The organism is Amycolatopsis sp. A1MSW2902, assembly GCF_017312175.1.
GTDB lineage: Bacteria > Actinomycetota > Actinomycetes > Mycobacteriales > Pseudonocardiaceae > Amycolatopsis > Amycolatopsis nivea.
The window spans coordinates 8,701,096-8,815,145 of sequence record NZ_QJPO01000001.1 but is presented as its reverse complement, the minus strand read 5'-3'; the positions used below and the strand labels follow the sequence as shown (position 1 = coordinate 8,815,145).

The following is a 114,050-nucleotide window of genomic DNA, read 5'->3' as shown; positions in this document are numbered from 1 at the left end:
GCCGCCCCGGGATGCGCCCCAATGCGGCATTGGGTGCGTCAGATGCACCGAACGCCACATTGGGTGCGTCACATGCACCCAATGCCACATTGGGGCGCAACCCCCACCCCGAACGAAACCGCCACCGATGCACCCAACTCGAAGTGCACCCACACCACCCCCGCACCCCGATACGAAGCTCTCCTGCGGTCTGGGGTGGCTTGTCAAGGCATCTTTCCCGCCTTGACAAGCCACCCCAGACCGTCAGCACAATCAAGCTTCGGGGTGCCCCACGCACGCCAGGGCGCAATGTCGCCGCCAGGCGACGAGCCGCCCAAAACCCTAAAACAACTCCCCAGCCAACCCCCGATAAACCCCCACCACCTCATCGTCATAAACCTGCAACCGCACCCCCGGCAACCCAGGATGCAGCTGATACTTCTCCGTAACCACCTGCACCACAACATGATCCGCCCCAGCCGCCCGATGCTCCCCCAACCGAACAGCAACCGCGGAAACATCCCCCAACGCCACCAAATCGTCAATCAACCGATCAGACCCAGACCCGGCCAAATCCTCAGCCGAATACCCCAACCGCCGCAAATTGCGAGTGTAATTACCCAACCCCAAATAAGGATTCTCCACCCGACCCCGAGCCACCCTCCGAGCCCGACCGAGATCCGAACTCACCACAACCTTCTGCTCCGGCGCCAAAAACCCACCAGCACCCAACGCCGTCCGAGCCACCCGAGTATGCCGAGGCGGAACCAAATAAGGCACCGCCCCGCCAGCCCGCTCCGCAGCCAACTCCAACATCCTCGGCCCCAACGCAGCCAGCACCCGCCCGGAAACCGGCACCCCACCCGCATCCAGCACATCAAGAAATCGCCGAACCGCGTCCATCGGCCGCTCATACCCCGCCGACTGCTCCCGATGCCCAGCCCCGATCCCGAGCACAAACCGCCCGGGAAACCGCGAAGCCACCCGCTGATACGACTCAGCCAGCACCGCCGGATCCCCCGACCACACGTTGACGATGCTCGACCCCACCACCAACGACTCGGTAGCCGCCAGCAGCTCGTCAATCCCAGCCAGATCCACCCCAGACCCGCCCAGCCACAACGCCGAATACCCCAACTGCTCGATCTCCGCAGCCATCGCCGGAGTAGTCAACGCCCCGACCTGCCACACGCCGTACCCACGCAATCCGATCTCCATGAAGACCACCGTGGCGGCGAAAAAATGGACTAGCAAGTCCAAAATCAGCTCACAAAGAAGGGCTCCCCGGCACCAGAAAGCCGGAGAGCCCTTCCCCAAGAAAAACCTCAGCCAGTCACGCCATCCTGCTCAGCCGCCTTGGCCACCGCGGCCGCCACCTCAGGCGCGACCCGCGGGTCCAGCGGGCTGGGCACGATCCGGTCCGGCCCCAGATCATCCGAAGCCACCGCCACGATCGCCTCCGCGGCCGCCAGCTTCATGTTCTCCGTGATCGACCGCGCGCCGGCGTCGAGGGCGCCGCGGAACACGCCGGGGAACGCCAGCACGTTGTTGATCTGGTTCGGGAAGTCGCTCCGCCCGGTCGCGACAATCGCCGCGTGCTGTGCGGCGACCGCCGGGTGCACCTCCGGGTCCGGATTGGACAGCGCGAACACGATCGAGTCGTCCGCCATCGTCGACAGCAGGGACGGGTCGATCGTCGCACCGGACAGGCCGAGGAACACGTCCGCTCCGCGCAGCGCCTCGGCGAGACCGCCGGTGAGCCCGGCCTTGTTCGTGGTCTCGACCAGCTGCCGCTTGATCGGGTTCAGGTCGTCGCGCCCGGCGTGCACGATGCCGCGCGAGTCGAGCACCGTCACGTCCGCGACCCCGGCCGCGAGCAGGATCTTCGCGCAGGCCACCCCAGCCGCGCCGGCACCGGAGACCACGACCCGTTCGCCGGCGATGTCGCGGTCGAGCACCAGGTTCGCGCCGCGCAGGGCGGCGAGGGTGACGATCGCGGTGCCGTGCTGGTCGTCGTGCATGACCGGGCAGTCCAGCGCCTCCTTGAGCTTGTCCTCCAGCTCGAAGCAGCGCGGCGCGGAAATGTCCTCGAGGTTGACCGCGCCGAACGACGGGCGCAGCCGCACCAGGGTCTCGACGATCTCGTCGACGTCGGTGGTGTCGAGCACCAGCGGGATCGAGTCCAGCCCGCCGAAGGTCTTGAAGAGGACCGACTTGCCCTCCATGACCGGCAGCGACGCGCTCGCGCCGATGTCCCCGAGGCCGAGCACCGCGGTGCCGTCGCTGACCACTGCCACGAGCCGGTCCGCCCAGGTGTACCGCTTCGCCTTGGCCGCGTCCTCGGCGATCGCGCGGCTCACCTTCGCCACGCCGGGCGTGTAGGCGATCGAGAGGTCGCGCGGGTCGGAGATCGGCCGGGTCGCCGCCACGGAGAGCTTGCCGCCCTCGTGCCCGGTGAAGATCTCGGCGTCGGTCACGGCCGCGACGCTGCTGGCCTGGTCGGTCATCGGAGAACCTGTCGTGGGATCGAGGGAAGCGGGCGGATGGGTCTGGGTCATCGAACGTACTCCTGGGACTGCGAGCGGGGGACCACCTGGTCGACGGGCGAGCAAGCGCCCGTCGAGAGTGGGAACTCGTCCTCCGGACGGCAGCCCAGCGCGGTAGCGCCGGCCTGTCGGCGAGGCGTCTGCGCGGCCATCCGATCCGTGGGGTGTGGCGATGGCCGCCGACGCTGCGGTCCGTCAATCATGACAGGCCCCCGGCAGGCCCCGACCCCTCGGTGCGGCTCATGTCACAGATTCGCGATTCCCAAGACGTCCGTCCGGTTTTGGAAGCAGTTCCGTTCCGGGTCCGGGAAACGCACTCGATAGGGTGGCCACCATGGACTTCCGCCCGCTCAAGGTCTCCGGCGCGTTCGAGTTCGTCCCGCGCGTGTTCCCCGACGAACGCGGACTGTTCGTCGCACCGTTCCAGGAAGAGGCGATGGTCCGCGCGACCGGGCATCCGCTTCGGGTCGCGCAGACGAACCACAGCGTTTCGCGCGCGGGTTCGATCCGCGGCGTGCATTTCGCCGACACTCCGCCGGGACAGGCAAAGTACGTCTACTGCCCGGGCGGGTCGCTGCTGGACGTGGTGGTGGACCTGCGCGTCGGCTCGCCGACGTTCGGCGAATGGGACGCGGCGCGGCTCGATGCGGCCGAGTTCCGCGCCGTCTACGTGGCGGAAGGCATCGGGCACGCCTTCATCGCGCTGGAAGACAACACCGTGATGGCGTATCTCTGCTCGGAGCCGTACAACCCGGCGGGCGAGCACGGCATCAACCCGCTCGACCCGGCGCTGGACCTGCCGTGGCCGACCGGACTGGCCCCCATTGTGTCCGAAAAGGACAAAGCAGCGCCAACCCTGGCCGAAGCGCTCGACCAGGGCCTGCTGCCGTCGTACGCCGATTGCGTGGCGTACTACGAAAAGCTGCGGTCAGCGCACCGCTAAGCGCGCACGCCGTCCTCGGCGATGACCCGTTCGATATTGCGCTCGGCCAGCGCGGTGATCGTCACGAACGGGTTCACGCCGGTGCTGCCCGGAATCAGCGAACCGTCCGTCACATACAGGTTCCGGTACCCCTTCACCCGGCCGTAGTCGTCGGTCGCTTCGCCGAGCACCAATCCGCCGAGCGGGTGGTAGGTGAAGCGGTTCTCGAACGCCCGCGTGTCGCCGAAGAGGTCGTAGCGGTAGATCGTGGAGTTCGCCTTGTTGATCCGGTCGAACAACGATTTCGCCGCGTCGATCGACGGCTGCCCCTGGTCCGGCGACCACTGCAGTTTCGCCGAATCGCTGGCGGCGTCGTAGGCGAAATGGCCGCGTTCGGGGTTCTTGGTGATCGCCAGGTACAGGCTCGCCCACGTTTCGAGCCCGGCGGGCACCGGCGCGATCTCGGCGAACACCGGATGCGTCGGGTTGTCCCAGTCGTCGATGCCGAGCGCGGGCATCCCGGCTTCGAGGCTGCCGGTCGTGTCCCACACGTGGTTGGCGCGGCCGAGCATCACGTTGCCGTTGGTGCCCCAGCCCTGGCCGACCGCCTCGGACAGCCGCGGCAGCCGTCCGGTGTCGCGGGCGCGCACCAGCAGTTCGGTCGAGCCGAGGCTGCCCGCGCCGAGGAACAGGTACTTCGTGGAGAGGTGCTTGGTGGCGAGCACATTGCCGAGCGCGTCGGACTCGCGCACCACCAGCGTGTACGTGCCGTCCTGCTGCTGGATGATCTCGCGGACCTCGTGCAGCGTCTGGATGGTCACGTGCCCGGTGCCGAGCGCGGCGGCGAGATACGTCTTGTCCAGCGAGCGTTTGCCGTGGTTGTTGCCGTAGATGACCTCGGACGCGAGCGCCGAGCGTTCGACCGTGCCCGCCTCTTCCTTCTTCATGTACTCGAAGTCGTAGACGCTCGGCACGAACGTCGTCTTCAACCCGGTTTTCTGCGCGGCTTTCCGGGAAACGCGCGCGAACTGGTACGACTTGCAGGTCTCGAACCAGTCCTCGTCGATGTGGTTCACGCCGAGGCCCGCGTTGGCGCGCGGGTAGTACTTGCCGTACATCTCGTCGGCGTTCACCCTCGGCAGGATTTCCTCGAAGTACGAACGCTTCGGCTGCACCGCCATCGCGCCGTTCACCAGCGACCCGCCGCCGACGCCGCGCCCGACGTACACCGACATCCCGCCGTAGTTCACCCGGTCCAGCACCCCGGCGTACGGATCGATGTCGTGGTTCGCGACGTCCAGCCACAGGAAGGACGCGAGCGGCGCTTCAGTGCGCTTCTTGAACCACATCGACCGCCGGTCCGGCTTCAGCATGTCGCAGAAGACCTTGCCGTCCGGGCCCGGTTCGTTCCACAGCTGGCCCATTTCGAGCATCACCGTGGGCACGCCCGCCTCGCCGAGCCGCAGCGCGGTGACCGCCGCGCCGTACCCGGTGCCGATCACCACCGCGGGCGAGTAGTCCGGCAGCGGCGGAGGCGTCGCGGCACGCGCGGTCGTCGCCGAAATGCTGGTCAGTCCAAGGGCCGCGGCGGAGTTCAGCGCGGCGAGGCCGAGAAATCGGCGACGGTTGAGGGAGGCCATGCCCGGCATGCTGACGCGGCCCGGAGCACCCTGGCAAGGCTAAAACGAACGCTATTCGCATTTGCCCAGTAAACGGTGTTAAGTTTCACTCGGCCGGGGTAACGGGAGGTCCAGCTTTCGCCGGTCAGGCGGCTTTCCGGGGCGTGACCCACACCGTGATCGTCGCGGTGACGACCTCGGTCCCGCGCGCGTCCACGATCCGCACCGGAACGGGAAGATCGAATCCCTTGTCGCCGAACTCGGGGATCTCCGGCAATTCGGCGATCGCCCGCAACCCGGTTTCGGCCTTCGCGACGTACCTCACTTCCATACCCTTGGGCAGCCACCGGTGCGTGGCCGGGACGGTGGCCTCGGCCAGCATGCCCATCGCGATCTCGGCGAGGTTGCAGGCGGCGATCGCATGGAAGGTCCGGATGTGGTTGTGGACACCCCACCACTTCGGCGCGGTCACCGAACAGTGGCCGGGACGGATCTCCCGGATGCTGGGCAGCACGGTGCCGAAGTAGGGCACCCGGAGGCACATCGCGGCGGAAAACAGCTGCTTGCCGCCCGGTTTCGCGGCCAGTTTGCGCCACAGCCCGTACGTCGACGGCGTACCCATCGGCACCTCCCAGGTGAAGTTACTCACCAGTAGCCTTACACACGACGAACCTGCCGGGCAAACCCGCCCCGGCTATATTCGGCCGCGTGGCACATCGGCTCTTTCTTCTCCGGCACGGCCAGACCGAATGGTCGTCGAACGGCAAGCACACCGGGCGCACCGACATCCCGCTGACCCCGGCGGGCGAGGACCAGGCGCGCGCGGCGGGCGGCACCCTGCGGACCCTGCTCGGCGGACCCGGGCTGGTGCTTTCCAGCCCGCGCGGCCGCGCGCTGCGCACGGCGGAACTCGCCGGCCTGCGCGTGGACGAGGTCACCGAAGACCTGGCCGAATGGGACTACGGCGACTACGAAGGCGTCACCACGCCGACGATCCGCGAGACGGTTCCGGACTGGACCGTCTGGACCCATCCCGTCCCCGGCGGCGAAAGCGCGGACGACGTGCAGGCGCGCGCGGACAAGGTGCTCGACCGCGCCCGGCGCGAAATCGAAAACGGCGACGTCGTCCTGGTCGGGCACGGGCACTTCAGCCGCGTGCTCGTCGCGCGCTGGCTCGGCCTGCCCGGCGCCTCGGGTGTCCACTTCGGACTGGACCCGGCCGGTCTCGCGGTGCTCGGCGACGAGCGCGGCGAACCGCAGATCGAACACCTGAACCTGCTGCCCGCGTTGGAGGGATGAAGTGACCGACCCCCGCGTACGGCGGATCCGGCCGGAAGACGTCGACGCCGTCGTGGAACTCGTCTACGCACTGGCCGAGTACGAACGCGCCCCGCAGGAATGCCATCTCACCGCCGAGCAGTTGCACGGCGCGCTGTTCGGCGAGGCTCCGGCGCTGTTCGGCCACGTGGCCGAAGCGGACGGCGAGATAGCCGGATTCACCTTGTGGTTCTTGAACTTCTCGACCTGGCGCGGCACGCACGGGATCTACCTGGAAGACCTGTACGTGCGCGAGGAACAACGCGGTTCGGGCCTCGGCAAGGTGCTGCTGGCGACGCTGGCCGCGGAATGCGTGGACAAGGGCTACCACCGGCTGGAGTGGTCGGTGCTGAACTGGAACCCGGCGGTCGGGTTCTACCGGGCGCTGGGTGCGCTGCCGCAGGACGAATGGTCGGTGTACCGGCTGACTGACGAACCGTTGCAGGTGCTGGCGAAAGAGGCGTGAGACTCGTGCGCGCCTAGGCCGGTTAGAACCGGCCTAGGCGCGCACGAGCTTTTACGGCGTGGGCAACGGCAGCCCCGGCAGGCTCTGATCCCTCGGCACCACCCCGTCGACCAGGTAGTCGTCGACCACCTTGTCCACGGCCTTGTTTCCGCCAATCCCGTAGATCCCGTGGTCGCCTTCCCCGGTGACAGTCAGCATTCGCGAGTTCTGGAACGCGGCGTGCGCCTTCCGGGCACCTTCGATCGGCGTCGCCGGGTCGTGTTCGGACTGCACGATCACCACCGGCGGCACGCCTTTGCCGTTCAGCACCGGCATCGGCCGCGGCTGCCCGGGCCAGAAGGCACACACCTGGAGCCCCATCCACAACGAACTGTGCACGGTCACGCCCTGGTCGAGGTACTCCTGCGACCGGCGGATCAGCGACTGCCGATTGCCCTTCCACGGCCCGTCGTTGCACAGGGTCGTGATCAACGTCGACACCATCGCGTCGTCCGCACCGGCCTGAACCGCGACGCCCATCGGACTCGTGTTCTTCGCCTCCGACAACGTCTTCCCGAGCGCCGCGCGAGCGTCGTCCTTGACCTGCGCGGAAGACCGCGCGTCGGTCAGCGTTTTGACCCGGACCAGTACGGTCGCGATCGTCGGGAACTGGCTCTTGGCCTTGAGCGCGCCGACGATGAAGGAGTCCAGCGCGACCGCGCCGAGCTTCGTGCCGTTCACCTCGACCGGCTCGCGGGTCAGCGCGTACCGGACGCTCTCGTAGGTCTGCCGGGCCGCCTCTCCGGTCGTGCCGAAGTGGAACTTCGTGTCGTAGCGGGCCAGCCACGGCAGGAAATCCTGCCGCCAGCGGCGTTCGTAGCCGGCCGGCTGGAAGTCGAACGACTGCTGCCAGGAGCCGGTGAACTGGGTCGAGGAATCGAGCACGAACCGGCCGGTGTGCTGCAGGGAACTGCTGGGCGTAGTGCGCGCCGAGCCAGGTGCCCGCCGAGTACCCGATCCAGTTGATCCGGTCACGGCCGAGCAGGGCCCGCAGCAGGTCGAGGTCCCGGACGTTCTGGAAGGTGCTGATCAGCGACCCCAGCTCGCCCGAGGCCCGGTGGCAGGCGGTCGCGACGTACCGGACCGCGTCGACGATCTGGTTCAGATTGCGCGGATCGCGGTCGCGGGGATCGAGATCGGCTCCGGTGCCGGTCGCGCCGCCGCAGGTGACGTTGGTGCTGCGGCCGGTGCCGCGGGTGTCGATGCCGATGATCTCCTGGTGCTCGCGCAATTTGCCCTGTCCGCGCAGCATCGCCGGGAACCAGCGGCCGGCGCCGCCGGGACCGCCCGGGTTGGTGAGCACCGACGCCGTCGTGGCCCCGGTGGATTTGAGCCTGCTGATCGCGATGGTCAGGTACTGCCCGTCGGCCGGACGGTCCCAGTCCCGGGGCGTGCGATAGGCGGAGCATTCGAGGCCCGAGATGTCGGTGCCCGGTGGCAGGTCGGCCAGTTCGCCCGGCGCGCAGGCGTGCCAGTCCAGCGCCTGCCCGGCGTAGCGGGCCGGGATCGCGGCGGCGTCCGCGGCCGCGGGCAATGCCCCGGCAAGCAGCCCGCCCGCCACCGCGGTGCTGGTCACGACGAGACGCAGTCTCCTCATGGGTTCCCCTCTTCGGAATTCGGATGAATTCGGTTGCGCAGTCCCGATTCCATCGGCTGAGGGGTGCCGCTGCCAGTGCCGCCGCGTCACCTGTCCGCTATGACGTGACGTCACTGTCGTTCAGTCCTGTTCGTGCCGCTCCCGCTCGGCCCGCCGCCCCGCGAGACCGCCGCGTTCGGCCGCCTCTTCCTCGGTCTCGTCGTCGTGCATGCCGAGCGCCCACGCCCGCGACGGGCGGCGGAACAGCAGCACCAGCGCCGCCAGCCCGCACAGGCCGATCGGGACGCCCCACAGCGGCTGCCCGGACGGTCCGAGCAGGTACCAGCCGACCCCGATCAGCAGCAGCGCCACGACGACGCCGGGCGAACGCGCCCACGTCTGGCCCAGCAGCAGCCCGACCGAGGCGGCGAGGAAGACCACCGCCAGCACCGCGTACGTGCCGAACTCGGCCCACACGTTGTTGCCCGGGATCGGCGGGTTCTGCAGCCCGTGCACCAGCAGCACCACGCCGAAGACCAGCAGGCCGATCCCGGGCACTCCGGTCAGGACGCCCGCGAGGCGGACCTCGAACGGGGTGGGCGGCGGGTTCTCGGGATGCGACACGGGCGCGGCCCTTTCAGCTGCTGGGGCGGGACTTTTGCGGGGAGCTTCGCCGGGGCACAGCCACCCGACCAGCGCGGGTCACCGTGCGTGAGCACTACTGATCGTATGCCACCCGGTCGGCCGTTTTCCGGGGCGGCGGCCGCGGAGAAAATCGGGGTAGTCGTCGATGAGCGGGCGGTCGGCCCGGGTGCACTTGTCACGACGCGCGGAGTTTTCGCCGTCTGCAGAGGAGGACCGCCCGCCACAGGGTCGCCACAGGTCACCGAGCCGGGACGGCGCGCGCGAGCGGCTGAGCTTCGCGTCACCATGTGGCGCTGGAGGTACGTCCGCCGGGCGGAAAGCACTTACCCTGCGGTAGTGCGCGCCATCCTCGTCGTGAACCCCCAGGCCACCTCGACCACCGCGGGTGGCCGGGACGTGCTGGCGCACGCGCTGGCCAGCCAGGTGAAGCTCGACGTCGTCGAAACCGACTACCGCGGGCACGCGCTCGCGGTGGCCCGTTCGGCGGCCCGCGACGGTTTCGACCTGGTCGTGGCCCACGGCGGCGACGGCACGGTCAACGAGGTCGTCAACGGTCTCCTCGCCGATACCGCGGGCGCTCCCGGACGCTCCGGGTCCGTCCCGATGCTCGGCGTCGTGCCGGGCGGCTCCGCCAACGTGTTCGCCCGCGCGGTCGGCCTTCCCGCCGATCCGGTCGAGGCGACCCACCAGCTGCTCAACGCGCTGGAGACCGAACGGACCCGGCGGATCGGCCTCGGGCTGGCCGACGGGCACTGGTTCACCTTCAACGCGGGCCTCGGCTGGGACGCCGACGTCGTCGGCCGCGTCGCGAAACGGCGCGGCAAGCAAACCAGTGCGAGCCTCTATCTGCGGGCCGCGGTGCGCTCCTACTTCCGTCCTCCGCTCGGGCGGCCGGCGCTGACCGTCCGGATCCCGGGCGAGGAGCCGGCCGAGGCGGTGACCGCGTTCGTGTCGAACACCGATCCGTGGACTTACCTCGGGGAACGTCCGGTCCACCTCAACTCCGGCTGCTCGTTCGAGACCGGATTGGGCCTGTTCGCGTTGAACGGTCTGCGATTGCCCACCGTGTTCACGCATGTACGGCAAGCTCTGCTCACGGAGAGCGATCAGCACGGCCGCCGTCTGCTCCGTCGCGACGATGTGCCTCTGATCCGCATCGACGCAGCTGAACCGGTCAACTTCCAGGTCGACGGGGACCTCGTCGGACAACGCACCCGGGTCGAGTTTCAGAGCGTTCCGGATGCACTCACCGTAGTCGGGTAGCCGAGCGACCACTGATCGCCCGCGGCAAAGTGCGTTCTGCCGCTCGGCGACGCAAACCCTCCGTTCACCGCACCGGCCTTCCGGCGAGCGGAGCTTTTCAGAACGAAACCGCAGGTCAGAGGCATAGCTCGGCCGGGTGAGCTGACTCACCGATCTTGTCGAAACCCTTGTCGAACGCGGTGCTTCGTGAAAGCATTCACAAGCACCCAAAAACACGACCGCCACTACTGTGGCGCGGCCCTCCCGCGTCACTGTGAAGGAGCTCACGAACATGGACTGGCGCCACGACGCGGCCTGCCGAGACGAGGACCCCGAGCTGTTCTTCCCGGTGGGAACCAGCGGTCCGGCTCTGTTGCAGGTCTCCGAGGCGAAGGCCGTGTGCCACCGCTGCCCCGCGGCTTCCGACTGCCTGGCCTGGGCTCTGGCCAGCGGCCAGGACGCAGGCGTCTGGGGCGGAATGAGCGAAGACGAGCGACGCGCGCTCAAGCGCCGCCGTACGCACATCGGCACGCGTACCACCGCCTGAGTCTTTTCGACTCAGCTGCAGCACCCAGAATCGCAAGCACCACCTCGGACCGGACTTTCGCCCGGCGGGCATTCGCGTGCCCGTGCCGCACATGGCGACATATACCCGGTTCGAGCGTAACAACCGAGGTCGGCCACCCCGCATCCGGGTGCCGCCTCGCCAAGGACTATCCAAGTCCTCCCGCGGAACGTTGAACGGGCCGGTACCGCCGAGCTTCACTGGTACCGGCCCTTCAACGCGCCTGGGGTCCGATGTGGACACTCAAGCTTCGCGTGCCCAGCGCACGTAACGCATCTTCGGCGTGAACCCGGCGCGCTCGAAAACTCCGGGAGCCCCGGCCGCGCTCGCCGTGTCCACGGCGAGGCTGGCTTGGTCGTACCCGTGCTCCGCGGCGGCCCGCAACGCGTGTGCGATGGCCGCACTAGCCAGTCCTCGGTTCCGGTAGCCGGGAATGGTGCCGATCACCATGAAGTGCGCGTCGCGAATTCCGGTCGCTTCGGTGTCGGCAGCCCAGAACAGGGTCAGCACGAGACTCACCGGAGCGCCGGTTGCCTTGTCCCGCAGCAGAAAACTGATCTCGGGTTGGAGAGTGTGGTTGGTGAACTTGTTCTGCCACGCGTCCGCGTTCACCGGGGTCGCGCCCCAGTGGTCCGCAAAGGACTCGTTGCGGACGAGCCGGAACTCCTCGTCGAGGTCCCGGGCCCACTGTTCCGCTTGGAATCCGTCCGGGAGCGGCGCTTCGCCGACCGTCCCGAGTGGATGTTCCATGCGCTGGAAGCAGCGAGCGGGCGAAAAACCTTGCGCGGCAAAGAGTTCTTTCGTCCCGGCAATGTGCTCGGCCTTGTGGATGTCGATGGCCAGCTTCAGCGTCGGATGGTGCAGCTCGTGCACCGCCTTCGCCCCGGCGATCCCGGCTTCCACCAGCCTGGTGCCGATCCCCTGGCGGCGATAGTCCGGATGGACCCCGCCGTCGAGAAAGACCCGGTGGATTTCCTCGGGATGCTGCTTGTACCGGGTCTTCACGTAGCCGACCATCCGGTCGCCGTCGAACGCGGCGAGGCTCGCGCGTTCGAGATCGGAGAACGGGTCAATCAGCTCCTGGAGAGTGTCGTCGGCGGTGTAGTGCTCGCCGATCCGGTCGGCCGTTTCGATGGCGTTGAGCAGATCGGCCGAGGACTGGGCGTCCGCTTTCGTGAGCGGGCGCCACTCGAGGGCAGGCATGCGCCGGACAGTAATCCGGCGCCTGCGGGCTGTCGCCGGGTTTTCTAGAGCCGCCGCGACAACGGAATCCGCAGCGCCGCCTCGGTGCCCGGCACCCGGTTGCCCGCCTCGTCGGTGCGGACCTGGCGCAGCGAAAGCGACCCGCGCAGCTCCGATTCCACCAGCGTCCGCACGATCTGCAGCCCGAGCCCGTCGCTGCGCTCCAGCGAGAACCCGGACGGCAGGCCGCGGCCGTTGTCGCGGATCAGGATGTCCAGCCAGCGTGCCGACCGCTCCACGATCAGCTCGACCTTGCCCGGCCTGCCCTGCGGAAACGCGTGCTCGATCGCGTTCTGCACGAGTTCGGCGAGCACCATCACCAGCGGCGTCGCGATCTCGGCCACGACCACGCCGAACGAGCCCTTGCGGGTCATCCCGACCTTCGATTCCGCGGTGGCGACCTCGCCGACCATCGGGAGCACGTTGTCGAGCAGTTTGTCCAGGTCCACGCGTTCGTCGACGGAGATCGACAGCGCCTCGTGCACCATCGCGATCGACGACACCCGCCGCACCGATTCGCCCAGCGCCAGCCGGGCCTCCTCGCTCGTGGTGCGCCGCGACTGCAGCCGCAGCAGCGCGGCGACGGTCTGCAGGTTGTTCTTCACCCGGTGGTGGATCTCGCGGATCGTGGCGTCCTTCGACATCAGCGCGCGGTCGCGGCGCTTGACCTCGGTGACGTCGCGGACCAGCACCAACGCGCCCGCGGGCTGTCCGGCCGGGCGCAGCGGCAGCGCACGGAACAGCACGACCGCGCCGCGCTTCGAGTCGGCCTCGGTGCGGGTGGACGGCTTGCCGTCGAGGGCCTCGATGATCCGGTGCGACACCTCGGTGGCGTCGAACGGGTCGCGGATCAGCGACCGGGTGAGCGGGGCCAGCCGCTGCCCGACGAGGTCGGATTCGTGGCCCATCCGGTGGTAGGCGGACAGGCCGTTGGGGCTGGCGAACACGACCGTGCCGGCCTGGTCGAGCCGGACGAGACCGTCGCCGACGCGCGGGCTGGTGTGCGTGTCGGTCTGGTTGCCGCCGGCGGGCGGGAAGGTGCCGTCCACGATCATCTGGCACAGGTCGCCCGCGCTGCCGAGGTACGCGATCTCCAGCGGGCTCGGCACGCGCGGCGCGGCGAGGTTGGTCTCGCGGCTCAGCACGGCGATCACCTCGCCGCCGAAGCTCACCGGCACCGCCTCGCGGCGCATCGGCAGGTCGCGGTACCAGTGCGGGTCTTCCTCGCGGCAGATCTTGACCTCGCGCATGGCCTTGGCCAGCTGCGGGTGCTCGTCCACGGTGAACCGGGTGCCGACGACGTCCTCGGGATGCGCGGTGGGCGCGGTGGTCGGCCGGGCGTGCGCGACGCACACGAAATCGCCGCCGTCGGGCTGGTGCTCGGCGGAAACCGGGACCCAGAGCAGGAAGTCGGCGAACGAAAGGTCGGCCAGCAGCTGCCACTCCGCGACGACGGTCTGCAGGTGGTCGGCCGCTTCGCCGGGGAGGCCGGTGTTCTCGGCGAGCAGGTCGGAAAGGGTCGACACGGCTACCGGCCGCCCTCGAATGCGGTGTGTTCGTTCATGCCTGCGCACCTCCTGAGTTCATCCAACCAGAGCGTAGGCGCGGGTGCCGCCGAGGAGCTCAGCGGCCGCATGACACACTGGAACGGTTGACCCGTTCCCGGCCGGTGTGTCGAACCCCGCCCCGGGACATGCAGCGGACACCCGAGGAGAGAACATGTCGAAGCGCGCCCGCAAGCGTCGCGACCGCAAGAAGAACGGCGCCAACCACGGCAAGAAGCCCAACGCCTGAGTCCGCGCCCGGACGTGACACGGCCCCCGCACCGGATCGGTACGGGGGCCGTTGTCGTGTGGTCAGTCGCGGCTGGTGCGCTGCTCCACGGTGATCTCGGTGCGCTCCACGGTGACGCCGCCCTGCGTGGCGACGGTCTGCCGGATGGAGGCGCGCAACCTGCTCTTCAGCTCCGCCGGGGCGAGGTCGCCGCCGCATTTGCGGGCCAGCAGGTGCTTGATCTGCTCGTCGATGCCGTACTCCTCGAGGCACGGCGGGCAGTCCTCGATGTGCCTGCGCAGTTCCGCGTCCCGCTCCGGACTGCATTCGCGGTCCAGCAGCAGGTAGATCTCCGCGAGCGCGTCCTCGCAGGGCATCTTCTCCGCGGGCACGTCTTCCGAGCTCATCGTTTCGCCACCTCCTCGCGGTTCCCCCGGATGAAGCCGCGCTCGCGCGCGACGTCGGCCAGCAGGTCGCGCAGCTGGGCGCGGCCGCGGTGCAGCCTGGACATCACGGTGCCGATCGGAGTGTCCATGATCTCGGCGATCTCCTTGTACGCGAAGCCCTCGACGTCGGCGAGGTAGACCGCGAGCCGGAACTCCTCGGGCAGCTTCTGCAAAGCGGCCTTGACGTCGGTGTCCGGCAGGTTGTCCATCGCCTCGACCTCGGCCGAGCGAAGGCCGGCGGAGGTGTGGCTTTCCGCACGGGCGATCTGCCAGTCGCTGATCTCATCCGTCGGCTGCTGCACCGGCTGCCGCTGACGCTTGCGGTAGCCGTTGATGTAGGTGTTGGTGAGGATGCGGTACATCCACGCCTTGAGGTTCGTGCCCGCCTTGAAGGACGCGAACGCCGCGTACGCCTTCAGGTAGGTTTCCTGGACCAGGTCCTCGGCGTCGGACGGGTTGCGGGTCATCCGCATCGCGGCCGCGTATAGCTGGTCGAGCAGGGGCATCGCGTCGCGCTCGAAGCGCTCGGCGAGCTCCAGTTCGTCGGCCGCCGTCTCCGGCGCGGAGTTGGGGGTGCTCGGCAAACCGTTCCCTTCCCGTTCGGCGTCGATGCGCGTCTGCGCATACGGCAGCACCGAGTTTACGCGGGGATTCGGAAAGCCGGTCCCGGGACGGCTCCTTGCGGGGCGGGGGGTGGCGAGCGTGGTGGTCACGCTGTCTTCAACAGAGTGTGCCGACCAGGCATTCCCGAGCTGTTTCGTAGACTCGCCGCCATGGCGGGCAAGGGCACTCCGGCGACGGCGCTGCTGCAGAAGCAGAAGGTGGCGCACACCGTGCACACCTACGACCACGACCCCCGGGCCGAGTCGTTCGGGCTGGAGGCGGTGGAAGCGCTGGGCCTCGAGCCCGGCCGGGTGTTCAAAACGCTGGTCGCGGACGTGGACGGGAAACTGGTCGTCGGCGTGGTGCCGGTCACCGGCCAGCTGGACCTGAAGGCGCTCGCCGCGGCGGCCGGGGGCAAAAAGGCGAAAATGGCCGACCCGGCCGCGGCCCAGCGGGCCACCGGATACGTGCTCGGCGGGATCTCGCCGCTCGGCCACCGGAGCCGCCTGCCCGTGGTCCTGGACGGCTCGGCGCTGGACCACCCGACGATGTTCTGCTCCGGCGGCCGGCGCGGTCTCGAGGTGGAACTGGACCCGGCCGAACTGGTCCGGCTGACCGGCGCGGTCGTGGCCGGGATCGCGGCGGGCTAAGCGGCTTCGGGTACTTCGAGGACGAAGAACAGGAAGCAGAGGAAAGCTTCCTTACCCTGCATTTCCTCGGGGAACTTCTCCTTCGCCCCCTCGGCCGGGTACGGCTCGCTGACCACTGAGATGCGGAACCCGGCTTTGGCGAAGTCGTCGGTCATCGCGTGCAGCGGACGGTGCCAGTACTCGAGGACGCCCTTTTGCCCGTTGAAGGTGTACTCCTCGGACCATCGTTCGACGGCGAAGTAATTGCCCTCGGGATGGACGAATTTGTAGAGAACCGGGTGGTTGACGGCCAGGATCAGCCGTCCGCCGGGCCGGATGATCCGCCGCAGCTCGGCCAGCGGGGCGGTCCAGTCCTCCAGGTAATGCAGCACCAGGACCGCGATGACGTCGTCGAACTGCTGGTCGGCGTACGGCAGCGGCTGGCTGATGTCGGCCACCCGGAGGTCCGCGTCCGCGCCGAGTCTTTTCCGGGCGAGCTCGACCATGGTGACGCTGAAATCGAAACCGCTCACGTCCGCGCCGCGTTCCCGCAGCGAAGCTGCCAGCGGTCCGGCACCGCAGCCCGCGTCGAGGATCTTCCGGCCTGCCACGTCGCCAGCGAGATCGAGAATCGCGGGGCGGGTGTAGTAGGCGTTGATGAGACTGTGCTCGGTTTCGATCGCGTAGGCCTCGCCGAACGTGTCGTAGTCGTTGGCAGTCATGGACTCCACCCTGGCACTGATGCGCTTTCCCGGACCGGCAGCTGGGCACGCACCGCAGTGCCCGAGCCCGCCCCGCTGATGATCGTCAACCTGCCGCCGACAGTGTCCGCGCGATCGTGCAATCCGGCCGGGCGGGCATCCGGAGGGAAGCCGCGGCCGTTGTCGCGGATTTCCAGGAACAGCTCCCCTGCCTGAAGCGAAAGCCGGATGGTCGCCTGAGTGGCCTGGGCGTGTTTGAGCACGTTGGCCAACGCCTCGGAGACGATGAAATAGGCGGCTTCCTCGAGATCGACGGAGAACCGGGTGGCCCGCACGTCCGGATCGGTGTCGACCTCGACGGGGACCGGCATCCGGCGCGCACGGGATTCCACCGCGGCCGCCAAGCCCTGATCGGTCAGCTCTGCCGGGTGAATGCGGTGCGCCGCCTCGCGGACTTCCTCGACGACGCGGCAGAGCGCCTCCTGCGCCTCGCCGAGTGCCGGATCGACCTGGCCGGGATCCCGCCGGAGCTGGTTGCGGGCAAGCCGAAGCGAGGTCAGCAGGACGATCAGCTCCTGCTGGATGCCGTCGTGCAGCCGCCGCTGGATCCGCCGCCGCTCGTTGTCCTGGGCGTGCACGATGCGGGCTCGCGACGCCTCCAGCTCGCTGGCCTGGCGTTCGATCTGGTCCAGCCGGGCCGAGAGTTCCGCGGAAAGCCTGGCGTTGTGCACCGCCAGTGCGCTCTGCCGGGCGAGGGTCGCGACCAGTTCTTCGTCCGAGGCGGTGAACTCTCCCTCGGTTTTGGCACCGCATTCGAGCACGCCGAGGTCGGCGCCACCGTGTCGGAGGACCACCTCCAGCCGAACAGCCGCACCCGGTTCGCCCGCGATCGCGACGACCGGCTCCGGCGACCGCAGGCGCACCCGTGCCCAGCTCAGGTCCAGGACCTCGCGCAGCCCGCCGGCCAGCTGATCGGCGAGCGCGGGCAGGTCGAATGCCTGCTCCAGCGTCCCGCCGAAGTGCACCAGGAGTTCGTAGCTGCTGGGCCGGCGTCCGAACACCCGCCGGGCAGCGGCGCGGGAAAGCCGCGCCTGGATCGGCAGCACCGCCAGAGTCGCGGCGACCGTGACCAGCATCGCGGGCCAGAGCGAGAGGAAGCGGCTCGCGGCGAGGCTCAACCCGGCCACCACGCCGATGTACCACAACGCGATGAGCAGCCAGAGCAACCGGTACCGGGTCGAACGCCGGACCTCGACGCCGAGCATCCGGTAGCGAAAAGCCGCCGCCGTCAGCGCGACCGGAACGGCCGTCGTCGCCGCCAAGACGAGGATCGGCGTGAGCGGGCCCGGCCCCAGCCTGCTCGCCATGACCAGCGGCACCAGCACCGTCGTGCCGACGAGCACCGCCATTCCCAGCAGCCAGCGCAAGAGCCGCCGTTGTGCCCGCGGCAGCTGGAAATACCGCGCGGCCAGCAGAACCGGCCCCAGTACGAGCAGCCACAGGCCCAGCGGAATCGGGCTGACCGGAAGCGGCCCGCCCACGTAGGTGAGCACCAGCGCGAAAGGCACCACCAGCCACAGCGAGCGCAGCACTGCCTTCTCCCAGGCGAACCGATAACGCCCGTCCGGCAGCAACCCCACCAGCCGGACCACGGCCACGATGAGGACGGCCGCGATCCCTCCGATCAGCACTCGCCACATCCGGGGCAGCTGAACGAAATCGAACGCGTTCCCCGCCGCGGCGGCGAGGAACGCGACGGCCGTCAGCATCGCGAACAGCACGCCCGTCGCGAGTGCCTGCCACGCGACCGGATGCCGCGGCGCGAGCCGCCACGCGAAAACCCCGACCAGCCAGCTCGGCAGCGGCCCGGCGACCGCGACCGCCACCGTGAGCGGGCTGTCCAGCACCGTCAACGCCGCGACCACCGACCAGAGCACACAGACCGCGCCGATCAGCGCGGACCCGCGGAGCAACCACCGCATATTCCCTCCCCAGCGGCCACCATGGTCGCCGGACGCGCCGGTAGAGGCAAACCTCCATCGCGACGCCAGGACTGCCGGATGTTCCGGGACAGCGCGGCCCGCGAGAGTTCTGGGACCGGACCCGAAACCGTTGCGGGAGAAGAAATGTTTCGTGGATTGCTCGTGTTCCTCACCGCGTCGCTGCTCGCGGGAAGCACCGCCTGGGCTCAGCCCGCGCAATCGCTCGTCCTCGACCTGCCGTCGCCGACCGGCCCGCATCGGGTCGGAGTCGCCGAACTGCATCTGGTCGACCGCACCAGAGCGGACCCGTGGGACGCCGAACTGGGCTTTCGAGAGCTGATGACGACCGTGTTCTATCCCGCCGCCGACACCCTTGGCTACCGTCTCGCCCCGCAGATGACCGCGGCCGCGGCCGGGCTGTTCGCGGCGATAGACGTCCCTTATCTGCATCGGGAGCTGCCGCGAACGGGAGTGGATTGGGCCGCCACGATGACGCACGCGCACACCGGCGCACCCGCCGAACCGGTCCGGCGGCCGGTGGTGCTCTACAGCCCGGGCTTCGGCGACCCACGCACGCTCGGCACCAGCGTCGCCGAAGACCTGGCCAGCCACGGCTATGTGGTGGTGACTGTCGATCACCCGGGCGAGACAAGCGAAGTCGACCTGCCGAACCGGCCGCCGCGCACCATCCAGGAACTGCCCGCCGACCCGCGTACCAGCCCAGCGGTCTTCCGCACGATGATGACCACGCGCTTCGCCGACCTGCGCTTCGCCCTCGACGCACTCGAATCCCTTGCCGCGGGCCAGAATCCGGACGCGGAGAAACGCATCCTGCCGCGCGATCTCGGCCGCGCCCTGGATCTGCGACGCGTCGGGATGTACGGCCATGGCGCGGGCGGCGCGGCGGCCGCCGAGGTGCTGTACGAGGACCGGCGAGTCGACGCGGCCGCCGATTTGGACGGGTATCTCGACTACCTGCCGGACTCTCCTGGCCAGAACGGCGAACTGCTCCCGGTGGCCGCACACGGCGTGCACCGGCCGGTGTTGCTGCTGGGCACAGCCGGATTCCGGGACGCACGGATCACCCGGACCTGGTCCGCACTGCTCGCCCACCACGGCGGTCGCGCCCGCTGGTCGCAGATCGGCGACGCCGCGCACTGGGCACTCACCGACTTCGGCTCCGAAGCTCCCCAGATGGAAGCCGCGGGGCTGATGAGTTCGCCGGACCGGAACAAACTCATCGGAACCATCGCGAACGCGGCAGCTGTGGTGCGCGATCGCGTGCTGTCGTTCTTCGATCAGCACCTGCGCGCCTGCTGACGGTCAGGCGGACGTGCCGTGGCGAAGATAAGCCAGCACTGCCGCGACACGATGGTGCAAACCGGACTCCTCGGCCAGACCGAGCTTCGCGAACGTCGAGTTCACGTGCTTCTCGATCGTTGACTCCGCCAGACCCAACGACTCAGCGATCCCCCGGTTGTTCCGTCCCCCTGCCATGAGCCGCAGCACGTCGAGTTCGCGGGGAGTCAGCCGGGCCAGCGGCGAGGCGGTGCCGCGCGCCCGGCTGTGCACGAGGACTTCCACGACGCGCGGATCGACCACCGACCCGCCCGCGGCGACTTCGCCGAGGGCGCGGACGAGTTCGCCGACGTCGCCGATCCGTTCCTTGAGCAGGTAAGCCAGCCCGGACGTGCCGTGCTGGAACAGGGCGAACGCGTACTGCTCGCTGGCGTGCTGGGACAGCACCACCACTCCGATCCCGGGGTTCCCGGCCCGGATGGCATGCGCGGCGGTGATGCCTTCGAGGTGCTGGCCTGGCGGCATCCGGATGTCGGCGACCACCGCGTCCGGACGTTCGCGCTCCACGGCGGCGAGCAGTTCCTCGCCGGTGCCGACCGTGGCGAGGACCGTGACACGGCCGGAGTCCTCGAGGAGCTTCCGGGTGCCTTCCCAGACCAGGTAGTGGTCGTCGGCGAGCACGACGCGCAGTTGATCGGTCATGTCGCGTTCTCCGAATCTGCCCGGCAGTGGAATCAGCGGCAGTGCCGGACGACCCGCCGCCGCGGCACGCACCACCGCGTGCAAGTTAACCGCTGACCGTCACGCAGCCGGCGCTCGCCAATAGCGTTTCAGCACCTCCAGTTGCAGGGTGCACTCGACCGCGGTGACATCCTCGCTGCCGACGAAACCGCCGCTGACGAAATCGGCCAGCTCGTCTTCGCCGCGGAAGACGCCGTCGCATACGAAGGTGGACGACGCCGCGGTGAGCGCGAGGAACCGGGTCGCCGGGTGCGCGGCGATCGCGGTGCCGACCCGGGTCGTTACGGCCGGCGGGCACGAGATGCCGAGGACAGCCTCGACCCGGTAGCCGAGCTTGCCTGGTTCGATCTCGACGCGAGGCCGCAGCAGCCCGGAGCCGAACATCGCGGTCGCGACGCGGCGAGCCCGGGACTCGGAGATGTCGAGCACGCGAGCGACGTCCGAATACGGCGTCCGCGCGTCGTCGCGCAAGACCGCCGCGACTTCGCGTTCCAGCGCGCCGAGCTCGGTGCCGGATTCCTCCGCCGCCGCCCCGGCGTGCGTTGCGAGCGCCTCTTCTTGCTCGCTCGTCAGCCTGCGCAACCGCCACGCCGCGGAACTGGTGAGCCTGCGCAACACCGACTCCGCGCGCACCGAGCGGATGCCGGGCACGGCGGGGATCTCGTCGACCAGCGCACGGGCCGTGGCACCGCGGGTCATCCCATGGACGACGGCGTAAACCTCACCGCGACCCGAGGCGAGCGCGACATGCGTGGTGTCGTCGCGCCGCGCCAGCGCCTCCGCCACCTCGCGAGCCCGGCCGGGCTCGGCGCCGAGCCACACGTGCGCGGGCGGCCCCTCGGCGAGCAGCGACCAGTCGACCTCGCAGATGACGCGCAGCAGGCCGTCGTCCAGCATCCGGCCGTAACGCCGCCCGACCGTGCGCGCCGAGCTGTCCAGGACACGAGCCAGCACGTCAAAGGGCGCACGGGGCGCGTGCTGCAGCGCGGCGACCAGATCGAGATCGATGTCGTCCAGTACCCCGTCGTCGGCCACCGGGTGCCTCCTTCAGGTTCGGGCACGCGCAGCCTACCCAAGCCAGACTATGACTGGATCAGGCGAATATCACTACTGATTGCTGAAATACGGCATCTCATGGAATCCTTGTGCAGGAAAACGGCCTAACGAGCTTGTTTCAGACGGAGAAAGTGACCGCATGACCGACACGATCGCCTTGGGCTCGGTGACCGCGACGCGCGTCGTCGAGTACGAAGGAACCACCCGGCCGCCCGAAGCGATGTTCCCCGGCCTCGCGCGGGACACGTGGCGAGCGCACGAATCCGGGCTTCCGCCGGACTCCTGGGACCGCGAGTCCGGGCTGCTGCGCACCTGCGTGCAGACGTGGGTGCTGCGCAGCGGGGGTGCCACGATCCTGGTCGACACCGGGGCCGGCGACGGCAAGGACCGGCCCGGTACCCCGGCGTTTCACCAGCTGCGCACCGGATTCCTCGACCGGCTGGCCGCGGCGGGCGTCGCGCCCGAAGAGGTCGACTTCGTCGTGAACACGCATCTGCACGCCGACCACGTCGGCTGGAACACCCGCCTCGACAACGGCGAATGGCGGCCGACGTTCCCCAACGCGACCTACTTGCTGCCGCGCGCCGATCACGACTTCTGGGACCCGTCCGGGCCGCACCTGCCGAAACTGGCGCGGGCGAACGAAAACGTCTTCGCCGACAGCGTCGCCCCGGTGGTCCACAGTGGACAGGCGCGGTTGTGGGAGGACGGCTACGACATCGACGGCGCCCTCCGGCTCGAACCGGCACCCGGGCACACGCCTGGATCGTGCGTGCTGACCGTGCGCTCGGGCACCGACCGGGCGCTGTTCGTCGGTGACCTGCTGCACCACCCGCTGCAATTCGCCGAACCCGGCCTCAGCAGCTGCTTCTGCGAGGACCCGGCGCGCGCCGCGGCGACCCGGCACCGGTTGCTCGGCCAGGCCGCCGACGACCGTGCCCTGGTTTTCCCCGCGCACGTCGGTGCCGGACCAGCCGTGGAAATCGTCCGGGACGGTGCGAAGTTCGCGGTTAATCGATGGGGGTCCGACGCATGACCGTGGTTTCCGTTGCCTCCGGACGAGTCCGCGGCACCGTGCGGAACGGGGTGCACACGTTTCGCGCGATTCCTTACGCCGCACCGATGTCCGGTGCCGCGCGGTTCCAGGCACCCGCCCCCGCACCACGTTGGGACGGCGTACGCGACGCCACCCGGCCCGGCCCGACCACACCGGCCGCCCGGCGTGATTTCGGCGGGGTCGACCTGACGCCAGTACTGGGTTCCGGCTGGGTGCCCGGTGCCGACTACCTATCGGTCACGGTCAGCACGCCCGACCCGGCCAGCGCGGGTCTGCCGGTGCTGGTCTTCTTCCACGGCGGCGGGTTCACCGCGGGCACCGGGCAGACCGAGCTCTACGACGGCGACACCTTCGCCCGCGACGGCGTCGTCCTGGTCACGGTGCAGTACCGCCTCGGGGTCGCCGGATGGTTGCGGCTCCCGGACGCCCCGGCCAACCGCGGCCTGCTCGACGCGCTCGCGGCACTGCGCTGGGTCGCCGAGAACATCGCGGCGTTCGGCGGCGACCCGGGCAACGTCACGGTGGCCGGACAGTCCGCCGGGGCCATGCTGGTCTCCGCCCTGCTCGTCACCCCCGGGGCTGCGGGCTTGTTCCGCCGGGCGATCAGCCAGAGCGGTAGCGGCGAATGCGCTTTCCCGGTCGAGAAAGCCGACCTGATCACGCGCGCCACAGCCGACGCGCTTGGCGTAGCGCCCACCGCGGCCGCGCTGAGCGAGCTTCCCGACGAACGACTGGTCGCCGCACCCGCCGCGATGCCCGGGGCGGCGATCGCCGGATTCCGCGATACGTCACTGGGCAACAGCCCGTACAAACCAGTTCTGGACGAGGCGACTCTGCCGACCCAACCCGCGTCCGGGAACACGGCCCCGGTCAGCCTCCTGATCGGCACCAACGCCGACGAGGCGAACCTCTACACCGCGAACATCGACGACGCCGGACTGCAATCCGCGGCGGCCCGCCGATTCCCAGACCCCGCTGCGGCCATCGCCCGCGCCCGGGCACGGCACCCCGACGCGTCCCCCGGCGACCTAGCCGCGCGCCTGATGACCGAGGCGTACCAAGCGAGCAACCGGCTCCTTGCGGACGCGCACAGCAGGGCCGGAAACCCCACGCACGTCTACGAGTTCGCCTGGCCCCCGCCCAGCCCGGACCACCCGCTGGGTGCGTGCCATTGCGCCGAACTGCCGTTCGTGTTCGACCACGCCGCGCTGCCCGGCCTCTACGGACCGTCCGGGCTGCTCGGCACAGCACGACCGGATCCCGCACTGGCTGTGCGCACCCACGCGGCGTGGGTCGCCTACGTCACGAACGGCGCCCCGGGCTGGTCGCCCCACTGCCCGGACGCGCCCGCGATCATGCGCATCGCCTAAGATTGGCACCTCACAACCTGACGTCGCTGCCCACCCTACCCGGCACAAGCGCCCCGGAACCGGTCTCCGCACCAGTTGCCCACAGGCTGGCCGGGTTGTGGACAACTCCACAGAAAGAGCACTGACCAGCGGAAACGAGCTCTCAAACTATCCACAGCCAGCGTCGTCACAGATGCGGCCGGACAACCCGCCTCAGCCGCTCCTCCGGCAACCCGCGCCACCGCGTCCAAATCGCTCGCCAGCGTATGGTCCTCCGCCACCATGACGACCTCGTGATGCGGAGCCGCCGAAGGCCTCCCGAACGGGTCCCGCTCCCCTGGATCACCAGCGCGGGCACCTCGACCGCGTCCAGTTCGGCTTGCCGGAACTTCGGCTTCCCCGGCGGATGCTCCGGAAAAGCCAGGCACAGCACGGCGACCGCCTGCCTGACGGGCGGCTCGGTTTCCGCGCGCCGCACCAGTGCCGGCCAGTCGCGAAGCGAGGTGCTCGATCGCCTCTCGCACCTGTTCACGGAACCGGGCGAGCAGCTCCGCACCAGCTTCGACGAGGTGCGGGAAAGCGCGACCGCCCGGCTGTGCCGTCGATCATGGCCGCGCGACTTGATTCTTCGACGCCGAGCACGTCCTGGCCATCAGCTCGGCCGTGTTCGGAGCCACCCGAATCCAGGCGAAGCGACCTCCGCCATCGTCACCACGCACGCACGACCGGATGGACGCCGCCCACGCGCTGACCGTCGCGCCATCGAGCTGCCGCCGGCCGCCGGAGCGGACGGCTTCGCGCTCCGGCGGCCGTGGCCGCTGTCGCGAACCTCGGTATGTTCGGCGCACCCTGCCGGACGTTCGACGCCGACGACCGCGCTGATCTGCTTATCGTCTTCCAGTGCTCCCGCGACCGACATTACCGGCGACCTCGACGGTGAAGCGGTCTGGCGACACAGAACCCGCACAGTTGCCCACCGACCCGCCCAGCTGTGGACAACCCGAAAGATCTCGCTCTGAGCTGGGACAACGTCCGAATTGCAGCCATCCACGGCCAACGGTCTTGCCGGGTGTTCACGAAGGAAATCCGGATTGCCGCGAGTATCGCCAAGGGGCTGTTTTCGCTCTGTTCCCCGGCGATACTGCAGAGCATGGAACTGACGTTTCAGGTGCTGGGACCGGTGCGGGCGGTCGAGGACGGCATCACCCTGCCCACCGAGGGCGAGCGTCCGCTGGTAGTGCTTGCCGGGCTGCTGACTCATCCCGGGCAGGAAGTCGGCGTCGCACAGCTGACGCGCTGGCTCTGGGACGGCGACGGGCCGCGCAACGCCCGCGCGTCCGTCCATACTACGTCTCCCGCCTGCGCCGCATGCTCAGCACCGCAGATGTGCTGCGGACCGGGCTGGGCGGCTACCGCCTGGACGTTCCCGAGAACGCCGTCGACCTGACCCGGTTTCGTTCGGCTGCCGCTCGCGGCTGGGCAGCTGCCGAGCGCGGTGCGCACGCCGAGGCCGTCGCCGCGTTCGAAACCGCGCTCGCCGAATGGTCCGGCGAGCCACTGTCCAATGTGGAATCCGAAGTACTGCGCCGGGACGTGGTGCCCGCATTGCGCGAAGAAGCGCAAGCAGTGCGGGAAGCCCGCGCGGACGCAATGTTGGCACTGGGCCAGCACCGGCAGCTGATCCCGGTCCTGACTGAATCAGCCGCCGAACACCCCTTGCGCGAACGCGTGCACGAGCAGCTGATGATCGCCTTGTACCGCGCCGGACGCCAGGCGGACGCGCTGGCAGCGTTCGACCGCATCCGCGCTGTCCTCGACGAGGAACTGGGGCTGCGGCCCGGCCCCGGCCTGCGCGAGGTGCGCCAGGCGATCATCACCGCCGACCCGGCGCTCGACCACCGGCCGCATGCCACGCCGTCGCCGGTGCCTCGGCAGCTGCCCGCTGACGTCGCCGGGTTCACCGCGCGTACCAGCGAATTGGCCGAGCTGCACGGGGTGCCGTCCGGCGTGGTGCTGCTCGAAGGCACCGCGGGCGTCGGCAAGTCCGCGCTCGCGGTCCGCTTCGCCCACCAGGTCGCCGCCGGTTTCCCGGACGGCCAGCTCTTCCTGGAACTGGCCGGGTTCTCGCCGGGCGGGCCGGCGAGCCCGGACGCGCTGCTGGCCCGGTTGCTCTGGGCGATCGGAGTCTCCGGCGAGGAAGTCCCGGCAGGCCCTGCGGAACGTGCCGCCCTGTGGCGGTCCCGCACCGCCGACCGCCGGTATCTGCTCGTGCTCGACGACGCGTGGGACACCGCGCAGGTACAGCCGTTGCTGCCCGGTGCCGGCTGCCTGACGCTGGTCACCAGCCGACGCCGGCTCGGCGGCCTGATCACCCGGCACGGAGCGCGCCCGATCACCGTCCAGCGCTTCGCCCCGAGCGACGGCGGCGAGCTGCTCAGAACCTCGCTCGCGGACATCCAGCCCGAATCCGCGGCGTGGGTGCGCGCGCTCGAACTGTGCGCCGGGCTGCCGCTGGCCATCCGGATCCTCGGCGAGCGGGTCAACCGGCAGGCCGGCCGCTCCCTCGAAGCAGTCGTCGCGGAATTCGACGAAGACGCCGTCCTGCGCGGTTTCGATCTCGACGACGGCGACGACAGCAACCTCGCCGCTCTCTTCGCCTATTCCTACGCTGCGCTCCCTGCACCGGTCGCCCGGCTGTTCCGGCTGCTCGGGCTGCATCCGGTCGGCGGCGTATCGGCGCGCTCGGCCGCCGCGCTCGCCGCGGTGGACGTCCACGAAGCCCGCCGCCTCCTCCACCAGCTCACCGCCGCGCACCTCGCCGAGCAACGCCACCCAGACCGCTGGGATCTGCACGACCTCCTGCGCGACTACGCGGTCAGCCTGACCGCCGAGAAAGACGAAACCGCGACCGCCCGCCTGGTGGACTGGTACGCCGCGTCCGCGGTCAACGCCTTCGACGCGTCCCGGCCCTACACCGAAGCGGAAGGCGCGGACGGCCCGGCGGTCGAACGGTTTTCGAGCGCCGACGCGTCCGCCGACTGGGTGCTGTCCCAGCAAACCAACCTGATCTGGGCCGTCCAGCAGGCGTACGAAACGGGGCTGGACCGCCAGTCCTGGCAGATCGCCCGGACGATGGCGCACGTGTTCCTGATGTGCGGAGAGTGCACCCTGTTCGTCCGAACGCATCGAACCGGCCTCGCCGCAGCCCTGCGCTCGGACGATCGCGTCGGCGAAGCGTGGATGCGCAACGGCCTGGGGCTGGCTCTGCTCGGCATGGGCGAAGCGGACCGAGCCGTCGCGGAATACGAGCAGGCGCTTTCGGCCTGGCGCGCATTGTCCTCAGTGGACGGCGAGATGATGTGCTTGTTCAACCTCGCTTCGGCGTACACCGTGCTGGACCGCAACGAGGAAGCGCTCGATGCCGGCTACCGCGCTCTGGAGTTGGCGCCTCGCTCCGGCAATCCGATCAACGTCGCGGCCGCGAACGGAGTGCTCAGCGACATCCTGCTCATCCTGGACCGGCCGGCGGAAGCGCTGACGCACGCCGAACAAGCGCTGGCGATCTGCGAGGAAGTGGGGGCGGGCTGGGAAACCGGCGAAGCCCGGCACGGACACGGCCGTGCGCTGCTCGGGATGGGCCGGTGCCCCGAGGCCGAACACAGCCTCGGGGCAGCCCTGCGGATCGCCAGGGAACTCGGCTCGACCGCGCTGGAAGGCGGCGTGCTCTGCGACCTGACCCGCGCCTGCTACCTGCTGGGTCAGCACGATCGAGCCCGTGCCTTGCAACGGGAACTCGACGGACTGGTCGCCGCCAACCCGATCATCGCAGTCGACTACCGGCGCCATTTCCGGGAGCTGGCCGACGTGCGGGCCGGGTCGGCGGCGCGGTGATCAGCGCGCTTCCGGCTCCAATTCGCGGTGATTCGCGTCGAACTCGGCTTTCGTCAGCGGCGGAGCCGGCGGCGGGAGATATCGGGATTCCATGTCTCCGTACGACTGCGCGATCTGCGTGATCCCCTTCCGGACATCCTCGATGATCGCGTCGGCGTCGTGGAAGTACTGCCGGGCGGCGGCCTCGTAATCGGCCGAGGTCACGCTGTTGGTGCCCCCGCTGCTCAGCATCTTGTCCGCGACGTTCCCGGCCAACCCCAAAACCGGCTGGGCGACCGCGTTGACGATCTCCGCCGTCGCGGCCGCCGCCGGCAGCGCGGCCAGCCCGAAGCCGCCGCTCGCCACCGCGACGACCGCGGCCGCGACGATCCCCCACGGGAAGGCCTGGTCCTCGGAAACATCCTCTGCTTCCCGCTTCTGCATCGCCGAGACGAACCCGCGCATGAGGTTGACCAGCTTCTTCCGCGCTCCGACGAGCACGCTGCAGTACGCCAGCAGCGCATCGGCCGCCTCCGCGACGATCACCTGCTCGTGCTGCAGGAAATCGTAGATCGACCCGGCGTAGTCAAGGCACTTGTCCTTTGCCGCCCCCGACCAGTTGTCGAAGAGATGGTCCAGCGCGTCGTGCAGGCCCATCTGCCCGCCGCTCGCCTGCCGGGCCGGACTCTGCGGATCGTGCACGTCGCCCGGCTGGTTGGTCAGGTTCACGGTGAGGTTCACCAGCAGATCGCCGAGCAGCCGGTGCGGATCCTCGAATTTGTCCAGCTGGGGCTGTGACAGCACCCGGGCGTGGTAGAAGAAATGGTTGATCGTCGTGTCCGGCATCGGCAGGTTGGCCGGCCGGTTGTCCTGTATGATCTTGGAACGGTCTGGCCACTGCCGCGAATCGTCCAGGACGTGGTTGTTGATTCCGGATTCCGGATGCTGAACCGGCGCTCCCCGTGGCGCGGTGCACAGGTCCGCCCAGTTGGCGACGTCTGCCAGCAGCTTCCGGTCTGCCAGGAATTCCGGTGCCAGGCCGGCGAAGACGCTCGGATCGACGTTGGCCATCGCTCCCCCTCAGCCCTTGCCGATTCCGTGCAGCCGGTCGGTGTGCGCCTGCTCGGTGCTCGAATAGACGCGGTACGCCTCCCACAATGCGTCGTCCAGTCCGCGCAGCGAATCCCGCAGCTGGTCCTGGGACTGCGAGATCAGCTTGTGCACGCCGGTCGCCCGCACCGCGAAGGCCACGTTGAGACCAGCCTGGTCGGCACCGAGCAGGCCGGCCATGTCGAGGTCGCGGAGCGGGCGCACCGCGTCGGCGCCGGCGGCGAAATGCTCGACCGCCGGGTCCAGATGATCAGTCAGCGATTGTTTGAACCCTTCGAGGTCCACCGAATACCCGTCCGGCACGACCTGCCCCCTTCGTCCGTCGGCCGCCCCCGCGTGCGGCCATACGGACAGCGAAAACCACACCGCTTTCGGAACGCTGACAGATCGCTGTCTGAAGGAGCGCCGCCGTCACGAATGCGGCCGGACGATCCTTACCAGCCACTCCGCCGCCGCGCGGGCGAGCGCGTCCAGGTCGCTCGACAGGGCGTGGTCTCCCGCCACTACGACGATCTCGTGGTGCGGCGCGGGTTCCGGACGACCGAACGGATCGCGCTCCCCCTGTATCACCAGCGCAGGCACCTCGACCGCGTCCAGTTCCGCTTGCCGCGACTTCTCCGGCTTCCCCGGCGGATGCTCCGGGAACGCCAAGCACAGCACCGCGACCGCCTGCCCGGCCGAAGCCGTCCGGCAGGCCACTCGCGCACCCGACGAGCGGCCGCCGAAGATCAGCGGCAAATCGTCGAAACGGGCGGACACCTCGTCCGCCACCGTGAGCCACGCCGTGTCCAGTTGCTTCGCCGGAGCGGGCGCACGCCGCCCTGCCACGCGGTACGGCTGTTCCACCAGCGCCACGTGCACTCCGACCTTGATGGCCGCGCGAGCTACCGCGACGAGGTCCTTCGCCCCGATGCCGCCGCCCGCGCCGTGGCCGAGCAGGAGCACCGCGTCGCCGTCGGGCGCGCAATGCAGTTCGGCTCGCGCGATCCCGTGCTCGGTGTCGATCTCGAGCGTGGTCATGACAGGTCGAACAGCGAGTCGACGGATTGTTCGGTTTCCGTGCGCCGCAAGAGTTCCGGGCCGTTGTTGCGGACGTTGTTCACCAGGCTCGACACCGGCCGCAACTCCAGCGATTCGACGACCGAGGCCGACGTCGGCACCATCAGTTCGTCCACTTCGGACCGGTCCGGGTCGAGCCAGCCCGCCCAGTTCTCGTGCGGCACGATCAGCGGCATCCGGTGGTGGACGTCGGTGAGCTGGCCCGCGGCGTCGGTCGTCAGGATCGAGAAGGTGATCAGCGGTTCGGCGTCCGCGTCGTCCTTCGGCCGCCAGCTTTCCCAGATTCCGCCGAAGGCGAGCGATTTCCCGGAGGGATCCGTCATGTAGAACGGCTCCTTCTCCTTGCCCGTGCGCCGCCACTCGAACCAGCCGTCGGCGGGAACCAGGCAGCGCCGCGACGCCAGCGCGCGCTTGAACGCGGGCTTCTCCTTCGCGGTTTCCGCACGCGTGTTGATCATCCGCGAACCCGCCGAAGGATCCTTGGCCCAGAACGGAACCAGGCCCCACCGCATGATCCGCAGCGAGCGCTCCGCCGGTTCGTCCTCGAGAACGAGCCCCTCGGCGTCGCGGGGGTGCCGCTGCACCACGGTCACGACGTTCTTGGTCGGCGCGACGTTGTGGTCCACTCGCGCCCGGCCCTCGGTCAGGTCGACCGCGGCGAACTCCTCGACCAGCTTCGCCGGGTCTTTCGTCGCGGCGTAACGGCCGCACATGCCAACCTCCTCGGGGTGCCTCGAACGCCATCGTCGCACGCAAACCGGGCCCGGCGCGACCGGCATGGGATCATTCGACCAGGCAAAGGGCGACCGGGAGGACGTGGGCGGCTTGGGGCGAGGCGACTGGAGGCGGCTGGACGAATCCGACGTGCGGGTGCGTCCCGGCAAGGGCACCAGGCCACGCAGCAAGCGCAGGCCCGAGCACGCCGACGCGGTCACCGCGATGGTGATCGGCAAGGACCGCGGCCGCTGGACGTGCGCGGTCGACGCCGATCCGGATCGCGTCGTGATGGCCATGCGAGCCCGCGAAATGGGCCGCGTCTCGGTGGTCGTCGGGGACATGGTCGCGCTGGTCGGCGACGTGTCCGGACGGCCGGACACGCTGGCCCGGATCGTCCGCGTCGACGAGCGCACCAGCGTGCTGCGCCGCACCGCCGACGACACCGATCCGTACGAACGGGTGGTCGTCGCCAACGCCGCGCAGCTGCTGATCGTCACCTCGCTGGCCGATCCCCTTCCCCGGCCCGGATTCATCGACCGCTGCCTCGTCGCGTGCTACGCGGGCGGCCTGGAACCCGTGCTGTGCCTGACGAAAGCCGACCTCGCCAGCCCGGATTCGCTGCTCGCCGGCTACGCGGGCCTCGACGTCCCGGCCATCGTCACCCGGCACGACGAGGAGCCCGAGGGCCTGCGCGAACGCCTCGCCGGCCGGATCACCGCCCTCGTCGGACACTCCGGAGTCGGCAAGTCGACATTGGTCAACCGCCTGGTGCCCGCCGCCGAACTGGCGACCGGCGACGTCAGCTCGGTCGGCAAGGGACGGCACACCTCGGTCGCCGCGGTGGCGCTGCCGCTGGCGGGCGGCGGCTGGGTGGTCGACACCCCCGGGGTCCGGTCGTTCGGGCTCGCGCACGTGACCGCGGACGACATCGTCAACGCCTTCGAGGAGTTCGCCGCGGCCGCCGAGGAATGCCCGCCGAACTGCGGCCACCTCGGCCCGCCCGAGGACCCGGACTGCGCGCTGGACGACGTGGTCGCCGACGGAAACGCCGGAGCGGAACGGCTGGCGTCGCTGCGCAGGCTCCTGGTGTCGCGTTCGGGCGGCGGGGACATCCGCACCGAATCGTGACCTGAACGGCGTAACCCCTGGCGTCGGCCGCCGATACGGAGTGCGACAGCTTCCAAGTCCAGGGGGAAATCCATGCGGCTCCGCGTTGGCGCCGCGGCCGTTTGCGCCGCGCTCGCGCTGGCTGGGTGCGGCGCGCCCGCGCCATCGACGGCGGGCCCGTTCACCGATCTCGGGTCGCTCGCCGCGGCTGTCCGCCAGAGCCTCGGGAAGACCGGCACGGTGCGGCTGACCATGTCCGAAGAGAGCGGCAAAGGAACGGCCGACGTCGAGGTCGGCCTTCTCTACAACGGCCCGCACACCGCGGTCGACCTGCGCATGACCAACGGGGCCGAACTGCGCATGGCCAGCGAGACGGTCTTCGTCAAACCGCCCACCGCACAAGCCGACTCCGGCAGCCGGTGGATCCGGGTCTTCCCGCTCGCCGCCGACCTGTACTCCAGGGCGTTCTGGAAGCTCGCGGAGCAAACCGCCGAGCAGACCGACCCGCTGCGCACCGTCGACCAGCTCGTCCGAGGCGGCGAACTGACCGGGTCCGAACCGGTCGAACTCGACGGCCGCAAGCTCACGCACTACCGCGTGCGGCTCGATTTCGAGCGTGTCGCGGACCATCTGATCGGCTTCGTCTCCGACGAATCGCAGTACCGGATCCGGACGCGTTTGTCCGGGAAGGGGGTGCGGATCCCGCTCGACCTGTGGCTCGACGACTACCAGCGACCGGTCAAGGTCGTCCTGGACGAACGGCCCATGGCCCGGTTCGACCCCGATCTGACCGGCTCGGTGCTGACCGTCCAGTACCGCCGCTGGGGCACTCCGGTCGAGGTCGCGGCCCCGGCCGCGGATCTGGTGGACAACCTGGGCGGATAAGATAAACGGGAAGAAACCTCTCCGGCGGAGGGAACCTTTTCCCGCCGGACGGCGTCTCAGAAGCAACCTCGCGGAGTCGCCCCGCGCGCCGGACCGCAAGGACGCGGCCGCGAAGGCAGCCGGCGGCAACGCAGGTGAAAGACCGATTCCTTCCTAGGGGGAGAACCATGCGCAAGACCACGACGTTCGCTGTCGCCGCCGGTGCGGCGCTGGCGCTGGTGCTGACGGGCTGCGGCTCGAGCGCCGAGAACGGCACCGCGTCCCCGGCCGGGCAGTCCAAGGACGGCGGGTCCGGCCTGGCGTCGCCGTTCAGCGACGCGCTGAAGCTGGCCGACGCGGCCAAGCAGGGCACGGAGAAGGCCAAGTCGGCGAAGATGACGATGGAAATGATGGGCCAGAAGGCCGAAGGCTCGATGCGCTTCGACGGCGAGAACTCGGCCATGGCCATGACGATGGACAGCCCGCAGGGCCCCACCGAAATGCGCTACGTCGACAAGACCCTCTACATGAAGGTCCCGGCCTCGCAGTCCAAGCAGTTCGGCAGCGACAAGCCGTGGCTGAAGATCTCGCCGGACGCCACCGACCCGATGTCGCAGTCGTTCAGCAAGATGATGTCGCAGTCGACCCAGCAGAGCGACCCGACCCAGATCCTCGACCAGGTCTCGAAGACGGGCCGGATCGTCTCGGCCGACCAGGTCGACCTCAACGGCGAGAAGGTCAACCACTACAAGGTGGAGCTGGACGTCAGCAAGTCCATGGAGACCTACGCCAAGGGCATGCCCGAAGAAGTGAAGACCCAGATGAAGAAGATGCTCGAGGGCAAGAGCATCCAGATCCCGGCCGAAATCTGGATCGACAAGGACCAGCTTCCGGTGCAGATCACCATGGACCAGACGGAAATGATGAAGCAGCTCGGCGCCTCGACCGGCTCGCCGGCCGCGGCCGCGGCCGGCGGCAAGATCGACGTCAAGTACAGCGACTGGGGCAAGCCGGTCGACGTGACCGCGCCGCCCGCCGACCAGGTCACCGACTTCGGCGAGCTCATGAAGAAGATGGGGCGCTGACCCCCGCCGCTCTTCGCGGGCCCCGAGCCACTCCGGCTCGGGGCCCGTTTTTTGTGCGCTACTGCCGGTAGCACGCGTTCCCCCGAACGGGGCGGACCCGCCCGTTGTGCTTGGCTTGAGGCACTTTACGGCCGGTCAGAGAGGGTTTTCGGATGCGCAGGACGGCCGTGGCGGGTGTCGCCGCGCTGCTGGCGATCGCCTCGGCGGGTTGTTCCAGCACCCCGGAACCGCAACGCTTCACCGACGCCCGCGCGCTCGCGGACGCCGCTTCGGCCGCGACCTTGGCCGGGCACACCGCGAAGTTCACCGCTGACGTCACCACCGGAACCCTCGTGTCCCACGGGCAGGGCCAGGCGAAATTCGACCCCGCCGGAACGTCGCTCTCGATGACGACGGACTACGTCGGCGAGCCGATCGAACTGCGCCTGGTGGACAAGACGCTGTACGCGAAGGTGCCGGAAAGCGCGCGAGACCAGGTCAGCGACCACAAAGCGTGGGTGAAGGTGTCGCCGGACGGCACCGATCCGCTCTCGCAGGTGCTGGGCGGCAGCCTGGCGCAACTGGCCGAGCAGAACGACCCGGCGCGCACCCTGGCGCAGGTCCGCACGGCGGGAACCGTGGCGTCCAGCGAGCAGACCACCCTCGACGGAGCCTCGGCCGAGCACTATCACCTGACCGTCGACCTGGGGAAACTCGGCTCGGAACTGCCCGGTGGGCTTCCCGCCGAAGCGCTGACCCGGCTCGGCGACCGCGGCAAGACGGTGCCGTTCGACCTTTGGCTGGACCCGCAGCACCGGCCGATGCAGCTGGTCCTGGACCTGACGCCGGTCATGCAAGCCACCGGGCAGACCGGCGTCGCCACGGTCAAGGCGCACTACACGGACTGGAACTCCCCGGTCACCGTGAACGCCCCCGCCCCGGCGGAGATCGGCGTCCTCACCGGCGGCTGACGTGCCGTGAAGGGCTCCTTGAGGGAATCTGATTCCCTCAAGGAGCCCTTCACGGACCCGCTAAAGCAGTTCGAGCAGGAAGGGCAGCTCCTGCAGCGCGTACCAGGCCAGCTCGTGGTCTTCGGCGTCGCCGAGGGTGAACTCGGCGTCCTCGTCGCCGAGGTCAGCGGCGTCGATCACCGCCGCCGCTGCGGCCACCGCTTCCTCGGCCTCGGCCGAGTCCACGTGGATCGCCGCGATCTGGGACTTCGGCACCGGACCGGCGAGGCGCACGACGGCCGCGTCCAGATCCGGCCGCAGCGTCGCGTCGTCGACGTCGACCGAGACCACGGCCCGCCGCGGTTCGGCCTTTTCCTCAGCGGCGATCAGGCGCAGCGAGGCGCGGGCCGCGTCCAGCAACGCCGCGTATTCCAGTTCCTCGTCGGAACCGCTCGCGTACGCCTCGCGCAGGGCGGGCGTCAGCGCGAAACCGGTGCCGCTGCGAGCGCGGAACTCGCCATTGGCCTCCAGGTCGCGCAGCATCGCGATCGTCGCAGGCAGATAAACCCTCACCAGTGCGCACCCTTCAGCTCTTCCAGTGCTTCTTCGATCATCCCGCCGAGCAGCCCGACGTCGAACGCGGCCTTGCGGTCGCCGTTGAGTCCGAAGTAGACACCGCCGTGGTAGGAGGTGACCCCGATCGCCAGCGCCTGCGTGCGCATCAGCGGCATCACCGGGAACATCTCCACCAGTCTCGCCTCTCCGGCATACATCGGCACCTGCGGCCCCGGCGAATTCGTGATCATCAGGTTGAAAATCCGCCCGGACAGCGATCCGCCCGCCCGAGCGCCGAGCGAATGCAGCGTCGCCGGCGCGAACCCGCTCACCTTCAGCAACCCGCGCGCGGCCACCGATCTTCCCGAATTCAGGTGCTCGGCCATCGCGTGGCCGATGTGCTGCAGCCGCAGCACCGCGCTCGGCTCGCCGACCGGCAGGTCGATCAGGTAGGCCGCGACCTCGTTGCCGACCAGCGCAGGAGTCGCGAACTCGGCCGTTTCGGCGTCGGTGACCGCCATCGGCACGAGCGCGCGCACGGTCTCGGTCGGCGTGAGGTGCTCCCCGCGCGACAGCAGCCATTCCCGCAGCGCACCGGTGATCGCGGCGAGGATGACGTCGTTGACCGTGCCCCCGTGGTCCGCGCGGATCTTGCGGAAATCCTCCAGCCGCGTGCGCACGACCGAGAACACGCGGCCGCCGGAGACCCGGACGTTCAACGGCCCGGGCGGCGCGGGTCGGGTGATCGTCGCCGCGACGCCACCGAGCGTCTCGACGGCCTTGCTCACCGTGGTCACCGCGTCACCGGCGATGGAGCGCACGTTTTCGATCAGCTCGCCGGGCCGTTGCACGGTCTCGCTCATCGCGTCGAGCACCAGCTGCGCACGGCTGGGCTCGCGCCGCGGCGCCCACATGTCCTCGAACGGCTCGGGCGGTTCGGGAGTCTCGTCGAGGATGAGCTGGCCGAGGTCGATCGTGCCGACACCGTCCACAACGGACTGGTGCGTTTTCGTCACCATCGCGACCCGGTCGCCGGCCAGCCCCTCGACGAAATACGCCTCCCACAGTGGGCGTTCCGGCGCGAGCCGGCGCGACATCAGCCGCGCGACCAGGTCGAACAGCTGGTCGTCGCTGCCCGGCTGGGGCAGCGCGGAGCGGCGGACGTGGTAGTTCAGGTCGAAGTCGACGTCGTCCACCCACACCGGGCGCGCGAGGTGCCCCGGCACGCCGAGCACGCGCTGGCGGTAGCGGGGCAGGAACGCCAGCCGGGCGGCGACGAGGTCGAGGACCTGCTCGTAGGTGAACCCGGACGACGGCCGTTCGAAGATCGCCACGCCCCCGACGTGCATCGGCGTCGTCTGGTCCTCGACGTACAGGAACGAGGCGTCCAGCGCGGACAGGCGGTCGGGCATGAGCCGATCCTTACACAATGCGAGACTGGCCGGTGTGGGTGATGAGCTGGCGGGTTCGCCGAAAGACCGCTTCCTGACCGTCTACGGGCGCAAACCCGTGCTGGAGGCACTGGGCGATCCGGATCTGCGCGTGGACAAGGTGATCCTCGCCGACACCGCGCGCGGCCCCGCCGCCGCGGAAATCCAGCGCGCCGCGAAAGCCGCCGGGGTGCCCGTGCAGCGCGCGAGCGCACACCGGGTGAAAGTGCTGGCCGGCAACGGAAAACAAGACCAGGGCGTACTGGCCGACGTCGTCGCGCCGCGAATGCGCGCCCTCGCCGCGGCCCTCGACGACCGCCGCCCACCGGCCCGGCTGCTGCTCCTGGACGGCATCACCACACCGGCCAACGTCGGAATGATCCTGCGCACCGCGACGGCCGCCGGGCTGTCGGGCGTAATCGTGCCGCGCCGGGGCGTCGCCGCGCTGGATCCGATGGTGGTGAAATCCTCGGCAGGCGTTGCCTTCCGGGCACCGGTACTGCGCTGCGGATCGGCGCGCGAGGCGGCGGAAATGCTGGTGGAAGCCGGATACAGCCTGTTCGCACTCGGTGCCTCTGCGTCGACCTCGGTGTTCGACGCGGAGCTGCCGCAGCGTTCGGCCTTCGTACTGGGCGGCGAAACCGAAGGCGTCGGCGAGGCAGTTGCCGAGTTGGTGACGGAATGGCTGTCCATCCCGATGCCCGGCGACGTCGAATCACTGAACGTCTCCGCCGCGGCCGCTGTGCTGTCGTTCGAGTTGGTGCGACGCGGGGTCAACTGAACAACGCCGCCAGCTCGTCGAGAGTTTCGGCGATGCTGCGGTGATGCACGCCGACCATGCCCGCGGCGACCGCCCCGCGCACGTTCCGCTCGGCGTCGTCCACGAACACACACCGCGGCGCGGCCAGCCCGATCCGCTCAGCCGCGACAAGATAAATCTCGCGGTTCGGCTTGGCGACGCCGACCTCGCCGGAGAAGACGAGCGCGTCAAAGTATTGCGCCAGCTCGGTTTTCACCCCAGGGGCGGCTCCGGGTGCGTTCGAGACGAGCGCGGCGTCCGGGTCGGTTAGGACTCCGGCGTAGTCGACGAGCAAGCCTTTCAGCACTTCGCCAGCCTAACTGCTTGTTCTGCCGGTCGGGTTTCCTCGGCAGGTCAGCACGATGCGCGTTGCGGTTATTCGGGCAGGGCCGCCCAGGGCCGCGCGGGATTCACGTCATCGCCTCCGGTGCGCTCAACGTGGCGCGCGCACTGGCCACACTCGTCGCGGGCGTCCTGCGCCCACTGCTGCCGGGAAGCCCCTTAGCGCATCAAGCTCATCCCGTCTGCGCCAATCTGCCCTTTTCGCCGGATCAGGCACTCAACGTCCCATCCCCCGGCCCCTGGACGCACTAACCCGCGGGTGGACGTCCATGTTTCGGGGAGGGAACTCAATGACGAACCACAGCCTCCGGCCGCTGGCTGCGGTCCCGGAGGTCAAGGGGCGGCGCAGGCATCGGCGCGGTCGGTGGCCGTCGCCGCACGAACTGCCGCCTGCCGGGCATCGGCTGGTGCGGCTTGCCGATCCGCCTACTGGGCAGCGGCTGAGCCAGCGGCTCAACGCCATACTCGAAGTCCTCGCCGGGCGGCGGGCGGCCGGGCAGATCCGTCCGCTCGTGGACGAGGCGTTGTTTTCCCGGCTCAGCAGCCAAGGGCTGATGCCGGGCATCCGCCATCACGTCGCCGGGGAGTTGCGCGTCTGCCGTCCGGCCGAGACCGCATTGGAAACCAGCACGATCATCCACTCCGGACCCCGGGTGCTGGCCCTGGCGGCCCGGTTCGAGCGCACGCGGACGGGGTGGGTGTGCACGCGGTTTCACGTGCTCGCGCCGCGCGCCGAGATCGCGCAGGCTGGTCGGTCCTCAGTGGCCTGATTCCCAATGGGACACGTGTCCTGAAGATTAGGACAGGGATCCTGCAGCAAGTCCACTGTGGAGACAAAAAGAACGGCAGCACGAGGGTTCTCGTGCTGCCGTTCTCAGTCGATACCGTCCACAGTGGACGGAGTTAGGCACGCGTCAGCGACGCGGGCCCTTCTTGCCCTTCTTCGCCTGTGCCCGCTCGGCGGCCCGGCGTTCGCGGCGGGTGCCGCCCGCGGCTCCGGCGTCCGCGTCGTTCGCGCTGTCCGAATGGGACTCGACGCCGCCGCCCTCGGAGGGGCCGGACATGGTCAGTCCGGATTGGACACCGCCGCCGCCGAGTCCCTTGCCGCGCAAGGCGGACGGGACCGAATCGGAGTCGGTGGCCGGGGGCTGCGGCGGGGCGGGGCGGGCGTGCTTGCCCTCGTCCTCGCCCTGGTTGCCGAAGGCGCCCGCCGCCGCGGCGGTCGCGGACGTGACTCCGCCCGGGAGCGCCGACGGTTCCGGCTGCTGCACGGTTTCCGGCTCGGCGCGCTCGACCTGAAGGTTGAACAGGAAGCCGACGGCCTCCTCCTTCAGCGAGTCGAGCATCGCGCGGAACATGTCGAAGCCCTCGCGCTGGTACTCGATCAGCGGGTCGCGCTGCGCGAGCGCCCGCATGCCGATGCCCTCCTTGAGATAGTCCATCTCGTAGAGGTGCTCGCGCCACTTGCGGTCCAGCACGGTGAGCATGACCTGGCGCTCGAGGCGGCGCATCGAGCCTTCCTCGCCGACCAGTTCGTCGATCTCGGCCTCGCGCTTGGCGTACGCGTCGAGCGCGTCGTCGACCAGCGCCTGGCTGAGCGATTCCGCGTCGAGGTCGCCGTCCTCGATCAGGTCGTCCCAGTCGAGGCTCACCGGGTACAGCGTCTTCAGCGCGGTCCACAACTGCTCGTGGTCCCAGTCCTCGGCGTAGCCCTGGGAGGTCGCGCCCGAGACGTACGCCTTCACCACGTCGACGATCATGTGCTCGATCTGCTCGCGCAGGTCCTCGCCCTCGAGCACGCGGTGGCGCTCGGCGTAGATCACCTTGCGCTGCTCGTTCATGACCTCGTCGTACTTGAGGACGTTCTTGCGGGTCTCCATGTTGAGCTGCTCGACCTGGGTCTGCGCGCTCTTGATCGCCTTGGAGACCATCTTGTGCTCGATCGGCACGTCGTCCGGCAGCCGCATCGTCGTCATGATGCGCTCGACCAGCACCGCGTTGAACCGGCGCATCAGGTCGTCGCCCAGCGACAGGTAGAACCGCGATTCGCCGGGGTCGCCCTGCCGTCCGGAACGACCGCGCAGCTGGTTGTCGATGCGCCGGGACTCGTGCCGCTCGGTGCCGAGCACGTAGAGCCCGCCCGCCTCGCGGACGACGTCGGCTTCGGCGCGCGCCTCTTCCTTGATCTCCTCGAGCACCTTCGGCCACGCGGCCTCGTACTCCTCGGAGTGCTCGACCGGGTCGAGGCCGCGCTCGCGCAGCACCTCGTCGGCCATGATGTCCGGGTTGCCGCCGAGCACGATGTCGGTACCGCGGCCCGCCATGTTCGTGGCGACGGTGACCGCGCCCTTCCGGCCGGCGCGCGCGACGATCAGCGCTTCCTTGTTGTGGTACTTCGCGTTCAGCACTTCGTGCGGCACGCCCAGCTTGAGCAGCAGCTTCGACAGGTGCTCGGACTTCTCCACGCTCGTGGTGCCGACCAGCACCGGCTGGCCCTTTTCGTGCCGTTCGGCGATGTCCTCGGCGACGGCCTCGAACTTGGCCTGCTCGTTCTTGTAGATCAGGTCGGCGCGGTCCGCGCGGACCATCGGCCGGTTCGTCGGGATCGGCACCACGCCGAGCTTGTAGGTCTGGTGGAACTCGGCCGCCTCGGTCTCGGCGGTACCGGTCATGCCGGACAGCTTCTTGTAGAGCCGGAAGTAGTTCTGCAGCGTGATCGTGGCGAGCGTCTGGTTCTCCGCCTTGATCTCGACGCCTTCCTTGGCCTCGATCGCCTGGTGCATGCCCTCGTTGTAGCGGCGGCCGACCAGGATGCGCCCGGTGAACTCGTCGACGATCATGACCTCGCCGTCGCGGACGATGTAGTCCTTGTCCTTGTGGTAGAGCTCCTTGACCTTCAACGCGTTGTTCAAGTAGCCGACCAGCGGGGTGTTCGCCGCCTCGTACAGGTTCTCGATGCCGAGCTGGTCCTCGACGAACCGGACGCCCTTCTCGGTGACCGCGACGGTGCGCTTCCGGACGTCGGTCTCGTAGTGGTACTTCGAGTTGATCAGGTTGGCCTTTTCGACCCGTTCGCGCGTACCCATCGTGGTGGTGTCGATGCCCTGCATCAGCGGCGCGAGCCGGGCGAACTCGACGTACCACCGCGACGACTGGTCCGCCGGGCCGGAGATGATCAGCGGGGTGCGCGCCTCGTCGATGAGGATCGAGTCGACCTCGTCGACGATCGCGAAGTTGTGCCCGCGCTGCACGCATTCGTCGAGCGACCAGGTCATGTTGTCGCGCAGGTAGTCGAAGCCGAACTCGTTGTTCGTGCCGTAGGTGACGTCGGCGTTGTAGTGCTTGCGCCGTTCCTGCGGGTCCTGCTCGGCGACGATGACGCCGACCTCGAGACCGAGGAAGCGGTGGATGCGGCCCATCCACTCGGCGTCGCGCTTGGCGAGGTAGTCGTTGGTGGTGACGACGTGCACGCCGTCCCCGGGGATGGCGTTCAGGTAGGCCGCGAGGACACAGGTCAGCGTCTTGCCCTCGCCGGTCTTCATCTCGGCGACCTGGCCGAGGTGCAGCGCGGCCCCGCCCATGAGCTGGACGTCGTACGGCCGCTGGCCGAGCACCCGGTGCGCGGCTTCCCGCGCGACGGCGAAGGCCTCCGGCAGCAGTTCGTCCAGGGATTCGCCCTTGCCGTACCGCTCGCGGAACTCGTCGGTCTTGGCCCGCAGTTCGGCGTCCGACAGGTCCTTCACGTCGTCTTCGAGGGTGTTGATGTGATCGGCGATGTTGCGCAGCCGCTTCACCATCTTGCCCTCGCCCGCGCGGAGCAGGCGGTTCAGCACCATCCGGTCGACCTCACTAGCTGATCATGATCGCGCCCAGGCCGTTCCCGGGCAGTAAATCGCCACGGCTGGCGCCCGTGTGCGCCGCCGCCGTCTCCCCCATCGTAGGGAACGCGGCCTGGTCCGCGCACGCACGTCGTCGCAGAAGGTCACGGAAGGTTTGCACAGGTCCCGACGAAGGTCGTGCCGCGGGTCGCGCTCCGGGCACGCGGACGGCCCGCACGCGTTCGCGTGCGGGCCGCCGGTGCGGTTTTGTCCCTGGCTGGATCAGCCCAGCCGGATCACGCCGTAGTCGAAGCCCTTTCGCCGGTAGACGACACTCGGCCGGCCGGCCTCGGAGTCGTTGAACAGGTAGAAGTCGTGGCCGACCAGCTCCATCTCGTAGAGAGCCTGGTCCACCGTCATGGGATCCGCGTCGTGTTGCTTCTCGCGGACGACGCGGCCGGGCTGATGGCCCAGGTCCTCGTCTTCCCAGCGCCCCTGCCGGGGAATGTCGCCCGCACTCGTCGCCGCGAAACCGTTCACCATGGGTTCGGTCGCGTCGGGTGCGTCCAGGACGGCCGTGCCCATGGCGGGCCCGGCGACGGCATCGGATCCGCCGACCATCGAGGTCGCCTCGGCGACCGACTCCGGACGGCTGCGTCCGTAATGCACGCGCCTGCGGTCGTGTGTCCGCCGGAGCCGGTTTTCCAGCTTGGTGACGGCGGAGTCGAGCGCTGCGTAGAAGTCGGCTGCGCTCGCTTCCGCGCGAACAGCCGGACCGCGGCCCTTCCCGGTGATCTCGACGCGCTGGCAGCTCTTGGCCTGCCTGCGGTTGGGCTCGTGGAAGAGCTCCACGTCGTAGCGGATGACCTTCTTGTCGTAGCGCTCAAGGCGGGCCAGCTTTTCGCTGACAAGCGCCCGGTAATGCTCGGGCACCTCCACGTTGCGGCCCTTAACGACGATGTCCATACACGACCTCCCTCGCTGAGGAAACTGCGAGCTGTTGTGTTCTCACGGCACCGGTACTGAACGGCTACTGCACGGGTTCGGCGGGCTGATAAAGAATTCGCGACCGGATCACGACGTCTCGTGGCGGTAGCGCGAACGCGGACTCAGCGGGCCGCCGGCGCCAGGGACATGGGCTGCACACCTCCCTGCCTGCGGGTATTGCTGATAGCGGAGCACGTTAGCTTCATCACGCCGTCCGCAACAGCCCCCGAGCCGGGGGATGTCACGATCCGGGAACTCGTCACGGGGCGCAGTGAATCATGCGTGCGCAGCCCGGAACCGCCGCTCGGAAGGCCGAGCGCGCGTGCCCAAGTTTCACGCGGACGGCTCAACAGAGCGGCACCTCGGACGCCGAGGGTGACCGGCCCCTGCAGCACAGCCGCCACCTCGGTGGACTGCCCCGTCGCGGGGGTGATTCCGGCCTCGACCCTCATGCCCCGACAACGGGCGACGAGGAGAGGAGGTTCCCTCTTGACATCACTCGTGTAGGTGACACCTGGCGGTAGTGGGCATGCGAACGCGAGTTGCCTCCCCGGCGAGAAAGCGGACGGACGTTTTCGGGCGGACGGTTTTTGGAATCGTTCCGTTTTGGCCGGACACGGAGTGGAGGATCGGTTTCCGCGTAACCGGATTTCGGTTTCCGCGCTCGCCGAACTGGGGCGCGCGGCGGATTCGCGGGCGGCCAGGGGCGCGCTCGGGCTCCCGATTCGCGCACGGCCAGAGCACGCTCAGGTTCCCGATACGCGCACGGCCAAGGCACATCCGGGTCCGGATCCGCGCACGCCAGGGCACGCCCGGGTCCCCGAAACGCGCACGGCCAAGGCACATCCGGGTTCCGGAAGTGGGGCAGACCGCCTTTCAACGTGGGACAGGCTCCCTTCAGACTGTCGCCAGCAGGGCCAGCACCGCCACCACCGGCACGCCCGCGTTTTTCAACGCCGTGACGCATGCGGCGGACGTGGCGCCTGTGGTGATCACGTCGTCCACCACCACGACCCGCGTGCCCGGCGGCGGACGCCCTGCCTCGGCGAATCGCAGCCGTCCCTCCAGATTGGCCGTCCGTTCCGCCCTGCTCAGCCCGACCGCGTCCCGCCCGCCCTTCAGCACCAGGGCAGGCGCGACATACGCTCCCGTCAGCCGAGCGGCTTCCGAGGCGATTCGCTGGACGTGCGGACCGCCGCGCACCCGTGAAGCGATCCGGCGGCTCGGCGCTGGAACCAGGCACCAAGGACTGGCGCGAGGACCGCCGGAAGGCAACGCCGTCAGCCCGGCCGCCAGTACCCGGCCCAAAAACGGGGCAACGTCCCGACGGCGGCGTTCCTTGCAGGCGATCAAGATTCGCTTGGCGGCACCCGTGTAGCGAGCCAAGGCGTAGGCCGGGACCAGCGCTGCCAAAGGCGCGCGGAATACCGCAGTGGGGGACCCCCACGTCGTGGAGCATCCGGCGCACACGGGCGCGCCGCGGGTTTCACAGCCTGCGCAGTAGGTCGGCAGGAGCAGGTTCAAGAGCAGTCTCAGCAACATGACTCCGAGTGTGCACCCGACCACCGACAGTTTTCGGCCGCGCGAGCACCGGAGCCCGGAAATCACCCCGGATAGAACGGATCCGCGTTCTGCATCGAGTGCGCCTGCGGCCGCCACACCTCGCCCAGTTCGGTCGCCGTCCACAGGCCCCCGGCGTCCGCGACCACGATCGGCTGGCTCGGGGCGGACGCGACCGCCCGCACCGGCGCGGTGAGGTTCGAGCTGTTGTAAGCGTCCATCCGCCGTCCGTCGATCGACAGCCGCTGGACCGGCTGCGAGGGCGAGGACGTCGCGGCAACCAGGGTGTCCGGCGTCGAGCCCCAGTCCACGTCCAGCACGTCAGTGAGCACGCCGGGCTGCAGCACCCGCGGCTCGCGCAAGGTGACCGTGTCGCCACTGCGCACCACCGACGCCACGACCAGCTGGCCGTTCACCGTCGCGGCCACGCGGGCGCCGTCCCGGGAAAGCCGCAGGACGCCGATCGACCCCAGCGCCAGCAGGTCGTTCGCGTTGACGCTCTGGCGCAGCCAGTGGCCGTTCGGGTCGAGGACCATCCGCGCGATGATCGAATGGTCGACGACCGTCCACACCTCGTTCGACGGCCCGGCCCCGGCCTGTGCCGGACGCCAGGTCGGGCGGCTCAGCGAACCGCCGCCGAGGTCGACCGTCGGCAGGTCGCGGCCGAGGTCGCCGATGCGCAGCCGCACGCGGTCGCCGTCCTGCTCGACCACCGCGAGGCGTTTGCCGTCGATCGACTCGGCCGCGCTCACCACCGGGTACGCGCCGTTGCCCACCGCGCCCGGGATCGGCGCGCCGTCGCTCAGCGACCGGACCCGGCCGCCGACCGTCATCAGCCCGTTCGGCGACGAGGAAGCGTTGTACGAGGGCAAATCGGTGCTGCGCCAGTACTCGTGACCCGCCACGAGCGGCGCGCCGTCGGCGAGCAGCCGGATCCGCGTGGACGTGACCGTCTGCATGGACAGCACGATCTGCGCGGCGATCAGGGACCGCGTGTCCGCGCCGACGCCGGTGAGTCCGCTCAACTGCACGGTCAGCGAGCCGTCGTCGTTGTTCTTCACGTTGTTCTCGAGCGACACCCCGTCGCCGAACAGGTTTTTCACCGCGCCGGTGAGCCCGGCGGACGGGCCCTGGAGGATCAGGTCCATCACCCGTCCCGGCATGCCCGACTGCGGTTTCGCCGGGACGTAGCGCAGATCCGGCGCGAAGGATCCGGAGTCGGGCGAGTAGAAGCTCACCACGACCGGGTTGTAGTTGCCGTCGAACTCGTCGTCGGTCACCAGCAGCACCGGCGGGGGCGGGCTGGAGATCCGCCATTGCCCGTCGGCCTGCTTGCGCACCTGGAAGGTCTGTTCGGCCGGACCGCTGCCGGGGATGAACGCGGAATCCGCGCTCAGCGTGCCGAGCACCGAACCGCGCACGGTGACCGTGCGGACGTTCGGGTCCGGCGCGGTCGACGACGGAGTGGGCGTGGTGGTGGCGCCGGTGCTGGCCGTCGGGTCGTAGACCGTGCTGAAGGTCTTGTCGATGATCGTGAACGAGCGGTTCGGCCGCCACGCGCCGCGCTGTTTGTCGTCGAGGAACGCCCGCGAGGCCGCGTTGCCCGACCGCGGATCGGCGTTGGCCTTGATGAACAGCCGCACGATGTCGAGCGGTTCGGCGTTGGCCGGCGGTTCCGGCGCGTTGTTGGCCTGCTGGGGCGCCTTTTCGACCGACACCACGACCGGCAGCGATTCCTGCGGAACGTTCGCGCAGCTCACGAGCACCAGTGCGCAGGCGAGAAGGACGAGCACTCGCCTCACTGACCGACCTCCTCCCGGTCCGGCGCCGGATCGGCGAGGATCGCCTCCGGCGCGGGATGCAGTTCGGCGACCGACGACGGCGACAGCGTGATCTCCGAAACGGCGTCCGGCGGCGGCAGCACCAGCGGGCTGTCCGCGATCGGCACGCCTTGCCTGCGCGGCACCACGAGCCGGAAGCACGCGCCGTGTCCCGGCTCGCCCCACGCGTCGAGGACGCCGCCGTGCAGCCGCGCGTCCTCCTGGCTGATCGCGAGGCCGAGCCCGGTGCCGCCGGTGCGCCGGTTGCGCGACGGGTCGGCGCGCCAGAACCGGTTGAACACCAGGTCGGCCTCCCCCGCCCGCAGGCCGACGCCGTAGTCCCGGACGGTGATCGCGACCGCGGACTCGTTCACCGCGACCGTCAGCACCACGGGTTTGCCCTCGCTGTGGTCGACGGCGTTGGCGAGCAGATTGCGCAGGATCCGTTCGATGCGCCGCGCGTCCACCTCGGCGGAGGTGTCCTCATCCGGCAGCACCAGTTCGACCGCGCTGCCCGCGGTCCCGGCGAGCACCCGCACCTGCTCGACCGCGCGCGTCGCGATCGGCCGCACGTCGATGTACTCCGCCGACAGCTCCTCGACGCCCGCGTCGAGCCTGCTGATCTCCAGCAGGTCGCCGAGCAGTGCCTCGAACCGGTCGAGCTCGTCGACCAGCAGTTCGGTCGAGCGGGCGAGGCCGGGCGGGAACTGCTCGCGGGAGGCGTGCAGCACGTCGGCGGCCATCCGCACGGTGGTCAGCGGGGTGCGCAGCTCGTGCGACACGTCGGAGGTGAACCGGCGCTGCAGCCCGCCGAATTCCTCGAGCTGGCGGATCTGGTTCTGGATGCTGGCCGCCATGCTGTTGTAGGACACCGCGAGTTTGGCGAGGTCGTCCTCGCCCACGACGGCGAGCCGCTGGTCGAGGTCGCCGCCGGCGAACTGCTCGGCCGCCGCGACGGCTTGCCGGACCGGCCGGACCACCTGCCGGACCACCAGGTTCGTGATGCCGGCAAGCAACAGCAGCAGCACGATCCCGGCGACGAACAGCGTGTTCTGCACTGTCGACACGGTGGTCTGCTCGCTGGTGAGCGGGAACAGCAAGTACAGCTGCAGCGGACTGGCCGCGGTCGACAGCGGAGTGCCGACGATCAAGTAAGTGGTCCGGACGCCGTTCTCGTCGACAGTGTGCTCAAGCCGGGCGAGATGGTCGGCCTCGACGAACTGGCGCAGCCGCTCCGGCACCGCGGGGAACGGCCCGACGTACACCGGGTCGGCGTCCGACTGGCCGCGGCCGACGCTGGCCAGCACCGGCTCGAAGGTGCCCGCGGTGGAACCCGCGCGCGACGAGGACGTGGTCGAGATCTTCTTGAGCGCGTTCTGCAGGCGCGTGTGCAGCGCCTCCGGGGACTCGCCGCCGATCCCGACCAGTTCGCGCGTTGCGGTGTCGGCCAGCGCCTGGGTCTGCTCGATCGCGGCGCGGCGTTTGGTGTCCAGCAGCCGTTCGGTGATCTGGTTCTGCAGGACCATGCCCAGCACGAACACCACGGCCGAGGACAGCGCGAGCGTCGAGATCGTGACGCGGAACTGCAGCGAGTGCTTCCACAGCTCGTTGAACGCCACCGCGCGGCGGCGTGCGAAAACCACGACCCGGGCCGAAAGCCGAGCCGTGGCGCGGGCGGCGGCGCGGAGCCGCCCCGCGAAACCGGTCATCGCACAATCACGGCGGGCCGGCCTTGTACCCGACCCCGCGCACCGTCAGCACCACCTCAGGGTGCTCCGGATCCTTCTCCACCTTCGAGCGAAGGCGCTGGACGTGCACGTTCACCAGCCGGGTGTCGGCCGCGTGCCGGTAGCCCCACACCTGTTCGAGCAGCACCTCGCGGGTGAACACCTGGCGCGGCTTGCGGGCCAGCGCCACGAGCAGGTCGAACTCGAGCGGCGTCAGCGGGATCGCCTTGCCGTCGCGGGTGACCTCGTGTCCGGGAACGTCGATCGCGAGATCGCCGATGGTGAGCGATTCGGCGGGCTCGGCCTCGGTGCGGCGCATCCGGGCGCGCACGCGGGCGACGAGTTCCTTCGGCTTGAACGGCTTGACCACGTAGTCGTCGGCGCCGGACTCGAGCCCGAGCACGATGTCCACGGTGTCGCTCTTCGCGGTGAGCATGACGATCGGCACGCCGGACTCGGCGCGGATCGCTTTGCACACGTCGATGCCGTTCATGCCGGGCAGCATGAGGTCGAGCAGGACCAGGTCCGGTTTCAGCTCCCGCAGCGCGGGAAGCGCGCGCGAACCGTCCGCGACCACCGCGGTGTCGAACCCTTCGCCGCGCAGGACGATGGTGAGCATCTCCGCCAGCGCCGGGTCGTCGTCGACCACCAAGACACGTGCCTTCATGACCACATGTTCGCACTACCTCCCGCACCCGTGCGCACGACCCGCGCGTTTGACCACCGGAAAGATCAAGATCACCGACCCGGTTGGGCCATCCGGACGCCTCGGGCGCCCGGCCGCGGCCGGATTCGCCCGCTCAGCCGAACAGATCGCAGCCGAGCGGTTACTGTTGCGCTATGCGGAACCAGGACTCGGGAAACGCAACGGGAAGCGCGGTGCAGTCCGTCGACCGGGCGATCACCGTCCTGGAGCTGCTGGCCCGCAACGGCGAAACGGGCATCACCGAGATCGCGGGCGAGCTGGGCGTGCACAAGTCCACCGCGTCCCGGCTGCTGAGCGTGCTGGAGGCGCACGGGCTGGTCGAGCAGCTGGGCGAACGCGGCAAGTACGCGATCGGGTTCGGCGTCGTCCGGCTGGCGGGCGCCGCGACCGGCCGGATGGACCTGGCGAAGCTCGGCAGGCAGACCTGCCAGTCGCTCGCCGAGGAACTGGGCGAGACGGTCAACATCGCGATCGCCGACGACGGCGTCGCGATCAACATCAGCCAGGCGCGCGGGTCGGCGGCGATCACCACGCAGAACTGGACCGGGCAGCGCACGCCGCTGCACGCCACGTCCAGCGGCAAGGTCCTGCTCGCCGCGATGGACGACGCCGAGCGCAAGCGGATGCTCGCGCACGAATTAGAGCAGTACACGCCGCGCACCACGGTCGACCGGGACGAGCTGGCGGCCGAACTGGACCGCGTCGCCGAGGACGGCTACGCGGCCTCGTTCGAGGAGCTGGAACTGGGCATGCACGCGGTCGCGGTGCCGGTGCGCGGCCCCGGCGGCGAGGTCGTCGCGGCGATGAGCGCGTCCGGTCCGTCCTACCGGCTGTCCAAACAGCGGATCCGGCAGATCGTCGCGCCGATGGCGGAAGCGGCGCGGGAGCTTTCCGCTCAGCTCGGCTACTTTTCCGCGTGACCCCGGCGGCCGCGGCGGCTCTCTTGACAGCACGCCCGCGATCCCGCAATTTGTGAGTTGCAGCAGACGGAACATCGATCTCCATCCGCAACGCGTCCGTTCCCCGGCGGGGGCGTTCCGGCATGCCTGTCTCGTCCCGAGCCGGGCCGTCCGCGACGGCCGGCAGGCAGGAGGTACCTCGCGATGGCAGTGCGACCGCGGGTGGTTGTGCTCGGCGCCGGGCTCCTCGGCTGCGCGGTCGCCGACGAGCTGACCGGACGCGGCTGGACGGACGTCACCGTCCTCGAACCGGAACCGGCGCTCGCCTCGGCCGGACCGGGGCTGCTCTTCCGCACGCACGCCGACCGCACGGCGTCCGAGTTCGCCAAGTACACCGCGGAGAAGTACAGCGGGCTGACCGTCGACGGCGGCTGGTGTTTCCAGCCGGTCGGGAGCCTGGAGCTCGCGACCACGCCCGAGCAGCTTTCCCGGCTGCGGCAACGGCTTGGCTGGGCGACGTCGTCCGGCGTGCGCGGCTACCTGCGCGAACCGGGCGAATGCGCGCAACTGCATCCGCTGCTCGACTCCGCGAAGGTGTTCGGCGGCCTGCACATTCCCGGCGACGGGCTGGTCAAACCGATCCGCGCGGCGCTCGCTCAGGCCCGCCGCGCGAAGGAGCGGGGCGCGAAATTCCTTACTGGGCAAGAGATTGTCGAGATCGTGCGCACGGCGGGCCGGGTGACCGCCGTGGCGACCGCGACCGATCGGTTCCGCGCCGACGTGGTCATCTCCTGCGCCGGAGTACGCGCACCGCAGTTCGGCCGACTGGTCGACCTCGCCGTGCCGGTAGTGCCGATCGCCGTCGAGCACGCGCGGACCACGCCGTTGGCGCAGCTCGCCGGGGACAACGACCACTTCACCGAGGCGGACAAACCGATCCTGCGCGGAGCTGGGCTGTCGCTGCGCGAGCACGTCGACCGGCTGGGCATCAGCGTGCTGGGTCCGGTCGAGGCCGACGCAGAGTTCGCTCCGGCGGGCTTCGAGGAATCGTGGACGGCCGCGCTCGGACTAGTGCCCGCGCTCGCCGACGCGAAGGTCGAGGAAGGCGTCCGGCAGCTGGTCCCGGGCACGCCGGACGGGTTGCCGCTGCTGGGCGAACATCCGGAGCTCGACGGGTTCTGGGTCGCCGAAGCGGTGGACTGCGCCTGGTCCGCCGGAGTCGCGCGGGAGCTGACGCGCTGGCTGATCGAGGGGCAAGCGCACCTTGACCTGCACTCCGTCGACCTCGCCCGGTTCGATCGGCTGCAGCTCGCGCCCGGCCGGGTGCGGGAGCGGAGCCTGAGTGCGGCGGGCCATCAGCGACCGGCGACGGAACTGGTGCGGACCACGCCCTGTTACCAGCGCGAAGTCGCGCTGGGCGCGGAGTTCCGCGAGGTGGACGGCTGGGCGCGGCCGCAGCGGTACTCGTCCGGCAGCCGCGCGGAAGCAGTCGCGGCCCGGAGCCGGGTGGCGTTGTTCGATCTGACCCCGCGGCGACGGCTGGAGATCACCGGCCGCGGCGCGCTGCCGTTCCTGCAGACGATGACCACGAACCAGCTCGACCGGCCGCCCGGTTCGGTCACCAGCACGTTGCTGCTCGGCGAAGACGGCGGGATCCGCAGCGATCTGACGGTCGCCCGGCTTGGCTTGGAGCGGTTCCACGTCGCCGCGCACCATCATCGGGACGTCGCCTGGCTGCGCCGTCATCTGCCCGGCGACGGCTCGGTCCAGCTGCGCGAAACCACCGGCGGTACCTGCTGCCTCGGCTTGTGGGGACCGCTCGCCGAACAGGTGCTGCCCGAACTGTCCACATCGGACTCGCGCGCGTGGCAGACGTACGTCGGCGACGTGCCGGTGACCGTGCTGCGCGGGTCTGACGTGGGCGAACCCGGCTGGGAGCTGCACACCGGCGCGGATCTCGGGCGGGCGCTGTGGGACGCGGTCTGGTCGGCCGGGCAGCCGTACGGGATCGTCGCGGCCGGAGAGGACGCGCTGCGCAGCCTCCGGATGGAGGAGGGCCACCGGAACTGCGGCGTCGACGTGACCACCGAGCACGATCCGTACGAGGCGGGTCTCGGGTTCGCGGTGCGGATGGACAAGGGCTACTTCCTCGGCCGGGACACGCTTCTCCACCGTTCTCCCGCGACGGTACGGCGGAAACTGGCGTGCTTGACCGTTGACGATCCACATTCGGTGATGCAAGGCCGGGAGCCGGTGTACGTCGACGGCCGCCCGACGGGATACGTCACGAGCGGCGCGTACGGCTACACCGTCGACAAAAACCTCGCCTACGCCTGGCTTCCCGTCGAGGACGCCAGGCCGCGGACGCCGGTGGAAATCGAGTACTTCGGGAAACGGCTCGCGGCGAAGGTGGCCGCGGAACCGTTGAGGAGCAGTGAATGACGCACTACGACGTGATCGTGATCGGCCTCGGCGGAATGGGCAGCGCTGCCGCCTACCGACTGGCGCAGCGGGGCCAGAAGGTGCTCGGGATCGACCAGTTCGCGCCAGTGCACAACCTCGGTTCGAGCCACGGCGGCTCGCGGATCACGCGGCAGGCGTACCTCGAAGGTCCGGATTACGTACCGCTGCTGCTACGCGCGCACGAGATGTGGGACGAACTCGAACGCGACTCCGGGCGGTCGCTGTTCACCCGCTGCGGCGCGGTGATGGGCGGACCGCCGGAGTCGCGCACGATCGCGGGCAGCACGCTTTCCGCGGAGAAGTTCGACATCCCGCACGAAATCCTGGACGCGGCCGAGATCCGGCACCGGTTCCCCACCATCACCCCGGCCGACGACGAGGTGGCGCTGTGGGAACCGGGCGCCGGTTTCGTGTCGCCCGAAGGAAGCGTCGCCGCCCACCTGCAACTCGCCGCGCGCCACGGTGCCGAATTGCACCACGAGGAGCAGGTATTCACGTGGACCACCACGGAAACCGGGGTGCGCGTCGGCACCGCTTCGAGCTACTACACCGCCGAGCGGCTCGTGCTGTGCCCCGGCGCTTGGGCACCCGTACTGCTCGCGGATCTAGGCGTCGATTTCGAGGTGCGCCGCCAGGTCCAGTACTGGTTCGAACCGGCCGACGTGCGGCCGTTCACCGATCATCCCGTCTATCTTTGGGAAACCGCCGAAGGCGGCCAGTTCTACGGTTTTCCCGCGCACACCACGCAAGGCGTCAAAGTCGCCGTGCACCTTGGCGGCACGCCGTGCACCGCCGACACGATCGACCGGCGGATCCACGACGACGAGGTGCGCGCGGTCGCCGACGTCGTCGGCTCCCGGATCCCGACACTCCCGGCGACCTTCCGCCGCGCGGCGACCTGCCTCTACACGAACACCCCGGACGAGCATTTCGTGATCGCCCCGCACCCGCGGCATCCGCGCGTGGTCGTGGCGTCCGGGTTTTCCGGGCACGGCTTCAAATTCGTGCCGGTGGTCGGGGAAATCCTCGCCGACCTGGTGGTGGACGGCGAGACGCGGCACCCGATCTCGCTGTTCGATCCGGCGAGGTTCACGCCGTAGCGAAGTAGTGCTCTTCGGCGAGATCTTCAAGCAGGCCAGGGTGTTCCGGCTTCCAGTCGAGGAGTTCACGCGTGCGCGCGGCGGACGTCGGCGCGTCCGACTGCACCATCGGCGCCAGGAACGAGAAGTGCGCCGCGGCTTCCTCCGGCGCGATGGACTTCACCGGAACACCGAGCCGCGCACCGATCGTCTCGGCGATCTGCCGGAGCGAGATGGCTTCGTCGCCGACGGCGTGCAGCATCGTGCCGGCAGGAGCCTTCTCCAGGGCCAGCCGGTAGAGCCGGGCCGCGTCGAGCGTGTGCCCGGCGGACCAGCGGTTGGCGCCCTCGCCGACGTACGGCGAAACCCCGGCCGCGCGAGCGAAGCGGATCATGGTCGGGACGAAGCCGTGCTTGTCGAGCGAACTGTGCACCGACGGCGGCAGCCGCACGACTGACGACCGGACACCGCGGTCAGCGAGCCCGAGCACGTAGTTCTCCGCGTCCACGCGCGGGCCGCCGGGGAGCCGGTCGTCCTCGGTGCCAGCGCGGCCGAGCCCGGCGAACATCAGGGTTCCGGAGGTCGATACCAGTGGCTTGCCGGTGCCGGCGAGAGCCTCGCCGAGCGTCTTCAGCGCGGACAGATCCGCTTCGACCGCCGCGCCGAACTCGCCGCTGGCCATCAGGTCGTGCTTGAACGCCAAGTGCACGACGCCGTCCGCCTCGGCCACCGCTTCGCGCAGGCCGTCCAGATCGTCGAGGTCGCCGCGCCGCACCTGCGCACCGCGTTCGGCGAGCGCCGCGGCGGAGGCGTCCGACCGGGCGAGCCCGACCACCTCGTGTCCGGCGGAGAGCAGTTCGGGAACGAGGGCCGAGCCGACGTGGCCGCTGGCCCCGGTGACGAAAACCCGCATGGGCTGTCCTTCCACAGTTGATGACACCTAGTGCCATCACCGTACGCCTGATGTCATCCGGTGTCATCACCTAGACTGGGCGGCATGGGCCGCTGGGAACCGAACGCACGCCAACGCCTGGAGCGGGCCGCGCTCGACCTGTTCACCGAACGCGGATACGACCAGACCACGGTCGCCGAAATCGCCGAACGCGCCGGGCTCACGAAACGGACCTTCTTCCGCCATTTCGCCGACAAGCGCGAGGTGCTGTTCGGCGGGCAGGAGGAACTGACCCGGCTGTTCTCCGAGGGCATTGCCGGGACGCCAGCGGGCGCGACGCCGTTCGAAGCGGTCGGCGGGGCATTGGATGCCGCAGCGGCGGTTTTCACCGGCGAGCGGCTGGCTCAGGCCCGGGCGAGGCAGCCGGTCGTGGCGGCGAACAGCGAGCTGCTCGAACGCGAATTGCTCAAGCGCACCAAGATGGTCCAGGCCATGCACGACGCACTCGCGGCACGCGGAATCAGCGAGCCGACCGCACGCGTCGCCGCGGAACTGGGCTGCCTGGCATTCGGGACGGCTTTCCACCGCTGGGTCGAGGCAGGGAACCGGCGGGAGTTCGGGGCGCTGGCCGACGAAGTGCTCAGCGAATTGCGCAAAGCGACCGCGGCGCTCGGTTAAGCGAGCAGAGACTTCGCCAGCATCGGCAGATCAACGCCAGCCACGCCGTCCAGCACATGCCACGGCGCGAGCCACGAAGCCGCGGCCAGTTCGTCGTACACCGCGGCGCAACGCTGCTGCAGCGAATCGTCCGACTCGAACGCGTCCCGCGCCCGCGCCGCGTCCGACTCCGCCCGGCGGACTGCCCGCTCGGCGGCAACCTCCGGGCTCACCCGCAGCAGCAGGTGCGCGTCCGGCCGGGGCAGCCCGAACCGCGTGACCTCGATGTCCCAAACCCACTGCACCACAGCGCCATCCGCGTGCTCGCGCAGGCGCGCGGCGGCGTACGCGGCGTTTGAGGCGACGTAACGATCCAGCAGGACGACGTCGTTGGCCTCGAGCAGCGCGCGGATCTCGTCGGCCGCACCGCTGCGATCGAGGGCGTAGAGCAACGCCATTCCGTACACCGAGTCGGCGAGGTCGCCATGCCCGCGATGCAGCGCTTCCCGCACCAGATCGGCGTGCACGCTGCGACCGTAACGCGGGAAGGCGAGACTGCCGACGCTCGCGCCCGCCTCTTGCAGCGCAGCAGTCAGCCCCTCGGACAGCGTCCGCTTGCCCGCGCCGTCCAGACCTTCGATTACGACCAGTCGCCCCACGCCGTCGAAGATACTTGGTGGCGTGCTCAGGCCGTCTCTCGGCGGGCGCGGGCGTAGCCGAGGTAGCCGACCGGCACCGCGACCAGCAGTCCGGCGAGGCAGAGCAGCGGGATCCAGTCGTCGCCGTGCGGCTGCGCCGGCGTGCTCTGGCCGCCGTCCCGCTGCACCACCTCGCTGCGCGGTGCGGCCGTAAGGTGGGCGTTGCCGGTGTCAGCGGGCTGCGCCGCGCCCGCGCCCGGAGCCGACACCGGCAACGCCAGGCCCGTGAACGCCACGAGGAGCAGCAAGCGTCCGACGTGCCTTCGGCAAGTGGTCGAGGACCGCCGGACCCGCCCGGCAGTGCTCCCCACGTGATTCGGTTTCCCCAGACCCATGACGCACCTCCCGCCTAGACGTGGCCAGTGGTGGTCACAACGGTGAACCGGTCGATCACTCCGAGCAAGATGCCTGTCCGGCGACGAGGGTGTTCCGGGTCCGCGGTGGAACACGGAACGGTTACCCTTCCGTGGCCAAGCACACCAAACGGGGGCCGGACCCGTTACCGCGCGCTGCTAACGTGAACGTTCCGCGGCATTCACGCCCAGCGCACGGGCGGCGTTGAAGGGACAGCGGTGGCACGAGACGGGGATGGCCCACTGATCATGGAACCTGGCCGGCGCGGCGCGGGTGAACTGCCGCCCGAGCTCGGCGAAGCACTGCGATCCGGTGAATTCCACCAGGCGCTGCGGCTCGCGATCGCGCATCGCGGCCTGTCGCTCGCCCGGCTGCGGGCGCATCTCGCGCTCCGCGGCGTCCACATCGGACAGTCGACGCTGAGCTACTGGCAGCGCGGGCTGCGCCAGCCGGAGGTGCCGAAGGCGCTGCCCGCGGTCCGCGCGCTGGAGTCGGTGCTGCAGTTGCCCGCGGACTCGCTCGTGGTGCTGATCGGCCCCCGCACGGCGCGCCCGCGCGGGCACCAGGCCGCGGCGTCGTTCCACGACCTGCGCTCGGGCGAGATGGGCGCGATCGTCGAACAGCTGATGAGCGACCTCGGCGCGGCGCCAGCGTCCCGGCAGTCGAACTCCGACCTGGAGATGCTGTCGGTGCACGACCAGATCACTATCGACGAACAGAAACATCAGGTGAAATTCCGGACCCGGCTGGTCACCCGCGCGCGGCGGCACGGACCGGACCGGTACGTGGCGGTCTACAACGGCGACCCCGGCTGCCGGATCGACGACGTCGAGCTGATCACCGCGGAAGGCTGCCGCGTCGGGCGGATCCGCAGGCATCCGGCGCGCGAGACGATGGCGACGGAGCTGCTTTTCGACCGGAAGCTCGCCGAGGGCGAGATCCACGTTTTCTGCTTCGAAATCCACGACAATTCCGCCGTGACGTTCCCCGGGTACTACCGGATGCTGCGCGACCAATGCGCGAGCTATCTGCTGCAACTGCAGTTCGCGCCCACCGCGATGCCCGCCCGGATCACCCGGGAGGTCCGCGCCCGCGACGACGCGCTGCCGGTCGAGGCGGAGGAATTGCCGTGCGACACCGGCGGCGTGACGAGCGGGTATTTCCGCGACACCGGGCCGGGGCTGGCCGGCATCGCGGTGGAATGGAACTGAGCTTTATCCGTCCACCCGCTGCGGCGTGCCCTTGGTGATCCGCACCAACTCGTCGAACGTCGTCGGGAAGACGGCGTTCGGCGTACCGGCCGCCGCCCACACCTCGGTGTACTGCCGCAACTCCTCGTCGACCACGGTCTCCAGCGGAGCCGGATGCCCGACCGGCGACACCCCGCCGATCACCTGCCCGGTGGCCGCCCGCACCTCGTCCGGCTTGGCCCGGCGGATCCGGCCGCGCTCGAGCCGCGCGGCAAGCGCCTCGGTGTCGACGCGGTGCGCGCCACTGGTCAAGACCAGCAGCGGGGCGTCGTCGGCCATGAAGACCAGGCTGTTCGCGATCGCGCCGACCGGACAGCCCAGCGCGTCCGCCGCCTCGGCCGCCGTCCGAGTGGACTGCGGAAGAGTCCGCGCGCGGCCTTCGACGCCCGCCTCGTCGAGCGCGTCCTGCACGTTTTGCACTGCCGACATCTGCACACCTCCAGCTGTTCTGTAAACAGAACACTAGACTAGGCCCAATGTCGACGTCACCCGCCCCGGACGGCCGCGCCCTCGCCGCGGCGGTCGGTACCCGCATCCGAACGCTCCGCACCCGCGCGGGCGTCGGCCTGACCACGCTCGCCGCCGACAGCGGCCTTGGCAAGGGAACGCTGTCGGAGCTGGAGAACGGCCGCCGAAACCCGACGTTGGACACGCTGTTCGCGATCGCCACCGCACTGTCGATCCCGCTGAGCGACTTGCTCTTCGGCGACGACGGGGTGGCTGAAGCGCATGGCGACAGCGTGGCGGCGACACTGCTTGGCCGGTGGGAAGATCCGGACGGCGTGACCGAGGTGTACCGGCTCACGATCCACGAGCGGGTTCAGGTGTCGCATCCGCACAGCCCGGGGGTGCGGGAGGTTTTGACGGTATTGACCGGGACGGCTGAAGTGGGGCCGATCGATGCGCCGGTGACGGTTGCCGCTGCCGGGACGCATACGTTTATCGCGGAGACGGACCATGTTTACCGAGGAATCGGCGGACCGGCTACTGCGGTGTTGACGATGCGGTATCCGCGCTAGATAGCAAAAGCCGCCCCGAAACGCATTCCGGGGCGGCTTTAGCGTCAGCAATCAGTAACGATAGTGCTCAGACTTGAACGGACCCTCGACATCCACGTCGATGTATTCCGCCTGTTCCTTCGACAGCTTCGTCAGCTCGCCGCCCAGCGCTTCCAGGTGGATCCGCGCGACCTTTTCGTCCAGCTTCTTCGGAAGCCGGTAGACCTCCTTATCGTACTCCTCGGTCTTCGTGAAGAGTTCGACCTGCGCGATGACCTGGTTGGCGAAGCTGTTCGACATCACGAAGCTCGGGTGCCCGGTCGCGTTGCCCAGGTTCAGCAGCCGGCCCTCGGACAGCACCAGGATGCTCTTGCCTTCCGGGAACACCCATTCGTCGACCTGCGGCTTGATGTTCACGCGCCGCACGCCCGGGTAGCGGGCGAGGCCCGCCATGTCGAGTTCGTTGTCGAAGTGGCCGATGTTGCCGACAATCGCCTGGTGCTTCATCCGCGCCATGTGCTCGACCATCACCACGTTCTTGTTGCCCGTGGTGGTGACGTAGATGTCGCCCTCGTCCAGCACCGTTTCCAGGCGCTTGACCTCGTAGCCGTCCATCATCGCCTGCAGTGCGCAGATCGGGTCGATCTCGGTGATGATCACGCGGGCGCCCTGGCCGCGCAGCGATTCCGCCGCGCCCTTGCCGACGTCGCCGTAGCCGCAGACCACCGCGACCTTGCCGCCGATCAGGACGTCGGTGCCGCGGTTGATGCCGTCGATCAGCGAGTGGCGGATGCCGTAGCGGTTGTCGAACTTCGACTTCGTCACCGAGTCGTTGACGTTGATCGCCGGGAACAGCAGTTCGCCCGCGGCCGCCAGCTGGTACAGCCGCAGCACGCCGGTGGTGGTCTCCTCGGTGACGCCCTTGACGCTCTGCCCGATGGCGGTCCACTTGCCCTTGTCCGCCGCGACCGACGCGCGCAGCAGCTCGAGGAAGACCTTCCATTCCTCGGGATCCTCGTCGTCGGCGGGCGGGACCACGCCTGCCTTCTCGTACTCGGTGCCCTTGTGGACCAGCATGGTGGCGTCGCCGCCGTCGTCGAGGATCATGTTCGGGCCTTCGCCCTCCCACGTGAGCATCCGCTCAGTGCACCACCAGTATTCCTCGAGCGTTTCGCCCTTCCACGCGAACACCGGGACGCCCTTGGGCTCCTCGGGCGTGCCGTGCGGTCCGACGACGACCGCGGCCGCGGCGTGGTCCTGGGTGGAGAAAATGTTGCACGAGGCCCAGCGCACCTCCGCGCCGAGCGCCACCAGCGTCTCGATCAGCACCGCGGTCTGCACGGTCATGTGCAGCGACCCGGCGATTCGCGCCCCGCGCAGCGGGTAGACCTCAGCGTATTCGCGACGCAGCGCCATCAGGCCGGGCATCTCGTGCTCGGCGAGCCGGATCTCCTTCCGGCCGAACTCCGCGGCCTCGAGATCGGCGACGGCGAATTCGAGGCCGCCCCGGGTGTCGTGCCGCTTGACAACGCTTTCGGGGGTCATAGTGCGGTTCCTCCAAGGTTTGATGGCACCTGAACAGTACCGTTGTCGGCTCGACCCTGACTCGAACGGATGAGGAGAGAACCACCGTGCCCGCCCCGCTCCCCGGCCCTGACACCCGCATCGTCGAAATGAGGGTGTCCGGACTCGTGGGCACGAGCGGCGAGACGCTCCTCGACACGGTCCAGACCGTCGACGTCGCCGGCGACGAACTCGGCCGCGTGGTGCGCCCGGCCGACCGGCTGCGGCGCCCGGCTCCCGGTCCGGTGGTGCCCGCGCTCGGCCGGTCGATCCCGCGCACCGTCGAAGGCTACCTGTGGAGCGGCATGACGTCCGGTGGCGTCGCGAAGGCCGCTTGGGCGCTGCTGTTCCCGTTCTCGCTGGCGAACGTCGCGTTCTGGATGCTGCCGCCGGTCCACCGCGGCCGCTGGCTCGGCGGCCTGTGCCGCGGCCTGCTGCGGATCGCCGCGGTGCTGCTCACCATGCTGCTGGTCAGCCAGGTCGCGGCGGCGGTGCTGGACCTCGTCGCGACGCAATGCCTGGCGCCCGGACGCGCCTGCCTCACCTGGGTGACCCCCGAACTGCGCAAGGGACCGCTGCGGATCGGCGTCGGGGTCGCCGTGCTCCTCGCGCTGGTCTACGCCCTGCACCGGATCTCGTCGACGAACTGGCGAGTCCGCCCGCCCGATCCTCCCGTCCGCCAGGGCGTCCCGATGCGGTTGCGCGCCGATCCGGAAGCGCCCGGAATGTCCGCGACACACGCAGTCGCCGCACTCGCCTGCATCTCCTTGCTTCTGCTGGGCGGCCCCTTCCACGTGCCCACGAAAATCCCGCAGTTGATCGCGTGGATCTGCACCCTCGCCCTGGTCCTCGCAGTTTTGCTCGGAGGCGCGATCGGCAGCGACACCGGCACCATCGCGCGCCGAAGCTTGATCACCTTCGCGACGCTGCTGGTCATCTTCGCCACCGTGCTGGCCGCGCCCGTCGACAACCGGTTGCCCGGCGTCGACAACACCGTCGAAGGACTCGGCGGCGCTCTGCTCGTCGTCACCCTGCTGTTCGCACTCGCGCTGATCCCGTCGGCACTGCTGGCCCGCTCCGCCTGGCGCGACCGCCCACGCCGGCTCCGCCCGTGGCTCGGCGGCTGGGCAGCGGCCCCGGTACTCGCACTCGCGGGCCTCCTCGGCGGCGGTTTCGGCGCCGGTCTGGCGATCGCCATCCGAAAACTTCTCCGCGCGGAGAAACTGGCCCTGCCGACGACGTATGACCTGGTCACCGTCCTGTGGGGCGGCGGTCTGGGCCTGATGGCCCTGCTCGCCATCGCCGGGTACGCCATCGCCGTCCCGCTGCGCCGTCGCCGACGCGGCATCCCGCCCATCGTCGAACTGATGGAACACGACGAACAACAAGAACAAGACGCCGCCCGAGCCTGGGCCCGCTCGGCTTGGGAACGCCGCCACCTGCACCACCTGGCCGTGATCGTCGCGCTGGGCCTCTGCGTCGGCGCGATCGCACTGCTGGTCGTGCGGTTCGGCTTCAACCTGCAGCCAGGCTGGTTCACCACCGTGTCGGCGATCGGCGTATTCGCCCTAGGCGCGCTGGCCGCCGGTCTGCTGCGAGTGGTCTACTCCGCCGCTCGCTCCCCTCAACGGAGCCGCCACCTGGGCGCCCTGGCGGACCTGGTCTCGTTCTGGCCGCGCGCCGCCCACCCCGGCGTACCCCCTTGCTACGCGCTGAAGGTCGTCCCCGAACTGGCGGCACGAGTCAAGGAACACCTCACCGAGCCAGGCACGCGAGTCGTCCTGTCCGGCCTGAACCTGGGCAGCATCCTCACCGTGCTCACGGCAGCTCAACTCAGCGCCGAACTCTCCCCGAACGAACGCGACCGAGTCGGCCTCCTCACCGCAGGCTCCCCCTTGCAGTGGGGCTACCAGCGCGCCTTCCCCGCCGTCCTGCCGCAAGATTCGCTGGCCGACTTGTTCTCGTCACTGGACGGCCGCTGGCGCGCACTGTGCCGAGGCACCGACATCTTCGGCGGCGGCGTAACGACCTGGCGCCACCAAACGAGCAACGGCCACCTGCTGGGCGAGGGCTACCTCCCGGACGGCAAATGGGGCGCCCTGGAAACCACCCCAGACGACGCAGGAGTCCTCATCCTCGGCGGCGACCACTGGGTCCCCGACCCCCTGCGAGCCCCCGACGGCCGCAGCCGCTGGGCCCCCGGAGTCCTGAAACACACCGAATACCTGGCCGACCCAGAGTGGGACAACGCCGTAGCAATGGCCGCAGGCCTAGGCCGCCCCAACGGCCGCGCCCGCACACTAGGCGAACAAGGCTCCCTCTTCGGCGACCTGCCCCGCCCCCGCTAATCCCCCCTTGTCCTGAGGGCCACCCTCACAGCCGCTGATTCCCCCAGGGTTCCCCTCACGACCCTTTCGCGTACGTGAGGGCCACCCTGAGGGAACCTGATTCCCTGAAGGTTCCCCTCACGACCCGCTCACGACCCGAGCGAGTCCGTGAGGGACCCCTTCACAGACCTGGATTCCCTCAAGGAGCCCTTCACGGCCCACCCCCGCCAGCCGCGGCCGCCGGGGTGCTGGCCCCAATGCCACATTGGTTGCGTCCCACGCACCGAACGCCACATTGGTTGCGTCCCACGCACCGAACGCCACATTGGGTGCGTCAGATGCACCCAATGCCACATTGGGGATTTTTCATCCTGGTTTGTGCTGTTCATGGCGGGTTGACGGGGTGTGGTAGTTGTCAGGCCGGGGTGGGCTGGGCGGTGTCGCGGACGGCTTGTTCGTGCTGGGTGAGGACGAGCAGGGCGCGGACGAGGGTGGTGGCGTGGCGTGGTGCGATGCGGAGTTTGTCGAGGACGCGCCAGGTTTTGAGGGCGGCGAAGCCGCCCTCGACCGCGCAGCGCATCGCGTTGAACACGCTGTTGGCCTGTTTCTGCGGCTCGGTGAGCGGCCGGTTGGTTTCGGCTTTGAACGGGGTGAGCACGATCTGCGCGCAGGGGCCGCCGCAGTCCGGGCAGTGGCGGGTGTCGCGGACGTCTTTGTGCCAGCCCTGGTAGCCCTTGTCCGCGGCGGGGGTCAGGCCGTGGGCGTGGAGGCGGTCGCGCAGCCGGTGGCGGCGGGCGGCGGTGATGTCGGCGGTCCTGCCCGGCAGCACGGCCGAGACCCACAGCAGCCGTCCGTGTTCGTCGGTGAGGCCTTGGACGTTGAGGCCGTGGTGTTTGTGCTTGCCGCTGTAGTTGCGGCGATTGTCTGTGCCGGTGCGGCGGCGGGTGCGGATCAGGGTCCCGTCGGCCAGCACCACCGCCGCGCCGCGGGCGGCCAGCCGCCGCAGCACCCGCCCCAGCCGCGGCGCCCGGGCCGCGAGCAGGTCGATGGCCTCCAGCAGCCAGCGGCGCAGCGTGGCGGCCGACACCGCGTTGGCGCGGGACAGGTCCAGCAGCCGCTGGTCGTGGCGCAGCATCGCCAGCACCAGCACCGCCTGCTCGGCCGGGGACGCCTTGCGCCACCGCGACCCGATCGCCCGGCGGCGGCGGCCGATCAACCCGGCCAGCATCGCGATCGTGGGCGGCGACACCGGCAACACGCTGCGATACGAGGCCAGAACCTGCTGTGAGACAGTGAGAGCGGAGCCCCCGGACGTTTTTTCTCGAGTCACGACTTGATCAACATCCGGGGGCTCCGCCGCGTTCCCGCCCGGCCCACGCCCGCCCCGCAACTCCGTTACAGCACAACCACAACCAGCCCCGTCAACCCCACCTAACCAGCACCAACAAGATGAAAAATCCCCATTGGGGCGCAAGCCCCACCCCGAACGAAACCGCCCGCCGACGCACCCGCCATCGACGCACCCAGCCCCAACCGCAGCCGATGCACCCGCCATCGACGCACCCAGCCCCAAACCGCAACCGATGCACCCACCCATCGAGGCACCCACACCACCCCCGCACCCCGATACGAAGCCAAAAATGCGGGCGGCGGGTGTTTGTCAAGGCATCTTTCCCGCCTTGACAAACACCCGCCGCCCGTCATCACAATCAGCTTCGGGGTGCCCGCCGCACCAACCGTGCGCAATGTCGCCGCCAGGCGACGAGCCGCCACCCCGAACCGAATCAGTTAGTCCCGCGCCGCCGAACCTTGAGCAGCACCAGCAACCCGCCACCGCCAACAATCAACACCCCAGCAACCCAAAACAGCCAGGCATTGTCGAACCCAGTGTTAGCCAACCCGCCCCCAGTCCCGTTCTGGTTCCCAGCCGGAACCACAGCCGGAGCACTGGTCGTAGCAGGAGCAGAAGTCACCCCGCCCGGCACCGACGACGTAGCCGGAGCGCTAGGCGTAGTGCTAGGCGCCTCCGAAGTAGGCTGCGACGGAGCAGTGGTCGGAGTCTCCGACACAGGCGGCTTGGTCGGCGTGGTCTTGGTCCCGCAGGCGAACCAGTGGCTGATCGTCGGCAGCTGGTCGCCGCGGTTGTACGGCGAGCGCAGCTTCTCCCACGGCGGCGTGGCCGACATGCCGCGCTGGCCCGGCACGTACACGTTGAACCCGGGGCCGCCCTTGACCACGATCGCGGTGACCGTGACGCCCTCGCCCACCGCGGTGACGTTCAGGTACTTGTCCTTCTGCGTGCCGCCGGTGACGGTGAGGTCGCCAGCGCCGAGCAGGTCGCCGGGCACCTTCGCCTGGGCGCAGGTGGTCGCGTTGCCCTCGACCGGCTTCGCCCGGCCGTCGTCCGTGGTGCAGGCGAGCGCCGAGGTCGCGGTGCCGAGCAGGGCGAGTCCGGCCACCGCGGCGACCGTGAAACCGGCACGCAGTCTGGTGCTGATGGGCATGGAGTTACTCCTCAGGGAAAAATCCGAACGGGGGATAACACACGCGGAGAACTGCGACCCTCCGTAGGAACCCCGACCACTGTTCGTGCGAATTACCCGAGAGTGATTAACCCGTCAGAGGGAAGACGACGCGGAGGGTATCGCACGCTCAGCACGCCTTCCCTGGTGGGCCGGAGTAGCCACCCGAACCGAGATCCGCGAGTTGCGCATCCGTGACCGACCATGCGAAGCGGCCCGCCGCCCACAGTGGGCGACGGGCCGCTTATCAGCGAAAACAGGTCAGTCGGCGACCGGCGGCGCGGGTTCGGAAACCGCCCCGCCCTGGTCGACGCCCGACTGCCGCTTCCCCAGCAGCGAATGCCGGCGGCTGTAGGCGAAGTAGATCACCACGCCGATCACCATCCAGGCGACGAACCGCAGCCAGGTCAGCACGGTCAGGTTCAGCATCAGCCACAGGCAGGCCAGGATCGCCAGCGGCGCGATGACCCACACGCCCGGCACGCGGAACGCGCGCGGCAGGTCCGGGCGGCTCTTGCGCAGCACCAGCACGCCCGCCGACACGAGGATGAACGCGAACAGCGTGCCGACGTTGACCATTTCCTCGAGCTTGTCCGCCGGGAAGAACGTCGCACCAGCCGCGACCAGCGCACCGACCACGAGCGTCGCGCGCTTCGGCGTCCCGCGGTCGCTCGTCTTGGCCAGCGAACGCGGCATGAGGCCGTCGCGGGACATCGCGAAGATGATCCGCACCTGGCCGAGCATCAGGACCATGACGACGGTGGTCAGACCGGCCAGCGCGCCGACGGAGATGACGTTCGCGGCCCAGTCGACGCCGTTCGCGGAGAACGCGGTGGCGAGCGTCTTGTGGCTGCCGTCGCCCGCCGAGGTCGACAGATCGGTGTAAGGCACCATGCCGACGACCACGAGCGACACCGCGACGTACAGGACGGTCACGATCGCCAGCGAGCCGAAAATGCCGCGCGGCACGGCCTTCTGCGGGTTGCGGGTCTCCTCCGCGGTGGTCGCGACGATGTCGAACCCGATGAACGCGAAGAACACGATCGACGCGCCGGCCAGCAGGCCGAAGATGCCGAACGAGCTGCTGCCGCCGCCGGCGAGGAGCGAGAACAGCGACTGGTCGACGCCGCTCGACCCGGATCCGGCGGGCTTGCCCTCGGGCACGAACGGCGTGTAGTTGCTGGACTTGATGTAGAAGAAGCCGAGGATGACCACGAACAGCACGACGGCGACCTTGATGCCGGTGATCACCATCGAGAACCGCGACGACAGCTTCGTGCCGAGCACCAGCAGCGTCACCAGCGCGGCCACGACGATGAACGCGCCCCAGTCGATGCCGAAACCGCCGCCGAGATCGATCGACGTCTTGGTGCCCTTGCCGAAGATGTACTCCAGCACGGTCTGCAGGTACGACGACCAGCCCTTGGCGACCGCGGCGGCGCCGACGGCCAGCTCCAGGATCAGGTCCCAGCCGATGATCCACGCCATGAACTCGCCGAAGGTGGCGTAGGAGAACGTGTACGCGCTGCCCGCGACCGGGACGGTGGAAGCGAATTCGGCGTAGCACAACGCGGCGAGCGCACAGGCGATCGCCGCGATCACGAACGCGACGGACACCGAGGGACCGGCGAAGTCCCCTGCCGTGCGCGCGGTGAGCGTGAAGATGCCGGCGCCGATGACCACCGCGACGCCGAAGACCGTGAGGTCCCAGGCGCTCAGGTTCCTGCGGAGTTTTGTCTCCGGTTCATCGGTGTCCGAAATGGACTGCTCGATCGACTTAGTGCGCCACAACCCAGTGCCGGGCAACGTTGACCTCCTGCGGTGACCTTCGTGGGGACCGGGCGCCACCCTAGCCTGTCAGTTGGGCGCCAGCTGCCCGGACAGTCAGCGCGTCTCGCGGTCGAGGTCGGGCTCCAGGTAAATCAGCGTCGCGACGGGGACTTTCGCGCGCACGCGGGCCTCGGCGTCGTCGATCGCACCGGCGATCGCGGCGGTGTCGAGACCGGGCACGAGCGCGAGCTTCGCGGCGACGAGCAGTTCGTCCGGGCCGAGGTACTGGGTGCGGATGTGGATGACGCGCTCGACCTTGCCCGCGGCCAGTTCGTCCACAATGGTCGCGAGATCGGTTTCGGTCGCGCCCTCGCCGATCAGCAGGCTCTTCATCTCGATGATCAGGATGACCGCGATGACGCCGAGCAGCACCCCGATGAACACGGTGCCGATGCCGTCGAACACCGGATTGCCGGTCAGCACCGAAAGCCCGACGCCGAGCAACGCGAACACGAGACCGAGCAGCGCGCCGGAGTCCTCCAGCAGCACGACCGGCAGTTCCGGCTCCTTGGCCTGGCGGATGAACCGCCACCAGCTCGCATTGCCCTTGATCTTGCGCGACTCGCCCATCGCGGTGTAGAAGCTGTAGCCCTCGAGGCAGATCGCGACGAGCAGGATGATCACCGCGACGACCGGTGTCTCCAGCGGCTGCGGCTCGATGATCTTGTGGATGCCCTCGTAGAGCGCGAACGCCGCGCCGAGGGTGAAGAGCATGAGCGCGACGATGAACGAGTAGAAGTACCGATCGCGGCCGAACCCGAACGGATGTTCCTTGGTGGCGCGCCGCTTCGAGGTCTTCTGCCCGAGCAGCAGCAGCCCCTGGTTCGACGTGTCGGCCAGCGAGTGCACCGCCTCCGCCAGCATCGACGACGACCCGGTGACCAGGAAGCCGACGAACTTGGCCACCGCGATCCCGGCGTTGGCGGCGAGCGCCGCGATGATCGCCTTGGTTCCCCCGCCAGCTGACACTTCCCGCTCCCTGCTCCGCGCCCGAATTGCCCGGTGGGAGCCTAGAGGAACCTTGGCGAAGGGGAGCGCTGGGCCTGACAATCAGCTGGTCAGATCACAGCTCGCAAGCCCCGGCGGTAGCCCGGAACAGCTGCGACCGCTCCCCGCCCAACGGGCGTACCCGCACCGCCGGATCCGCGGCGGGCAGCCAGACCGACTGTCCCCTCCGCAATTCCGCCTGTTCCCCGTCCGAGGCGAGCACCAGGAGGTCCCCTTCGGTGCACAGCAGGATCTGCGGACCGGCCGAATCGACCTCGATCTCGGTGTCCTCCCCGGCCGCCCATTCCATTCGGGACAGTTCGAATTCCGGGGCGTCCGTGTGGTACACCGCCATCCGCTGGCCGGCGCATTCTCCGTGCTGCACCGGCATTTCCCCGCACGCGAAGTCGACCACGCGCAGCAGCTCCGGCACGTCCACGTGCTTCGGGGTGAGGCCGCAGCGCAGGATGTTGTCCGAGTTCGCCAGGATCTCCACCGCGGTGCCGTGCAGGTACAGGTGCAGGTTGCCGGCAGGCAGGTAGATCGCCTCGCCCGCACGCAGGGTCAGGCGGTTGAGCAGCAGCGCGGCCAGCACGCCTGCGTCGCGCGGGTGGGTTTCGCCCAGTTCCAGGATCGTGCGGCATTCGGTCGCGAACTCGCCGTGGTCCTGGACGTGCCGGACGCACGCGTCGAGCACCTCCGGCAGCAATTCGTCCAGCGCGGACTGCGGCAGCGTGATCCAGGTGGTGAACAGCGCGCGCAACCCGGCCGGGTCCGGCTGGGCTTCCAGCAGGCCGGTGTACTTGCCCAGCCCGGGCGTCTCGATCGCCTTCAGCAGCTTGACCGTGCGGTGCGGGTCGCGGAACCCGGCGAGCGCGTGGAACTCCGTCAGCGCGCAGACCAGCTCCGGCTTCGCCGTGGGGTCCGGGTAGTTCCGGTTCGCGGCGTCGCGCGGGATGCCCAGCTTCTCCTCGCGGGCGTGTCCCTCCGCGGCCTGCGCCGCCGACGGGTGCGCCTGCATCGACAGCGGTTCTTCCGCGGCGAGGATCTTCAGCAGGAACGGCAGCCGGTTGCCCCAGCGCCGCGCGCAGTCCTCGCCGAGCTGGCCGACCGGATCGGCGTCGACGAGTTCGAGCAGGCTCACCTCGGCGCCGTCCGGGCCGAGCACGTGCGACGGGTCCCCTGGGTGCGCTCCCATCCACAGCTCGGCCTCGGGGTGCGGCGCCGGCACCGGACGGCCCTGCAGCTGCGGGATGGCCGTTCGCGATCCCCAGGCGTAGGGCCGTACGGCGTTGCGCAACAGCTCCACTGTCAACTCCCAATCCTTCCCGTCGGCACTGGGCCGACGCACGCGGCGGCGGAACCGCCTGCCCGCGTTCCCCCCTGCTCCCTCAGGCGGAGGCCGGTTCGTATCTCCCGGCCCCGCCGATGCTGCCCGCCGCCAGCCCCAGGTACACCGCGGCCAGCTCGAACCGCAGCGCCAGCACCGCGGCGCGGACGATCTCGTCCGCCTCGATCTCCTCGGCGGGCGCGATCAGGTCCGCGCCCGGCAGGAACTCCTCGGCCTGGTACCGGGCCGCCTCGGTGGCCGGACCGGTCCGCACCGACAGCAGCAGCACCCGGGTCGCGACTCCGCCGGGAGAGTCGTCCGGGTCGGCGAAAATGTCGCGCTCCGCCCCGCCGGACTGCGCGACCCGGCGCAACGCCGGGCGGGCCAGCGCCTGCCGGTAGTCCTCCACGTCGCACACCAGCGCGGCGTGCGCGGCGAAGGCGTGCGCCGCGTGCTCGCCGACCGCCACCGCGACCGGGTCGAGCCCCCACAGCAGCGGCACCCGGTCCGCGACCCGCAGCGCGAGCGCCTTCGCCGGATTGGCGAACGATTCGCGTGCCAGGTAGTCCTTCTCCGCTTCGAGGTCGAGCTGGTCGGCGAGCGCCTGCACGTCCGCGACCAGCAGGCCGAGCGCGTTCGCGGTGAGCAGCCCGGCCGCCAGCCCGCGCGGGAACGCCAGCTCCGGCGGCACCGGCACGCGCGGCGCGAGCAGCACGCCCTTGCCCGCCACCGATGCCGCGACCGGCCCTTCCGCCGGCGCGGACAGCACCACCGACGCGCCGAACCGGGCGGCGCGCTCCAGCGAAGCGGCCAGCTCGCGGTCGCCCGCGTCGTCGGTGTGCGCGAACACCACGTCGAGCGCGCCGATCCAGGCCGGCACCGATTCGGCCACCACGACCGGCACCGGGCACGACGGCGTGAGCAACGCGGCCAGCAGCCGGGTGAGCGTGCGGCTCACCCCTGGCCGGTCGATGAGCACCAGCGAACGCGGACGCCCGACGTCCAGCCGTTCGCTCAGCTCCAGTTCGGCCGCCGCCTCGGCGGTGGCCCGCACCTGCGCACCGGCCATCGCGGCGGCGCGCAGCAACCCCGCGCGGTCGGCATCGGCCAGCCGCGCGGAGTCGTCGAGCAGGGAATCGTCAAGCATGGTCAAGCACTGTCGCCGTGGTCAGCGGCCGAACCGGGCAGCGTCGCCTCGTCGAGCAGCAGCACCGGGATGCCGTCGCGGACCGGGTACACCCGGCCGCATTCGGTGCAGGTCAGCGCGTCGGCCTCGGCGTCGTCCGGCGTACCGGGACGCAGCGGGGCGTGATCCGGCGACGGGCACGCGAGGATCTCCAGCAGCTGTGCGTCAAGCGTGATGGCCATAGTTCCTCCATACCACGCGTCGTTGGGGTGTTGAGGGCGCCTTCCGGACACAATCCGGCGCCAGCCGGTCAGGCCCGGACAATGGCCAGCACCTCGGCGGTGAGCGCCTCGACCGCGGCCCGGTCGGCGGCCTCCACGTTGAGCCGCAGCAGCGGTTCGGTGTTGGAGGGGCGCAGGTTGAACCACGCGCCGCCGGGCAGCTGCACGGTGAGGCCGTCCAGCTCGTCGATCTGGACGCCGGACTTGCCCGCGTACGCGTCCTTCACCGCGAGCATCCGCGCGACCTGGTCGCTGACCGTCGAGTTGATCTCGCCGGACGCCGCGTAGCGCGAGAAGTCCTGGGTGAGCGCGGACAGCGGGCCGTTCTGCTCGCCGAGCGCGGCCAGCACGTGCAGCGCGGCCAGCATGCCGGTGTCGGCGCGCCAGAAGTCGCGGAAGTAGTAGTGCGCGGAGTGCTCGCCGCCGAAAATCGCACCGGTGCGGGCCATCTCGGCCTTGATGAAGGAGTGCCCGACCCGGGTCCGCACCGGCTTGCCGCCGTGCTCGGACACGATCTCCGGCACGCCCTTCGACGTGATCAGGTTGTGGATGACCGTTCCGCCCGGCTCCTTGGCCAGCTCGCGCACCGCGACCAGCGCGGTGATCGCGCTCGGGGACACCGGCTCGCCGCGCTCGTCCACGACGAAGCAGCGGTCCGCGTCGCCGTCGAACGCCAGCCCGGCGTCCGCGCCGACCTCGCGCACCTTGGCCTGCAGGTCGACGATGTTGGCCGGGTCGAGCGGGTTGGCCTCGTGGTTCGGGAAGGTGCCGTCGAGCTCGAAGTACATCGGCACGACCTCGATCGGCAGCCCCTCGAAGACCGTCGGGACGGTGTGCCCGCCCATGCCGTTGCCCGCGTCGACCACGATCTTGAGCGGCCGCGAGCCGGAGAGGTCGACGAGGTTGCGCAGGTAGGCGGCGTAGTCGCTGAGGACGTCGCGCTCGGAGACGGTGCCGCGCTGGCCGTCGAAGGCGGGAACGCCCTGCTCGACGGTGTCGCGGATCTCCGCGAGGCCGGTGTCCTGCCCGACCGGCGAGGCTCCGGCGCGGCACATCTTGATGCCGTTGTACTTCGCGGGGTTGTGGCTGGCGGTGAACATCGCGCCCGGCAGGTTGAGCGAACCGGAGGCGAAGTAGAGCTGGTCGGTGCTGGCCAGGCCGATCGTCACCACGTCGAGGCCCTGGGAGGTCACCCCGTCGGCGAACGCCGCGGACAGTTCCGGCGACGAATCGCGCATGTCGTGGCCGATCACCACGGCCGGCGCCTCGGGTTTGATGAGCAGCGCGAACGCGGCCCCGAAGTCCCGGACGAGGGCGGCGTCGAGCTGTTCGCCGACCACGCCGCGAATGTCGTAGGCCTTCACGATGCCCGAAAGGTCTGGCACGCCTTCTCCCCGCCGCTAGTTCCGTGGCGACGCCACTCGCGCCGCGGGCGAAAGCCTACCGGTCGGGAGGATGGCTCAGGCGCGCCCCGGGAGGACGCGCAGATGGCCGCGCCTGCCGGAGGGCCCTTCGGGCTCGGGCTGCGCGGGCGGGACGTCGGAGCGACCGGCCTCGCGCACCGCCTCGGCCAGCGCGGTCAACTCGTCGGCGGACTGCTCCGGAGCGGCGAAGGCCCCCTCGTGGCGGACGACTTCCCAGCCCTTCGGGACGGTCAGCCGCAGCGCGTGGGCCTCGCAGAGGTCGTAGGAGTGCGGTTCGGAAGCGGTGGCCAGCGGTCCGACGACCGCGGTCGAGTCCTGGTAGGCATACGTGAGCGTGGCGACAGCGGGTTCGAGGCAACCCGTTCGCGAACATTTCCGTACGCTCCGCACGATCCGAAACGATAGCGCGTCGCCGCAAGCGAGTACCGGCGACACGCGCGTTCCCCTGGCGACCGCATAGACTTGGCCGGTGGCGACGGCTCGTGACTACCGACAACGGCAGCGGCTGCGACGGGACCGGCACGGCCGGGGCCTGCGCGGAACGCTCTATCCGGCGACCCTGCCAGCGGCCGCGAGCCGCGCGGAACGCTTCGACGCGCTGGTGCTGGACGCCCTGGAGCCCATCGAGGCCCGCTGGCGACACGAACTGACGAAACTGGACGTAGCGGTAGACGACGTCCCCGAAGTCCGGATGGACGGCCGAGCCCCCGCAGACGGAGTGCTGCACGACGGCGCAGTGCCCCTGTCAAGGCTGGTCCCAGCCGGTGTCGACCGAGCAGGCCTGCCCACCCGCGCCCGCATCGTCCTGTACAGGCGTCCATTGGAAGCACGCGCCAAGGACCCGTCAGAACTGGCAGACCTGGTCCACGACGTCCTGGTAGAGCAGGTCGCAGGCTACCTAGGCGTAGAACCAGACGTCATCGAAGGCGACTGACGCACCCTCGTCCGTGAGGGCCACCCTCATTGACTCTGATTCCCTCAGGGTTCCCCTCACGTACGGCGACGGTCCGTGAAGGGCTCCTTCACGGACTTAGATTCCTTCAAGGAGCCCTTCACGGCCCGCCTGCCCCACTCGACCGCCCCGCGCCCGCCGGGATGCCGCCCCCACCCCCACTAAGCCGCAGCCGGTGCACCCAACCATCGAGGCATCCAGCCCCTCCCCCGCACCCCGATACGAAGCCTCCCTGCGGTTCGGGGGTGCTTGTCAAGGCATCTTTCCCGCCTTGACAAGCACCCCCGAACCGTCAGCACAATCAAGCTTCGGGGTGCCCCACGCAACCACCACGGCGATGTCGCCGCCAGGCGACGAGCCGCTCAGTCCCGCCCCCGAGAAGGAATAGCCGTCAACGCCGTAAACAACACCGCCGCCAGTTGCACCAGCAGCAACAACCCCCGCTCAGTCCCAGGGAACGTCACCGACACCTCCGAAGACTTCGCAGGCACCGACACGGCAACCTGATGCCCCCAAGCAGGCACGATCGGCACCGCTTTCCCGTCGACACTCGCCTGCCACCCAGCCTCCTGCTCAGCCGCCAGCACGAGCAACCGCCCAGTGGGCCCCTCAGAAGCCCGCACCCGCACATCCGGCAACCGAGCAGCCACCGGCGAAATCCCGGGATTAGTCCCCGGCGCACCCCCACCGGTCACGGCCTGCTTAGCCAACTCCGGCGAGATCAACGCCACCTCCCCAGACTTCGGCAGCAACCGCAACGTAGGCCGCCCATCCGACATCGGCGCAGCCACCGCGGCAAGATCACTGGCCGCCGCGGCGAACGCCCGAGCGTCCGTCCCCACTGGCAACACCACGTACTGCACCCCGGAAGCCGCAGCAGCTGCGAAAACCCGCTTTAGCGCCGCGACATCTCCCTGCCCCAGCCCACGCCGCCAGTCGGCCAGCCGCTCCGGCGTCCCCTTGACCGGCGCGAGCTCATCGTCCCCGAAAAGCGCCAGTCGACCACCGGTTTGCCGCACCTGCCCCGCGCTGACGTCCAGCACCGAACGCCCCGTAGCCGCGACATCCGCCGCCACCTCAGGCGCAAGCTGCGGCCGCGCCGTCGCCGTCAACGGCCCCTCGGACCCAGTCGCGACCGCCCCCACACCCAGCGCAGCCACCACCACAACCCCAGCGACCGCCAGGACCTTCGGCAACCACGCAGCAGGCATCGCGGAACCACCGCGCTGCCAAGTAGCCAGCACCGCCCACAACAACCCGGCCCCGACCACCAGCAACGGCACCCCGGCGTACCCAGACGCGGGTGCCCCGCCCTGCATCGGTGTCAGCTGCACCTGCCGCACCAACACGACGCCGATCAGCCCCAGCACCGCGAGCGCCAACCCGCCAACGACCTGCTTCCGCGGCCGCACCACGAGCGCGACCAGCGTCGCCGCGAGCACCACCACCCCGATCGGCCACGCTCCCGGCCCACCCGGCGTAAGCCCGGCAAGATCCGTAGCGGACGCGGGCGCGGCCGGACCGCCAAGACCTTGCAGCAGCAGTTCCGGATGCCGCAGCAGCACAGTCGGCCACGGCAGCAGCAGAACCAGCGGCAACAGCACCACGATCCCGACCGACGCCACCCGCCGAGCCAGCCCGGACGGCGCGGGCAGCACCACGAACCCGACCAGCAGACCCACCAGCGCGAGCCCGTGCGCGAGCGGCGAGAACGCCCCCAGCAATGCGACCCCGAACGCCGACAGCGCCGAGACGTGCAACCACCGCGTGCCCGGCCGAGTCAGCAACCGAACGATGCCCGCGACCACAAGCGGCAGCACGAGATGCACCACAACCACATCGAGCCGCCCCTGCGCGACCGACGCGGTCGCGGCAGGCAGCAACGCGTACGTCGCGGCAACGGCAGCGCGCACCCAGCGGCGCACGGCGAGCTTGCGAGTGGCGACGTACGCACTCAGCGCGGCAAGCGGGATGTCGCCGATGAGCAGGATCGCCACGAGCGCGGCCGGACCGCCGATCGGGGCGAAGATCGCGCCGATCGTGCCGAGCACCGGCAGCGTCGCGGGAGCGGGCGCACCGGTGCCGCCGGCGACCGAATGCCACGGCGACAGGTACGTCGACCAGATCTCGCCGAGCCCGCCGACCGGCAGCAGCTGGCCGCCCCACAGGTCGAGACCGAGCCGGCCGCGGTTGAGCACCAAAGCCAGCGCGGTGAGCAGAACGACCAGCACCACCGGCGGAGCGAAGACGGTTGCGGCGAGCACGCGTCGCCGGTTGACCTCCACGAACACCAGATCCGGTTCGGGCGCGGCGGGTTCCGGACGGGGCGACGGCGACGGCTGGGCCGCGGTCTCCTCGGCCGGTTCAGTGTCCTCTTCGGACACCGGCGCTTCCGGCAGCGTGACCGCGACGACCGTACCCGGCCGGCGCAGTCCCCGGCCGCGAGTGCTCAGCCCGCGCAGCGCACCGGCGGGCAAGGCGTCCGGACCGACCGGACGCGCGCCGGACGCGGCGAGCGCCTCCGGCGGAATCCACGCCGACTCCTGCTCGACGCTTTCCGGCACCGTCCCGAGTGCTACCTCGCTCTGTACCCCGCGCCGGACGAGTCCAACCACGCCGGCGCTGATCGCGTTGCGCAGCCTCGCGATCCGGCTCGTGAAGAGCCCGCGGACAGTGCCGGGTCGCGGCTGCTCGCGCCGCCGCGCACGGGCCGCGCGGAGATTTCCCTTGCCCCCGCACAAGTATCCGAGCGCGGCCAGTTCCGCGCCCGCTTCGGTGGTGCGCCGCAGCACGAAGAACACGAACGCGCGCAACACCAGCAGGACCGGCAGCCGGACGAGCCCGAACCAGAAGGACGGAGTCGAGCAGTTCACGAGAAAGACGCGTACGCCGTGCGAACGGTTCAGCGCGGCCAGCGGACGGCCGGCGGCGTCCGGGGTGCGCTGCCCGGTGGACACGGCGCGAGCGTGCCGGACGCGCGCGGAGGGCACCGACAGCACGAGCGAGCCCGCCGCGTTGGCGCGCCAGCCGAAGTCGAGATCCTCGCGCAGCAACGGGAAGTCCTCGTCGTAGCCGCCGAGCGCGTCCCAGAGTTCCCGCTGCACCAACGATCCGGCGCTCGGGACGGCGAGGACCTCGCTGGGTTCGCCGTCCGGCGCGGCCATCTGCTGGCGGTGCCCGGAGGCGTCGGTGGACAGCCCCGCCTCGACGATCAGCCGCGGATCGGTCCAGTCGGTGCCGAGCGGCCCGAGCACTTTCGCGGACGGGTTTTCCTCCGCGGCGCGGACGAGCTGGTCGAGGCAGTCGGGTTCGGGGGCGCAGTCGTCGTGCAGCACCCACAGCCACGTTCCCGGGTCGCCCCACCGTTCCACCGCGTGCGCGACGCCCGCGGCGACCGCCTCCGCGAACCCGGTTTCACTCGTCAGAGTGACAACTCCGGACAGCACCGGCTCCTCGGCGGCCACGCCCGGTTGTGCTGCGTCGGCGAGCAGTTTCGGGGTACGGTCGGTGGATCCGGTGTCCACGGCGAGCACGTGCCGCGGACGGACTGTGCTGCGCCGCAACGCGGAAAGCGCCAGCGGCAGCCATTCTTCGCCGTCGTGACAGACCACAATGGCCAGAACGGGCAACGTCCGCACAGCGGGCGGAACGACGGTGCGAGGCAAGAACGGCTCCTGCTCGGACGGGACGATGGGTGCGGTCACCCTACGGCCTGCGCGAACCCGCGGGCACCGGCCCACGCCGCGCGTCCGGCGGATCCCACCGCGTGGACGAACCGAGCACGAGAAAAAGTCCGCGAACGCCGAACCGGCGCGCTCACGTGAGGAACCGGCACCCGATCCAGCCGCGAGATCCGCGGCACACCGGGGTTTCAGCGGCGGAAGACGAAGATCACAAAGAGAACCACGGCACAGCACCGATTTCCGGCCGCCGTGACGGTACTTCTGCCCTCATGGCCGCTACTGGAGACGGCCGCACGAATCCGGCGAATGTGCCCGGCGCCACCTCGGCGAGGACTCCCATCCCGCCGTGCCGCGCCGGCCGCAGCACTCGCTCACCGCCGTGCCGACGGCGGGGCGCACCCCCGGTCCGCGTGGACCGGGGGAACCGAAACCCGTTTAGACAGCCCGTTTCTTCAGCTTGCGACGTTCCCGTTCGGACAGTCCGCCCCAGATGCCGAAGCGCTCGTCGTGCGCCAGCGCATACTCGAGACAGTCGTCCTTGACCTCGCAGCCAAGGCAAATCCGCTTGGCCTCGCGGGTCGAGCCGCCCTTCTCGGGGAAGAACGCCTCCGGGTCGGTCTGCGCGCACAGGGCGCGCTCCTGCCAGTCCTGCTCCTCGGGGACGTCGAAAAGGTCGGTCAGATCCCCGAGCTGCTGCTCCGGGTTCTCTCCCCAACCCACGACGTGCCCCCATTCCCTGTTGTCCGCTTCCAACCGCACGTCCGCCTCCTCGCTCCTACGCACTCCCCAGGCTGGCGGTGGTGAAACGACACCCGCTGCCCCCTCCGACAGCGAATGACATCACTGTGATTACACCTGTGTAGTGCGGCCAGGTCAAGCCGAGTAGCGAGTTCGGGGGATCTCTGTGCCCGGGTGCGCAAGGGGACACGCCGAAGACTTCACACCGGGCATACGGAAGACTGGTGGGGTGCAGAGATCAGCAGTGCGTCCGAGCCCGATCTTCCTCGGCATCCTCGCCGTCGCCGTCGCCGGTGGTTTCCTGGCTGCATACGGTGATTCCACGACTCTTCTCGGTTCCCGCGACCCGATGTTCATCGCGGGCGTCGTGCTGCTCGTCCTGGGCGGCTGGATGGCGTCTCTGACGCTCCACGAGTTCGGGCACGCCTTCGTCGCCTTCCGCGGCGGTGATCACGAGATCGCTCACAAGGGGTACCTCTCGCTGGACGTCCGGCGCTACGCCGACCCCGTCCTGTCCTTCGTGCTTCCGCTCATCTTCTTGCTGATCGGCGGCATCCCGCTGCCCGGCGGCGCGGTGTGGATCAACCGCGGCGCGCTGCGCAATCGCGCGACGGCCTCGTGGACCTCGCTGGCCGGTCCGCTCAGCAACCTCGCCGTCGGCGCCGCGCTGTGCCTCGCGACGATGCTGATCCCGATGGCGACCGGTCTCTTCTACGCGATGTCGTACCTCGCGCTGCTGCAGATGATGACCTTCCTGATCAACATCCTGCCGGTGCCGGGGCTGGACGGCTGGGGTGCGCTGGAGCCGTACCTCTCGCCGCAGGCGCGGGCGTTCGGCGCGCGGGTGCGGCCGTGGGCGCCGCTGGTGCTCTTCGCGCTGTTCTTCCTTTTCCGGCCGGTGTCGGATCTGCTCTGGACGATCGCCGGGCACATCTACGAACCGCTCGGCGGGAACGCGGCCGCGGCCTACATCGGGCAGAGGGCGTTCCTCTTCTGGCGCTGACCGCTCAGGCCCACTCCCGGTGGGCCATGAGCCACGCGTGCGCACGCTTCCAGACCTTTTTCAGTCCGGAGCGCTCGCCGAGGTAGTCGCCCGCCGCGCCGACCACCGGCAGCATCCCGAGTGCCCGGTGGAACCATCGGCCGCGCGGGCGCTTCTCGAGTTCGCCGGTGATCCCCCACAGCGACTTGCCGAGGTGCCAGAGCGTGCTGGCGACGGCTTTCGCGGTCACCTTGCCGTGTTTGCGGTGGGATTCGTCGAGTTCCTCGGTGAGCCGCGCGGTCTCACTGTCCTCAGCGGACTTCGCGGACTTGTCGTGCTTGGCACCCGACGCGAGGTCGGCGTCGATGTCGCGTTCGAACAGCACCGAGGCGATCAGCCGGACGCGGCTGCCGACGTCGGTCACGCCGTACTCCCCCGCGATCGCGCACAGCACCAGTCCCTGCGACGCCGCGCCGAGGGTGTCCTGCACCGGCAGCCGGTCGGCGAGCGCGCCGCCGAGTCCGGGGATCGAGGTCAGCAGCGAGGTGAGCCTGCCGACGCGGTTGACCCACCAGCTCGCGCGCTGGTCGATGTCCATCGCCGCCCATCCCGCGGTGCCCGGCACCTTCACCGAGGTCAGGGCGCGGAGCATTTTCTTCTTCAACCCGGCGTCGACGAATTCGCCCTCGCCGCGCCGGGCGCGCGCCTGCATGCCGAACGGGTCGGCCTCGCGCAGCGCGTCGATCATCGGCGCGCAGGCCCGGACGAACGGACGCAGGATCGCCACGACCTGACGGTCCGAAATGGCCTCAGACACGGACGCCTCCCTTCGCCGCGGCCCGGCCGAGCCCGCCGCCGAGGACCAACGCGGCGGGCAGGGCACTCGCGCCGAGCAGCAGCAGCGCGCGCCAGTCCTGGACGAGCACGACGTCGCCGCCCGGACCGAACAGGCCGACCCCGAACACGACGAGTACCCACACCAGCAGCGGCACGAACGACAGCCCCGGGCGGACGAGCTTCGCCGCGGTCAGCACCAGCCACGGCGTGGTGACCGCGCCGACCACCGCGGTGACCGGCAACGGCACCTCGCCGAGCGGGCCGACCCGCAGCGGGAGGAAGAACAGTTCGAGCAGCGCCAGCACGACCGCGTCGAACGCCAGCAGTGCCAGCATCAGCCGCTGGTCGCGCGTGAGCGGGGCGGACACCGTCACCACCCGCCGAACAGATCGGTCTCGGCGCCGGCCGCGTCGCCGTGGGCGAGCACGAAGTATTCGGCGGACGGGATCGGCTGCGCGATGTTGTTGGTCAGCGCGAAGTGGCTGACCGCGCCGTCGACCACGGTCAGCTGGGTTTCGTGCGCGCGCAGTGCCGCCAGCTTGGTCTGCCGGTGCGCGGAGATGTCGACCACGGTGGTGATCTTGCCGTCCGGAGTGGACGGAAGCTCGCCGTCGTCAGCCACCCGGAACGGTGATGTTCCGTCGGCACGCAGTTCGGCGAGCCCGGCGGCGAGCGCGGCCTCGGACTGGACCACGTGGAAGACCCGCTGGACCGAGGGGGCGTCCGGGGCCGCCGCCATGGTGATCTCGTGCGCGCGGATGTGGTCGGGATGGCCGTAGCCGCCGAAGGAGTCGTAGGTGACGACTACCTGCGGGGCGAAATCGTCGATGAGCTCGCGCAGCTGAGCGGTCTGCTCCGCCGCCGACCCGCCGGTGAACGCCCGCGGGTGCTCGGCGGCGGGCGTGCCCGCCATGCCCGAATCGCGCCACCGGCCGATGCCGCCGAGGTACTCGTGCCGGGCAAGGCCGAGCGCGGCGGCCGCGGCGGCCATCTCCCCGGACCGGTACCCGCCGAGCTGGTCGGCCTCCGCCGCGACGAGCCGCGCCAGCCGCGGCGGGACGATTTCGCCCTCTTCGCCGAGCGTGCAGGTCACGACGCACACCTCGGCGCCTTCCGCGCCGTAGCGGGCGATGACGCCGCCGGTGGCGATGCTTTCGTCGTCCGGGTGCGCGTGGACCAGCAGCAGCTTCCGCTTCACGCCCTCAGGTTAATGACCGTCGCGTCCGCGCCCGGGAGGCCGACCCCCGGCGCGGCGCTCGAGACCGGAAATCGGCGGCGTGCACGGGAAAATGCATCCGCATCCCACCACGTCGGACCAGCGTCCCGGACCGTGGGCGTTCCCTTCCGCGGAACGTTCCGCGGTTCGGAATACGCGGGCAAGGACGCAAGATGCTCGGAACACCCACCGAGCACCTTTCGCCGTCCGGGCCGCCGTGTCCGCGTTCGGCGACGGGAGCGTTCTTTCGCTTCACGAGATCGGACCAATTACTTGTCACTTCGGGTTCGTCGCGGCCGCGTGACTACTCCATTAGCTGGGGTACCGCGTACGGAACGGGGCGGTTATTGTCCGCCGGGCCTATCGGTCCGCTGGACTGAACTGCCACTCGAACCGGTTCCGAATTTCCGTGATCAACTACTGACCGTAGTCGATCAAGTGCGGAAACCACGGTGCAACCAGGGGGCACGAGATATCTGTTCCGCAACGATCTCACTGAGAGTGTCCGGATCGATAGGTTTGCCGTCTGTCCAATGCCTAAGTTTCACGGCTACGGTGAGCAACGCGATACCGATCGGTGCTTGCGCGTCAGGAAGAGCCGCCTCGCAAACCCGCGACGGCGTCGAGCAAGGAGAATGAATGTTAGTGACGACTAGGTCGCGCGCCGCGAAACTCGGCGCGTTCGTCGCGGGCGCGGCCCTTCTGCTCTCCGCATGCGGTGGTGGCGGAGGCGGCAACAGCGCGGTGCAGACCGGGCAGGCATTCGCCGACTGCGACAAGAACCCGAACACCTGCAACGCGGCACAGGCCGATCAGCTCCAGCAGGGCGGCGACGTCACCTACGCGATCGAGAAGAACGTCCCGAACTGGAACGTCATCTCGGCCGAGGGCAACGTCTTCGAAACCGGCGAGGTCACCAAGGGCCTGCTGCCCTACACCTTCTACGCGACCCCCGACCTCAAGCCGGTCCTGAACAAGGACTTCGTCGAGTCGGCCGAGGTCACCAGCACCAGCCCGCAGACGGTCGTCTACAAGCTGAACCCGAAGGCCGTCTGGTCGGACGGCACGCCGTTCTCCGCCGACGACTTCATCTACAACTACAAGGTCCAGAACGGCAAGGACTGCCCCGACTGCGCCGCGGCCAGCACCGCGGGCTACGACCAGGTCAAGTCCGTCACCGGTTCCGACAACGGCAAGACCGTGACGGTCGTGTTCGACAAGCCGTTCACCGACTGGAAGCTGCTCTGGAGCTCCGGCGGCGCGATGTACCCGGCGCACCTGGCCAAGCAGCACGGCGACACCAACACCCCGGCCGGCCTCGCGTCGTCCTTCAAGTGGTTCGGCACGACTGTCCCGACCTGGTCGGGCGGCCCGTGGAAGATCTCGAAGTTCGTCAACAACCAGTCGGTCACCGAGGTCCCGAACGACAAGTACTGGGGCGCGAAGCCGAAGCTGAACAGCGTCATCTTCCGCGTCATCACCGACGCGACGCAGGAGCCGACCGCACTGCAGAACAACGAAGTGCAGGTCATCTACCCGCAGCCGCAGGTCGACCTGATCAACCAGGTCAAGAACATGCCGAACATCTCCTCGTTCATCGGCCTCGGCCTGACCTGGGAGCACTTCGACTTCAACCTGAAGAACCCGGCGCTGGCCCAGAAGCCGCTGCGCCAGGCGCTGTTCACCGCGGTCAACCGCAAGGACATGATCGCCAAGACCGTCGGCCAGTTCACCAACAAGGTCGAGCCGCTCAACAACCACAACTTCGTGCCGCAGCAGACCGGCTACAAGGACACGGTGAGCGCGACCGGCCAGGGCTCCGGTGACATCGAGAAGGCCAAGAAGATCCTGACCGACGCGGGCTACAAGCTGGCCAACAACCAGCTGTCCGACCCGAGCGGCAAGCCGATCCCCGAGCTGCGCATCCGCTACACCGTCGGCAACCAGATCCGGCAGAACGAGTGCGAGCTGTTCGCGCAGACCGCGGCTCAGCTGGGCGTCAAGGTGAAGGTCCAGTCCACCGACGACCTCGGCCAGACCACCACCAGCGGCGACTACGACGTCATCGTGTTCGCGTGGGTCGCTTCGCCGTTCCCGTTCGGCGGCGCGATCCAGAACTGGGGCACCGGGCAGGGCAACAACTACGGCAAGTACAGCAGCCCGCAGGTCGACAGCCTGATGGCGCAGGCCAACGCCGAGACCGACCAGACCAAGGCGGCGGACCTGCTCAACCAGGCCGACCAGATCATGTCCGAGGACGCGTACGTGCTTCCGCTGTACCAGAAGCCGACCTTCATCGCCTCGTCGGACAAGATCGCGAACATCCGCAACAACTCGACCCTCGACGGGCCGGTGTACAACATGGCGGAGTGGGGCATCCGGAAGTGATCAACGACCGGTAGATTCCCGCAGGACAACCGGTGAAGGGCCGGCCGCAAAGCCGGCCCTTCACCGTATCCGCGAACAATTGCCCTTTTAGTTCCCGAACACCACGATTGCCCCGTTACGTCGCCAAGGCCCTGCCACCACGAGCGGCGGGCGCCGGCAGAACACCGTCCAGAGCAGGAAGACCTCCATGCTTGCCTTCGCACTGCGCCGGCTTTTCGTCTCGGTGCCGATCCTCATCGTGTCGACGTTCGTCGTCTTCGTGATGGTGTCGCTTTCGGCCAACCCGTTGACCCCGCTGATCGCGAGAAACCCGCCGCCGCCCCCTCGCACCATCGAGCTCGAACGCATCCGGCTGCATCTCGACCAGCCGATTCTCGAGCGATACTGGCACTGGATCACCGGCGTGCTGCACGGTGATTTCGGGCCCTCGGTCCAGTCCACCATGAACATCGGCAGCGAGGTGTTCGGCCGGTTCGGCGTGACGCTGCGGCTGATCGTGCTCGCCATGGTGGTGGCGCTGATCCTCGCCGTGCTGATCGGCGTGATCAGCGCGTCGCGGCAGTACTCCAAGTTCGACTACACCGCGACCTTCTTCGGCTTCCTCTTCCTGTCGATGCCGTCGTTCTGGTTCGCCCTCGTGCTGAAGCAGATCGGCATCTCGATCAACACGACGGTCGGCGACCAGGTCTTCTACACCATCGGTTCCTCGTCGGTGGTCGCCGCGGGCGGGTTCTGGTCCCAGTTCGGCGACGTGCTCGGCCACCTGATCCTGCCGACGATCTCGCTCGCGCTGACCAGTTACGCGGCCTGGAGCCGCTACCAGCGCGCGTCCATGCTCGAGGTGCTCAACAGCGATTACGTCCGTCTCGCCCGGGCCAAGGGCCTGCCGCGCTGGACGGTGACGCGCAAGCACGCGCTGCGCAACGCGCTGATCCCGCTGACGACGGTGACCGCTCTCGACATCGGCTCGATCCTCGGCGGTGCCGTGGTGACCGAGACCGTGTTCCAATGGCAAGGCGCGGGCGCTTTCCTGCTGGACGCGATCAAGCGAAGCGACGTGTACGCGGTGGAAGCGTGGCTTCTCATCGCGGCCACGTTCATCATCCTGCTCAACTTGGTCGCCGATCTGCTCTACGGCCTGCTCGACCCGAGGATCCGCTATGCCTAACGACGTATTCGACACCCCGCCCACCACCCTGGGCGGCGCTCGGTTCGCTCCGGACGACCCGCAGACCCCGCAGGGCGCGCCGGAACGCGAGTTCACGGTCAAGGAGCGCAGCCAGGCTCAGCTGGTTTTCCGGCGGTTCCTGCAGCACCGGCTCGCGATGATCAGCCTCGTCGTGTTCGTGCTGATCATCCTGTTCGCCTATGTCGGAGCCGCGATCTGGAAGTACAACGCGGCCGACATCACCGACCAGAACTCGGCGCCGCCCTCGGGCGACCACCCGTTCGGCACCGACGCGGTCGGCCACGACACCCTCGCGCAGGTCATGCGCGGGACGCAGATCTCGCTGCAGATCTCGATCCTCGTCGCGATCTTCGCGACCGTCGTGGGCACCGTGTGGGGCGCGGTCGCCGGTTATTACCGCGGCTGGCTCGACACGGTCCTGATGCGCATCGCCGACCTCGTGCTCACGCTGCCGCTGCTCGCGGTGGCCGCGGTGCTCGGCCACCAGTCCGGCGGCACGTGGTGGCTGATCGCGGTCGTCATCGGCGGGCTCTACTGGGCTTACGTGTCCCGGGTGGCGCGCGGTGTCGTGCTTTCCTTGCGCGAGAAGGAGTTCGTCGAGGCGTCGAAGGCGCTCGGCGCGAGCGACAGCCGGATCATCTTCCGGCACCTGGTGCCCAACGCGCTCGGCGCGATCATCGTCAACCTGACGATCCTCGTGTCGATCGCCATCCTGCTCGAGACGGCGCTGTCGTTCCTCGGCTTCGGCGTGCAGCCGCCGGACACCTCGCTCGGGCTCCTCGTGAGCAGCGCGCAGACCGCGATCGACACGCGGCCGTGGCTGTTCTACTTCCCGGGCATTTTCATCATCCTGATCGCGCTGACGATCAACTTCATCGGGGACGGCCTGCGGGACGCGTTCGACCCCCAGCAGACGAAGGTGCGCGCATGACCGAGAACGGCTCGCAAGGACGCGGCGGCGATCCCGTCCTCGTCGTTGAGGACCTGACCGTGCAGTTCCCGACCAGCGAGGGCGTGGTCAGCGCCGTGCGCGGCGTGAACTACCAGCTTCGCCGCGGCGAAGTGCTCGGCATCGTCGGCGAATCGGGTTCCGGCAAGTCGGTGACCTCGCTCGCGGTGATGGGCTTGCTGCCGAAGACCGCGAAGGTGTCCGGCTCGATCCGGTTCGGCGGGCAGGACCTGCTGAAGTCGAACGAGAAGGAACTGAACCGGGTCCGCGGCAAGGGCATCGCGATGGTCTTCCAGGACCCGATGACCTCGCTGAACCCGGTGTACACGGTGGGCGACCAGATCGCCGAGGCGATCACCGCGCACCACGACGTGCGCAAGGACGTCGCGAAGAAGCAGGCGATCGAACTGCTCGACCTGGTCCGCATCCCGAACCCGGCGCAGCGCGCGGACGAGTACCCGCACCAGCTGTCCGGCGGCATGCGCCAGCGCGTGGTGATCGCGATCGCGATGGCCAACAACCCGGACGTGATCATCGCGGACGAGCCGACCACCGCGCTCGACGTGACGGTGCAGGCGCAGATCCTCGAGGCACTGCAGGCCGCGCAGAAGGAAACCGGCGCGGCGATGGTGCTGATCACGCACGACCTCGGCGTGATCGCGGGGCAGGCGGACCGGGTGCACGTGATGTACGCGGGCAAGGTCGTCGAGTCCGGCACGGTCGACGACATTTTCTACAACCCGCGGATGCCGTACACGCTGGGCCTGCTCGGCAGCCTGCCGCGGCTGGACGTGAAGACCGACCGGCTCACGCCGATCACCGGTTCGCCGCCCGCCACGCAGAACATGCCGCCGGGCTGCCCGTTCAGCCCGCGCTGCCCGCTGTCGCAGCCGATTTGCGACGAGGAGGAGCCCGCGCTCGTGGCGGGACCCAACGGCCAGCACGCGGCCTGCCACTTCACCGAGCAGGTCGTCGGGAAGGACCCGGCCGAGCTGTTCAGCGCCACCTCGGCCGACGCGGCAGCCGTCCCGGTCGCCGTGGAGGCCGCCGCGACCGACACGGAGACGAACCGATGAGCGAGGCCACGACGGGGCAGGCGCCCGTCCTCTCCGCGCAGAACCTGGTCAAGCACTTCCCCATCCGCGGCGGCGGCCTGATCCGCCGCGTCTCGGGGGCCGTGCAGGCGGTGTCGGACGTGTCGTTCGACATCTACCCGCACGAGACGCTCGCGCTGGTCGGCGAATCCGGCTGCGGCAAGTCGACCACCGCCCGGGTGGCGCTGGCACTGCAGCCGCTCACCAGCGGCAAGGTGACCTACGAGGGCAAAGACCTCGCGACGATGGGCAAGCGCGAACTGCAGCGGCTGCGGCGCAGCATGCAGATCGTGTTCCAGGACCCGTACGCCTCGGTCGACCCGCGGCTGCCGGTGAACGAGATCATCGCCGAACCGCTGCGCATCCACGGGCTGTACGAAAAGGGCGGCAAGCAGCAGGTCCGCGACCTGATGAAGACCGTCGGCCTGCGCCCGGAGCACGGCAACCGGTTCCCGCACGAGTTCTCCGGCGGCCAGCGCCAGCGCATCGGCATCGCCCGCGCGCTCGCGTTGAAGCCGAAGGTGCTGGTGCTGGACGAGCCGGTGTCCGCACTGGACGTCTCGATCCAGGCCGGCGTGCTGAACCTGCTGAAGGACCTGCAGGCGGAACTCGGCCTGTCGTACCTGTTCGTGTCCCACGACCTCTCGGTGGTGCGGCACGTGGCCGACCGGATCGCGGTGATGTACCTCGGCAAGATCGTCGAGACCGCGCCGTCGGAGGAGCTGTTCCAGACCCCGGCGCACCCGTACACGCAGGCGCTGATCTCGGCGATCCCGGTGCCGGACCCGCGCAAGGAGCGGACCCGGCAGCGGATCGTGATCACCGGCGACGTGCCCAGCCCGGCCAACCCGCCGTCGGGCTGCCGGTTCCGCACCCGGTGCCCGAAGTTCGCGAACCAACTGGACGACGCCGGACGCGAGAAGTGCAAGACGGAAGAGCCCGCTTTGGTGGACCGGGGGCACGCGCACCCGGTGGCTTGCCACTTCGCGGAGAGTCTGCAGTTGATCTGACGCAGGGTGTGGAAAGGGGCCTCGCGCTTAACGGTGCGAGGCCCCTTTTTCATGACCGGCCGAGCGGGGTGTGGCGCGCGACCTCGTTACAGCGATGCGCAGCGTCGGCCGCACGGTATGGCTCCCCCCGCTCCCGCTGTCCGCTGCGGGCTGGCGTGCGATGGCGAGGTCCGTGAAGGGCTCCTTGGGGGAATCAGATTCCCCCAAGGAGCCCTTCACGGACGTCAGCAGGAGCGGAGAAGCAGCGCGTACCGGATCAGGTCGCGCCGCGGGTCCAGTTCACCGCCGAGCCGAAGGGCCCCTGCATCGGCGGACCGGGCGTCAGGCCGGAGATTCCCTTGCCCACCGCCAAAGTCTCGGCTTCCTGGAACAGCGGGATCACGACGTTTTGGGACCACAGCTGCGGTTCCAGCGTCTTGAGCGAGTCGGCGATCGTCGCCGAACCGGTGAGGGCGGAGTCGATCGTCGCCTGCAAGCTCTGGTCGCACATTCCCGCGGGATTCGCCGGGATCACGGGCTTCGTCTTGTCCACCGGCGCGGGTTCCGGGGCGCAGCCGTAGCTGGAGGCCAGCACCGTCGCCGGGTCGCCGCCGACGGGTTGGCCCACGACGGCGATGTCGACGCCGACGGTGCTGTTCGAGTCCGGGCTCGCCTGCTGTTTCCCGTTCACCACCGGCATTGCCAGCAGCGACGAGTACAGGTCACGCGGCTGCGGTTTGATCTGGTTGACCTCGATGCCGCCCGCGACCAGCTCCGACGCCAGTTCCTTCGCGATCGACGCGTACGGTTCCTGTTCGCCGGGCGACGCGAGGACGATCGACAGCGTCTTGTTTCCCTTGCGCCACACGCCGGCTTCCTTTTTGTACCCGGCGGCGGTGAAGTACTGCTCGGCCTTGGTCGCGTCCGGCGCGGCGGGCGGGCCGGCCGGAATGGTGGGGGCGTATCCCTTCGCTGAAGGCGGGAGGACCTGGGCGTCCGCTTTGAGCGTCGCGGACGGGCCGCCCTTCGCGCCGGTCGTGATCAGCTTTCCGCGATCCAGCAACGCGGCGATGCCCGCGCGGACTTGGGGGTCGGAAAGCGTCGCGCTCACCGGGCGCAGCAGCACCGACGCGGTCAGCGGACGCGGCACCGTGTGCAGTTTGACCGCGGAGCCCAGGTCGTTCAGCAGCTGCAGGCCGGTGGAATCGGTGCGAGTCAAGGAGAACTGGTCGTTGCCACTGCGCAGTGCGGTCGCGATGCCGGACGCGTCGGAGCGGCGCAGGATCAGCGTGTCGACCGCGGCCGGCTTTTCCCAGTACCGGTCGTTGCGCTGGAGGGTCGCTTCGCCGCGGGCGGTGTCGATCGTTTTGATCGCGAACGGTCCGGCTACCGCGGGGAAGCTCGTCGCGAGGGCGTTCGTCCAGCCGCCGGGCGAGTCCTTGAGCAGGTGCTGCGGCAGCAGGTTGTCGAACAGCGTCTGCCAGGCCGGATACGGCTTGCTGAAGGTGACCTCGACGCCCTTGCCGCCGTCGCGGGATTCGATGTCCGAGATCAGCCGGTACCCGGCCGGGTCGATCACGCCGGGGTTCGTCTTCATCGCGTTGGCGAGATAGATGAAATCCTCGGTGGCGATCGGGGCGCCGTCGGACCACGAGGCGTCCGGGCGGATCACGTACTTGACCGTGAACGGCACCTGCGAGACGACCTCGGCGGAGACCATCAGCGTCTTGTCGAGCGTGCGCGTGCCGTCGTCGGACTGGCGGAACACCGAGGGCAGCAGCAGCTGCGACAGCGCCGTGGTGATCGTCGACGAGTCCGCGATGCTGTGCGGGTTGTAGCCGCCGACCACGTCGTCCACGCCGACCACGATCTGCGACAACGACGCCGCGCTGGTCGTGCTCGACGGCGGGGCCGACGTGACCACCGGGGGCGGCGGGGTGTTCGAACACGCGGCGAGCAGTACTCCCGCCAGCGCCAGGACCGGCGCAAGCCGGCGTCCGAATCGCACGCTCGTCCTCCTGAAAGTTCCCGCCGCGCTCCGTGGTCCGAGCGGACATGCTGCCACGCCAGGGCGGGGGCCGGCATCGAGATTCCCACATCGGCCGCCTCTCCGTGACACCGGAGTGGATACCGCCATAAGAGTGGACGCACGAACCGCTGCCGGGGTTCACGCGAAAGGGCGCCTCCCGGGAACGGGAGGCGCCCTTTTTCACCTGCGAGAGGTTCAGCTGTTGTTGTCGCGGCTCTTGGCCCGCGAGCGCTCCTTGGCGCGGGTGTTGATGTCGAGCGTGACCTTGCGGACCCGCACGACCTCCGGCGCGACCTCGACGCATTCGTCGCTCGCGCAGAACTCCAGCGCCTCTTCGAGGCTGAGCTTGCGCGGGCGGGCCAGCGTCTCCATCACGTCGGCCGAGGACTGCCGCATGTTGGTGAGCTTCTTTTCCTTGGTGATGTTGATGTCGAGGTCCTCGAAGCGCGGGTTCTCGCCCACGACCATGCCCTCGTACACCTCCGCGCCGGGCTCGACGAAGAACGTGCCGCGGTCGGCGAGCTGGATCATCGCGTACGCGGTGATCGGGCCGGACCGGTCGGCGACCAAGGAGCCGCTGTGCCGGGTGCGGATCTCGCCCGCCCACGGGAAGTAGCCCTCGAACACGTGGTTCGCGATGCCGGTGCCGCGGGTTTCGGTGAGGAAGTCGGTGCGGAAGCCGATGAGGCCGCGCGACGGGAGCACGTAGACCAGCTTGATCCGGCCGGTGCCGTTGCCGCTCATGTCCTCCATGCGGCCCTTGCGGGACGCGAGCAGCTGCGTGATCGCGCCGAGGTGCTCCTCGGGCGAGTCGATGTACAGGCGCTCGAACGGCTCGTGCAGCTTGCCGTCGATCGTGCGCAGCACCACCTGCGGCTTGCCGACGGTGAGCTCGAAGCCCTCGCGGCGCATCTGCTCGACCAGGATGGCCAGCGCCAGCTCGCCGCGGCCCTGCACCTCCCAGGTGTCCGGGCGCTCGGTGGGCAGGACGCGGATCGAGACGTTGCCGATCAGTTCCTGGTCGAGGCGGGCCTTGACCAGCCGCGCGGTGACCTTGTCGCCGCCGTTGCGCCCGGCCAGCGGCGAGGTGTTGACGCCGATGGTCATCGAGATGGCGGGCTCGTCGACGGTGATCCGGGGCAGCGCGACCGGGTTCTCCGCGTCGGCGAGGGTGTCGCCGATGGTGATGTCCGGGATGCCCGCGATCGCGACCAGTTCGCCCGCGCTGGCCTCGGACGCCGGGACGCGGGTGAGCGCCTCGGTGACGAGCAGCTCGGAGATCCGGACGTTCTGCACGGTGCCGTCCTCGCGCATCCAGGCGACGGTCTGGCCCTTGCGGAGCTTGCCGGCGTGGATGCGGATCAGCGCGATGCGGCCGAGGAAGTTCGACGCGTCGAGGTTGGTGACCAGCGCCTGCAGCGGGGCGTCCAGGTCCGCGGCCGGGGCCGGGACGTGCTGGAGCAGGGTCTCGAACAGCGGGTCGAGGTTCTCGCTGTCGGGGAGGCCGCCGTCCTCGGGCTGCTCGAGCGACGCCTTGCCGGCGCGCGCGGAGGCGTAGACGACCGGGAGGTCGAGGATCGCGTCGAGGTCGGCGTCCTCGATGTCGCCGGCCAGGTCGAGCAGCAGGTCGTGGGTCTCCTCGACGACCTCGGAGATCCGCGCGTCCGGCCGGTCGACCTTGTTGACCAGCAGGATCACCGGCAGCTTCGCCTCGAGCGTCTTGCGCAGCACGAAGCGGGTCTGCGGCAGCGGGCCCTCGCTCGCGTCGACCAGCAGCACGACGCCGTCGACCATGGAGAGGCCGCGCTCGACCTCGCCGCCGAAGTCGGCGTGGCCCGGGGTGTCGATCACGTTGATGGTGACCGTGCCCTCGGGGGTCTGGCGGTGGATCGAGGTGTTCTTCGCGAGAATGGTGATGCCCTTTTCCCGCTCGAGCTCACCGGAGTCCATCACGCGGTCGACCAGCTCGGCGCGTTCGGCGAAGGCGCCGGACTGGCGGAGCATGGCGTCGACCAGGGTCGTCTTGCCGTGGTCGACGTGGGCGACGATCGCGACGTTGCGCAGGTCGGGCCGGGTCTTGCCGGACGCGCGGCCGGTTTCGACCGCGGTGGCGCTGGCTGCGGGCACGCGAAGACTCCTGAACTTCGAAGAATAAAGGCGGGTGGCACCGCGCGGCGACGGGATGACGGGCACCGGACACAGCGACCGGCTCTCGCTGACCGGCTTTGGCCACACGCGGACTTCAACCAGGATACCTGTTGGGTTGGTGTGAGGAGCGCCACGCCCTATGATCGGTTAGGCTCACCTAACCTGATGGGTGTTCTTGACGGCCGGTTTGAGGAGTGCGCGGTGGGGAAAAAGGGCGCGGACGATCCTCGGGCTGTGGTGCGGAAGTTGATGAAGGCCGGGAAGGTCAAGAAGAAGTGCTGCCGGTCTAAGGATCGGTGTAAGAAGTGTCCGGTTTTGGCGTTGAAGAAGGCTAAGAAGCAGGTGGCTAAGGCTGCTTGATCCCCGTTCGTCTTCGGCTCGTCGCCTGGCGGCGACATTGCTTTTGGGGAGTGCGGTGGGGCACCCCGAAGCTTGATTGTGCTGACGGTCTGGGGTGGCTTGTCAAGGCGGGAAAGATGCCTTGACAAGCCACCCCAGACCGCAGGAGAGCTTCGTATCGGGGTGCGGGGGTGGGCTGGGTGCACCGATCGTTGGGTGCATCGGCGGCGGTTTCTCGCGGCGTGGGGCTTGCGCCCCAATGGGGATTTTTCATCCTGGTTTGTGCTGGTCATGGTGGGTTGGCGGGGTGTGGTAGTTGTCAGGCCGGGGTGGGCTGGGCGGTGTCGCGGACGGCTTGTTCGTGCTGGGTGAGGACGAGCAGGGCGCGGACGAGGGTGGTGGCGTGGCGTGGTGCGATGCGGAGTTTGTCGAGGACGCGCCAGGTTTTGAGGGCGGCGAAGCCGCCCTCGACCGCGCAGCGCATCGCGTTGAACACGCTGTTGGCCTGTTTCTGCGGCTCGGTGAGCGGCCGGTTGGTTTCGGCTTTGAACGGGGTGAGCACGATCTGCGCGCAGGGGCCGCCGCAGTCCGGGCAGTGGCGGGTGTCGCGGACGTCTTTGCGCCAGCCCTGGTAGCCCTTGTCCGCGGCGGGGGTCAGGCCGTGGGCGTGGAGGCGGTCGCGCAGCCGGTGGCGGCGGGCGGCGGTGATGTCGGCGGTCCTGCCCGGCAGCACGGCCGAGACCCACAGCAGCCGTCCGTGTTCGTCGGTGAGGCCTTGGACGTTGAGGCCGTGGTGTTTGTGCTTGCCGCTGTAGTTGCGGCGATTGTCTGTGCCGGTGCGGCGGCGGGTGCGGATCAGGGTCCCGTCGGCCAGCACCACCGCCGCGCCGCGGGCGGCCAGCCGCCGCAGCACCCGCCCCAGCCGCGGCGCCCGGGCCGCGAGCAGGTCGATGGCCTCCAGCAGCCAGCGGCGCAGCGTGGCGGCCGACACCGCGTTGGCGCGGGACAGGTCCAGCAGCCGCTGGTCGTGGCGCAGCATCGCCAGCACCAGCACCGCCTGCTCGGCCGGGGACGCCTTGCGCCACCGCGACCCGATCGCCCGGCGGCGGCGGCCGATCAACCCGGCCAGCATCGCGATCGTGGGCGGCGACACCGGCAGCACGCTGCGATACGAGGCCAGAACCTGCTGTGAGACAGTGAGAGCGGAGCCCCCGGACGTTTTTTCTCGAGTCACGACTTGATCAACATCCGGGGGCTCCGCCACGTTCCGGCCACGGGCAGGCAACCGGCAGGCCCGTTGCCGCACAACCACTCCCGCCACCGTCAACCCCACCTAACCAGCACCAACAGGATGAAAAACCCCCAATGTGGCATTGGGTGCGTCGGATGCACCCAATGTGGCGTTCGGTGCATGCGACGCACCCAATGCCGCATTGGGCGCATCCCGAGCAGGCAGCGGACGGGCGCGGGGTCGGCGAGCGGGTCGTGAGGGGAACCCTCACGGAATCAGATTCCCTCAGGGCGACCCTCACGTACGCCAAAAAGCCGTGAAGGGCTCCTTCAGGGAATCTAAGTCCCTCAAGGAGCCCCTCACGGACCAGCCGCGGGGCGCGACGGGAATTAGCGGCTGTGAGGGTGGCCCCCACGGAATTCGCTAGTTCTTGTCCAAGAGTTCGTTCACCAGGTTCAACTCGGGAGCCGTCCTGGTGGGCTGGAAGTGGATGATTTCGTAGGTGGCCAGCTGGCCGATCGCGAAGGGGTCGGTGGCGAGGATCGCGTCCAGCTGTGCGCGTTCCATGGGGCGGGTGATCAGCACGCCGCCGGTGCGGGGGCGTTGGCCTCCGGAGGCCAGGAAGTGGCCGTCTTCGTACTGCTTCGTGAGCCACTCGTTGTGCGCTGGCAGGGCGCGGTCGATTTCCTCTAGCGGAACGATGTACGTGAGCACGACGACGAACATGGTTCGAACCGTAGTCCGGTGCTAGGCTCGTCGCATGCGTTTCCAGAGCACTCAGTGGTGGCCGCCCGTTGGCGGCCCTGAAGCTCTGCGCTGAAAAACCAGCGAAGGCCGCCCCGGTGGGCGGCTTTTTTTGTGCCTGCTCCCGGGGGGCGAACATCCACGGGAGAGGGAGAATCCAATGGTCCAGCTGTCCGGCATCACTCCGTCCGGTCACGTTCAGCTCGGCAACCACCTCGGCGCGTTGCGGCGGTGGGCTGCGGAAGGCGGGCCGGACGATCTGTATTTCGTGTCTGACCTGCATGCGATGACTACCGCGCACAATCCGGCGAAGTTGCGGTCGTTGGCGACGGAGCAGCTTGCCGTGCTGGTGGCTGCGGGAATCGCGCCGGAGCGGGTGTTCGTGCAGTCCGATCTTGCCCGCGAGCTCGGGGCGCTGACCTGGGTGCTGGAGTGCACCTGCTCGTACGGCGAGGCGGCGCGGATGATCCAGTTCAAGGAGAAATCCAAGGGCCAGGCCGGGGTGCGGCTCAGTTTGCTGACTTATCCGGTGCTGATGGCGGCCGACATCCTGTTGCAGGGGGCGGATGAAGTGCCGGTCGGCGAGGATCAGCGGCAGCATGTCGAGTTGGCTCGCACGCTTGCCCGGCGGTTCAACTCCACCTACGGCGAGGTGTTCGTCATTCCGGAGGCGACGTTGCCGCCTGCCGGGGCTCGGGTGAAGGACCTCGCTGAGCCGACGCGGAAGATGTCCAAGTCCGCGCAGGATTCCGCCGGGGTCGTGTTCGTGCTGGACGAGCCGGATCAGGTTCGGCGCAAGATTCGCAAAGCGCGCACGGACGGTGATTCGGTGCCGGTTTACGACCCGGAGAATCGGCCGGGGATCTCGAACCTGCTCGAGATCCTGGCTGCGTGCGGGGGCGGTGATCCGGCCGAACTGGCCGAGAAGTATCCGTCGTACGGCGTGCTCAAGGACGCTGTCGCGGACGCGGTGATCGAGGAGTTGCGTCCGGTGCGGGAGGGCACGCGCGCGTTGCTGGACGACGTCGCCGAGCTGGAGCGGGTTCGCAAGGCGGGGGCGGAGCGGGCGATCGATCGCAGTTCGCACCGGGTGTCGGCGGCGCTGCGGATGGTCGGGGCTGCTTGAAGGGCCTCGTGAGTGCTGGTTCTACTGAGAGCCAGCACTCACGAGAGCGCTCAGCGCGGGCAGCAGGTCCCGGTCCGCGGGGAGCCAGTCCAGTTCGTTCAGTTCGTCGTGTCCGACCCAGCGCAGTGCGGTGTGTTCGACCGCGCGCGGCTCGTCGCCAGGGGACAGCAGCGCGGCGGAGTACACGCGCAGCACTTTTCCGCCTGGCAGCGGGATTTCCGGGCCGACCCGGTCGCCGACGGTGACCACCACGTCCAATTCCTCGTGGCATTCCCTGGCCAGCGCGAAGGCCTCGGTCTCGCCCTCCTCGACGCGTCCGCCCGGCAGTTCCCACTGGCCTGCGTGATGCGGCGGCCAAGCCCGTTGCTGGGCAAGAAGCTTGCCGTCGCGCACCAGTGCCGCCCCGACGATGACCGCGTCCATGCGCTCAGTCTCCCCCACCGGATTCACCGGTCCGCGCCCGCCCGCCAGGTGACCTCGAACCGCGCGCCGCCGTCCGGCGATTCGCCGACCCGTACGTTGCCGCCGCGACGGCGCACGGTTTCGGCGACCATCGCCAGGCCCAAGCCGGTTCCGCCGGACGAGCGCGCCCGGTCGTCGGACACCCGGTAGAACCGGTCGAACACCTTGCTCCGGTGCTCGGGCGCGATGCCGGGACCGTCGTCGTCCACCACGACCCGCACCTTCGAGCGCGAGGCCAGCACGGACACCACGATCTGCCCGGACGCGTACCGGCAGGCGTTGCGCAGCAGATTGTCCAGCACCAGCTCGACCTCCTGGTGCGCCGCCGACGCCCAGGCCTGCGCCACCGCGCTGCTCACCCGCGTGTCCGGCGCCCCAGACGGCAACCTCCGCACCGCCGCGCGGACCTCGGACACCACCTCGACCGGTTCCGCGGGCGGCACCTCGCCAGCGTCGGAACGAGCCAGTGCGAGCAGGCCGTCGAGCAGGCCGGACAGCCGTTCCGACTCCTCGAGGATGTCCGAGAGCGTCTCCTGCGACAGTTCCGGATCAGGATTCGTCACCGCCACCTCGGCCTGCACCCGGATCGACGCGACCGGTGACCGCAGCTCGTGCGCCGCGTCGCCGGTGAACCGGCGCAGCCGCTGGCTGACCTCCTCCTGGCGTTCGAGCAGCGCGTTGAATTCCTCGGCCAGCGCGCGCATTTCGTCGTGTGACGTCGGCAGCGGCAGCCGCGAACCCGGCGGCAGCGTGCGCACCAGCCCGCGCATCCGCGCCACCGGCCGCAGCGCGAGCCGGACGACCAGCCAGGTCGCCAGTGCTGCCACCAGCGCACCGACCAGCGCGACCACGACCAGCCACAACCCGCCGTAATGCACCGCGGCGGCGAACCCGACCAGCCCGGCCCCGGCGACGACCAGCCGCTGGCTGCCGTTCGGCGCGCTGACCACCTGACCGCGCCAGCGCGATCCGTCCGACTGCACCGGCAACCCCGCCTTGAGCTGCGAGACCTCCTCGCCGGTCAGCTTCGGCCGCGCCTGGCCGTCCACTGGATTCCCGGCGATGTCCAGCACCCGCACCGTCACCGGGTCCGCCGCGGCGAGCGGCATCCCGGCGGAAACCGCGCCGGTCGCCGGGACGAGCGCGGCCGACAGCTCCTCGTCGACCGAATCCGTGAGCAGCGGGTCGAGCTTGTTCGCCGCCAGCGCGGCGAGGCCCAGCAGGCAGCCGAGGGTGATCGCCGCGGCCAGCACGGTGATCCGGACCTGCAGCGACCGGCGGCCCCACCACGACGACGGCGAGCCGGTCACCTGACCTCGTCAAGCTGGTCGTCGGAGGCGAGATAGCCGTGCCCGCGCACCGTCCGCAGGATCGAACCCGCGCCGACCGCGTCGAGCTTGCGCCGCACGTAACCCACATACACCTCAACGAGATTCCGCGTGACGGCCTGCTCCTCGCCCCACACCGCGCGCAGCAGCTCGTCCTTCGTCACGACCGTCCCCGCGCGCCCGACGAGCACCTCCAGCAAGCCGAATTCGCGCGGGCTCAACGGCACATCCTGACCGTTCCAATGCACCTGCCGCAGCGCCCGGTCGACCTCCAGCGCGCCGAGTTTCAGCGCGCCGCGCGACGCGTCCGGCCCGGCACGACGCAGCACCGCCCGCACCTGCGCGACCAGCACGACGAACGAAAACGGCTTCACGAGGTAGCCGTCCGCGCCGAGGTCGAGGCCGTCGGCCTGGTCGATCTCGCCGTCTTTCGCGGACACGAGCAGCACCGGCGTGGTCACGTTCTCCGCGCGCAGCCGTTCCAGCACGCGGTAGCCGGACAAGCCGGGCAGCATGATGTCCAGCAGCACGACGTCGAACGAACCGGTGCGCGCGAGCTGCAGCCCGGTCGGCCCGTCCGCGGCGGTGACCACGTCCATGTCCTCCGCGCGCAGGCCGCGCTGCAGCGCCTTGCGCACACCAGGTTCGTCGTCGACCACCAGCACCCGAGGTTTCACGATCCTCATCATGGCCGGTTTGTGCAGTTGACGCGCGTACTCTCAGTGCCATCTCAGCTGAACGGGCCGAACATTCAGGGGTATCTCAGCCTCGGCAGTGGAACGTCTGCACCGGGAGCCGGGCCCGCCAAAGCCCGGGAACACAGGGAGAGACGAGATGGATCCGAAGAAGAAGGCCATCACCGCGGCCGTCGTCGGCACCGCGCTCGGCGTGGGCGGACTGGTCGTGGTGGCGATGCCTGCCTCGGCGGGGGACGCGCCGAAGCTGCCTCAGGTCAGCGCGGAGGAACTGGTCCAGTCGGTGGTCGCCGCGAAGCCCGCGCCGTTCGACGGCACGGTGACGGTGAGCAACGACCTCGGCCTGCCGAAAATGGCGACCGGCGCGGTCCCGGGGGCGAGCGCGCTCGGCATCGACTCGGCGCAGGTGTTCAGCGACGGCGCGGGCAAGACGAAGGTGTCGCTGACCAAGGGGCAGACGCAGGAGACGATCGTCCACAACGGCAACACCGTGTGGGACTACGACTCCAAGACCAACAGCGCGACCAAGACCACCATCCCGGCGGACGTCGCGACCAAGCACCAGCCGGTCGAGGGCCAGTCCCCCGACCCGGCTACCGCGGCCAAGCAGCTGCTGGCCAAGGTGCGCGAGAGCAGCAACGTCGCGGTCGACGGCACGGCCACGGTCGCCGACCGGCCGGCGTACGAGCTGGTCCTCACGCCGAAGCCGACCGAACGCACGCTGCTGCGCGAGATCCGCGTCGCGGTCGACTCGCAGACCCGGATGCCGCTGCGGCTTTCGGTGCTGAGCAACGGAACCACCGCCCCGGCGCTGGAGCTGGCGTTCAGCAAGATCGAGTTCGCCGGACAGTCGGCCGACCTGTTCGCCTTCACCCCGCCCAAGGGCGCGAAGGTGACCGAGAAGCAGGCCAAGATCGACGAGCGCGACAAGGCGCTGGCGAACGAGGCCAAGCAGGACACCAAGCTCGTCGGCGACGGCTGGGACACCGTCGTCACCGGCAAGGTGCCCGCGGACCTGATGCAGGCGAAGCAGCAGGCGCAGGGCCAGGAAAAGGGTCCTGACGTGCAGAAGATGCTGAGCCGGTTCGCCAAGCGGGTCAACGGCCCGTGGGGCAGCGGCTACCTCTTCACCACGAAGGTGGGCGGCGCGGTCCTGACCGACGACGGCCGGTTCGCCGCCGGCGCGGTCCCGGAGCAGGTCCTCTACGAAGCGCTGGGCGCCAAGTGACCAGCACCGCGGTCGAAACCGGGGCGGGCGTCTCCGAGGAGGCGCCCGCCCCGGCGGTCCCGCTGGCCGCGCGCACCCGAGGGGTGCGCAAGGTCTACCGCGGCACAGTCGCGGTGGACCACGTGGACCTGGACGTTCCCGAGGGCGCCGTGCTCGGCATGCTCGGACCCAACGGTTCGGGCAAGACGACCACGATCCGGATGCTGCTCGGGCTCGTCCGCCCGACCGCCGGCGAGGTCGAACTGCTCGGCCGGAAGATGCCGGAGGAATCCGCGCACGCTCTGCCGGACGTCGGCGCGCTGGTCGAGGGGCCGGGCTTCCACCCGTTCCTGTCCGGACGCGACAACCTGCTGCGGTTCGCCGCGGCCGAACCGCGGCTGGCGTCGTCCGCGATCCCCGGCGCGGTCGACGCCGCGCTGGACCGGGTCGGGCTCTCCGCCGCCGCGCGCCGCCGGTACAAGGGCTATTCGCTCGGCATGAAACAGCGGCTCGGGTTGGCCAGCGCACTGCTGGTGCCGCGCCGGATGGTCGTGCTCGACGAACCCACCAACGGGCTGGATCCGGCGGGTACCAGGGAGATCCGCCGTATCATCGCCGATCTGCACGCCGACGGCGTGACCGTGGTGGTGTCCTCGCACCTGCTGGCCGAAGTGGAAGCGACCTGTACGCACGTGGCGGTGCTGCAGTCCGGCACGGTGGTCGCCCAGGGCGAACTGGCCGATCTGCTGGAGTCCGGGAACGCCGCGCTGCTGGTGCGCACCCCGGACGCCGAGCACGCGGTGGAAACGTTGCGGGAGAACCGGATCGGGGCCCGGCTGACCCCGGACGGCGTCCGCGTCGACCTCACCGCGACGGCCGCGCCGCGAGTGCTGCAGGTGCTCGTGCAAGCGGGGGTCGAGGTGCACGAGGCGACCCGGGCGCGGACCGGGCTGGAAGACCTGTTCGCGCGGCTGACCGAAGGGGAATCGGCGGCTGGCGACGAATCCGAGGGGGACGCATGACTACCGCTGCGGTCGCCGTTCCGGTGAGCCGGACCGGGCACGACACGGTGCCGTTGTTCCGGCTGTTCGCCGCGGAACTGCGCTGGATCTTCCGCAGGCCGCGCACGCTCGCCGTGCTGGGGCTGCTGGCGCTGGTGCCGATCGTGGTCGGGATCGGCCTCACGCTGGTCGGCGAGAGCTCCGGGAGCGACGCGCCGGACGACAGCGGCGGCGCGCTGCTGGCGTCCGCGGTGAACAACGCGTTCGTGCTGCCGATCGCCGCGATGGTCCTGACGCTCACGCTGCTGCTGCCGCTCGCCTCCGCGATGGCCGGTGCGGACGCGATCGCGGGCGAGGCCGCGCACGGCACGCTGCGCGGCTGGCTCATCGCGCCGGTGAGCCGGGGACGGCTGCTGGCGGTCAAGGCGTTCGGCGTGGCGACGGTGTCCGTGGTCGCGGTGCTCTCGATGTGCGTGACCGGCGTGGTCACCGGGTTGATCATCAACGGCACGGATTCGCTGTTCACGCTGTCGGGCACCACGCTGTCGCTCGGCGAGGCGCTGCTGCGGATCCTGCTCGTCGGCGGCTGGATCGTGCTGCAGCTGTGGGCGGTCGGCGCGGTCGCGCTGGCGGTGTCGAGCTGGACCGAGCACCCGATGCTCGTGGTCGCCTCGGTGCTGGCCATGAACATCGTCTTCACCATCCTCGGTTTCCTCAGCTCGCTGAAGTGGCTGCACCCGTTCCTGCTCACCAAGGACTGGACGATCGCCCCGGCGGCGGTGCTCCAGGATCCGATGATGCTGACGACGTTCGGCGAGGGCGCGGTCCGCGCGGCCTGCTACATCGTGGTCGGCCTGTCGCTGGCCTACGGACGCCTCGTCACCCGAGACGGCTGACCTGGGGGTTCAGCCCACCACGGCGATCCCGTCCGGATCCGGTTCGAGCCGGACGGGATCGCCCGCCCGGAAATCCGCCCCGGCCGGCGCGATAGCGTCCACAGTGGACTCTCCGCACCGGACGACCAGCCGCAGATGCTCGCGTCGGTGCACCGCCGCGGTCACTTCGCCGGGCACCCCTTCGGCGGACACTTTCAAGCCGTGCGGGCGCAGTCCGAGCCTCACCGGACCGTCGTCCACTCCGGAGAGTTCGACGGAGCCCAGTTCGGTCCGCACCACGCCGTCGGCCGCTTCGCCGTCCAGGAACGTCGTGACGCCGAGGAAGCGCGCCACGTCGTCGTCCACCGGCTTGTTCCACACCGACCGGACCGCGCCCTCCTGCCGGATTTCCCCGGCATCGAGCACCGCCACACGATCGGCGAGCGTGAACGCTTCCTCCTGATCGTGCGTCACCAGCAGCGCGGTGATCTTGCTGCGCCGCAACAGATCCGCCAGGTCGATCGCCAGTTGCTCGCGGAGGCCAGCGTCCAATCCGGACAGCGGCTCGTCCAGCAGCAGCAGGCGCGGTTCCGGCGCCAGCGCACGAGCCAACGCGACCCGCTGCGCCTGCCCGCCGGACAACTCGGTCACCCGTCGCCGTTCGTAACCTTCCAGGCCGACAAGCTTGAGCAGTTCCTCGACACGTGCCGCGTGCCGTTCACGGGGCACGCCGTGCATCCGCAGGCCGAACGCGATGTTCGCGGCGACGTCGCGGTGCGGAAACAGCTGTCCGTCCTGGAACACCAGACCGAATTCGCGCTTGTGCACCGGCACCGCGGCGAGATCAGTGCCGTCCCACGAAACCGAACCGGACGACACCGGCTCCAACCCGGTGATCGCGCGCAGCAGCGTCGACTTGCCCGAACCGGACGGTCCGAGCAACGCGAGCACCTCGCCGTCGGCGATGTCCAGCTTCGCGTCGCGGACCGCGGCGAACGATCCATAGTGGACAGTCAGGTCCCGTACCGTTAACGCCATCAGAACTCCCCGACTGTGCTGCGGCCGCGGACCGAGCCGAACCGGTCGATCAGCGCCACCGCCACCACAGTCACCACCATGAGCAGGGCGCACGAGGCGTACGCCATCTGGTTGTTCAGCTCCCCCGGCCTGCTGATCAGCGTCGCAACGGCCACCGGCAGCGTCGGCGCGTCCGGCCGGGCGAGGAAGCTGGTCGCGCCGAACTCGCCGAGCGCGACGACGTACCCGAAGCCCGCCGCGGCCACCACCGACCGCGCGACCAGCGGAAAGTCGATCTCCCGCCACACCCGCGCCGGACTCGCACCGAGCGTCGCGGCGGCCTGGCGCAACCGGACGTCGACCGCGCGCAGCACCGGCAGGATCATTCGCACCACGAGCGGCATGATCACCAGCGCTTGCGCGAACGGCACGAGCAGCGGCGACGTGCGGAGGTCGCCGGGCAGCGCGTCGAGCGTCACGAGGTAGCCGAAGCCGACGGTCACCGCGGACACGCCCAACGGGAGCATCAACGCGACGTCCATGGTCTCGCCCATCCCGCGCGCGAGCCCGCCGGGCGAACGCCGAAGCGCCACCAGCACGACGCTGGCGACCAGCCCGACGGCCATCGCCAACAGCGTCGCGTCGGTGGCCGCGGCGAGCGAATTCTGCGCCGCGATCCAGCCGGAGACCTGCAAGGCGTCGTTCTGCCCGACGGTGTTCAGCGCCCGGTATCCGGCGAGGCTCCATCCGTCTGAGCCGGACACCGACTCGACGAGCAGCGAGACGATCGGCGTCAGCAGCAGGCCGAGCACCACCACAGCGGCACCGACCGTCCACCACTCCCCGCCGCGCGGCCGACGTGCGGTGACCTGCGCGGACCGCAGCTTCACCGCGTTCTCCCGCTTGCGGCGCGCCATCGCCCCGAGCACCAGCGCGGCAACCACGGCGGCGAACTGGATCAGCGACAACGCGGCCGCGCCGGAGAGATCGAGCAGGTCGACCGTCCGGAGGTAGATCTCGGTCTCCAGCGTCCGGTAGCTCCCGCCGCCAAGGATCAGCACCACGCCGAAACTGGTGGCGCAGAACAGAAAAACCACCGCAGCAGCGGACGCGACGGCCGGGCCGAGCGCGGGCAGCGTCACCGACCGGAACGCTCGCCACGGCGAGGCTCCGAGCGCTCGCGCGGCCTCGGTCGCTCGCGGATCGAGGTGCGCCCACAGCCCGGCGACCGTGCGCGCGACGACTGCGACGTTGAAGAAGGCGTTGGCCAGAATGAGCGGCAGCACGCCGCCGTCCGGCCAGATCGCCCGGAAAGCCAGGCCGACGACGACCGTCGGCAGCACGAACGGGACCAGCACGATCGTGCGCGCGAGCCCGACCCCGGGCAGCCGCACCCGCGCCAGGAGGTACGCCACCGGCAGCCCGGCGAGCACCGCGACCACGGTCGACGCCGCCGCGCTGGCCAGCGTGAACCCGGCGAGCCCCCACGTCTGCGGGTCGCCGAGCACGGTGTCGACGCCGCCCGCGGAGAACCCCCGGCCGACGATCGCCACGACCGGCCAGGCGAAGAACACCACCAGGAACGCGACCGGCAGCAGACCGAGCAGCGTGAGCCCGACAGTGCGCGCGGGGATCACGCGCCCATGAGCGAGCGCCATTCCCCGATCCACTTCTCCCGGCCAGCCTGCACCTTGTCCGCGGGCATCGTGGCCGGCGCCTGCGGCAGCGGAGCCGCGGTGGCCCAGCCCGCTGGCAGTTCGACGCCCTGGCGCGCCGGGTAGACGTACATGTTCGCCGCGACCGTCGTCTGGAACTGCTGCGACAAGAGGAAGTCGACGACCTTCTGCGCCTGCGGGATCTGCTTGCCGTTGGTGAGCACGCCCGCGTACTCGACCTGGCGGAAGCACGTGTCGAGCAGCGCCTTGGTGCGCGGTTTGCCGTCCTCGCCGAGTTCAGCGGCGGGTGACGAGGCGTAGGACACGACGATCGGCCGCGGGCCCTTGCCCGACGAGCCGGAGAAGTCCTTGGTGTAGGCCTCCTCCCAGCCGCTGACGGTCTTGAGGCCGTTGTCCTTCAGCTTCTGCCAGTAGCCCTGCCAGCCGTTCTCGCCGTACTTCGCGACCGTGCCGAGCAGGAAGGCCAGCCCCGGCGACGCGGTGGCCGGGCTCTCCGCGACGGTCAGGTCCTTGTACTTGGGGTCGGCGAGGTCGTCGTAGCTCTTCGGCTCCGGGAGGCCCTTGCTCGCGAAGTACGCCGGGTCGATGTTCACGCAGACGTCGCCGAGGTCGACCGCCGCCAGCCGGTGCTGCGGGTCGACGGAGTAGCGCTGCGGGCCGCGGTCGGCCTCCGGGCTGGTGTAGGGCTGGAAGACGCCCTCGCTGAGCGCGCGGGACGCGAAGGTGTTGTCGACGCCGTACGCGACGTCGCCGATGGGGTTGCCCTTCGTGAGCACGAGCTTGTTGGTGAGCGCGCCGGCGTCGCCGGACTTGAGGATCTTGAGCTTGATCCCGGACTGGCGCTGGAAGGCGTCGAGCACGTCCTGCGGGGCGGCGAACGAATCGTGCGTGACCAGCGTGACGGTCGGCGTCTGCTGGTCCTGGCTCGCGGACGACCCGCCCGAGTCGCCGCTGGACAGCGAGCAGGCGCTGGCGAGCATCGAGACCCCGGCGAGGCCTGCCACCGTGCGGACGGTCCGCGACATCATTCTTCCCCTCCTGCACTGCGCCGGATGAGGGAGAGCGATACGGCCTCCCTACGCCGGCATGATCCGGATCCAGGTGCGAACGGTCGCGGGTTGACGGCCCGCCTCTCAGTCCGGCGTACCGGACTCCCGTGGCAATGCCGCAGCGTAGCCGACACCATGGAGTGATGACGCAGCTATTGAACGACTCAGCGGTGGAGCAGGCCCTCGGCACCGTCCCGGAGTGGCAACGCGAGGACGCCGTCATCGTGCGGACGGTCGAACTCCCGTCCTTCCCGGCGGCGATCGAGGTGGTGGACCGGGTGGCCGAACTCGCCGAGGAAGCCGACCACCATCCGGACATCGACATCCGCTGGCGCACCCTGACCTTCCGCCTCAGCACCCACTACCTCGGCGGCCTGACCGAACGCGATTTCGCGCTGGCCCGCCAGATCGACGAGGTACTGGCGGCCCGCTGACCAGGTGTGATGTCGGCAACCCTGGCAACATGAACGGCCCCTTCGCGCGTCTTCCAGACAGACGCGACGGAAGGAGGCCTCATGGTCCAGGCACTCGTAGTGGGAATGGGTTCGTTCGGCCTGATGGTGGCCGCCGCGGGAGGCGTGCTGTGGCACACCGCGCGCAACCGACGTGACCTTGATCACAAGCGGTAACAGTGAGCTAGATCAAGGCGCTATCCCAGCGGAATCATCGGCACTCGCCCCGCTAGGACTCGCCATGAACAGCACATCCGCCCAGCTCACCGCCGCACAGCGCACGTGGGTCGCGGTGTTCTCGACCGCTGTCGTCCTCCTGTCGATGGTGGTGCTCGGCCTGCTCGGCTGAGCCCCGGCCGGTTCACGGCAGCGGGAACATCCGGATGAACCAGAACCTGGCGATTCCGATGAGCCCGAGCGCCACCGAAGCGCCCCAGACGGCGTAGAGAACGATCCGCACCGGGGCATCTTTGCCGGGTGATCGGGGCGAGTAGGACGTTCGCCGAAATTGCCCGGCGCGGGTCAGGCGGTCGAGACGATCCGGAACCGCTCCCGGTACTCGCTGGGCGTCGTGTTCAGCGTCCGCCGGAAAGACCGGTTCAAGGTCGACACCGTGCCGAACCCGCACGTCCCGGCGATCCGCGACAATGTCTCGTCGGTCGTCTCCAGGCGATGCCGCGCGGCCTCGACCCTGGCGTGCTCGACGTAGGCGGCAGGGGTCATCCCCAGCTCCGCCTTGAACACGCGCGTGATCTGGCGGTCCGTCACATGCGCGTGCACGGCGAGGTCGGACACGGTCAGCGGATCCGCGAGGTGGGCCGCGATGTACTGCCGCAACTCGTCGACCCGCCGGGTCGCGGACGCGGGCTCCAGCGACACGCTGAACTGGCTCTGCCCGCCTGGCCGGCGCAGGAACATCACCAGCTGACGAGCCACCCGCGAGGCTGATTCCGGCCCGAAATCGTCGGCTACCAGTGCCAGCGCGAGATCGAGGCAGGCGCTCAGCCCGGCGCCCGTCCACACGGACCCGTCGCGGATGAAGATCGGGTCCGCGTCGACCGTCACCTCGGGATGCTCCGCGGCCAGCTGCCGGGCCGTCGACCAGTGCGTAGTGGCGCGTTTGCCGTCGAGCAGCCCCGCCGCCGCCAGGATGTGCGCGCCGACGCAGACGGACGCCACCCGGCGCGTCCGCCCAGCCAGCCTGCGCACCTGCTCGACCACGGCCGGGTCGCATTGAGCGACGACCTCGCTTTTGCCGCCCGTCGTCACGGCGCCGGGCACGATCAACGTGTCGATCGCCTTTTTCCCCAGCTCAGCGAACGTCACGTCGGGCAAGACGCGCACTCCCGCCGAGGTGGTCACCGGGTCCAGCGTCTCGGCGGCGAGCACCACCTCGTAGCCCGTCGGACGGTCCATTTCCCGCTGCAGCAACGAAAACACCTCAGCGGGACCGGTCACGTCGAGCAGGTCGATCCGGTCGAACAAGACCACGACCACCAGTCTCTTCATTCGCGCCCCCATGTCGGTTTCTGCGCTTTGCATGTCATTGCCGACATCCGGAGCCGAGTCTAGCGTCGGTCGTGCGGAACGGAAACGAGAGGAAACCCCACCATGGCAAGGAAAACGCTGCGGGAGCTGAACGGTCTCGACCAGACCCCGGCAACGCTGGCCGACGCGACACTGATCCTGGTCGACTACCAGAACACCTACACCCGCGGCGTGATGGAGCTGGAAGGCTGGCGTCCGGCGCTGACCGCGGCTCGGCAGTTGCTCGCCAAGGCCCGCGCCGCCGGCGCGAAGGTGATCCACGTCGTCCACGACAGCGGCGAGGGCACGGCGTACGACGTCCGAGCCGAGATCGGCAGCATCCACCCGGACCTCGCCCCGGTCGAAGGCGAACCGGTCGTCGTCAAGGGCGCGCCGAACTCCTTCGTGAACACCGACCTGGGTCCACTGGTTGACGAAGCCGGGCACAAGAACGTGGTGATCGCCGGGTTCATGACCAACATGTGCGTCACGTTCACCACCGAAGGCGCGTTCCTGCGCGGCAACCACCCGACCGTCGTCGCCGACGCCTGCGCGACTCGTCCGTTGCCGACTCCTGCTGGGGAAGTCAGCGCGGATCAGCTGCACAACAGCGCTTTGGCGACCATCGGGGATCTTTACGGCGTTGTCGTGCCGAGTGTTGCCGAACTGAACTGAACCTCGGCCTCGGTCTCGGCGGGTCTTCTCCTGCCGAGACCGGACCGTCAGAAGTCGATGAACCCCGCGACCACCTCCCGCACCACTCCGTCGGATCCCGGAGTGCCGTAGAAGTAGACCGACCCGTAGCCCCAGAGGTACTCCTCGATCACATCCTCGAGCTCGCCCTCGGTCGGCCAGCCCTCTTCGTTGACCTGAAAGAGAAACTGATGCCCGTCGGCACGTACGGCGTCGGCGTAGCTCGGCTCGTCTTGAATCAGCACCGGCTCGTCCCCGAACTGGACGAGCGCGATCGAGTCTTCCTCGTCAGGCATCTCGGAGAGCGCCGCCGAGCGAAGCCCAGGCCACCCCAGATCGGCCCGTTCCCCGCGCGGCGAGGGCGGGTGCACCAGCGCACGCATCGCCATGTCCGGGTACTGGACGTCGCTGTCGCCGATGTCGAATCCGTTGCGCAGCACCACGGAAACCTCGTAGCCCTGCGCCCAGGGAGCTGCGGGGACGGTCAGCAAATAGCGGTGGGTCGCGAGGAGCGGATGCGCCTCGATCGCAACGGGCGGCGCACCACCAAGACGGCCTCCGTCCGCGCGATCCGGCAAGGACGGGGTGAAGAGCACGGGCATAGGCCGATCCTACGAACCAGGACCGACAATTTCGCGCCCGTGCTCGGCCGCGAAACCGGTCAGACGTTGAAGCGGAACTCCACGACGTCGCCGTCCGCCATCACGTAGTCCTTGCCCTCCATGCGAACCTTGCCCGCCGAACGCGCGGCCGCCATCGAGCCCGCTTCGACGAGGTCCTCGAACGACACGACCTCCGCCTTGATGAAGCCGCGCTCGAAGTCCGTGTGGATGACGCCGGCGGCCTGCGGGGCGGTCGCGCCCTGCGGGATCGTCCAGGCGCGGGATTCCTTCGGACCGGCCGTGAGGTACGTCTGCAGGCCGAGCGTGTGGAAGCCCGCGCGAGCGAGCGCGTTCAGGCCCGGCTCCAGCTGGCCGACGGACTCCAGCAGCTCGCGCACGGACTCCTCGTCGTCCAGCTCCAGCAGCTCAGCCTCGACCTTCGCGTCGAGGAACACCGCGTCCGCCGGGGAGACGAGCTTCGCCAGCTCCTCGCGGCGTGCCTCGTCGGTCAGCACGGCTTCGTCGGCGTTGAAGACGTACAGGAATGGCTTGGTGGTGAGCAGGCTCAGCTCGCGCAGCGCCTCGCCGTCGACGTCCTTCTGCGCCTGGAACAGCGTGCGCCCGGAGTCGAGGATTTCCTTGGCCTTCTGGGCGTTTTCGAGCGCCGGCCGCGCTTCCTTCTTGGTGCGCGCTTCCTTCTCCAGCCGCGGCAGCGCCTTCTCGAGCGTCTGCAGGTCGGCGAGGATCAGCTCGGTGTTGATCGTCTCGATGTCGGACATCGGGTCGATCCGGCCGTCGACGTGCACCACGTCCGGGTCGTCGAACACGCGGATGACCTGGCAGATCGCGTTGGCCTCGCGGATGTTCGCGAGGAACTTGTTGCCGAGCCCCGCGCCCTCGGACGCGCCCTTCACGATGCCCGCGATGTCCACAAAGGACACCACGGCGGGCACGATCTTCTCCGACGAGAAGATCCCGGCCAGCTCGTCCAGCCGCGGGTCCGGCAGCGGCACGACGCCGACGTTGGGCTCGATCGTGGCGAACGGGTAGTTCGCGGCGAGCACGTCGTTGCGCGTCAGCGCGTTGAACAGGGTGGACTTGCCGACGTTGGGCAGGCCGACGATACCGAGGGTGAGACTCACGGCCGGTAAGTCTACGTGCTGCGCGCGGACCGTCGCCGACCCGGTAACGTCGTGTCGGTTTTCCGCCAGTCAGGGCTCTCACCTGCTGGCATCATCGACCGCATGGCTACCTCGACCATTCCGATCTGGCGCGACACCGAGCGCTGCTACCGCGCGGTGACCGCCCGCGACCAGCGGTTCGATGGCCAGTTCATCATGGCGGTGCGCACCACGGGCATCTACTGCCGCCCGTCCTGCCCGGCGCTCACGCCGAAGGCGCAGAACGTCCGCTTCTACCCGACTTCGGCCGCCGCACAAGCCGGTGGTTTCCGCGCTTGCCGCCGCTGCCTGCCGGACGCGGTCCCCGGTTCGCCGGACTGGAACGTGCGCGCCGACCTGGCCGCCCGCGCGATGCGGCTGATCTCGGACGGCCTGGTCGAGCGCGAAGGCGTGCCCGGCTTGGCCCGTCAACTCGGCTACTCGGAACGCCAGCTCGGACGGGTGCTGACCGCCGAACTGGGCGCGGGCCCGATCCGCCTAGCCCGAGCTCATCGAGCCCACTCGGCGCGCTTGCTGATCGAGATGTCGCAGCTGCCGCTCACCGACGTCGCGTTCGCGGCCGGGTTCTCCAGCATCCGGCAGTTCAACGAAACGATCCGCGAGGTGTTCGCGACGACGCCGTCGCAGCTGCGCGCGGCTTCGCTCCGCCGCGGAAACCGCAACGAACCCAGCGGCGCGACGCGGCTCAGCCTTCGCCTGCCGTTCCGTGCCCCGTTCGACGCCGCGGGCGTGCTGGGCTACCACGCCTCGCAGGCGTTGCCAGGCATCGAAGCCGTCTCCGAGGACGGTTACGGCCGCACCTTGCGCCTCCCGCACGGCCCGGCGTCAGCGTGGGTCAGCCCGCGCGCTGGCTATGTGCAGTGCGACCTAGCGCTCTCGGACCTGCGCGACCTGAGCAGCGCCGTCAGCCGCGTACGACGCCTGCTGGACCTGGACGCCGACCCGGAAGCCGTCTCGCGCGTGCTCTCCACCGACGAGGCCTTGGCCCCGCTGGTCGCCGCCACGCCAGGCATCCGGGTGCCAGGCGCCGTCGACGGCCCGGAAGTCCTGCTCCGCACCCTGCTCGGCGAGGACGTGGCCGACGTTGTCGCCCTCGGCGAGCCCGTCCCGCCCGCCGACCCGCCCATGGACACCCTGACGACCCTTTTCCCGACCCCGTCCGCCCTCGCCGAAGCCGACGTGAAACCGCTGGTCAAGAAGGTCGCCGCGGCAATCGCCGCCGGTGAACTGGACCTGCACGTAGGCCGGGACGCCGACGAACTCCGCGCCGAAATGTTCGCGACCGGCGTCGATCCCGCCACCGCCGACTACGTCGTGATGCGCCTGCTCGGCGCCCCCGACGTCCTGTTGACCGCTGACCCAGCCGTCCGCCGCGGCGCGGCCGAGCTGGGCATCGACCTGGCGACGTCCGCACGCGGCTGGCAGCCGTGGAGCTCGTACGCCAGCCGGTATCTCAGTTCCGTGACCGTTTAAGGAGACTTTCCTCGTGCCCACCGCCTTCTGGTCCACTTTGGACACCCGCATTGGCCCATTCACCGCAGTAGTGACCGGCGACGGTGCTGTATTGGCCTCCGGCTGGACCGCCGACGTCGCCGAGTTGACGCCCCTCATCTCGCCGTCCCTGGTCCCGACGACCCTGACCGAACGCCGCGACCTTGGCCCGGTGACGACCGCAATCCGCCGCTACCACGGCGGCGACCTCGACGCCGTCGCCGACATCGAGGTACGCCAACGCTCCGGCCCGTTCCGCGAGCACGCGTGGGAGATGCTGCGCAAGGTCCCAGCAGGCAGCCCAGTGAGCTACGCGGAGTACGCCGCCCTATCCGGCAACCCCTCCGCAGTCCGCGCCGCAGCAACCGCCTGCGCCCGCAACGCGGCGGCCCTGTTCGTACCTTGCCACCGCGTCGTGCGGACCGGCGGAGCGATCGGCAACTTCCGCTGGGGCGTGCCCGCTAAGCGGTGGCTGTTGCACCACGAAGAGGCCGCCTGACGGCCCGCGCGGGTTGGCTCGGTCGGGTCGAGTTCGCCGGGCCGAGTTCGGTGGCCAGCTGAGCCGGGTTGGCTGGGTCGGCCGCTCGGCGGGGTTCGCTGCTCAGCCGGACTGGATTGGCGCAGTTGGATCGAATTCTCCGGTCAATTTGGCCGGGTGTGCGCCGGGCCAGGCCCGCTGGTCGGCCGGGCCCGGTTCGCCCGGCCGCGTTCGCCGGTCGACCGGGCCGCGCTCGCTCGTCGGCCGGGCTGGATCGGCTCGTTCGGATCGAGTTCGCCGATCAGCTGCGCCGGGTTCGCCGGGCCAGGCCGCTGGCGCAGGTTGGCCGAGGCGGCGAGCGTGGTCAAGGCACCGAGCCTGCTCTCGTCAAGCCATCTGCAACTCCACCCTCGACCCGGCGCGCGACTTCCGCACCCGCAGCCGCGTGGGGATGCGCTGGCGGAGTTCCTCGACGTGCGACACCAGGCCCACCACGCGGCCGCCGGCGCGGAGTTCGTCGAGGATGTTCATCACCACGTCCAGCGTTTCGGCGTCCAGGGTGCCGAAACCCTCGTCCACGAAGAGCGTGTCGAGCAGCGCACCGCCGGTTTCGCCTGCCACCACATCGGCCAGCCCCAGCGCGAGCGACAACGACGCGAGGAACGACTCGCCGCCCGACAGGGTTTTCGCTGGGCGCACGGCGCCGGAGTAGTCGTCCAGCACGTCCAGGCCGAGGCCGCCCCTCGTGCCGCGCGCGCCGGCTGCGTCGGAGTGCACGAACGAGTAGCGGCCCTGGCTCATGGTCCGCAACCGCGCGGTCGCCGCGAGCGCGACCTCTTCCAGCCGAGCCGCCAGGACATACGAGCGCAGCGACATCTTCCGCGCGTTCTGCCCTCGTCCGTTGACCACTTCGGAGAGGGCCCGGAGTTCGGCGTATTCCTCGTCCAACGGCTCCAGCTCCGACAGCGCCTTGCTCAACCTTCCGGCCAGCTTCACCAGTTCGCGATGCTGCGCCGAAACCGCTTGCTGCGCGGCAAAAGCGGTATCCGCGCGGGCCCGCGTCTCCTTCGCCCGCTCCGCCAGCGGCGCAACTTCTACCGCGTCGTCCGGCGAGATCCCGAACAGTTCCGGCTGCGCGAGCATCTCCCGCGCACCGGCGGCAGTCGCTTCCGCCTCGGCGAGACCCTGTTCGAGCTTCGTGATCTGCTCGTCGGTCCGGACGGCGGCGCGCATTTCCTCCAGGGTTGCGAACCCCTTGGCATGCAACGAGATCTCCACCAAATCCCGTTGCTCCGCGAGCCGGGCCTCCGCTCCCGACACCGCGGTGTGCGCCTCCGCCGCCAAGTCGAGCGCACCGGCGAACGTGAGCAGGTGCTGCCGCCGGGCGGGAACGTCCGGGAACTCTCCCCGGCCCGCGACCAGCCGCTGCTCGCGTTCAGCCATCCGTTCGTCCAACGCCCGGATCTCGCCGTTCGCCTCGGTGACCGTCTGCTCGGCGAGGCGCCGCTGTTCGGCCAGTTGCTCGGCACCGCGCTCGAGTTCAGCGACCTTCGCGTTCAGCCGATCCTTGCGCTGTGCCTTTCCGGAGAGTTCCGCGACGACCGTCCTGGCTTCGGTCAGCGCGGTCGCGATCTCCTCCGCAGTGCGTCCGTCCAGCCGTTCGCGCAGGAAGACGACTCGTGCCTTGGCCTCTTCCAACGCGGACACCACTCGCTGGCGCAACGCCGACGCCTTCTGCTCGGCTTCTTCCGCGGCACGTTCTTCGGCCGCGTCCACCAATGGCGCGTCGTGGTTCGCCGGTGCCGGATGGTCGGCCGACCCGCACACCGGGCACGCGGTTCCCTCAGCCAAGCCGGCAGCCAGCTCTGCTGCCATGCCGTCGAGACGGCGTTCGCGGAGATCCAGTCGACGTTGCCGAGCCGCCTGATGCTCGTCGACCACTTCGCGCAGTTTCGCTTCGCCGCGCTCGACTCTGGCTTCAGCTGGCGGTAACTCCTCTGCCGCGCGAGTGAGTACCGTCAGCTCTTCGACGCGGGATTTCGCGCCGTCCAGCTTCGCCGCCGCTTCCCCGGCTACCGTCGCTTCAGTGCGCGCAGCAGCGATCCGGCCGGGCAACTCGGCCAACCGCTCCGCAAGCCCAGCAACTTGCTCGGCGGCTTTCTCCGCGGCTTTCTGTCGTTCCGCACGACGTTGCTCGTCGCTCTTCTGCTGGTTTGCTTCCGCGGCCAACTCGGCGAGAGCGCCCGCCTCCTCGCGAACCGAGCCCGCGCGCTCGCGCAGGTCCGCGACGGCGAGCCCGACCGCATCGAAACCGAGGTCGGCGAGATCTCGGATCCGATCGGCCACCAGCACCTGTGCGTCGCCGAGCTCGGCCGTGCGCCGGTCCATCAGCTCGGCCTCCGGAATCACCGCGGCAGCGCGCCGAGCCGCCGCGATTTCTTCCGTCCACTCAGCACGTTCGGTCGCCTGCTCGGCGATCTGCGTCAGCCGGGTGTGCGCGGTGCGCACCCGGCGGATCTTTTCCGCGTCCTCTTCGGCCTCGCGCAGCGCGACCTCAGCGGACTTCGCTGCCGAACGTGCTTGTGCTGCCTCGGTTTCCGCCGCCTCGGCCCGGGCAGCGATCTCGGTCAGCACCGCCTCAACCCACTCCGGCTGCTTTTCCTCCGGCGGTTCCTGCTGCGCTTCCTGGGCGTAGCGGGCGAGCAGCTCACGGACCTCCTGCTGCCGCTTTTCCAGCGCACGGCCGCGTTCCGCGCGAAGGTCCGCGAACCAGCGTTCGACGTCGGAGAACCGCTCGGTGCCGAAAAGCCGCTCCAGCAGCTTCTCGCGCTCCGTGGTGTCACTGCGGAGGAACTTCGCGAATTCTCCTTGCGGCAGCAGCACAACCTGGAAGAACTGCGCTGCGGTCATGCCCAGCAGCCGCTCGACGGTGCGCGCCACCTCATCGATGCGGATGCTGCCGTCCGGCGGCAGCCCGGCGGGCGGTTCGCCGACCCAGGTCAGCGAAACCCGGGCCTGCTGCGTGGTGAATCCGTCGCCGCGTTTCTTCGGCCGCTGGTACTCCGGGCTGCGCACGATCCGCAACCGCTGACCCTGCACGGTCAGCTCCAGCACGACCTCGGTTTGCCGATCCGGTTCGGCGAGATCACACCGCAACCGCTTGACGTCGCCGCGCGCGCCCGGCACCACGCCGAACAACGCGAACGCGATCGCGTCGAGCAGCGTGGTCTTGCCCGCTCCGGTGTCGCCGTGGAGAAGGAAGAGACCGTCGACGCCAAGGGCGTCGAAGTCCACCACCTCCCGCCCCGAATAGGGGCCGAAGGCTTCCACCTCCAGCAGATGCAGTCTCACAGCTTCTCCACCGCCGCCCGGTTCGCTGCTTCGAGCGCCAGGTGCACGAGCCGCGCCTCGCGTTCGGTCGGCGGAGCACCCCGGCAATCGTCGAGGAAGCTGCGCGCGATCTCGATGTCGCTGCGCCCGCGCACCGCCTCGGCGTACTTCAGTTCGGTGCCGGCGACCCCGCCGTCGGGCCGCCAATCCATGTGCACCGCATAGGGAAAACGGTCCTGCAGCAACCGCATCGCATCGATCGGGCGCACTCGGTCGGTGACCGTGATCGAGAGGAAATGCTCGCGCCATTGCTCGTGTTCCGGGTCCTCGAGCAAGGCGGCGAGCTCGCCGGAGAGCGTCGCGAGCGGGCGCGGCACCGGCAGCTCGTGCCTGCGGACCTCGGCCAGGCCGGTCGCGTCGAGATCCACGAACCACACTGATTTCCGTTGCCGCGCTTCGGAAAACGAGTACGCCAGCGGACTTCCGGAGTACCGGAGGTGTTCCGCGAGCGTCTGCGGTCCGTGCAGGTGCCCTAGCGCGACGTAGTCCACGCCGTCGAACACCGAGCCGGGGACTTGCTCGACTCCGCCCACCGCGATGGTTCGTTCCGATTCGCTGGCCTCGCCGCCGGTGACGAAAGCGTGTGCCAGCACTACGGACCGAGTCTCCGGACGACTGGCCAGGTCGTCCCGCACACGCCGCATCGCCTCGCCGAGCACGCCGGTGTGGCCGCGCGCCTCCGGCACGCCCAAGGCGTGCCGCGACGGCTCGGGTTCGAGATACGGGATGCCGTAGAACGCGACCGCGCCGTGTTCGTCGTGCAGCACAACGGGTTCCGCGATGCCTTCGACGGTCGCGCGGACGTGCAGCCCGCCCGCCGCCGCGAATTCGGCGAACGCGCCCAGCCGCGCGGCCGAATCGTGGTTGCCAGGCGTGACCACGAGTTCCGCGCCTGCCCGCCGAATGCGGGTCATCGCGGCCGTGGCGACGCGGACAGCTTCGGCGGACGGCACCGCTCGGTCGTAGATGTCACCGGCCACCACCACGACGTCGACCGACTCGCGGTCGACGAGTTCGGCGATGTGCGTGAGGGCGGCCTCCTGTTCGGTAAGCAGATCGGCGCCGTGGAACGTGCGGCCGACGTGCCAATCAGAGGTATGGAGGACTCTCACGGCGACCACGTTAGGAGCAGACCCCGACGAAATCGGGGAGGCACGCCGGTACCCCACTCGAACGTGTGTACGAAGCCGATCAGGTCCGCCGCGGACACGCCCAGCCTCGAATCTGGAAAGTCGCAGGTCAGCTACGCAGCGCGACCGCGGGTGCCGGTTTTTGTCGGTGGGGTCCGCCATGATGTCTCGCGTCCGGACACCCGCCGGACCCGACGGAGAGG

101 protein-coding genes, 3 pseudogenes and 1 riboswitch are annotated in these 114,050 nt (G+C 69.6%); of the genes and pseudogenes, 41 read left to right on the top strand and 63 right to left on the bottom strand.

What is annotated here, in order from left to right; translation table 11 throughout:
- Positions 1-321: 321 nt before the first annotated feature.
- Positions 322-1,197 (bottom strand): TIGR03620 family F420-dependent LLM class oxidoreductase, encoded by an 876-nt coding sequence (locus DMP23_RS41295; RefSeq protein WP_337824193.1) that lies wholly within the window; start codon positions 1,195-1,197, stop codon positions 322-324.
- A 107-nt stretch (positions 1,198-1,304) separates the two neighbouring features.
- Positions 1,305-2,486 (bottom strand): NAD(P)-dependent malic enzyme, encoded by a 1,182-nt coding sequence (locus tag DMP23_RS41290; protein ID WP_037816832.1) that lies wholly within the window; start codon positions 2,484-2,486, stop codon positions 1,305-1,307.
- 373 nt (positions 2,487-2,859) lie between these two features.
- Here DMP23_RS41290 and DMP23_RS41285 point away from each other — a divergent pair, with 373 nt between their 5' ends.
- The gene (locus DMP23_RS41285) at positions 2,860-3,468 is read left to right on the top strand and encodes a dTDP-4-dehydrorhamnose 3,5-epimerase family protein (RefSeq protein WP_134728105.1); all 609 of its coding nucleotides are present in this window, start codon (positions 2,860-2,862) and stop codon (positions 3,466-3,468) included.
- On the opposite strand, the gene DMP23_RS41280 is transcribed toward DMP23_RS41285, so the two are convergent.
- Both DMP23_RS41280 and DMP23_RS41275 read right to left on the bottom strand, forming a co-directional pair.
- Positions 3,465-5,087 (bottom strand): GMC oxidoreductase, encoded by a 1,623-nt coding sequence (locus tag DMP23_RS41280; protein ID WP_043832876.1) that lies wholly within the window; start codon positions 5,085-5,087, stop codon positions 3,465-3,467. The genes DMP23_RS41285 and DMP23_RS41280 overlap by 4 nt on opposite strands.
- Positions 5,088-5,211: 124 nt before the next feature.
- On the bottom strand, positions 5,212-5,688 hold the full coding sequence (locus DMP23_RS41275; protein ID WP_037816508.1) for a hotdog fold domain-containing protein: 477 nt from the start codon (positions 5,686-5,688) through the stop codon (positions 5,212-5,214).
- Positions 5,689-5,774: 86 nt separating this feature from the next.
- On the opposite strand from DMP23_RS41275, the gene DMP23_RS41270 reads away from it, so the two are divergent.
- Entirely contained in the window at positions 5,775-6,365 is a 591-nt protein-coding gene (locus tag DMP23_RS41270) for an acid phosphatase (RefSeq protein ID WP_134728104.1), read from the top strand.
- Between the two features lies 1 nt (position 6,366).
- Entirely contained in the window at positions 6,367-6,849 is a 483-nt protein-coding gene (locus DMP23_RS41265; protein ID WP_134728103.1) for a GNAT family N-acetyltransferase, read from the top strand.
- A gap of 51 nt (positions 6,850-6,900) precedes the next feature.
- Here DMP23_RS41265 and DMP23_RS41260 read toward each other — a convergent pair.
- Positions 6,901-8,485, bottom strand: a pseudogene (locus tag DMP23_RS41260) (alpha/beta hydrolase).
- A gap of 120 nt (positions 8,486-8,605) precedes the next feature.
- Positions 8,606-9,088, bottom strand: coding sequence for a hypothetical protein (locus tag DMP23_RS41255; RefSeq protein ID WP_037816520.1), 483 nt, complete (start codon positions 9,086-9,088; stop codon positions 8,606-8,608).
- 357 nt (positions 9,089-9,445) lie between these two features.
- Here DMP23_RS41255 and DMP23_RS41250 point away from each other — a divergent pair, with 357 nt between their 5' ends.
- The gene (locus DMP23_RS41250) at positions 9,446-10,372 is read left to right on the top strand and encodes a diacylglycerol/lipid kinase family protein (protein ID WP_037816524.1); all 927 of its coding nucleotides are present in this window, start codon (positions 9,446-9,448) and stop codon (positions 10,370-10,372) included.
- Between the two features lie 271 nt (positions 10,373-10,643).
- Positions 10,644-10,898 (top strand): WhiB family transcriptional regulator, encoded by a 255-nt coding sequence (locus tag DMP23_RS41245; protein ID WP_009082948.1) that lies wholly within the window; start codon positions 10,644-10,646, stop codon positions 10,896-10,898.
- 261 nt (positions 10,899-11,159) lie between these two features.
- Here DMP23_RS41245 and DMP23_RS41240 read toward each other — a convergent pair whose 3' ends face one another.
- Both DMP23_RS41240 and DMP23_RS41235 read right to left on the bottom strand, forming a co-directional pair.
- A complete protein-coding gene (locus DMP23_RS41240) occupies positions 11,160-12,119 on the bottom strand; it encodes a GNAT family N-acetyltransferase (protein ID WP_337824192.1) in 960 nt (319 codons plus the stop codon).
- Positions 12,120-12,163: 44 nt separating this feature from the next.
- Positions 12,164-13,684 carry a sensor histidine kinase gene (locus DMP23_RS41235; RefSeq protein WP_009082952.1) on the bottom strand — a complete coding sequence of 507 codons (1,521 nt, stop codon included), beginning with the start codon at positions 13,682-13,684 and terminating at the stop codon, positions 12,164-12,166.
- A gap of 193 nt (positions 13,685-13,877) precedes the next feature.
- Here DMP23_RS41235 and DMP23_RS48150 point away from each other — a divergent pair, with 193 nt between their 5' ends.
- The gene (locus DMP23_RS48150; protein WP_098515123.1) at positions 13,878-13,952 is read left to right on the top strand and encodes a 50S ribosomal protein bL37; all 75 of its coding nucleotides are present in this window, start codon (positions 13,878-13,880) and stop codon (positions 13,950-13,952) included.
- 62 nt (positions 13,953-14,014) lie between these two features.
- Here DMP23_RS48150 and rsrA read toward each other — a convergent pair whose 3' ends face one another.
- Both rsrA and DMP23_RS41225 read right to left on the bottom strand, forming a co-directional pair.
- Positions 14,015-14,338, bottom strand: coding sequence for a mycothiol system anti-sigma-R factor (gene rsrA / locus DMP23_RS41230; protein ID WP_037816528.1), 324 nt, complete (start codon positions 14,336-14,338; stop codon positions 14,015-14,017).
- Entirely contained in the window at positions 14,335-14,961 is a 627-nt protein-coding gene (locus DMP23_RS41225; RefSeq protein ID WP_037816837.1) for a sigma-70 family RNA polymerase sigma factor, read from the bottom strand. The genes rsrA and DMP23_RS41225 overlap by 4 nt, the downstream gene beginning before the upstream one ends.
- A 189-nt stretch (positions 14,962-15,150) precedes the next feature.
- On the opposite strand from DMP23_RS41225, the gene ybaK reads away from it, so the two are divergent.
- Complete coding sequence (gene ybaK, locus DMP23_RS41220) at positions 15,151-15,630, top strand: Cys-tRNA(Pro) deacylase (protein WP_037816530.1); 480 nt, start codon at positions 15,151-15,153, stop codon at positions 15,628-15,630.
- Here the strand turns inward: ybaK and DMP23_RS41215 are convergent.
- The gene (locus DMP23_RS41215) at positions 15,627-16,331 is read right to left on the bottom strand and encodes a class I SAM-dependent methyltransferase (RefSeq protein ID WP_134728101.1); all 705 of its coding nucleotides are present in this window, start codon (positions 16,329-16,331) and stop codon (positions 15,627-15,629) included. The genes ybaK and DMP23_RS41215 overlap by 4 nt on opposite strands.
- A complete protein-coding gene (locus DMP23_RS41210; RefSeq protein ID WP_337824191.1) occupies positions 16,328-18,292 on the bottom strand; it encodes a sensor histidine kinase in 1,965 nt (654 codons plus the stop codon). The genes DMP23_RS41215 and DMP23_RS41210 overlap by 4 nt, the downstream gene beginning before the upstream one ends.
- Before the next feature lie 144 nt (positions 18,293-18,436).
- Here DMP23_RS41210 and DMP23_RS41205 point away from each other — a divergent pair, with 144 nt between their 5' ends.
- Positions 18,437-19,612, top strand: coding sequence for an alpha/beta hydrolase (locus DMP23_RS41205; protein ID WP_337824190.1), 1,176 nt, complete (start codon positions 18,437-18,439; stop codon positions 19,610-19,612).
- Between the two features lie 3 nt (positions 19,613-19,615).
- Here the strand turns inward: DMP23_RS41205 and DMP23_RS41200 are convergent, their stop codons facing one another.
- Positions 19,616-20,293 carry a response regulator transcription factor gene (locus tag DMP23_RS41200; protein ID WP_337824189.1) on the bottom strand — a complete coding sequence of 226 codons (678 nt, stop codon included), beginning with the start codon at positions 20,291-20,293 and terminating at the stop codon, positions 19,616-19,618.
- Between the two features lie 99 nt (positions 20,294-20,392).
- The gene (locus tag DMP23_RS41195; RefSeq protein WP_134728097.1) at positions 20,393-21,367 is read right to left on the bottom strand and encodes an Lrp/AsnC family transcriptional regulator; all 975 of its coding nucleotides are present in this window, start codon (positions 21,365-21,367) and stop codon (positions 20,393-20,395) included.
- 160 nt (positions 21,368-21,527) lie between these two features.
- Between DMP23_RS41195 and DMP23_RS41190 the strand changes: the two genes are divergently transcribed.
- The gene (locus DMP23_RS41190; protein ID WP_337824188.1) at positions 21,528-22,424 is read left to right on the top strand and encodes an MBL fold metallo-hydrolase; all 897 of its coding nucleotides are present in this window, start codon (positions 21,528-21,530) and stop codon (positions 22,422-22,424) included.
- Entirely contained in the window at positions 22,421-23,815 is a 1,395-nt protein-coding gene (locus tag DMP23_RS41185) for a carboxylesterase/lipase family protein (RefSeq protein WP_337824187.1), read from the top strand. Before DMP23_RS41190 ends, DMP23_RS41185 begins: the two co-directional genes overlap by 4 nt.
- Positions 23,816-23,981: 166 nt before the next feature.
- Here DMP23_RS41185 and DMP23_RS41180 read toward each other — a convergent pair.
- Positions 23,982-24,239 (bottom strand): annotated as a pseudogene (locus tag DMP23_RS41180) (alpha/beta family hydrolase); the annotation flags it as partial.
- A 705-nt stretch (positions 24,240-24,944) separates the two neighbouring features.
- Here DMP23_RS41180 and DMP23_RS41175 point away from each other — a divergent pair.
- Positions 24,945-25,241 (top strand): AfsR/SARP family transcriptional regulator, encoded by a 297-nt coding sequence (locus DMP23_RS41175; protein WP_337824186.1) that lies wholly within the window; start codon positions 24,945-24,947, stop codon positions 25,239-25,241.
- Complete coding sequence (locus DMP23_RS41170; RefSeq protein WP_337824185.1) at positions 25,163-27,685, top strand: AfsR/SARP family transcriptional regulator; 2,523 nt, start codon at positions 25,163-25,165, stop codon at positions 27,683-27,685. The genes DMP23_RS41175 and DMP23_RS41170 overlap by 79 nt, the downstream gene beginning before the upstream one ends.
- Here the strand turns inward: DMP23_RS41170 and DMP23_RS41165 are convergent, their stop codons facing one another.
- From DMP23_RS41165 to DMP23_RS41150, 4 genes are all read right to left on the bottom strand, one after another.
- Complete coding sequence (locus tag DMP23_RS41165; protein WP_337824184.1) at positions 27,686-28,735, bottom strand: hypothetical protein; 1,050 nt, start codon at positions 28,733-28,735, stop codon at positions 27,686-27,688.
- Positions 28,736-28,744: 9 nt separating this feature from the next.
- Positions 28,745-29,077, bottom strand: coding sequence for a hypothetical protein (locus DMP23_RS41160; RefSeq protein WP_037816550.1), 333 nt, complete (start codon positions 29,075-29,077; stop codon positions 28,745-28,747).
- A 108-nt stretch (positions 29,078-29,185) separates the two neighbouring features.
- A complete protein-coding gene (locus tag DMP23_RS41155; protein ID WP_337824183.1) occupies positions 29,186-29,794 on the bottom strand; it encodes an alpha/beta hydrolase family protein in 609 nt (202 codons plus the stop codon).
- Positions 29,791-30,546: an SOS response-associated peptidase gene (locus tag DMP23_RS41150; protein ID WP_337824182.1), complete on the bottom strand. Its 756-nt coding sequence runs from the start codon at positions 30,544-30,546 to the stop codon at positions 29,791-29,793. The genes DMP23_RS41155 and DMP23_RS41150 overlap by 4 nt, the downstream gene beginning before the upstream one ends.
- A 112-nt stretch (positions 30,547-30,658) precedes the next feature.
- Between DMP23_RS41150 and rsgA the strand changes: the two genes are divergently transcribed.
- From rsgA to DMP23_RS41130, 4 genes are all read left to right on the top strand, one after another.
- Positions 30,659-31,678: a ribosome small subunit-dependent GTPase A gene (gene rsgA, locus DMP23_RS41145; RefSeq protein ID WP_037816845.1), complete on the top strand. Its 1,020-nt coding sequence runs from the start codon at positions 30,659-30,661 to the stop codon at positions 31,676-31,678.
- Between the two features lie 72 nt (positions 31,679-31,750).
- On the top strand, positions 31,751-32,542 hold the full coding sequence (locus DMP23_RS41140) for a hypothetical protein (protein WP_337824181.1): 792 nt from the start codon (positions 31,751-31,753) through the stop codon (positions 32,540-32,542).
- 167 nt (positions 32,543-32,709) lie between these two features.
- Positions 32,710-33,606, top strand: coding sequence for a hypothetical protein (locus DMP23_RS41135; RefSeq protein WP_337824180.1), 897 nt, complete (start codon positions 32,710-32,712; stop codon positions 33,604-33,606).
- Positions 33,607-33,758: 152 nt separating this feature from the next.
- The gene (locus tag DMP23_RS41130) at positions 33,759-34,556 is read left to right on the top strand and encodes a lipoprotein (RefSeq protein WP_043832901.1); all 798 of its coding nucleotides are present in this window, start codon (positions 33,759-33,761) and stop codon (positions 34,554-34,556) included.
- Positions 34,557-34,616: 60 nt separating this feature from the next.
- Here the strand turns inward: DMP23_RS41130 and DMP23_RS41125 are convergent, their stop codons facing one another.
- Together DMP23_RS41125 and DMP23_RS41120 are read right to left on the bottom strand one after the other, a co-directional pair.
- Positions 34,617-35,108: a DUF6912 family protein gene (locus tag DMP23_RS41125; RefSeq protein ID WP_106961329.1), complete on the bottom strand. Its 492-nt coding sequence runs from the start codon at positions 35,106-35,108 to the stop codon at positions 34,617-34,619.
- Entirely contained in the window at positions 35,105-36,502 is a 1,398-nt protein-coding gene (locus DMP23_RS41120) for a WS/DGAT/MGAT family O-acyltransferase (RefSeq protein ID WP_037816566.1), read from the bottom strand. The genes DMP23_RS41125 and DMP23_RS41120 overlap by 4 nt, the downstream gene beginning before the upstream one ends.
- A 34-nt stretch (positions 36,503-36,536) precedes the next feature.
- On the opposite strand from DMP23_RS41120, the gene DMP23_RS41115 reads away from it, so the two are divergent.
- Positions 36,537-37,301 (top strand): TrmH family RNA methyltransferase, encoded by a 765-nt coding sequence (locus DMP23_RS41115; RefSeq protein ID WP_337824179.1) that lies wholly within the window; start codon positions 36,537-36,539, stop codon positions 37,299-37,301.
- Here DMP23_RS41115 and DMP23_RS41110 read toward each other — a convergent pair.
- Positions 37,294-37,626 carry an HAD-IA family hydrolase gene (locus tag DMP23_RS41110; RefSeq protein WP_337824178.1) on the bottom strand — a complete coding sequence of 111 codons (333 nt, stop codon included), beginning with the start codon at positions 37,624-37,626 and terminating at the stop codon, positions 37,294-37,296. The two genes, DMP23_RS41115 and DMP23_RS41110, sit on opposite strands and share 8 nt — an antisense overlap.
- A 325-nt stretch (positions 37,627-37,951) precedes the next feature.
- On the opposite strand from DMP23_RS41110, the gene DMP23_RS41105 reads away from it, so the two are divergent.
- Positions 37,952-38,431 carry an Rv3235 family protein gene (locus DMP23_RS41105; protein WP_205670141.1) on the top strand — a complete coding sequence of 160 codons (480 nt, stop codon included), beginning with the start codon at positions 37,952-37,954 and terminating at the stop codon, positions 38,429-38,431.
- 510 nt (positions 38,432-38,941) lie between these two features.
- Here DMP23_RS41105 and secA read toward each other — a convergent pair.
- The 6 genes and pseudogenes from secA to mtrA form a co-directional block, all read right to left on the bottom strand.
- A pseudogene (gene secA / locus DMP23_RS41100) lies at positions 38,942-41,497 on the bottom strand (preprotein translocase subunit SecA); the annotation flags it as partial.
- A gap of 264 nt (positions 41,498-41,761) precedes the next feature.
- Complete coding sequence (hpf, locus tag DMP23_RS41095) at positions 41,762-42,445, bottom strand: ribosome hibernation-promoting factor, HPF/YfiA family (protein WP_037816576.1); 684 nt, start codon at positions 42,443-42,445, stop codon at positions 41,762-41,764.
- A 918-nt stretch (positions 42,446-43,363) separates the two neighbouring features.
- A complete protein-coding gene (locus tag DMP23_RS41090) occupies positions 43,364-44,008 on the bottom strand; it encodes a ComF family protein (protein WP_134728084.1) in 645 nt (214 codons plus the stop codon).
- Between the two features lie 62 nt (positions 44,009-44,070).
- Entirely contained in the window at positions 44,071-45,828 is a 1,758-nt protein-coding gene (locus DMP23_RS41085) for an LpqB family beta-propeller domain-containing protein (RefSeq protein WP_037816578.1), read from the bottom strand.
- Positions 45,825-47,555, bottom strand: coding sequence for an MtrAB system histidine kinase MtrB (gene mtrB / locus DMP23_RS41080; protein WP_134666969.1), 1,731 nt, complete (start codon positions 47,553-47,555; stop codon positions 45,825-45,827). Before mtrB ends, DMP23_RS41085 begins: the two co-directional genes overlap by 4 nt.
- Before the next feature lie 7 nt (positions 47,556-47,562).
- Positions 47,563-48,240 carry an MtrAB system response regulator MtrA gene (gene mtrA, locus DMP23_RS41075; RefSeq protein WP_037355684.1) on the bottom strand — a complete coding sequence of 226 codons (678 nt, stop codon included), beginning with the start codon at positions 48,238-48,240 and terminating at the stop codon, positions 47,563-47,565.
- Between the two features lie 173 nt (positions 48,241-48,413).
- Here mtrA and DMP23_RS41070 point away from each other — a divergent pair, with 173 nt between their 5' ends.
- The 3 genes from DMP23_RS41070 to solA all read left to right on the top strand — a co-directional run bounded on the left by DMP23_RS41070 (position 48,414) and on the right by solA (position 52,741).
- Positions 48,414-49,199 (top strand): IclR family transcriptional regulator, encoded by a 786-nt coding sequence (locus tag DMP23_RS41070; protein ID WP_037816581.1) that lies wholly within the window; start codon positions 48,414-48,416, stop codon positions 49,197-49,199.
- A 183-nt stretch (positions 49,200-49,382) separates the two neighbouring features.
- Positions 49,383-51,620, top strand: a complete 2,238-nt coding sequence (locus tag DMP23_RS41065; RefSeq protein WP_337824177.1) for an FAD-dependent oxidoreductase — start codon at positions 49,383-49,385, stop codon at positions 51,618-51,620.
- Positions 51,617-52,741, top strand: a complete 1,125-nt coding sequence (gene solA / locus DMP23_RS41060) for an N-methyl-L-tryptophan oxidase (protein WP_134728082.1) — start codon at positions 51,617-51,619, stop codon at positions 52,739-52,741. The genes DMP23_RS41065 and solA overlap by 4 nt, the downstream gene beginning before the upstream one ends.
- Here solA and DMP23_RS41055 read toward each other — a convergent pair.
- A complete protein-coding gene (locus tag DMP23_RS41055) occupies positions 52,731-53,633 on the bottom strand; it encodes an SDR family oxidoreductase (protein ID WP_337824176.1) in 903 nt (300 codons plus the stop codon). The genes solA and DMP23_RS41055 overlap by 11 nt on opposite strands.
- A gap of 84 nt (positions 53,634-53,717) precedes the next feature.
- On the opposite strand from DMP23_RS41055, the gene DMP23_RS41050 reads away from it, so the two are divergent.
- On the top strand, positions 53,718-54,290 hold the full coding sequence (locus DMP23_RS41050; protein WP_336157347.1) for a TetR/AcrR family transcriptional regulator: 573 nt from the start codon (positions 53,718-53,720) through the stop codon (positions 54,288-54,290).
- Here the strand turns inward: DMP23_RS41050 and DMP23_RS41045 are convergent.
- Together DMP23_RS41045 and DMP23_RS41040 are read right to left on the bottom strand one after the other, a co-directional pair.
- Positions 54,287-54,928, bottom strand: coding sequence for a dTMP kinase (locus DMP23_RS41045; protein WP_337824175.1), 642 nt, complete (start codon positions 54,926-54,928; stop codon positions 54,287-54,289). The two genes, DMP23_RS41050 and DMP23_RS41045, sit on opposite strands and share 4 nt — an antisense overlap.
- 26 nt (positions 54,929-54,954) lie before the next feature.
- Positions 54,955-55,203 (bottom strand): hypothetical protein, encoded by a 249-nt coding sequence (locus DMP23_RS41040; RefSeq protein ID WP_205670142.1) that lies wholly within the window; start codon positions 55,201-55,203, stop codon positions 54,955-54,957.
- Positions 55,204-55,569: 366 nt separating this feature from the next.
- Here DMP23_RS41040 and DMP23_RS41035 point away from each other — a divergent pair, with 366 nt between their 5' ends.
- A complete protein-coding gene (locus DMP23_RS41035) occupies positions 55,570-56,532 on the top strand; it encodes a hypothetical protein (protein ID WP_240014178.1) in 963 nt (320 codons plus the stop codon).
- Positions 56,533-56,535: 3 nt separating this feature from the next.
- Here DMP23_RS41035 and DMP23_RS41030 read toward each other — a convergent pair whose 3' ends face one another.
- A complete protein-coding gene (locus DMP23_RS41030) occupies positions 56,536-57,000 on the bottom strand; it encodes a YbaK/EbsC family protein (RefSeq protein WP_337824174.1) in 465 nt (154 codons plus the stop codon).
- 47 nt (positions 57,001-57,047) lie between these two features.
- On the opposite strand from DMP23_RS41030, the gene DMP23_RS41025 reads away from it, so the two are divergent.
- The gene (locus DMP23_RS41025; protein ID WP_337824173.1) at positions 57,048-57,590 is read left to right on the top strand and encodes a helix-turn-helix domain-containing protein; all 543 of its coding nucleotides are present in this window, start codon (positions 57,048-57,050) and stop codon (positions 57,588-57,590) included.
- Positions 57,591-57,641: 51 nt separating this feature from the next.
- On the opposite strand, the gene ahcY is transcribed toward DMP23_RS41025, so the two are convergent.
- Positions 57,642-59,114 (bottom strand): adenosylhomocysteinase, encoded by a 1,473-nt coding sequence (gene ahcY / locus DMP23_RS41020; RefSeq protein WP_134666987.1) that lies wholly within the window; start codon positions 59,112-59,114, stop codon positions 57,642-57,644.
- 128 nt (positions 59,115-59,242) lie between these two features.
- Between ahcY and DMP23_RS41015 the strand changes: the two genes are divergently transcribed.
- Positions 59,243-61,480, top strand: coding sequence for a hypothetical protein (locus DMP23_RS41015; RefSeq protein ID WP_337824504.1), 2,238 nt, complete (start codon positions 59,243-59,245; stop codon positions 61,478-61,480).
- A gap of 394 nt (positions 61,481-61,874) precedes the next feature.
- Here the strand turns inward: DMP23_RS41015 and DMP23_RS41010 are convergent, their stop codons facing one another.
- From DMP23_RS41010 to DMP23_RS40970, 9 genes are all read right to left on the bottom strand, one after another.
- Positions 61,875-62,708, bottom strand: a complete 834-nt coding sequence (locus DMP23_RS41010) for a transposase family protein (protein WP_337820148.1) — start codon at positions 62,706-62,708, stop codon at positions 61,875-61,877.
- A gap of 535 nt (positions 62,709-63,243) precedes the next feature.
- Positions 63,244-63,963, bottom strand: coding sequence for an LPXTG cell wall anchor domain-containing protein (locus DMP23_RS41005; RefSeq protein ID WP_051729220.1), 720 nt, complete (start codon positions 63,961-63,963; stop codon positions 63,244-63,246).
- A gap of 279 nt (positions 63,964-64,242) precedes the next feature.
- Positions 64,243-65,787: an amino acid permease gene (locus DMP23_RS41000; RefSeq protein WP_037816607.1), complete on the bottom strand. Its 1,545-nt coding sequence runs from the start codon at positions 65,785-65,787 to the stop codon at positions 64,243-64,245.
- A gap of 78 nt (positions 65,788-65,865) precedes the next feature.
- Entirely contained in the window at positions 65,866-66,780 is a 915-nt protein-coding gene (locus tag DMP23_RS40995) for a cation diffusion facilitator family transporter (protein ID WP_037816609.1), read from the bottom strand.
- A 94-nt stretch (positions 66,781-66,874) separates the two neighbouring features.
- A complete protein-coding gene (gene manA, locus DMP23_RS40990) occupies positions 66,875-68,107 on the bottom strand; it encodes a mannose-6-phosphate isomerase, class I (RefSeq protein WP_037816612.1) in 1,233 nt (410 codons plus the stop codon).
- Between the two features lie 82 nt (positions 68,108-68,189).
- Positions 68,190-69,275, bottom strand: a complete 1,086-nt coding sequence (locus DMP23_RS40985) for a hypothetical protein (RefSeq protein WP_037816614.1) — start codon at positions 69,273-69,275, stop codon at positions 68,190-68,192.
- A gap of 2 nt (positions 69,276-69,277) precedes the next feature.
- On the bottom strand, positions 69,278-69,496 hold the full coding sequence (locus tag DMP23_RS40980) for a Trm112 family protein (RefSeq protein WP_037816616.1): 219 nt from the start codon (positions 69,494-69,496) through the stop codon (positions 69,278-69,280).
- 68 nt (positions 69,497-69,564) lie between these two features.
- On the bottom strand, positions 69,565-70,920 hold the full coding sequence (locus DMP23_RS40975) for a phosphomannomutase/phosphoglucomutase (protein ID WP_037816618.1): 1,356 nt from the start codon (positions 70,918-70,920) through the stop codon (positions 69,565-69,567).
- A gap of 75 nt (positions 70,921-70,995) precedes the next feature.
- The gene (locus DMP23_RS40970; protein ID WP_037718335.1) at positions 70,996-71,349 is read right to left on the bottom strand and encodes a DUF3499 domain-containing protein; all 354 of its coding nucleotides are present in this window, start codon (positions 71,347-71,349) and stop codon (positions 70,996-70,998) included.
- A gap of 79 nt (positions 71,350-71,428) precedes the next feature.
- On the opposite strand from DMP23_RS40970, the gene DMP23_RS40965 reads away from it, so the two are divergent.
- Positions 71,429-71,893: a metallopeptidase family protein gene (locus tag DMP23_RS40965; RefSeq protein ID WP_037816621.1), complete on the top strand. Its 465-nt coding sequence runs from the start codon at positions 71,429-71,431 to the stop codon at positions 71,891-71,893.
- Between the two features lie 380 nt (positions 71,894-72,273).
- Here DMP23_RS40965 and DMP23_RS40960 read toward each other — a convergent pair whose 3' ends face one another.
- Both DMP23_RS40960 and DMP23_RS40955 read right to left on the bottom strand, forming a co-directional pair.
- Entirely contained in the window at positions 72,274-75,576 is a 3,303-nt protein-coding gene (locus DMP23_RS40960; RefSeq protein WP_337824172.1) for a glycosyltransferase family 2 protein, read from the bottom strand.
- A gap of 453 nt (positions 75,577-76,029) precedes the next feature.
- Positions 76,030-76,353: a WhiB family transcriptional regulator gene (locus DMP23_RS40955; RefSeq protein WP_037355639.1), complete on the bottom strand. Its 324-nt coding sequence runs from the start codon at positions 76,351-76,353 to the stop codon at positions 76,030-76,032.
- A 223-nt stretch (positions 76,354-76,576) separates the two neighbouring features.
- Here DMP23_RS40955 and DMP23_RS40950 point away from each other — a divergent pair, with 223 nt between their 5' ends.
- Positions 76,577-77,335 (top strand): site-2 protease family protein, encoded by a 759-nt coding sequence (locus tag DMP23_RS40950; RefSeq protein WP_337824503.1) that lies wholly within the window; start codon positions 76,577-76,579, stop codon positions 77,333-77,335.
- 4 nt (positions 77,336-77,339) lie between these two features.
- Here the strand turns inward: DMP23_RS40950 and DMP23_RS40945 are convergent, their stop codons facing one another.
- From DMP23_RS40945 to mshB, 3 genes are read right to left on the bottom strand one after another with little or no spacing between them, the layout of a single operon-like run.
- Positions 77,340-78,131 (bottom strand): hypothetical protein, encoded by a 792-nt coding sequence (locus tag DMP23_RS40945; RefSeq protein ID WP_134728071.1) that lies wholly within the window; start codon positions 78,129-78,131, stop codon positions 77,340-77,342.
- Positions 78,124-78,525 carry a hypothetical protein gene (locus DMP23_RS40940; protein WP_037816862.1) on the bottom strand — a complete coding sequence of 134 codons (402 nt, stop codon included), beginning with the start codon at positions 78,523-78,525 and terminating at the stop codon, positions 78,124-78,126. The genes DMP23_RS40945 and DMP23_RS40940 overlap by 8 nt, the downstream gene beginning before the upstream one ends.
- Positions 78,522-79,349 (bottom strand): N-acetyl-1-D-myo-inositol-2-amino-2-deoxy-alpha-D-glucopyranoside deacetylase, encoded by an 828-nt coding sequence (gene mshB, locus DMP23_RS40935; RefSeq protein WP_337824171.1) that lies wholly within the window; start codon positions 79,347-79,349, stop codon positions 78,522-78,524. The genes DMP23_RS40940 and mshB overlap by 4 nt, the downstream gene beginning before the upstream one ends.
- Before the next feature lie 657 nt (positions 79,350-80,006).
- Between mshB and DMP23_RS40930 the strand changes: the two genes are divergently transcribed.
- The 5 genes from DMP23_RS40930 to DMP23_RS40910 all read left to right on the top strand — a co-directional run bounded on the left by DMP23_RS40930 (position 80,007) and on the right by DMP23_RS40910 (position 85,997).
- Entirely contained in the window at positions 80,007-81,755 is a 1,749-nt protein-coding gene (locus DMP23_RS40930) for an ABC transporter family substrate-binding protein (RefSeq protein WP_134728069.1), read from the top strand.
- Between the two features lie 187 nt (positions 81,756-81,942).
- Complete coding sequence (locus DMP23_RS40925; RefSeq protein WP_037816627.1) at positions 81,943-82,923, top strand: ABC transporter permease; 981 nt, start codon at positions 81,943-81,945, stop codon at positions 82,921-82,923.
- Entirely contained in the window at positions 82,916-83,875 is a 960-nt protein-coding gene (locus DMP23_RS40920; RefSeq protein WP_037816628.1) for an ABC transporter permease, read from the top strand. Before DMP23_RS40925 ends, DMP23_RS40920 begins: the two co-directional genes overlap by 8 nt.
- The gene (locus tag DMP23_RS40915) at positions 83,872-84,969 is read left to right on the top strand and encodes an ABC transporter ATP-binding protein (protein WP_037816629.1); all 1,098 of its coding nucleotides are present in this window, start codon (positions 83,872-83,874) and stop codon (positions 84,967-84,969) included. The genes DMP23_RS40920 and DMP23_RS40915 overlap by 4 nt, the downstream gene beginning before the upstream one ends.
- Positions 84,966-85,997: an ABC transporter ATP-binding protein gene (locus tag DMP23_RS40910; RefSeq protein ID WP_037816630.1), complete on the top strand. Its 1,032-nt coding sequence runs from the start codon at positions 84,966-84,968 to the stop codon at positions 85,995-85,997. The genes DMP23_RS40915 and DMP23_RS40910 overlap by 4 nt, the downstream gene beginning before the upstream one ends.
- A gap of 256 nt (positions 85,998-86,253) precedes the next feature.
- On the opposite strand, the gene DMP23_RS40905 is transcribed toward DMP23_RS40910, so the two are convergent.
- On the bottom strand, positions 86,254-87,984 hold the full coding sequence (locus DMP23_RS40905) for an ABC transporter family substrate-binding protein (RefSeq protein WP_275292812.1): 1,731 nt from the start codon (positions 87,982-87,984) through the stop codon (positions 86,254-86,256).
- Positions 87,985-88,200: 216 nt separating this feature from the next.
- Entirely contained in the window at positions 88,201-90,132 is a 1,932-nt protein-coding gene (typA, locus tag DMP23_RS40900) for a translational GTPase TypA (protein WP_037816632.1), read from the bottom strand.
- Positions 90,133-90,318: 186 nt separating this feature from the next.
- On the opposite strand from typA, the gene DMP23_RS40895 reads away from it, so the two are divergent.
- A complete protein-coding gene (locus DMP23_RS40895; protein ID WP_134667001.1) occupies positions 90,319-90,513 on the top strand; it encodes a hypothetical protein in 195 nt (64 codons plus the stop codon).
- A gap of 298 nt (positions 90,514-90,811) precedes the next feature.
- On the opposite strand, the gene DMP23_RS40890 is transcribed toward DMP23_RS40895, so the two are convergent.
- Together DMP23_RS40890 and DMP23_RS40885 are read right to left on the bottom strand one after the other, a co-directional pair.
- Positions 90,812-91,645: a transposase family protein gene (locus DMP23_RS40890; RefSeq protein ID WP_337824170.1), complete on the bottom strand. Its 834-nt coding sequence runs from the start codon at positions 91,643-91,645 to the stop codon at positions 90,812-90,814.
- Positions 91,646-92,146: 501 nt separating this feature from the next.
- Positions 92,147-92,449, bottom strand: coding sequence for a YciI family protein (locus tag DMP23_RS40885; RefSeq protein WP_043828161.1), 303 nt, complete (start codon positions 92,447-92,449; stop codon positions 92,147-92,149).
- Positions 92,450-92,627: 178 nt separating this feature from the next.
- Here DMP23_RS40885 and trpS point away from each other — a divergent pair, with 178 nt between their 5' ends.
- Positions 92,628-93,593 (top strand): tryptophan--tRNA ligase, encoded by a 966-nt coding sequence (gene trpS, locus DMP23_RS40880; RefSeq protein WP_037816636.1) that lies wholly within the window; start codon positions 92,628-92,630, stop codon positions 93,591-93,593.
- 21 nt (positions 93,594-93,614) lie between these two features.
- On the opposite strand, the gene DMP23_RS40875 is transcribed toward trpS, so the two are convergent.
- Genes DMP23_RS40875 through DMP23_RS40865 form a run of 3 tightly spaced genes read right to left on the bottom strand, consistent with a single transcriptional unit; the run spans position 93,615 to position 96,072 of the window.
- Positions 93,615-94,016 (bottom strand): (deoxy)nucleoside triphosphate pyrophosphohydrolase, encoded by a 402-nt coding sequence (locus DMP23_RS40875; RefSeq protein ID WP_037816638.1) that lies wholly within the window; start codon positions 94,014-94,016, stop codon positions 93,615-93,617.
- Between the two features lie 23 nt (positions 94,017-94,039).
- Complete coding sequence (locus DMP23_RS40870) at positions 94,040-95,365, bottom strand: sensor histidine kinase (protein WP_337824169.1); 1,326 nt, start codon at positions 95,363-95,365, stop codon at positions 94,040-94,042.
- Complete coding sequence (locus DMP23_RS40865; RefSeq protein WP_037816645.1) at positions 95,362-96,072, bottom strand: response regulator transcription factor; 711 nt, start codon at positions 96,070-96,072, stop codon at positions 95,362-95,364. Before DMP23_RS40865 ends, DMP23_RS40870 begins: the two co-directional genes overlap by 4 nt.
- Before the next feature lie 145 nt (positions 96,073-96,217).
- Between DMP23_RS40865 and DMP23_RS40860 the strand changes: the two genes are divergently transcribed.
- From DMP23_RS40860 to DMP23_RS40850, 3 genes are read left to right on the top strand one after another with little or no spacing between them, the layout of a single operon-like run.
- Entirely contained in the window at positions 96,218-97,306 is a 1,089-nt protein-coding gene (locus DMP23_RS40860) for a LolA family protein (RefSeq protein ID WP_238604321.1), read from the top strand.
- Positions 97,303-98,307, top strand: a complete 1,005-nt coding sequence (locus tag DMP23_RS40855) for an ABC transporter ATP-binding protein (protein WP_134733450.1) — start codon at positions 97,303-97,305, stop codon at positions 98,305-98,307. Before DMP23_RS40860 ends, DMP23_RS40855 begins: the two co-directional genes overlap by 4 nt.
- A complete protein-coding gene (locus DMP23_RS40850; protein ID WP_037816649.1) occupies positions 98,304-99,182 on the top strand; it encodes an ABC transporter permease in 879 nt (292 codons plus the stop codon). Before DMP23_RS40855 ends, DMP23_RS40850 begins: the two co-directional genes overlap by 4 nt.
- Positions 99,183-99,191: 9 nt before the next feature.
- Here DMP23_RS40850 and DMP23_RS40845 read toward each other — a convergent pair whose 3' ends face one another.
- Genes DMP23_RS40845 through DMP23_RS40835 form a run of 3 tightly spaced genes read right to left on the bottom strand, consistent with a single transcriptional unit; the run spans position 99,192 to position 102,879 of the window.
- Entirely contained in the window at positions 99,192-100,199 is a 1,008-nt protein-coding gene (locus DMP23_RS40845; protein ID WP_037816650.1) for an ABC transporter ATP-binding protein, read from the bottom strand.
- Entirely contained in the window at positions 100,199-101,836 is a 1,638-nt protein-coding gene (locus DMP23_RS40840) for an ABC transporter permease (RefSeq protein WP_337824168.1), read from the bottom strand. The genes DMP23_RS40845 and DMP23_RS40840 overlap by 1 nt, the downstream gene beginning before the upstream one ends.
- The gene (locus DMP23_RS40835; RefSeq protein WP_078870612.1) at positions 101,812-102,879 is read right to left on the bottom strand and encodes a thiamine ABC transporter substrate-binding protein; all 1,068 of its coding nucleotides are present in this window, start codon (positions 102,877-102,879) and stop codon (positions 101,812-101,814) included. The genes DMP23_RS40840 and DMP23_RS40835 overlap by 25 nt, the downstream gene beginning before the upstream one ends.
- 31 nt (positions 102,880-102,910) lie before the next feature.
- Positions 102,911-103,022, bottom strand: a riboswitch (TPP riboswitch).
- 24 nt (positions 103,023-103,046) lie between these two features.
- On the opposite strand from DMP23_RS40835, the gene DMP23_RS40830 reads away from it, so the two are divergent.
- Positions 103,047-103,337, top strand: coding sequence for a 4a-hydroxytetrahydrobiopterin dehydratase (locus DMP23_RS40830; RefSeq protein WP_337824167.1), 291 nt, complete (start codon positions 103,047-103,049; stop codon positions 103,335-103,337).
- Positions 103,338-103,877: 540 nt separating this feature from the next.
- Here DMP23_RS40830 and DMP23_RS40825 read toward each other — a convergent pair.
- The gene (locus DMP23_RS40825; RefSeq protein WP_337824166.1) at positions 103,878-104,864 is read right to left on the bottom strand and encodes a GlxA family transcriptional regulator; all 987 of its coding nucleotides are present in this window, start codon (positions 104,862-104,864) and stop codon (positions 103,878-103,880) included.
- A 102-nt stretch (positions 104,865-104,966) separates the two neighbouring features.
- Between DMP23_RS40825 and DMP23_RS40820 the strand changes: the two genes are divergently transcribed.
- Positions 104,967-105,557 (top strand): cysteine hydrolase family protein, encoded by a 591-nt coding sequence (locus tag DMP23_RS40820; protein WP_337824165.1) that lies wholly within the window; start codon positions 104,967-104,969, stop codon positions 105,555-105,557.
- Positions 105,558-105,604: 47 nt separating this feature from the next.
- Here the strand turns inward: DMP23_RS40820 and DMP23_RS40815 are convergent, their stop codons facing one another.
- Positions 105,605-106,177, bottom strand: a complete 573-nt coding sequence (locus DMP23_RS40815; protein ID WP_238604317.1) for a hypothetical protein — start codon at positions 106,175-106,177, stop codon at positions 105,605-105,607.
- 59 nt (positions 106,178-106,236) lie between these two features.
- Positions 106,237-107,319: a redox-regulated ATPase YchF gene (gene ychF / locus DMP23_RS40810; protein WP_337824164.1), complete on the bottom strand. Its 1,083-nt coding sequence runs from the start codon at positions 107,317-107,319 to the stop codon at positions 106,237-106,239.
- A 102-nt stretch (positions 107,320-107,421) separates the two neighbouring features.
- On the opposite strand from ychF, the gene DMP23_RS40805 reads away from it, so the two are divergent.
- Positions 107,422-108,831 carry a DNA-3-methyladenine glycosylase 2 family protein gene (locus DMP23_RS40805; protein ID WP_337824163.1) on the top strand — a complete coding sequence of 470 codons (1,410 nt, stop codon included), beginning with the start codon at positions 107,422-107,424 and terminating at the stop codon, positions 108,829-108,831.
- A gap of 13 nt (positions 108,832-108,844) precedes the next feature.
- Positions 108,845-109,348: a methylated-DNA--[protein]-cysteine S-methyltransferase gene (locus tag DMP23_RS40800; RefSeq protein WP_337824162.1), complete on the top strand. Its 504-nt coding sequence runs from the start codon at positions 108,845-108,847 to the stop codon at positions 109,346-109,348.
- A 143-nt stretch (positions 109,349-109,491) separates the two neighbouring features.
- Here DMP23_RS40800 and DMP23_RS40795 read toward each other — a convergent pair whose 3' ends face one another.
- The 3 genes from DMP23_RS40795 to DMP23_RS40785 are packed head-to-tail and all read right to left on the bottom strand — an operon-like array spanning position 109,492 to position 113,829.
- Positions 109,492-109,695: a hypothetical protein gene (locus DMP23_RS40795; RefSeq protein WP_337824161.1), complete on the bottom strand. Its 204-nt coding sequence runs from the start codon at positions 109,693-109,695 to the stop codon at positions 109,492-109,494.
- A 19-nt stretch (positions 109,696-109,714) separates the two neighbouring features.
- Positions 109,715-112,678, bottom strand: coding sequence for an SMC family ATPase (locus tag DMP23_RS40790; protein ID WP_337824160.1), 2,964 nt, complete (start codon positions 112,676-112,678; stop codon positions 109,715-109,717).
- The gene (locus tag DMP23_RS40785) at positions 112,675-113,829 is read right to left on the bottom strand and encodes an exonuclease SbcCD subunit D (RefSeq protein WP_337824159.1); all 1,155 of its coding nucleotides are present in this window, start codon (positions 113,827-113,829) and stop codon (positions 112,675-112,677) included. Before DMP23_RS40785 ends, DMP23_RS40790 begins: the two co-directional genes overlap by 4 nt.
- Between the last annotated feature and the right edge of the window lie 221 nt (positions 113,830-114,050).

Excerpts from the sequence above, each read along its gene's own strand:
- DMP23_RS41070 (WP_037816581.1), top strand. The coding sequence starts at position 48,414 with ATGCGGAACCAGGACTCGGGAAACGCAACGGGAAGCGCGGTGCAGTCC.
- DMP23_RS41155 (WP_337824183.1), bottom strand. The coding sequence starts at position 29,794 with ATGACCACGCTCGAGATCGACACCGAGCACGGGATCGCGCGAGCCGAA.
- trpS (WP_037816636.1), top strand. The coding sequence starts at position 92,628 with ATGGTCCAGCTGTCCGGCATCACTCCGTCCGGTCACGTTCAGCTCGGC.
- DMP23_RS40875 (WP_037816638.1), bottom strand. The coding sequence starts at position 94,016 with ATGGACGCGGTCATCGTCGGGGCGGCACTGGTGCGCGACGGCAAGCTT.
- DMP23_RS40865 (WP_037816645.1), bottom strand. The coding sequence starts at position 96,072 with ATGATGAGGATCGTGAAACCTCGGGTGCTGGTGGTCGACGACGAACCT.
- DMP23_RS41135 (WP_337824180.1), top strand. The coding sequence starts at position 32,710 with ATGCGCAAGACCACGACGTTCGCTGTCGCCGCCGGTGCGGCGCTGGCG.
- DMP23_RS40930 (WP_134728069.1), top strand. The coding sequence starts at position 80,007 with ATGTTAGTGACGACTAGGTCGCGCGCCGCGAAACTCGGCGCGTTCGTC.
- DMP23_RS40915 (WP_037816629.1), top strand. The coding sequence starts at position 83,872 with ATGACCGAGAACGGCTCGCAAGGACGCGGCGGCGATCCCGTCCTCGTC.
- DMP23_RS40835 (WP_078870612.1), bottom strand. The coding sequence starts at position 102,879 with ATGTCGCGGACCGTCCGCACGGTGGCAGGCCTCGCCGGGGTCTCGATG.
- DMP23_RS41120 (WP_037816566.1), bottom strand. The coding sequence starts at position 36,502 with ATGCCCGACCGCCTGTCCGCGCTGGACGCCTCGTTCCTGTACGTCGAG.
- DMP23_RS41140 (WP_337824181.1), top strand. The coding sequence starts at position 31,751 with ATGCGGCTCCGCGTTGGCGCCGCGGCCGTTTGCGCCGCGCTCGCGCTG.
- DMP23_RS41105 (WP_205670141.1), top strand. The coding sequence starts at position 37,952 with ATGACGAACCACAGCCTCCGGCCGCTGGCTGCGGTCCCGGAGGTCAAG.
- DMP23_RS41170 (WP_337824185.1), top strand. The coding sequence starts at position 25,163 with ATGCTCAGCACCGCAGATGTGCTGCGGACCGGGCTGGGCGGCTACCGC.
- DMP23_RS41150 (WP_337824182.1), bottom strand. The coding sequence starts at position 30,546 with ATGTGCGGCCGTTACGCCGCGACGAAAGACCCGGCGAAGCTGGTCGAG.
- DMP23_RS41190 (WP_337824188.1), top strand. The coding sequence starts at position 21,528 with ATGACCGACACGATCGCCTTGGGCTCGGTGACCGCGACGCGCGTCGTC.
- DMP23_RS41025 (WP_337824173.1), top strand. The coding sequence starts at position 57,048 with ATGTCGACGTCACCCGCCCCGGACGGCCGCGCCCTCGCCGCGGCGGTC.
- solA (WP_134728082.1), top strand. The coding sequence starts at position 51,617 with ATGACGCACTACGACGTGATCGTGATCGGCCTCGGCGGAATGGGCAGC.
- DMP23_RS40825 (WP_337824166.1), bottom strand. The coding sequence starts at position 104,864 with ATGAAGAGACTGGTGGTCGTGGTCTTGTTCGACCGGATCGACCTGCTC.
- DMP23_RS40830 (WP_337824167.1), top strand. The coding sequence starts at position 103,047 with ATGACGCAGCTATTGAACGACTCAGCGGTGGAGCAGGCCCTCGGCACC.
- DMP23_RS40985 (WP_037816614.1), bottom strand. The coding sequence starts at position 69,275 with ATGCTTGACGATTCCCTGCTCGACGACTCCGCGCGGCTGGCCGATGCC.
- DMP23_RS41210 (WP_337824191.1), bottom strand. The coding sequence starts at position 18,292 with ATGCGGTGGTTGCTCCGCGGGTCCGCGCTGATCGGCGCGGTCTGTGTG.
- DMP23_RS40815 (WP_238604317.1), bottom strand. The coding sequence starts at position 106,177 with ATGCCCGTGCTCTTCACCCCGTCCTTGCCGGATCGCGCGGACGGAGGC.
- DMP23_RS40805 (WP_337824163.1), top strand. The coding sequence starts at position 107,422 with ATGGCTACCTCGACCATTCCGATCTGGCGCGACACCGAGCGCTGCTAC.
- DMP23_RS41175 (WP_337824186.1), top strand. The coding sequence starts at position 24,945 with ATGGAACTGACGTTTCAGGTGCTGGGACCGGTGCGGGCGGTCGAGGAC.
- DMP23_RS41035 (WP_240014178.1), top strand. The coding sequence starts at position 55,570 with ATGGAACCTGGCCGGCGCGGCGCGGGTGAACTGCCGCCCGAGCTCGGC.
- DMP23_RS40925 (WP_037816627.1), top strand. The coding sequence starts at position 81,943 with ATGCTTGCCTTCGCACTGCGCCGGCTTTTCGTCTCGGTGCCGATCCTC.
- DMP23_RS40885 (WP_043828161.1), bottom strand. The coding sequence starts at position 92,449 with ATGTTCGTCGTCGTGCTCACGTACATCGTTCCGCTAGAGGAAATCGAC.
- DMP23_RS40845 (WP_037816650.1), bottom strand. The coding sequence starts at position 100,199 with ATGGCGTTAACGGTACGGGACCTGACTGTCCACTATGGATCGTTCGCC.
- DMP23_RS41065 (WP_337824177.1), top strand. The coding sequence starts at position 49,383 with ATGGCAGTGCGACCGCGGGTGGTTGTGCTCGGCGCCGGGCTCCTCGGC.
- DMP23_RS41015 (WP_337824504.1), top strand. The coding sequence starts at position 59,243 with ATGAGGGTGTCCGGACTCGTGGGCACGAGCGGCGAGACGCTCCTCGAC.
- DMP23_RS40910 (WP_037816630.1), top strand. The coding sequence starts at position 84,966 with ATGAGCGAGGCCACGACGGGGCAGGCGCCCGTCCTCTCCGCGCAGAAC.
- ybaK (WP_037816530.1), top strand. The coding sequence starts at position 15,151 with ATGGCGGGCAAGGGCACTCCGGCGACGGCGCTGCTGCAGAAGCAGAAG.
- DMP23_RS40820 (WP_337824165.1), top strand. The coding sequence starts at position 104,967 with ATGGCAAGGAAAACGCTGCGGGAGCTGAACGGTCTCGACCAGACCCCG.
- DMP23_RS41285 (WP_134728105.1), top strand. The coding sequence starts at position 2,860 with ATGGACTTCCGCCCGCTCAAGGTCTCCGGCGCGTTCGAGTTCGTCCCG.
- mtrB (WP_134666969.1), bottom strand. The coding sequence starts at position 47,555 with ATGACCGGTTTCGCGGGGCGGCTCCGCGCCGCCGCCCGCGCCACGGCT.
- DMP23_RS40920 (WP_037816628.1), top strand. The coding sequence starts at position 82,916 with ATGCCTAACGACGTATTCGACACCCCGCCCACCACCCTGGGCGGCGCT.
- DMP23_RS41240 (WP_337824192.1), bottom strand. The coding sequence starts at position 12,119 with ATGCCTGCCCTCGAGTGGCGCCCGCTCACGAAAGCGGACGCCCAGTCC.
- DMP23_RS41245 (WP_009082948.1), top strand. The coding sequence starts at position 10,644 with ATGGACTGGCGCCACGACGCGGCCTGCCGAGACGAGGACCCCGAGCTG.
- DMP23_RS41290 (WP_037816832.1), bottom strand. The coding sequence starts at position 2,486 with ATGACCGACCAGGCCAGCAGCGTCGCGGCCGTGACCGACGCCGAGATC.
- DMP23_RS41215 (WP_134728101.1), bottom strand. The coding sequence starts at position 16,331 with ATGACTGCCAACGACTACGACACGTTCGGCGAGGCCTACGCGATCGAA.
- DMP23_RS41275 (WP_037816508.1), bottom strand. The coding sequence starts at position 5,688 with ATGGGTACGCCGTCGACGTACGGGCTGTGGCGCAAACTGGCCGCGAAA.
- DMP23_RS41130 (WP_043832901.1), top strand. The coding sequence starts at position 33,759 with ATGCGCAGGACGGCCGTGGCGGGTGTCGCCGCGCTGCTGGCGATCGCC.
- mtrA (WP_037355684.1), bottom strand. The coding sequence starts at position 48,240 with ATGAAGGCACGTGTCTTGGTGGTCGACGACGACCCGGCGCTGGCGGAG.
- DMP23_RS41295 (WP_337824193.1), bottom strand. The coding sequence starts at position 1,197 with ATGGAGATCGGATTGCGTGGGTACGGCGTGTGGCAGGTCGGGGCGTTG.
- DMP23_RS41165 (WP_337824184.1), bottom strand. The coding sequence starts at position 28,735 with ATGGCCAACGTCGATCCGAGCGTCTTCGCCGGCCTGGCACCGGAATTC.
- DMP23_RS40895 (WP_134667001.1), top strand. The coding sequence starts at position 90,319 with ATGGGTGTTCTTGACGGCCGGTTTGAGGAGTGCGCGGTGGGGAAAAAG.
- DMP23_RS40850 (WP_037816649.1), top strand. The coding sequence starts at position 98,304 with ATGACTACCGCTGCGGTCGCCGTTCCGGTGAGCCGGACCGGGCACGAC.
- DMP23_RS41090 (WP_134728084.1), bottom strand. The coding sequence starts at position 44,008 with ATGTTGCTGAGACTGCTCTTGAACCTGCTCCTGCCGACCTACTGCGCA.
- ahcY (WP_134666987.1), bottom strand. The coding sequence starts at position 59,114 with ATGACCCCCGAAAGCGTTGTCAAGCGGCACGACACCCGGGGCGGCCTC.
- hpf (WP_037816576.1), bottom strand. The coding sequence starts at position 42,445 with ATGGACATCGTCGTTAAGGGCCGCAACGTGGAGGTGCCCGAGCATTAC.
- DMP23_RS41030 (WP_337824174.1), bottom strand. The coding sequence starts at position 57,000 with ATGTCGGCAGTGCAAAACGTGCAGGACGCGCTCGACGAGGCGGGCGTC.
- rsrA (WP_037816528.1), bottom strand. The coding sequence starts at position 14,338 with ATGAGCTCGGAAGACGTGCCCGCGGAGAAGATGCCCTGCGAGGACGCG.
- DMP23_RS41200 (WP_337824189.1), bottom strand. The coding sequence starts at position 20,293 with ATGACCGATCAACTGCGCGTCGTGCTCGCCGACGACCACTACCTGGTC.
- DMP23_RS41005 (WP_051729220.1), bottom strand. The coding sequence starts at position 63,963 with ATGCCCATCAGCACCAGACTGCGTGCCGGTTTCACGGTCGCCGCGGTG.
- DMP23_RS41280 (WP_043832876.1), bottom strand. The coding sequence starts at position 5,087 with ATGGCCTCCCTCAACCGTCGCCGATTTCTCGGCCTCGCCGCGCTGAAC.
- DMP23_RS41185 (WP_337824187.1), top strand. The coding sequence starts at position 22,421 with ATGACCGTGGTTTCCGTTGCCTCCGGACGAGTCCGCGGCACCGTGCGG.
- DMP23_RS40860 (WP_238604321.1), top strand. The coding sequence starts at position 96,218 with ATGGATCCGAAGAAGAAGGCCATCACCGCGGCCGTCGTCGGCACCGCG.
- DMP23_RS41055 (WP_337824176.1), bottom strand. The coding sequence starts at position 53,633 with ATGCGGGTTTTCGTCACCGGGGCCAGCGGCCACGTCGGCTCGGCCCTC.
- DMP23_RS40840 (WP_337824168.1), bottom strand. The coding sequence starts at position 101,836 with ATGGCGCTCGCTCATGGGCGCGTGATCCCCGCGCGCACTGTCGGGCTC.
- DMP23_RS41205 (WP_337824190.1), top strand. The coding sequence starts at position 18,437 with ATGTTTCGTGGATTGCTCGTGTTCCTCACCGCGTCGCTGCTCGCGGGA.
- DMP23_RS41050 (WP_336157347.1), top strand. The coding sequence starts at position 53,718 with ATGGGCCGCTGGGAACCGAACGCACGCCAACGCCTGGAGCGGGCCGCG.
- DMP23_RS40980 (WP_037816616.1), bottom strand. The coding sequence starts at position 69,496 with ATGGCCATCACGCTTGACGCACAGCTGCTGGAGATCCTCGCGTGCCCG.